The following is a 113759-nucleotide window of genomic DNA, read 5'->3' on the forward strand; positions in this document are numbered from 1 at the left end:
GCCCCATACGGCCACTTCCCTACGTGCAGCACCCCCACAAGGTCTTCGCGACCCAACATCGTGACCTTGTCCACTCCGGCCCCGATCAGCTTGATCTTGTCCTTGCTGTGGATGGTGAGGTCTTGGGCATAGGCGCCAGGCTTTAAGAATACCGTGTCGCCTTTCTTCGCGGCATCCACGGCCTCCTGGATCGACGTGAAGTCTCCAGTGCCATCGAGCGCGACGGTAATGGTTCGAGGAGCCGTTACTGAAGGCTCTTCCGCCCAAGCCGGACTGGCCAAACTCAACAAGCACCCGATTGCGAACATCAGATTACGCATAGGTTAGGTCTTACAGGCGCACACAGCAGCCTGTCAACCGTGTTTCTTGTGGGGTCGGCACCCCCGTGATAAGCTCCGCCGCCATGATCCTAGTGGGACTCACAGGCGGCATCGCCACCGGCAAGAGTACGGTCGCCGGCATGTTCAAGCGCTGCGGTGCCGTGATCATCGATGCCGATGCGCTGGCGCGGGAAGTCGTTCAACCAGGCAAACCAGCCTGGAGGGAGATCGTCAAAACATTCGGCAAAACGGTCCTGAACCCTGATCGCACATTGAATCGCCCGGCCCTGGGTGCGAAGGTCTTTGGGCATACTGCCCAGCTGCGCCAACTGGAGCGCATGGTCCACCCTCGCGTCGCGCGTGAGCAGCAGCGACTGACGCGCCTGGCCGCCCTAAACGATCCGAATGCCGTGGTGATCTACGATGTCCCCCTCCTCTTCGAAGCCGGCATCGACGCGCGCGTGGACACCACCATCGTCGTCACGGCCGATCGCAAAACCCAGATCGCTCGCCTCAAACTGCGCAACGGCCTCTCCCGCGCCGAAGCCCTTCGACGGATCAAGAGCCAGATGCCGCTGACAAACAAATGCCGCCGCGCCGACTATGTGCTAGATGGAACTCTTTCGCTTCCACAACTCAAAAATCAGGTTCGGTCGCTGTACCGATCAATACGTACGTCAACCTGACTTCCCCTCCCCATGCATTCTCTTTTCTCACTGTGTTAGATTCCATTCCCATGCACAACGTTGTCATCATTGGTTCAGGACCGGCCGGATTGACCGCCGCCATCTATACGGCGCGCGCCAATCTGTCCCCCCTGCTCATCGAGGGCTGGCAATCCGGCGGTCAACTCACGACGACGACCGAAGTTGAGAACTATCCCGGTTTCGCCAAAGGCATCATGGGCCCGGAGTTGATGAAAGAAACCCGGGCGCAAGCCGAGCGGTTCGGCACCGAGTTTCTCACCGGCGATGTCACAGCCGTGGACCTCGCACAACGGCCGTTCACCTTGACCATCGATGGGGAACGAACCGTCCAAACCCAGACGGTCATCATTGCGACCGGCGCCTCGGCCATTCCGATCGGCCTCAAAAACGAATCAAGACTGACCGGCCACGGCGTCTCCACTTGCGCGACTTGCGATGGCTTTTTCTTCAAGGGAAAGGAACTCATCGTCGTCGGCGGGGGCGACAGTGCACTGGAGGAAGCAAACTTCCTGACCAAATTCGCCACGAACGTTTCGATCGTCCATCGGCGGGACAAACTGCGCGCCTCAAAGATCATGCAAGACCGGGCTCTGCATAATGAGAAGATCAGTTTCATCTGGAACACGGTTGTCGAAGACATCCTGGGCTCGGAAATCGTCACCGGCGCGCGGCTCAAGAACGTGGTAACCGGAAAAATCACTGATGTTCCTTGTGCCGGCGTCTTTGTCGCCATTGGCCATCGACCCAACACCGCGCTCTTTGCAGGGCAGATCGACATGGACGAAAAGGGGTATATCCGGACGCACACCGGCACGGCTACGAATGTCCCGGGCGTCTTCGCCGCCGGCGACGTGCAGGACTCGACCTATCGCCAAGCCGTCACCGCCGCAGGCTCCGGCTGCATGGCCGCCATCGACGCGGAACGTTTTCTAGAAACACCTGGCCATAACCTCTGAACTTCCTGGGGATGCTGAAAACAGTCGTCCAACAAGGCCGCAGGCGAGACAAACACCGGAGGCGTACCCTCTGGGGTACGTTGAGGATGTTGGCAAGCCGAGAACGAAGTTGGCGGCTGTTTTCAGCATCCCACTAACACCATGCGCTGCGCCATCGTCCACTACCACGAACTTGCCCTCAAAGGTCGCAATCGCGACTACTTCGAGGATCTCCTGGTTCGCAACATCCAGTTGGCCCTCAGCGATCTTGGGGTCAGGCAGGTCGAAAATCTTCGCAGCCGCATCCGGGTGATCCTTCCGTCAGAAGCCAACCGTGACATCATTCGCCAGCGGCTGTCCCGCGTCTGCGGCATTGCGAACTTTTCACTGGCCGACTCCGTCCCGCTCGATCTGGCGCACCCCAACTTCGAGGCTCTCAGCGCGGCCATCATTGACGAGCTTCGAACGAAATCCTATTCAACCTTCCGCGTGACGGCGAAGCGCGCCGATAAGCGCCTGCCGTTGACGTCAATGGACGCGGAACGCATCGTCGGCGCTGCCATCCACGAACGGACGGGCAAAGCCGTCAGCCTCAGAGACCCCGACATCACCGTCTATCTTGAGATGCTTTCCCGGGATGTCTATTTCGCAATCGAAAAGACCCCGGGCCCCGGAGGCATGCCGGTGGGAGTGAGCGGCAAAGTCGCCTGCCTCATCTCCGGCGGGATTGACTCGCCGGTCGCGTCCTACCGCATGATCAAACGCGGCTGCCGCGCTCTCTTCGTTCACTTCTCGGGCCGGCCACTCGTCAGTCGCGACTCGGAAGATAAGGTCCGCGATCTCGTGCAGACGCTCACCGCCTACCTGCACAAGTCCCGGCTCTACGTGATTCCTTTCGGAGAAATTCAACGCGAGATCGTCCTGAACACCCCGGCGCCGTTTCGCGTGGTGCTCTATCGCCGCATGATGCTCCGGATTGCGGAGGAACTCGCGAGGCGGGAACAGTGTTGGGGCCTCGTCACCGGAGACAGCTTAGGCCAGGTGGCGTCTCAGACCCCTGAGAACATTTCGGTAGTCGAAGAGGCGGCAGGGTTGCCGATCCTCCGGCCGCTCATCGGCATGGACAAACTGGAAATTACGGACGATGCGAAACGGATTGGCACGTACGAGACATCCATCGAACCGGATCAGGACTGCTGCAAACTGTTCACCCCGCCGCACCCCAGCACCAAGACACGCCTTGAGGAACTCCTCACCATCGAACGCGCGCTGGATATCCCCCGTCTGGTGAAACAGGGAGTCGAGAAAGCCGAGCTGTCGGAATTCATCTTCCCTGCGTAGCCCGGACCAACGCCTTCTCTTTGACAATCCGAAAATGCGTTTCCAGCTCCTGGCGCATCGCGACGGCAATGACCCAATCGGGCACAAACGTCTCAATCTCGACCAGCAACTCGAATTCCGCCTTCGTGTGTGTCCCGCCTTCTGCCGGAGACAAGGTCCACACGCGGCGATATTGCTTGAAATCTCCGCCCTTCAGTTCGGTCAACAGCCCACCGGTCACCAGCGTCCGGGACTCGCTCAGCAGACGCCGCTCGCCGGGGAGCAGGGCATGTTCGATCCGGATATCGGTAAACACGCTGCCTGGCTGCTCACGAATCTCCGCCATCCGCATCCGCGTGTCAAAAAGGTTTGGCCAGTGGGCATAGTCAGTCAAGAGCTGCTGTATGATCCCCGGTTCGACCGGAAAAAGCACCGTGGCTGTCGCCTTTACCCCGCCGGTGGCCTGCACCTTCACCTCAAGCGAGACAGGATCACCGGGCCAGCACCAGATCGGGCTCAAGACACCTATCACGGCGAGATACGAAAGCAGTCGTTTGACCATGGCGCGATTATACCGGCCCCTCCCAGGGCCCGCGAGCAGGAATCTCAATTGACCGGGGCAAATCACTCTGTGCTAGGATGCATCATGCATCGTGCGTACTCAATTCTGCTGTGTTTGTTCGTGACGACCGGGCTTCAGTTTCCCCTGGCCGATACCGCCTCTGCCCAGCTGATGCAGGAATCGACCGCGACCACCGAACAGTCCTGCAGCTTCGGCATGGGAAAAGGTGAGCCCTCCCACAGTTGCACTGTGCCGTTTCCCCCGGGCTGCCGGGTGGCCCAGGCCCCAGGCTCCTCCAAACCCTGGACGACCATCTCAACCGGCGGCCGACTGTTATGCCGATTCGATGACAAACAGACCGACTGGAAGACCAAGATCACCGGAGCCTGCAATCGCTGCCAGTCCGGTCATTGTTCCGCCCAGTTCAGCGTCCGCTACGATTGTTCGCCCCAACAGTAATCCTATGCCCCTCACTCGGGCGATCAAACAAGAAGCCCTCGCGCTCGGATTCGACGCCGTCGGGATCGCCCGCGTCGACACCCCCTGCTCCCCGCAAACAACGCTCGCCACACGGCTGACCCAGTGGCTCCGGCGCGGCTACCACGCCACCATGGCCTGGATGGAGCGAGCGCCGGAGAAACGGGCTGACCCGCGCATCGTCTTACCTGGCTGTCGCTCCATCATTTGCGTTGGAATGAATTACCTGACCGACGAACGGGCCGACGAACAGCCGGGATATGGCCGCATCGCCCGCTATGCCTGGGGGCGGGACTATCACGACGTACTCGGCGCGAAACTCAAACAGCTGGAAGCACGAATCGCCACATTGGCCCCTCAAGCGATCACCCGGTCCTACGTCGATACCGGGCCGATCATGGAAAAGGCCTGGGCCGAACAAGCAGGGCTGGGCTGGATCGGCAAACATTCCAATCTCGTATCCCCGGACCATGGATCCTGGCTGCTTCTGGGAGAAATTCTCACGACCCTGGAATTGGAGGCCGACGAACCGGCAACGGACCTCTGCGGGAGTTGCACCCTCTGCATGCAGGCCTGTCCTACCCAGGCCATCACAGATCCGTATGTCGTCGATGCCAACCGCTGCCTCTCCTATCTAACGATCGAACATCGCGGAGAAGCCGCCACGATCCCGACCGACCTGCAGCGGCAATTCGCCAATCATATTTTCGGCTGTGACGATTGCCTTGATGTCTGTCCGTTCAATCTGCGGGCGGGCTTCACGCGGGAACCGGCTTTTCAGCCCTCACCGCTCACACAAGCGCCCTCTCTGGAAAAACTGGCCCATATGGATGAGGCGACCTTTCGTTCATCCTTTCAACACAGCCCCATCCGCCGGGCAAAACTGGTCGGACTCCAACGAAATGTAGCCATCGCCAGAGCAAACCAGCCGCCTTCTCCCTGAGTTCGGCCCCCCCCTCCCCCTCTTTCATTCGGCCACAATGAGGAGTAGGCTATTTCTAGTCGATCGGTGGTTCGCCAGGAGTCCTAACCAAGGAGCCCTCCGAATGAACCCTACGACAGTCCTTCTGATTTCACGTGATCCTCACATCCGGCGTGCCCTTGAGCAGGTCGTCCCCTCCCATACCACTCTGCTCAACGTATCCGATGTGGCAGCGGGCCTACGAGAACTCCACCGTCAGAACCTCGCACTCATTCTGTGCGAAGGCAGCCCAGAAACCGGCAAACCCCTACTGCACCAGACCATCCTGCATCCAGGTTCTCCACCCGTCATTCTGATCGGACCGCGTGATTCGGCACGAGACGCGGTCGATGCCATGCGCGCCGGCGCCGCTGACTATCTGACCGCGCCTATCACGGTAGCCGACCTTGATGCTGCCGTTCGCCGCGCACTGTCTCTATCGAGCCCGCCGCTCACCGCCAAGCGGCCGGCGGACCGCTTCGACCTCATCATCAGCCGGTCCCCGCAGATGCAGCTCGTCAAACAATTGGCCCGTGAAGTGGCGCTGACTGACGCCACCGTCCTGATCACCGGGGAGAGCGGCACGGGCAAGGAACTCTTCGCCCAGGCCATTCACTATGCCAGTCCACGAGCGCTCGGCCCGCTCATCGCGCTGAACTGTGCCGGCATTCCCGAACATCTGCTCGAATCGGAACTCTTCGGCTATCACCAGGGCGCCTTCACCGACGCCAAACACACGAAGCCCGGACGGTTCCAACTCGCCGAAGGCGGCACGTTGTTCCTCGACGAAATCGGGGAGATGAGCGCCGCGGCTCAGGCCAAACTACTGCGGGTCCTCGAAGATCACACGGTCGATCCGCTCGGCGATACGCACAGCCACAGGGTAAACATCCGAATCATCGCCGCGACCAACGAAGACCTCCCGGCTCATATCAAGACCGGGCGATTCCGTCTCGATCTCTACTATCGGCTCAATGTGTATCAGCTCCGCATTCCTCCGCTACGCGAACGGCTGGAGGACATCGAGCCGATCCTGCATTACTTTCTGGCCCAAGCGCGCCGCGACCACGGCTGTCGCATCACCGGCATCAGCCCGGAGGCGTCAACCGTCCTCCGGCGTCATCATTGGCCGGGCAACGTCAGGGAGCTTCACAACGTGGTCGAGTGGCTTACGATTACCTGCAAGGCCAATCATATCGAACCCCAGCACCTCCCGGCCTCCGTCAAAACCGGCAAAGCGCTCGAGCAGCCGAACGCCGAACTCAAGCCCTCTCTGCTCGCCTTCGGTCTGTCGTTTCAAGACATGGAGAAGAAGCTGCTGGAGGAAGCCCTCAGCAAATCAGGCGGAAATGTCTCAGAAGCGAGCCGCCTTCTCAAAATCACACGAAATACCCTACGCTACCGTATGGCTAAGCACCACATGTCCTGATTCCCGCCCACTACCACCGCCGCACGCGACACGCCGCAACCTTTGAGTACCTGTCTCAGAGAACGGCCATATCCTCCGAAATCCTGCCTGCTCACTGCGACTGAGTACTGACGGGTCAGACTCAATACTGTCCGGCTTTTCACAGGGCTCAAGCCTCAGGCAGGAGCACCGATAAATAAGACACGCCATCCGACCCACCGCAGACTCAGAAAAGGCGTCATATGTTCAAGAATCGACGTCAGCCCAAGATTAATCTCCTTGCGTGTCATGCAATGATCCCAATACTCCTCCTGATCATCTCGTTCATCGGCACGGTCTCCGCGACTTCCGCTACCGCCGCCCCACGCGAACAGATGATTCCAGTCTTAAGTCAAGTGGGGGAAGCAAGCGCACGAGGGACAGTAGGGTATGTGCACATCACATTCGACCGGCGGTCGGACGCGGCGGGATTAGCCATCCGATTTAATACCGAGCCGGGACGCTTTTCTCGTTCAGCCCAGGCCTCCATCGAAGAGGCCATTCGCCGCACCGCCCACTCGTTGAAACTCTCGACTGATTCCTGGACGGTGGTGCTGACCGTTCCCTATTCGGATATTGTGGTCTCCGGTGGGCACTTGTCTGGAATGGTAGGGCTAAGTGTTGCCGCAATGGCAACAGGACGCACGATCGACCCGGGACTCCTCGTGACAGGCAGGATTACTCAAGAAGGAAAGATTGGACCAGTGGGGTCTGCTCCCCTACAGGTGCCCGCGCCAGGACGTGCACGGTTGCGGCGGGTCGTCGTATCAAAAGAACAGTCGCTCGTCGAGCGCGACCAACCGGCGCGTGAGCTCGTACAGGTCACGCCCGTTAGTTCTGTCACCCAAGCGTTTCAAGAACTCACTGGCGAACCACCCAAGCCCTAAGCGTGATTCTTAATTTTACCCGTCTCTCTACCGAAGCGTCGCAATCGACACCCCGTCTCCCCCTTCAGCCCGATCACCGGGACGGAACCCTGCAACATAGGGCGACTCCGACAGATACTTACGTAATGCGGATTTCAAACGTCCTGTCCCATGTCCATGAATGATGCGCAGAAACGGCGCGCCCTCAAGCGTCGCCCGATCCAGCGCGGCAATGACGTGATCAAGCGCCTCATCAGCCGCCTGCCCGCGCACATCGACCACCGTCTGTTCGTCGAGACCCAGCCCGCCGCCGGTTGAAAACCGTCGCGGACTAGATGCCGACGAGGGGGCCGCGGAAGCTGGCGCAGCCGCTCCGGATGCGACGCCAATGAGATTCGCCACGGTGGCCAGGACTTCACCTTCGCCCACTTTCACCCGAACGCGTTTCTTCCCCTGCGGAGCTTCGAGTAGACTGCCGGTCAAGCCCAACCCGGCAATTTCCACCTGGTCGCCGATCCGGAGCTGTTCGACCGGAATCGGTGCGCCGACAGGAACCAGTTCGTGTTTGGTCTGGATTTCCAATTCACTGAGACGCTGGGAGGTCTCCTTGGCCTTGATCAGCTTCTGCTCGCGCTTGAGGGCATCGACGGTCGCCTGCACCTCCGCCCGCGCCCGCTGAAACTGCTCGCCCAGTTTCTTCTTCAACCCCTTCCGCGCTTCCAGTTCCGCCTCTTCCAAGCGTGCCTGCAACGCCTTCGCTTCAACGGCGGCGCGCTCGGCCTCGGCCCTCGCCTGCGCCGCCCGTTCCACATCGTCGGCCAACTGCCGCTGTTTCTGCTGGAGATCGACCATGAGGTCTTCCAACCGTCGGTCATCCTTGGGCAAGCGCTGACGCGCATCGTCCAAAATCTTTCCATCCATCCCAAGACGACCGGCGATCTCCAATGCCGACGAGCCTCCGGGCACACCGAGAAACAAGCGGTAGGTCGGCGCCAAGCGAGTCACATCAAACTCAACACTGGCATTGGCAAATCCCGGCATCGTTTGGGCCAGTTCTTTCAACGGTCCGTAGTGAGTCGTCACCACGACTTTCATATTCAGCGATGCGAGGTGGCACAACAGGGCTTCTGCCAGCGCCGCCCCTTCCTGCGGATCGGTCGACGTCACCGGTTCGTCGAGTAAGACCAGCGACTGTCCGGTATCCGCCCCGCTGCTCAGCGACCGTGCCGACTCTGCGAGCAATTGCACCATCTGCGACATGTGGGCGGAGAAACTCGAAAGGTCACGGCTCAAATCCTGTGCATCCCCGATGTCGGCATAGAGCGCTGGGAAGATGGCCATCTCCGACTCGGGCGCACAGGGGAGATGCAACCCCGCCCGCACCATCAGCGAAAACAAACCGACAATCTTCAGCGTGACCGTCTTGCCGCCGGTATTAGGACCGGAAATAACCAGGACGCGGATGGACTCATCGAGCAGAATATCGTTCGCCACAACGTCATCTTTTGCCAGGATCAACAGCGGATGACGGGCCTGTTTCAGCAGGACCCGCCCCTGCTCATTCAACAGGACGGGATTGGCCTTGAGCCGCCGGCTGAACGCCGCCTTCGCCTGCACCGCATCAAGCTCCGCCAGTCCTTCGACCCCGGCCTGCAACGCCTCCGCCTGCCCGGCCACCAGAAGCGTGAGCTCGCGCAGGATGCGCCGCACTTCCCGCTCGATCTCCAGATCGGCAACTTTGATCGAGTTGTTCAACTCCACCAGCTCGCGCGGCTCAAGAAATACCGTCGCGCCGCTGGCCGACACATCGTGCACAATCCCCGGCATACGCCCTCGCATGTCCGCCTTCACCGGCAGCACATAACGGCCTTCCCGCTGAGCGAAATACGTTTCCTGCAGAACGTCCTCGTATCGACTGGAGTGCAGTATCCGATCCAACTGCTCGCGCATACGCTGTTTCAGTTCCTGCGCGGCATGGGTAAGGCGCCGCAACTCCGGCGTGGCCGATTCTTTGATCGCCCCATCGGGCTGAATCGCGGCGTCGAGCGCCCGCGTTATCTGCTGAAGCTCGCGAGTCGACTGGAGGCCCTCTGCCAAAGCCACCACCATAGGGACCTCGTGTGCATGGCGAGCGCAAAAGCGCGCGACCTCGTCCATCCGCGTCAACACGAGTCCGCAGTCCCGCAACTCCAGCGCCTCAAGCACGCCCCCCTTGCTGGCCCGTTCGACGAGCTCGCGCGTATCCGGAAACGACAGCACCGGGGCCGGATCACTCCCATCGCTAAGCCGCAACCACTCCGTCGTCTCCTGCTGACGCCTGACAAGACCCTCTAGATCATTGCCCAGAGCCATCGCCCGACAACGTGCAGCCCCCAGCGCAGATTGAGCTCCTCGTGCCAGGCACTCAAGGACCTTCGGCCACTCCAATGCCTGCGCGGCTTTCTCCGACAGCGTATCCGCCATCCGTACCTCACCTCCCAAACATCACTCTTTCCAGCGGGAACTCTAGCGAAGAGGGATCCGGAGAAGCAACCCGCCTTGCGCCACACTGCCCCCCTTGTTTCTACTGAGGCCACCGTTGGGGAAAAGGCCTCAAATACTGGGGTTTCTTCACGTATTCCTACCTTCGTATAGCTTGACAAGGGTTCGGACCGCCGATACTATCGCGAACACGATTGCCGGTGATCTGCGACCGGTTTGCTATTCAGTAAAGGACATGACGACATGGCTATTCGCGTAGGAATCAATGGATTTGGGCGTATCGGACGAAACGTATTGCGGGCTTCCCTGGGAGACCCGGCTCTGGAATTTGTCGCCATCAACGACCTCACGGATGCGAAAACGCTCGCCTATCTTTTGAAATACGACTCTGTACATGGCACGCTCGGCGTCAGTGTGGAAGCCAAAGGGGATCAGATTATCGTCGATGGCAAGCCGATCAAGGTGCTGGCCATCAAGGACCCGAAGGAACTCCCCTGGAAAGAGCTCAACGTCGACGTGGTCATCGAATCGACGGGGCGTTTCACCGACCGCGAAGGCGCGGGCAAGCATTTGGCGGCCGGAGCCAAACAAGTCATCATCTCGGCGCCCGCAACGGATCCGGATGTGACGATCGTGCTCGGCGTGAACGACAGCACCTTCGACCCGAAGACGCATCACATTATTTCGAATGCCTCCTGCACCACGAACTGCCTCGCGCCGGTCGCCAAAGTGTTGTTGGAAAATTTCGGCATCAAGCACGGCGTCATGACGACCATCCACTCCTATACCAACGATCAGCAATTGCTCGATCTTCCGCACAAGGACCTGCGGCGCGCACGCGCGGCCGGCATGTCGATGATTCCGACCAGCACCGGCGCAGCCAAGGCGCTCCATCTGGTGATCCCCCAGTTGAAAGGCAAATTGGATGGGCTAGCCATTCGCGTCCCAACCCCGAACGTCTCCCTGGTCGATCTCACAGTGGAAACCGAGAAAGATTGCACCATCGCGGAAGTGAACGCGGCCTTCAAGAAAGCCGCCGACGGCCCGCTGAAGAACATCTTGCTCTATTCGGAAGATCCGATCGTCTCGATCGACAAAAAAGGCGACCCGCATTCAGCGACCCTCGACGCTCCGCTTACCAATGTGATCGATAAGCGCATGGTCAAAGTCACCGCCTGGTACGACAACGAGTGGGGCTACTCCTGCCGCGTGCGGGACCTGATCAAGCTCACCGCGGAGCGGGCCAAAGGAAAGTAGCCAACGGGCGATCGGCATTCACGCGGGATGCACGTCTGAACGCGACCTGCTGCGGAGGCCTGTAAAGGAGCTCTCATGAATTTGCGCAAGCAAACAATCGATGACGTCAAGCTTCGAGGGAAACGCGTGATCATCCGCGCGGACTTCAACGTTCCCCTCGACGAGTCGCTCCAAATCACCGACGACACCCGCATCCGTTCAACCCTGCCGACCATCAACCGTGTCGTCGACGAAGGCGCCAAAGTCATCCTTTGCTCTCACCTGGGACGCCCGAAGGGAGCGTTTGACCCGAAGTACAGCTTGGCCCCGGTAGCAAAGCGGCTGAGCCGGTTGCTCGGCAAAGAAGTGATCTTCGCGCCGGATTGTATTGGGCCCGCCGTCGAGAAGCTGGTCGCGAAAATGAATCCTGGCGATGTGATGCTGCTGGAGAATCTTCGTTTTCATCCGGGCGAGGAAAAGAACGATGACGCCTTCGCAAAGGCGCTCGCGTCACTCGGCGACGTCTTTGTGAATGATGCATTTGGCGCCGCGCACCGGGCGCACGCCTCAACCGTCGGGATCACCAAATTCATCAAGGCTTCGGCCGCGGGCGCGCTCCTGAAGAAAGAAATCGAATACCTGGAAGGCGCCGTGGAAAATCCGGTGCGCCCGTTCGTCGCCATTCTCGGCGGCGCCAAGGTGTCCGGAAAAATCGGGGTCATCGAAAACCTGGGGAAGCGTGTCGACAAGGTCATCATCGGCGGCGGTATGGCTTTCACCTTCCTGAAAGCCAAGGGCCTGGAAATCGGCAACTCCCTCGTTGAAAAAGACATGCTCGATTTTGCGCGAGGTATTGAGGAGCATGCCCTCTCACGGGGCGTGAAATTCTATCTCCCTGTCGATTGCGTCGTCGCCGCCAGCCGTGAGCCGGGGGCTGAAACGAAGATTGTTCCCGTGCAGGAAATTCCCAAAGGCTGGTATGGCTTGGATATCGGGCCGGCGTCCGTGAAGTTGTTCAGCGAGGCCCTGCAGGATGCCAAAACGATTTTGTGGAACGGTCCCATGGGAATGTTCGAAATCGATGCCTTCGCCCGCGGAACGCTGTCCATCGCCCATGCCGTGGGTAATGCCTATGCGTTGACGATCGTCGGAGGCGGTGAAACCGCCATGGCCATTCACCGGGCAGGGGAATCGGACAGCATCTCCTTCATTTCAACCGGCGGAGGCGCGGCACTCGAACTTCTGGAAGGCAAGCAACTGCCCGGATTGGTCGCCCTCCCGGACCGAGCCCTCTAGACATTTGAGCCCACGTTCATCGTAAGTCAGAACGAAGGACACTGTGCGCATACCCCTGATCGCCGGCAACTGGAAAATGAACAAGACCGCCTCCGAGGCGGCCGCGTTCGTTCGTGAGTTGGTTCAAAGGAAACTCCCCGCCTCCGCCGTCGAAATCGTCATCGCCCCGCCATTTACCGCGCTGGACTCCGTCCGTCAGACGCTGGGGTCCGGCTCATCCATCGGCCTGGCTGGCCAGAACCTCCACTGGGAGGACCACGGCACCTATACCGGCGAAGTCTCCGCGCCAATGCTGAAAGATCTTGGCTGCAGGTACGTCATTCTCGGACACTCTGAGCGACGCGCCCTATTCGGCGAAGGTGACGACGTGATACGGAAGAAACTCGCTGCAGCCTTTCGGCATGGGCTCAAGCCGATCCTCTGCATTGGTGAATCGTTGGACCAACGTGAAGCAGGACGCACGACAGAGATCATCACCGGACAGCTCAAGGGAAGCCTGGCTGGGTTCGAAGCCGCACAACTGGCGACCCTCACCATTGCCTACGAGCCGGTCTGGGCCATCGGAACGGGAAAAGCCGCATCGCCGGAACAGGCGATTCCGGTGCATCAGACCATCAGACAACTCTTGCAGCAGGAATGGTCTTCCGCCATTGCGGAGGGAACCAGAGTTTTGTATGGCGGCAGCGTCACGCCACAAAACGTGTCGGATTTTCTGGCGTCGGAAGAGATCGACGGCGCATTGGTCGGTGGGGCTTGCCTCAAGGTCGAGTCCTTTGCTAGTATCGCCACTCTCGCACAAAAACGAACGGGGCATTAAGCATGTTGTATACGCTGGTAGTCATTCTTCATGTGTTTGTCTGTTTCCTGATGATCGGCGCAATTTTGCTGCAGTCGGGAAAGGGAGCGGAAATTGGGGCGTCTTTCGGCGGGTCAAGTCAGACCGTCTTCGGAAGCCGTGGCCCCGCGAACTTCCTGAGCAAATTAACCGTCGGCGTCGCCGCGGTCTTTATGCTGACATCCTTTAGTTTGGCCATTCTCGCCAAGCAGCGGAACTTTGCGTCAACCGTGATCGATCTCAAGCCGAAAGAAACTTCGTCCGCCCCTGCGGCTCCTCCGGCCCCTGCGCCAGAATCGCATCCGGCGGGGGATGCTCCGGCAGCCGCGCATTGATTCAACCTCTTTACGCAATTACAGCGTTCCATCGATAGAGTGAGGCCCGCCTGCGAAGACTCGCAGGCGGGCCTCACTACGTTGCGATTATACCGAGACCCTGCCCCAGATCTAATGTTCAGAGAAGCCCAATGGATCGAGCTATCGACTGTGCAGAGCTCGACAAAATCGTCAGATGCGGGTAATCCAGGATTCGTGCGCAGGATCCTCCCCGCGTACGATGGCAAAGAAGGCCTTCTGCAACGCGAGGGTAATGGGACCGGGCTTGCCCGTTCCGATTCGTCGATTGTCTATTTCCCGCACCGGCGTCAGTTCCGCCGCCGTGCCGGTAACAAACACTTCATCGGCCAAATACATTTCGTCGCGGGTAAACCGCTCTTCCGTCACAGGGATCTTCCGTTCCCGAGCCATGTCGATAATCGAGTTTCGCGTAATGCCTTCGAGAATGGACGTCAAGGGTGTGGTCTTGATTTTCCCGCGGCGCACGATAAAGATATTCTCCCCCGTGCCTTCAGCCACGTACCCCTCGGGATCGAGCATGATGGCTTCATCGTACCCATCCGCTTTGGCCTCGCGCTTCGCCAGGATTGAATTCACGTAATACCCGGAAATTTTCCCCCGCGTCATCGACACGTTCACATGATGCCGGGTGAAGGACGACACCCGCGCACGCATCCCGTTGGCCAGCGCCTCGTCACCGAGATAGGCCCCCCACCGCCAGGCAGCCACCGCCACCCTGATCGGATTGTTGCCGGGATGCACGCCCATCGCCCCATAGCCGATGTAGACCAAGGGCCGAATGTAGCAGGCATCCAAGCGGTTCGCCCGTACGGTCTCCACAATCGCCTCGGCAATCTGTTTGCGATCGTAGGGCATCTCCATCATCCCGATATGCGCAGAATCAAACAGCCGGTCGACATGCTCCTGAAGCCGGAAGATCGCAGACCCCGATTTACCTTTGTAGCAACGGATTCCCTCGAATGCGGCCAATCCATAGTGCAGGGAATGCGTCAGAATATGGACATTGGCCTCAGCCCAGGGAACCAACTTGCCGTCCATCCAGATCTTGTCAACAGGCTCTAACATCGACGAACTCTCCTCTGTAAACGAATCACCACTGGCGGCGAAAACGAGCGCAAACTATAGCCTGGGCCTTGATAGGGGTCAAGCAAGCCCCAGCCTCCTCGTTGGCATTGTTCGGGGAAGTACCTTCTCGCGGAAAGAAAGACTAGGACGAAGCGCAGTAAGACCGCAGTCTGGCGCTCAAGAAGCTTCCCACCCGTTCCTCACCATCCGGAGCCAGCGTCACAATCTTGGCTCCGAAGAGCAGACCGCGAACCCATCGGACCACCACGCGCTGAATCTCCACAGGCTCGTCTTTATCAGGAAGCGAGAGACGCAGGACGAGCTCCATGCCGGGCACCACCTGATGATCACCCAGGACACGCATCCCATTCCTCGACATATTCACCACCGTCCCCTTCCCGAGAAACTCTCCCCCCATGTAATAGAGGAGACACCGGACCGGAATACGATGGTACGTTCGAATCACAAATCGCGTCGCTTGGGGCATGTCGCTCACCTCGCCGGGTAAAAATCTGGTATACATAGCCGGTCGCACGGCTGTTTGGGAGAGTCTCAGAGTACTGCCAATGACTCACGCCCTCCTAGCCCCCAAAAGAGGGTAGGAAGGAACCTGCACCAGTCACAACAATGGACGGGTTCTGAGGGACGTCCCGGTCATTCGCTTGACACTCGGATCACCCCTCTGTTATATGAGCCGTTCTGCTTTGGAGGAGATATAGGACATGTACGCGATTATTGAAACAGGCGGGAAACAGTATCGAGTCGAGTCTGGGTCACTGTTGCAAGTGGCCACACTTGAAGGCGATGTGGGATCAACGATTGAGCTCGACCAAGTCCGGCTTGTGCACGGAGACGGCGGGGTGGTCATCGGACAACCTCTGGTGAAGGGCGCGAAAGTCACAGCGGAAATCGTCCGGCACGGACGCACCCGCTCGATCACCGTGTTCAAGAAGAAGCGACGCAAAAACTACCGGCGTACTCGCGGGCATCGTCAGGGCTTTACGAGCTTGCGCATCACCGGCATTGCAACGGCATAAGCACTTTATTGAGAAGGACCTGCCATGGCAACAAACAAAGGCGGCGGATCGTCACGGAACGGACGGGACAGTAACCCCCAGTATTTGGGCGTCAAGGCCTATGGCGGCGAAACCGTCAAGGCCGGCAGCATCATCGTCCGTCAACGTGGAACCAAGTTTTTCCCCGGGTTTAATGTCGATCTCGGACGGGATCACACATTGTTCGCGCGAGTGACCGGCGTTGTGAAGTTCGAAGGTGGAGAAGACCGACGGAAAGTCAGCGTCTACCCTGCCCCTGTCAAAGCCTAACTCTCTTTTCTTTCGCGCTCACTACTCGGCTCAAAACCACCCTGACCCTCCCCTATCGGGGGCAGGGTCAGGTATACTCTCGACTCTGAACGGGGACATGCCATGTTTGTCGATGAAGTAAAGGTCTTTGTAAAAGCCGGGCGAGGCGGAGACGGCTCGGGCAGTTTCCGTCGCGAAATGTTTGTCCCGCGCGGCGGGCCTGACGGCGGCGACGGCGGAAACGGAGGCGACGTCATCTTCACGGCCTCGCATCGACTCACGACCCTGCTCGACCTCCGCTATCAGAAACATTACGAAGCCGAAGACGGACGGCACGGCGGCGCCTCCCATTGCAGCGGACGCCGCGGCAAGCCCGTCACCGTCGCACTCCCCGTCGGCACCGTAATTTACGATCAGGAGACCGGCGAAGTCCTAGCCGACCTGGTCGCCAACGGAGAGAGCGTCGTCATTGCCCATGGCGGACGTGGCGGACGCGGCAATAGCCACTTCGCCACTCCCACGAATCGTGTACCGACCCACTTCGAGCACGGCACCGAGGGCGAAGAAAAGCACCTCCGCCTCGAGCTGAAGCTCTTAGCAGACGTCGGACTCGTCGGCTTTCCGAACGCCGGCAAATCGACCCTCATCGCGGCCATTTCATCTGCGCGTCCAAAGATCGCCGACTATCCCTTTACAACACTGATTCCGAACCTCGGCGTCGTCCGCTGGGGGACAGACCGCAGCTTTGTCGTCGCCGATATTCCCGGGCTGATCGAAGGCGCCTCCGAAGGCAAGGGCCTCGGCTTTCAGTTTCTCCGGCACATCGAACGTACCGCGATGATCCTCCACCTCGTGGACGTGTCCGAATGGGCGCCGGACGAACCGGTCCAGAGTCTGGAGATCATGCGGCAGGAATTGGATGCCTACGACGAATCGCTAAACCACCGCCCCTGCGCGATCGTGGCCACCAAAATTGATATCAGCGGAACGTCTGACCGCCTGAGCCAGCTCCAGGCCTACTGCAAGAAGCGCAAGTACAAGTGTTTCCCCGTGTCGGCCGCCACCCGGGAAGGGCTCACCGAACTCATCGCGTATGTCGGGAAACAAGTCGAGTCCCTGAGGACGACGCCGTGCGAGACGAACTCCTAAAACAAGCCACACGCATCGTCGTGAAAGTCGGGAGCAGCCTGATCGCCTCTCGAGAGACCGGGTTGCGCCCCGAGCAGATCGAGCGATTGGCCGGAGAAATTGCCGCATTACGTACAGACGGACGAGAGGTCCTTGTCGTCTCGTCCGGCGCCATCATCTCCGGCATCAAAAAGCTGCAGCTCAAAGAATATCCGAAGAGTCTCCCCATCAAACAAGCCGCCGCCGCCGTCGGACAGAGCCGGCTGATGTGGGCCTATGAAAAAGCGTTTGAGCCGCTCGGCATTCAAGTCGCCCAGATTTTGCTGACTCACGAGGACCTCGCCGACCGCCGCCGATTTCTCAACGCCCGCTACACCCTCACGGCCCTGATTGGCTTCGGCGTGCTGCCGATCATCAACGAAAACGATACCGTCGCCGTCGAAGAAATCCGCGTCGGTGACAACGATACGCTCGCCGCGCAAGTCGCGCAGCTGGTCGATGCCGACCTGCTCGTCATCTTGTCGGACGTCGACGGCATGTTCACGGATGATCCGCGCAAGAATCCCGACGCGACGCTGATCCCGCTCATTCCGGATATCACCGAAGAAGTCGAACGAAAAGCCGGCGCCTCCAGCACCTTCGAGGGCACCGGAGGCATGGCCACGAAAGTACGCGCGGCCAAGAAGGTCGGTGAATACGGCGTCGCCACATTGATCGTCAACGGCCAACAGCCCGGCTTGCTCCCCAGGGTCTTGAAAGGGGAGCCCGGTGGGAGCCTCTTCCTCGCAAAGGAACGCCGCCTAAACAGCCGCAAGCATTGGATCGCCTTTACCCTTCGTCCGCGCGGACACATCCGGGTCGATCAGGGAGCCGTCGAAGCCCTGACCCTGCGTGGAAAGAGCCTGCTCGCGTCAGGAATCATTGAGGTCACCGGGCAATTCGACTCAGGCGATCCGATCAGCTGCATCGATCAGGACGGAAAAGAGTTTGCCAGAGGTCTCGTGAATTTCTCCTCCGACCTGCTGGGCCGCATGAAAGGGCTGAAGACTCAGGACATCCAGCAACAGATCGGCCCGCAGGAATATGACGAAGTAATCCATCGCGACAACCTCGTCATCTTATAGGCGCGAGTGCTGAGCCATGATTGCCCCCGATTCTGCCCCCTCAGTACCCGACGCTCAAAATTCACACCCACGATGCCTCGGCCTCTTCGGCGGCAGCTTCAACCCCATTCACAATGGCCATCTGGCCATCGCCCGGAAAGCGCATGAGATTCTGGCCCTCGACCGGACGCTGTTCATTCCGACGGGCGATCCTCCGCACAAGCAAGACAGCGCCCTCGCCCCGGCCCATCACCGATATGAAATGGTGCGCCTCGCCATCGCGAACACGCCAGGATTCGAGCTCTCCGATATCGAAATCTCACGCCAGGGGAAATCCTACTCGATCGATACCGTCCGTGAACTTCAGCGCCGGTACGGATCGGGAACCAGGCTGTATTTCCTGATCGGCCTGGATGCGTTCCTCGACCTAGCCAGTTGGCGAGAGCCCGATGCGCTGCTGGCGGCCTGCTCGTTCGTGGTCATCTCCCGGCCTGGTCAGTCGTTCCAGAGCTTGACCGCTCTGCCCTTCCTTCGACACGTCAGCCCCAACCAGCTGGCGCCGTTGGATACCGGGGCACTCGATCGGCTTGACCTGCCGCTCCCGTCCGGACAGACGATCATTTGCTTGCCGCTTCCGCCCTCTCCCATTTCTGCCTCCGACATCAGACACCGCATTCAGGGCGGGGCAATGCTGGCAAATTTGTTGCCGCCCCCTGTGGAATCTTATATACTTCGCCAACAGTTATATCGGGAGGATCAGCATCGCACGCACATCTAAGGTTACAGCTATTGAAATCGGTCGAGCGATGCTCGACAAGAAGGCCCTGGATGTCCAGATCCTGCACGTCGGTCCGTTAACCTCGGTAGCAGACTACCTCGTCATCGGGTCAGCGGAATCAGATCGGCAGACACGCGCCATTGCAGACCATGTCAGCGACGTCCTGACCGGCCAGGGAGACCGGCCCCTCAGCGTCGAAGGCACCACATCAGGCCAGTGGGTCTTGATGGATTTCGGCGACGTCGTCGCGCATATCTTTCGGCAGGACGCCCGCGAGCACTACGCGCTGGAGCGTCTCTGGAGCGATGCGAAGCCACTGAGCATTCCGGAAGAGAAGCCGGAAGAGAAGCCCGAAAAGCCTGTCGCACCCAAACGGCGCATTATCGTCAGGACACCCAAAGCACGAAAATCGGTCTAGACCATGTTCAGACTGCTGCTCACCATCTTCCTCATCAGCGCCGGCGTCTTCATCTATAGCTATTTCCGTGAGCTGAACCCCGGCATGGTGATGGTCCGCACGAGCTCTGCCGTGGAATTTGAACTGAGCCCGGTGACGCTGGTGCTCATTTCCATGGCGATCGGCGCCGTGGTCGTGACCTTCGTGGTGGGCTTACAGCAAACCGCGCACGCCATCATCACCTGGCAAAGCAGCCGCCTGGCGCGACGGAAAGAAAAAGTGGACGCTCTGCATCGCGAAGGCACCCACGCCTTCATGTCCAAGCGCACGGTCGAGGCCATGAGCCTCTTCGAGAAAGCGCTGGCGATGGATCCCAATCGCGTGGACTCCCTGCTGTGGCTGGGCAATATCTACCGATCCGAACTCAACTACGCCGAAGCCATCCGGCTGCACCAGCATGCCCATCGCGTCGACGATCGAAACATCGAAGTCCTGCTGGAGCTGGGGAAAGATCTGGAAGGCGCCAAGCGCTATGAAGACGCGCTGCAGGCCTTGCAGAAGATCCTCAAGATCGAACCGGATAACCTGACCGCCTTGATCCGCAAACGCGACCTTCTTATCCGTCTGGAGAAGTGGAGCGATGCGCTGGAAATTCAACACCGCCTCTTAAAAGCGAATCTGCCTGAGTCGGAAAAGCAGGCCGAAGCGGACCTCCTCGTCGGCTGCATGTACGAAGTCGGCCGCCAGCTGCTGGAGCGAGGGCACCCCGACAAGGCTCGCCGGTATTTCCGCGGCGCCATCAAGAAAGAACGGAGCTTCCTGCCGGCCTACATCGGCATCGGGGAAATCCTGATCCATGAAGGCAAGACGAAGGACGCGGTAGAAATCTTGAAGAAGGTCTACAGCCGGACCAGGAGCGTCATCATCCTCCATCGTTTGGAAGAACTCTTCCTGGAGCAGGGCGAGCCCGGCGAGATCATCCGCGTGTACCAGGAAGCCCTGCAGCAAGACCCCCAGAATCCCGTGCTGCAGTTCTATCTGGGGAAACTCTACTATCGGCTTGAAATGGTCGACGAAGCGTTCGACGTGCTCTCCACAATCGAAGGGCCGCAAGATCATCTGCTGGACTATCACAAGATCATGGCCAATCTGTATCTGCGCAAGCAGCACTTCGAGCAGGCCATCGTCGAACTCAAGAAAGCGCTCAGCTTCAAGAAGCGCGTGATCGTCCCCTATATCTGCACCCAGTGCCAGCAGGAATCATTGGAATGGTCGGGCCGCTGCCGCCGCTGCGCCCGCTGGAACACCCTCACCGCCCTCCCCTGGCTCGAAGCCGGCCAACCGGCCGCGGGCGCAGAGAATGCTCCATCTTCTGCCCGCACCGTCCCCTACCAGGGCATTGCTTCTCCGTTTGAAACCGTGTAGGTTTTCTCCCGTCCCGATCTCGTACAACCCGTATCGATCAAACCCGTTTCCCGCACGCACGACTGAAAGGTGTCTGTCATGACCGATTACATGCAACTGGCGAACAAAGCGCTCAACGACGAGCCCCTCACGAGAGCGGAATCGCTGTCCGTCTTGAACAGCCCGGACGACGACCTCCTCGCCTTGCTGCATGCCGCCTTTCAAGTCCGCTCGAAATACTTCGGCCGCACCGTCCGCCTGCAGATGTTGCAGAACGCCAAGAGCGGCGCCTGCATGGAAGACTGCCACTATTGCTCGCAATCTGCCGTCTCGAACGCGCCGATCGAACGCTACAATCTGCTCCCGCAGAAACAGATGATCCAAGGCGCGCGCGAAGCCGCCGCCTCGAAGGCCCAGCGCTATTGTATCGTCATCAGCGGACGCAGCCCGTTGGATCGGGAAATCGACGAAATCGCCGGAGCCGTCCGGTCCATCAAACAGGAAATCCCGATTCAGATCTGCTGCTCACTCGGTTTGATGAGCGATGAACAGGCCAAGCGGTTGAAAGCCGCGGGTGTGGATCGCGTGAACCATAATCTGAACACCAGTGAGGCCTTTCACGAATCGATTTGCACGACTCACACATTCCAGGACCGCCTTTCGACTATCAAGAACGCACGCGCGGCCGGATTGGAAATCTGCTCGGGCGGGATCGTCGGCATGGGGGAAAGTAACGAAGACCTCATCGATCTGGCCGACGCCCTGCGCGACGTGAAACCCGACTCGATTCCCTTGAACATGCTCAATCCGGTAGAAGGCACGCCGCTGGAGAACATCGACGCCCTCACACCGCAGCGCTGCCTCAAAGTCCTCTGCTTATTCCGCTTCCTGCATCCGCGCACGGAAATCCGTATCGCCGGCGGCCGCGAGCACAACCTCCGCAGCCTCCAACCCCTCTCCCTCTACCCGGCTGACTCGGTCTTCGTGAATAACTATCTGACGACACCAGGCTCCCCGGCCCCCGAAGTCTGGGGCATGATCGAAGATTTGGGCTTCAAGATCGAAGTGGATTACCAACAGCCGGTGGCGAGCTGATCGATCTTGTAGTCTTTCAACGCTTCGGCTAGCATAACGCCATGCGATCATCCAACGCGGTACGAAAAACCATTCCGGCCACTGAAATCAGACGTCGAGGACTCTCTGTCATCGACAATGCGCTGAAGCGTGGGCCGGTCCATGTCCTCAAGGACAACGAACCCACCTACGTCATTATGGCCGAAGCGCAGTACCAGGAATTGACCGAGCGATATCGCAAGTCATACGTGACCCGAATCAAACGATCCTTGACCGACCTCAAGGAAGGGCGCATCCGTCGCATCTCTGCCAAAACACTCATCGACGAGCTTCACCTCGAATCCTGATGTACGCGCTGGCTACCACCAGCTATTTTGATCGACGTGTGGCCAAATTCACACGAGCCCACCCCGAACTGAAAAAGCCGTTGGCTAAAGTCCTTAGAGACCTAGAAGCCAATCCGTTTCAGCCGCAGTTACGTCTGCATGCACTCAAAGGCGAGCTGGAAGGCCTGCATGCCGTCAGCCTGACTCATTCGCACCGCATCACGCTTACCTTGAGAGTGACCAAGAAAGAGATTGTCCTTCTCGACATCGGAACACATGACGAGGTATATCGGTAGCAAATCGTCTCCATTCTAGCCGTGGGAAAATGGGAAGCATGTGGCGAAGAAGCCATGAAAATTGTGAGCGGCGACCTGACGACCCCCGGCTCACCGGCCCCCGAAGTCTGGGGCATGATCGAAGATCGGGGCTTCAAAATCGAAGTGGATTACCAAACGGCTGCTGAAAAAGGCCCTCAGCTTCGTTCTCAGTCGCTCGAACCCCTCAACGTGCAGCACTAGCACGCCTCGGGGTCCTCGTCTCCCTGCGGCCTTGCTGAAAGCCTTTTTGAGCAACCTCCGCAAGCAAGAACTGACTACTCAGGAGGAAGGATCAATGAAATCATTGCTTCTGGCAATCACCTTATTCAGCTTAGCTCTCACAGCAGGCTGTGCGAATCCTATCAATGCCAAGACAGCAACAAACTATGCTCAAGCCGCTGCCCAAGCACAGAACGCAGGTGATTGGACCAACGCCAAGATGTATTGGAGCAGGGCTATTATAAACGCCCAGCACGGTGGCGCTACTCCAAATCAGCTGGCAGTTTTGAACTACGAATACGGTCGATCATCGGGTGTTGTCTGTGATTTCGCCGAAGCTGAACGCGCGCTGATTGTTGCACATGACCTAGATAGCAAATCAGGTGGCCCAACATTTCTTTCGCTATTCGAGCTTGCGCATCTTAATTATGACCAGAAGAAGTTCCCTGAATCGATTTCATACTTTGAGCGTGCATTCCCAGTCGCAGAAGAGAAAGGCGCAAGTAAAGCTGCTCCTATTGCAACTGCGGATCTACTGGATGAGTACTCCCGAGCACTGCAAAATGTAGGCAGGACTTCTGATGCTCAAGCAGCAGCTACACGAGCCATTTTACTCCGCAGAGGCAGTCCCATTGGACACTCAATCACTGACCGTACCCCTTATGGGAAGCAATGCCAAAGCAATCCATGACCCGACTCAGTCATTTCGAGTAAAAACTTTTACTCCTCTCTCAACCCCTCCACCACAGGCTGCTGAGCCGCCCAGCGGGCGGGGAAGTAGCCGGCAACTAGCGTCGCGGCAGCCGCTAAGCCGACGGCTTGTGCGAGGGCGCCGAAGGGAAGGATCATCTGAATCGTCCAGCCGAATGATTGTTTGTTGATCACTTTGATCAGCAGCAATGACAGCAGCCCGCCGCCAACAAGTCCCAACGCGATACCCACCAGCCCCAGATAAGCCGCTTCCCACAAGACCAACTGTCTGATTTGGCCCTCGCTGCCGCCGATGGCGCGTAGCGTAGCAAACTCTCTGCGGCGTTCGAGTACCGATGTGACCAGCGTGTTCACGATGCCGAGCATGGCGATGATCACCGCAATCGCTTCGAGCACATAGGTGAGCAAGAACGTCCGGTCAAAGATGTCGAGGATCTCCTTGCGCAACTCACCATTGCTGATGATGAGCGGTGGTAGGGTCCGGTCCGGTGCTTGCTGCAAGGCGTCGGCGATCGCCTGCCTGACCTGCTCCCTATCCGCCCCCTCGTTCAGATAGAGCGGAAAGACCGTCACAAGTTCATCCTGCCAAAGCGATTGATAGAGCCCGCGATCCATGACCAACTTTCCGCCGTCGGTGGCGTAGTCGTAGAACACGGCCACGACCGGAAACGACCGCGCTCCTTGCGGGGTCATGATCGCCAGCGAGTGGCCTTCACGAACGCCGAGCCGATTGGCCAGCACTTCAGACAGAATGATCCCGCCGGTCTCGACCGCCTGGTTCAGCAGGTCGGTGGAATTTCCCTGACGGACGAGATACTGGCTGCGCCTGGCATGGAGCCGCAAATCGCGTGAGACAATCGCTACACGCTGCCCCTTCACCTCCACCCGCACATCCCGATAGGTATCCACCTCCGCCACACCGGGAATTGCGACCAGCACTGCTTGCCAGCCGGGGGGCAGACTCTTCGTGCCGTTCCCGCTGTTTGCCTCCCGTAGCCAAGTCGAAGGAGCCACGACGATATCGGCGATCACGGTCTCGTTGATCCAGACTTCGACGGTGTGCCGGAAACTGCGCACCATGATGAGCACCCCGATCATGATCGCCAGCCCCACCATCAACGCCGAGACCGTCACGCCATTCCGGCCCGGGTTTCTCGCTGCATGCTCCACGGCAATCTCTCGCATTGCGCCCTGCGCTCCGGCAAGACGTTCGCTATGGAGGATTCGTTTTCTCCAGCCTGTCACACAGAGCGGAGCAAGGCACGACAGTCCGGCCAATAAACAGAATGTCGCGAGATAGCCCAGAATCGGCGCTCCGCCCAACGGCCCGGCAAAAGCAAGCAACCCGGCTAAGACGAGCAACCCGATCCCGCCAACCGCCAATCCCCCTACCCGCACCTGTCGGCTGCTCTCGTAGTCGCCAGGTGCCAATGCCCGCACCGTGGCGGTGCGGCTGGCGTCGAGGCTCGGCCCGATCGCTCCGATCATGGAGACAAGACAACCGATCAGGATCCCTTCAGCGGAAGCCTGCCAGAGTTCAGCTACGTCGAACCAGGATGCGGTCCCCTGACTCACCGGGGTATAGAGATCCGAGATCGTCCGGCTGACCAGTATGACAAGTTTCTGCGCCAGCAGAATTCCGCCCACACTCCCGGCAATTCCACCCAGCAGCCCGAACAGAGCCGCCTCAGCCAGAAAGAGCCCGGCCACGCGTGCCTGGGTCATCCCAATCGCGCGGTAGATCCCGATCTCGCGCCGGCGCTGCGCCACGGCGAAGGCCATCGTGTTGTAAATGAGAAACATACCGACCAGCAGACCGACCCAGCTCAGGACCGTGAGATTCAATCGGAACGCCCGCACCATCTGCTCGACCTGCTGCGTCCGGCTCGCCGGCCGCTCGACCGTGACATGCGGCGGCACAACGGCGCGCACGGCCTCCGCCGCCGCGCCAATCTCAACCTCCAGATTCGTCACCAGATCGATCCGGTCCAGCTTTCCGACCATGTCGAAGAGAACTTGAGCGGCGGCGATGTCCATCACGGCTAGATGATCCCAGGACGAGACCCGGTCGGCCTGGTCCTGAATCACACCGGCAATCCGCGCCTCTACCTGCCGGGGGCCGACTTGGAGCTGGACCGTACTCCCCTTTTCGAGATGCCACTCCGCCGCTAATTTTCTCCCGATATAGAGGCTGTCGGCTTTCAGCAAGTCCGCGAGCGGATTGTCACCCTGCTCCGGCATCACTCGAAAGCCGCGGGTATCGAACTCGGCGAGGAGATCCAGTCCAATGACTTGTGCCGCTCCAGCCGGACGCCCGGCATCGAGCCGCACCGCCGTCTGCACGATCACCGGCGACGCAGACGTCAGGCCCGGTACGTCCCGCACCTTCGCGATCAGCTGTTCATCCAGCCCGAAGTCTCCTCCGGAGACCTCCAAGGTGGTTGGTCCGGCAACGGTCAGCACGGCTTGCTCGAACGAGTGCAGCACCTCCACATTGGCCGTCCGCACCGCCACCGACGCCGCCACGCCCAGCGCCACGCCCACAATCGTAAGCACCGTCCGGAACGGCCGTTGGGTCATGTGGGACCACAGCAGAAGCGCGACGACTTTCAACCAGGCCATTGTGCGGCTCCTAGAGATCCGATTGCTGTTCGCACTTACGTAGAACCACGGTGATGGGAAACACCTGCACGCACGAAGGATTTACCGGCTGCACAGAATGGCCGTTTCGTTTACAGGTCGCCGACCCTTTGCTAGATTGACGAGGAACATTTGATCGGGAGTCACACATGGCACGTAGTCGAGGGAACAACGCACTTCAGATAGACCGGAGCCCGAAGGCCGAGTTCTCCATTACCCCCCGGCAACGGGAAATCCTGAAGATGGTCGCCCTCGGCCATACGAATCGGGAAATTGCGGAAACACTGGCGATCAGCATCCGCACCGTCGAGGTGCATCGCTTCAATCTGATGCGGCGGCTGAATGTCCGGAACGTGGCGCAGTTGCTTCGCCAAGGCCTTCAGCAAGGACTACTGCCACGCAACTTCGGCCTGAAATAGCGTCACAGCTCTTTCACCTTCCCCCGGCATTCCGTCACTGACCCGTAGCCCTTCTTCTTCAGCTGCGCTGCGAGTTCCGTCTCCAGCCGTCCGAAGGCGCCAAGCCCCTCTTCAACCAGAACCGTGCCGACCTGCACCGCCGACGCTCCGCAGAGAAAGTGCTCGAAAGCATCGACTCCGTTCATGACGCCGCCGGTGCCGATGATCGGAATCTTTCCCTGAAAGATTTTGTAAAAGGCCCGCACATTCGCGAGCGCCACGGCCTTGATGATGGTGCCGCCCAACCCGCCGAATCCGCCCTTTGGCTTGATGACGACTTCTTCCCGCTCCGGATCGACCACGAGGCCGTTGCCGACCGAGTTAATCATGTTGAGAAAGTCGACCTCGCACCGGCCGATCACCTTCCCCATCACCTCATGGTGCGCCGGATCGAAATAAGGCGGCAGCTTCACACCCATCGGGACGGTGATAACCTTGCGCACCCGCTTGAGCAGACGCTCGGACGCCTCCGGGTCATAGCCGATCTGCGGCTTGCCGGGAATATTCGGGCAGGAGAGATTCACTTCGATCAAGTCGGGCTTCGCTGCATTGATGGCGGCCGCGATCGTCGGGAAATCGTCTTCGCACAGCCCCGCCACGCTCGCAATGACCGGCTTGCCGAACTGTTTCAACTCGGGAATGAGTTCGGCATAGGCCCGATAGCCGAGATTGGGCAAGCCCATCGAATTGATCGAGCCGCCCGGAAAGCCATAGTACCGGGGCTCCGGATTCCCCTGGCGCGCTTCGACGGTCATAGACTTGGTGACAATCGCCCCTGCGCGCGATGTGCCCAGCGCCACCAGTTCGTCCCGCGTGACACAGAGCGCGCCGGCTGCGTTCATGAAACAGCTGGGAAACTTCACCCCTGCAATCGTCGTCGAGAGATCGGTCATGCTACCCCCGTTAAAGCCGTCGATGGTGTGCGCGAGACGAGCCGCCCGTCCTGCATCGTCCAGATATAGTCGGCACATTGCGCGGCAGTCTGGCTATGCGTCACCAACAAGACCGTGACGTCGCCTGCTTTCGTCAGCGATCGAATCAACGTCATGATCTCTGCCCCCTGATGGGAGTCGAGATTGCCGGTCGGTTCGTCAGCCAGAAGCAATTTCGGCCGATGCGCGAGCGCCCGGGCGATCGCGATCCGTTGTTGCTCGCCGCCCGACAATTCTCCGGGACGATGATGCTTCCGATGCCCCATATGGACCAGCTCCAGCACTTCCTCGACCCGCTGTGCGACTGACCGGCCGCCGTCTCCGCGCAACATCAATGGCAGCGCGACATTCTCCAAAGCCGTCAGCCCTGGAACCAAGTGAAACGCTTGGAACACGATGCCGATCAGTTCCCGCCGCGCCACCGTCCAATCGTGACTGGTAAATGTGGTCGTCGCCCGCCCGTCGAGATAGAGCTCTCCGGACGAAGGCCGATCGAGGCCGCCTGCCAGATTCAGCAACGTACTCTTCCCGCAACCGCTGGGCCCGACGAACGCGCAGAACTCGCCGCGTCCGACATCGAGACTCACCTCATGCAGCGCCGCCACCGCAGCCTCGCCACGCTCATAGGTCTTGGACAACCGGACCAGCTTCACCATGCCCGCGAGACACCTCAGATTCTGCAATGCCATATAGAACGATCGTCCTCGTATAACACAACCATTTAGAACCCCACAACCTTGACAGGCGCCCGTTCCTGTCCTACAACCAGCCGCATCTCTCCCTGTCTGAGAGTGGCGCAAGATGGAATCGTGGCCTCAGAAACTGCCTGGCCTGATACGGCACGCCGTCAGATTTATTCTGCCGGCTGACTGTGCCGCCTGCGGAGTGCCGCTCACGACCGATCCCGTTCCGCTGTTTTGTACGACCTGCTGGGATACCGTCGCTCCGCTCAGGCTGGCTCGCTGCTCGCAATGCGATCGTCCGCTTCCCTCGCCCGTCGCACTCACCTACAGCCCCACCCATCGCTGCCACCACTGCACGGTTCGCCCACCCGCCTATGTGAAAGCCTGGACACTGTATCCCTATCTGCCGCCTTTGCAAGACGCTATCTGCCTCTTCAAATACAGGGGGAAAGTCTCGCTGGCCAAGCCGCTGGGACGCTTAATGATCGCAGCCATCCCTGCTTCGGTGGATGCCGACCTCGTCATCCCGGTCCCGTTGCATCCCACCCGTTTGAGAGAGCGTGAATTCAATCAATCGCTGCTGCTTGCCGATCAGGTGGCCACACATCTGCATCTCCCTCTTTCGTTCACCAATCTCGTTCGAACCGTTCCATCAGAACCCCAAAGCACGTTGTCGCGAAAAGAACGGATGAAGAATCTTCGCCGGGCCTTTGCAGTCCGCCGACCGGAGTCGATCGCTCAGAAACGTATCCTGCTGATCGATGACGTCTTTACGACTGGCACGACGACAAACGAATGTGCCAAGGTACTTCGAATAGCTGGAGCAGAAGCCGTCTTCGTCCTCACCCTGGCACGAACGATCGAGTCGAGTGTCGTGCCTGACCGAATCCTGGCCCAACGTGCCACCGGCCTCCTAGGAGTCTTGAGGGGATAGCCATGCCGATCTACGAATACCTTTGCCGCGATTGTCGGAAGCGAAGCACCTTGCTGGTGCTGAGCCTGGCCAGCTCGACCCCGCCGGCCTGCAAACAGTGCGGGAGCCAGTCTGTGGACCGCCTCCTCTCCCGATTCTCTTCCCCAAAGTCCGAAGAGGCCCGGCTTGCTTCCCTTTCAGACCCGGACAACTTCGATGGACTGGATGAGAACGACCCGGAGTCAATGTCCCGCTTCATGAAGCACATGGGAGACGAGATGGGTGAGGACGTCGAACAGGATGTCGAAGCCATGATGGATTCAGCCGATAGTGGAGCCTCCGATGACGGTAGCACTGACAGTCTATGACAGGCATTGTCATGTATTTTTACTTGACAATCCGGCCTCACTCTCTAAAATGGCCCTTACCTTTTGGAGTCTTATGAGAAACAGGCCCTCTCAGAACAGGTGGGACGATGGGGACAGCCCCGAAGAGCGAATTGATGACAGTGTCGGAGACGTGTCTGTACCTGAAGATTACGACCCGCACCCTCTATCGCTATATACAGAACAGACAGATTCCAGCCTTCAAGCTTGGGAAAGAATGGCGATTCGTTCGTTCGGATCTGGAGCAGTGGATTCGCGACCGGACCAGAACAGCCCTCCCGTCATAAACTAGGATCGATCTATGTTCGCTGGCGAATATCTCTGCAAAGTCGACGAGAAGGGGCGTTTCATCGTCCCCTCCCCGATCCGCGAGCAGATTGAAGCCGACGGCCAGGCCGTCACCTTCCTCAAGGGCCCGGAACAATCCCTCCTCATCTATTCGTTGAAGGAGTGGGAAAAGGTCCTCGACCGGACCAAGACGACGTTGGACGAAGACCAGAGCCGCCTCTTCATGCATTTTGTCGTATCCGAAGCCGGCACCTCCGAAATCGACAAGACCGGCCGCATCCTCATTCCAGGTCGTTTACGGAAACAGATTCCCTTGGATGAAGATCTCGAAATTATTCTGGTCGGGATGTATCACCGGATGGAAGTCTGGAATCCCAGCGAGTGGCGCCGCTACATTGCCCGCACCGAAGACCGCTACGAACAGAACATGTCGAAGATTCAGAACCTGCTGTAAGTTCGCTCCATGCCTGCCGGACGACGTCACACAGGCTCCCCTCGTTCAAAAGTCCCCGTTCGCGTCGTCTCCTATCGACCGGCCGCCAAGTCTGAACCAACCTCGAAGCAACCATCTGCCCCCAGTCTACGACCAACCGTTAGGTCGTCACGTACCCAAGCGCCACTTCATATCCCTGCGCCCGCTGCAATCGTGACAACCGAGTCCATCGCGATCACGCTGCCGGTTCCCCCCAGCATCAACCATCAGTACGCCACGGTTCAGGGCCGCCGGGTCCTGTCTTCGGCAGGTCGAACGTATAAGCAGCATGTCGGGCAGCAGCTCTGGCTGGCCTTGTCTCAATCTCCCCACAAGCGAGTGCTAATGCATCGGCTTCAATCGGAACCTCTCGCCCTCTCCATTCGGTTTTATTTCACCTCGCCCCTCAGACGCGACGTCGACGGCGGACTCAAAATCGCTCAGGATGCCCTCTGCGAGGGGATCGGCCTCAATGACAATCGCATAGTGGAAACCCATCTCTATAAGGATGTCGATCGAACCAATCCCCGCATCCAGATTGCCCTCTCCCTGGCCGCCCGATAGCGACCCCAAGATACCCCGGCAACCCTCTTCAGATTCCCCCAGACTCAACCGATAAGAGTGTGAACTCTTTTAACTATTTGCCGTATCCATCGCCATGACCACAAAGACTATTTCCATCAATCAACTCCGCGTCGGGATGTACGTTGCGAAGATCGACCTGTCCTGGTTTCGATCGCCGTTTCTCCGGCGCTCGTTGCCCATCGAACACACGATTCAAATTGAGAAGCTGCGCCGCGCCGGAGCACAGCGCATCGTGATTGATCTGTCCCGCGGGGATGACGTTGAAACGGTGAGTACGCTCGACCCGCTGATCTCCTCGCAAGAGATGACGCTGACGCCGCAGGCACCTCCATCGAAATCGGTTCCCAAGCCGTTAACCCAGCTGAACGAAGAGTATGCCCAAGCTCTGGTTGCCAGAAAGCAATTGGAGCAAGCCGTTCACTCGGTCTTCTCGTCTATTGCAGAACAGGGATCCGTTGACCCTCAGTTGGCAGCCGAAGCCGTGCAGGAAGTCGCAATCGTCACACGAACCCTCCCGAATTCAGCCATCTTCATGGCGCTCAGCCAGCAACGGGCAGGAGATTCGTCCCTGAGCCAACATGCGCTTTCAACCTGCACCTTGTCGCTCGTCGTCGGACAATCGTTCGGCTATAACCCGCTCGAACTCCAGGAACTGGCCATGGCCGCGTTGCTTCACGACATCGGCCTGCTCCAGATTCCCGCGCCGATCATTCAGCGAAGCGCCAACACCTCCCATCCGCCCTCACGGCAAGACCGGCTACTGCTCCAGTCGCATCCCCGATTGGGTATTCTCGCGCTTGAACGGCAAGGGGGATTCGAAACCAGAGTCTTGCAAATGATCGGAGAGCACCATATCCGCCTCGATGACTCGGGCTATCCCCAAGGCACCAAGGGCGAGTTTACGTCGGAACGCTCGCGCATTCTGATGATTGCCGATTACTACGATGAGTTGATCACCGGATTCGGCGGAGCGTCGCCGCTGGCACCCCATCAAGCGCTGCAACGGATTTTCCGAGAATCCCAGGACGGGGCGTTCGATCAGGTCATCCTGTCGCGCTTTATCAAGCTGATCGGCATCTACCCGGTTCACAGCCGCGTGCAGTTGAACACGAGCGAAAAGGCTGTTGTGACGGAGTTGAATCCGTCAGCGCTGCATCGACCTGTCGTCACAATCACTCATACTCCCAACGGGAATGAGACACCAACCCCTTTCGTTGTCGACCTGTCAGACCAAGTCAATGTCACGCCCGAACGGGCTATCGATAAGGTGCTGGAGTCCTCGGACCCATCCCGCCCTCTTACAGCCTCACAGGCCGCCTAACTCTCGACCGGGCGCGCCGTCGGCACGCCTGCACAGCATTGACGGGAGCGAACTGAAGAAAGAATTACTCGTAGCGCAGCGCGTCAATCGGATTGAGACGCGCCGCTTTATTGGCAGGATACAGACCGAAGAACAGACCGACCGCGAGGGAAAAGAAAAACGCTGCGATCACAGTATCGCCGGAAATAATCGTGGGCCATCCCGCAATGACGGTCGTCAGCCGGGCGCCCACCACCCCGACGACAATTCCAAGCGTCCCGCCGACGACACTCAAGGTCATGGCCTCGATCAAGAACTGCATGAGGATATGCCGCCGCTTGGCCCCCACCGCCATCCGAACGCCGATCTCCCGCGTCCGCTCCGTCACGGAGACCAGTAGAATATTCATAATGCCGATGCCGCCGACCAGCAGCGAAACTGCCGCAATGGAGAGCAGCATCACCGTCAACGTCTGACTCGTACCTTCTTGAACTTTTCCAATATCGACCTGCGTGCGGATCGTAAAGTCGTCGCCCTGTTCGGCCTGGAGCCGATGCCGGGCCCGCAAGAACTCACGAATCTGGTCGACGGCGGCAAACAAATCCTCCTGCCGCTCCGTCGTGGCAAACAAGGCCCCGACCGATCCGATGAACTGCGTCCCAAAGACTTTCCGCTCCGCGGTACTGAAGGGGATAAACACGATGTCGTCCTGATCCGATCCTTGGGCCGATTGGCCTTTCGGCGCAAGCACCCCGATCACACGGAACGGCACATTCTTGATCCGAATGACGGACCCGACCGGCTCCTCACCCGCCTCAAACAGATTTTCCACCACGGTTTGCCCGACCAGCGCCACACGGACCGCGGCATCCAGATCGGCCTGCGTAAATGGGCCACCACTCGTAAACGACCAGTCGCGGATCGTCAGATAGCTGGGGGAGACTCCATTTACGGATCCATTCCAATTCTTGTTCCCATTGACGATCTGCATGACATCACGCTTCGCCCACCCTGTATCTTGCAGCAACGGGATGCGCTTCTTCATCTCCAGCGCATCGGACACATTCAGCGTGACTGCGCCGCCCTGTCCGCCCCGCACGCCGCTGACAGTCGTCGACCCCGGCAGCACGATGATGACATTGGTTCCCATACTGGCGACTTGCGCTTGCACCGCCGCCTTGGCTCCCTCTCCGATACTGACCATGGCAATCACGGCACCAACCCCGATGACGATCCCCAACATTGTCAGCCCGGCCCTGAGCCGGTTGCGGCTGAGGATACGGATCGCCGTCATGAGCGTGAGGAGAAGAAATGCCGGCATCAGCGCCCCACCAGAGGGGACGGATGCCCGGGCTTGGTATGCCGATCGGTGAGAACCTGGCCGTCTTTGATCACAATTTCACGGGCGGCATAGGCCGCGATGTCCGGTTCATGAGTCACTAAGATAACCGTGATGCCTTCTTCCTTGTTCAACCGATCGAGGATCGTCATGATTTCCCGGCTCGATTCTGTATCCAGATTTCCGGTCGGTTCGTCGGCCAACAAGAGGGATGGCGTCGTGACCAATGCGCGGGCAATGGCCACCCGTTGTTGCTGCCCGCCGGACAATTGCGTCGGATAGTGCTGTTCGCGGCCCTTCAATCCCACCCGTTCCAACGCCGCCGCCGCCAGCGCTCGCTGTTCGCGAAGAGAGAGGCCGCGATAGAAGAGCGGAAGCTGCGCATTTTCCAATGCGCTGGTACGGGGGATCAGATTGAAGCTTTGAAAAACGAATCCGATCTGCCGATTCCGGATCTCAGCCAGCTCATCGGCGCGAAGCGCCGCAACATCGACGCCGTTCAGCCAATAATGGCCCTTGGTGGGCTGATCCAGACAACCCAACATGTTCATCAGCGTCGACTTCCCTGACCCCGATGAACCCATGATCGCAACAAACTCGCCTTGCTCGATCGTGAGATTCAGCCCGCGAAGAGCTTGCACCTCCACATCGCCTAGGCGATACACTTTCCACAAGTCTTCGCACTGAATCAACGAAACCGGCCGGCCATGTCCACTATCCATGAGCGCCCTGCCTTGTCAGCGGCATTCGATCACACCGTGCACGAAGTGAGTCATGACCACTACATACCCCGGTCACGCGTGCGGCGCTGTCCGCCGCCGCCACCGAAGCCGGGCGGCAGCTCGCTCCCTTGGCGATTCGCTCGAGGCACATCCAGCCCCACGATGACCGTATCCTGCTCCCCGAGGGATCCGCCGACAATCTCCGTCGCCACGCCATCGGAAATCCCCGTCTGAACCGACACGGAGACCAGCTCGCCGGACTCATCTTGTTTCCAGACTTTACGTGCGGCGGCTCCGGTCTCCATAGCGCCGGATGACGCTCGGCTCGCAGCCGGTCGCCCCTCAGCCTTGGCCGGCTTTCCTTCAGCCGATCCGCCTTCTGCCCGCTCGCTCTTGGGAGGCGTAAAGCGTAACGCAGCGTTCGGCACCTTGAGCACCTGCTCTCGTTGCGCCACGACAATGGAAACATTCGCCGTCATCCCCGGCTTCAGACGCAGGTCTTGATTGTCGACGGCCACCACAACATTGTACGTCACCACATTCTGCACATTGATCGGAGCCAACCGCACCTGGCGGATCGATCCGGAAAACCGCACGCCGGGATAGGCATCCACGGAAAACGTCGCATCCTTTCCCTCGGCGATCCCGCCGATATCCGACTCGCTCACATTGGTGTCCACCTGCATCTTCGTCAAATCGAGCGCGATCAGAAACAGGTTCGGCGTGGCAAAGCTGGCGGCAACGGTCTGGCCGACTTCGATGTTTCTGGCCACCACAATGCCATCGACCGGCGAACGGATCGTGGTGTATTTCAATTCCAGCTCCGCTGAGTTCAACGCCGCTTCCGCCTGCCTGACTTGCGCCTCGGCCACGTGCACCTGCGCTTCCGCGCCCTGCGCGTTGGTCACAGCCACATCCACATCATTCTGCGACACAAAATTCTGATCGATCAGAGAGCGGACCCGGTCGAGTTCGCGTTTACGCTGCGCCCCATCCGTCTTGGCGCGGGCCACATTCGCTTTCGCCATTTCCAGATTACTCGCAGCTTGATCCCGACGGGCCTTAAACGGTTCCGGATCGATCACCGCCACGATGTCGCCGGCCTTCACCCGCGAATTGAAGTCCGCGTGGAGACCCTTGATCATGCCGGAAACTTGCGAGCCGACTTGCACGGACACGACCGGATTAATGGTGCCCGTTGCGCTCACGATAGAAACGATGGAACCCCGCTCGACGGCGGCGGTCCGATAGCGCACCGGCACCTTGCGCTCTCCGGTGAAGAACACATACCCGCCGATGGCAAGCCCCACCGCCAAAATGCCGAGCACAATCCCGAGTCGTCGCATAGGGAGGTCCTTATCCAACCGGAAGAAGGATTATCATATCAGGAAGCTACGGGGCGAATCATCCCGTGACAGGCCCCAAAAGCACGAGGGCCGTTCCCCCTTGCGGGGAAACGGCCCTCATCGAACACGTCATTGCCTCTGCAAACAGTTACGGGCTGACGGAAATACGATCCTTGATCATGTCGAAGGTCTCCTTGGGCACCACGTTCTTGGCGACCAATTCGCCCTTCACACGATAGGGACGATTCGTGACGATCCGATCGGCTTCATCCTTCTTCAACCCCAGAAACAACACCATATCGCTCGCGGACGCCTTGTTCACATTCATCGCCGCCGAGCCGGCCGCGGGAGCGCTCGGCGCCGGAGCCGTCGAGGCTGCTCCCGGAAGCGGAGGAAGTGGCGCGGACGGCGTCAGGGAACCGGTCACCGAGCGGGATCGGTCTTTGAGCTCCTTCTGATAGCGGGCGACCAACGACTTCAGCGTCTCATTGTGTCGCTTCACATCCTCATACTCCGCCCGCACGTTCCGATTCTGGGAAGACACCGCTTTCAGCTTATCTTCCAACTCCTTCGTCCGCGTGTCGAGCGTGCCGCGCTCTTTATCTCGCCCATGCTCGATGCGCTGCAGTTCGTCACGAGCCGCTTGCGCCTCGCCGCCGAACTTGACGTTCAACTCCTTCAACGTCTTCACCTGCTGTTCCATTGCGTTCTTCTGCTGGCGCGTCTTTTCCAATTCCATCTTCGCGCTATCCGCCTCTGCCAGCGCATCCTGATATTTCTTATTCGAGACTACGCAACCGCTGGTCATCATGGCCACGACCACCAGCACTGACAAGATCCACTCACGTCTCATACGAACCTCCCCCTCTTACAAGTAATCGAGTATTAGTGAGATCGACCGGTGCGCTACTAACCGAACACAACTATATCTTCCATCCATACTATACATATTCAATTTGTGTGTATGCCAACAGTCCCTCTTTGTCAACTTATTTGCAGCTGTCCCCGTGGATCCACATCACTCAAGAGCACCCGGCAAGAAACATCGGCGAACTTGACGGCAGCGGATAGCTCTGTGATGATCACGACAATACGTACTCTCCACAAGCACACTTTTCAATACAGGAACGTCATGACTGAATGGGGACCTGCATTAGCGGTTATCCTTGGCATTGTGGAAGGGCTGACGGAATTTCTGCCGGTCTCCTCAACTGGGCATCTGATCCTCGTGGGCCATGCACTCGGGTTTACGGGTGATGCTGCGGCCAATGCCGAAATCTCGATTCAGCTCGGGGCTATTCTCGCCGTCATCGTATTTGAACGGGAGAAAATCGCCCGCCTGCTTTCCGGCGCATGGCACGAGCAGGCGGCGTTGCAGACCTTGCAACGGAGCGGCCAACATCCGACCCGGAGAGCATTGATCCGGGTGTCCATGCAGTCCCATCCCCACCTATGGTTTGTGATCGGCCTCGGACTGGCCTTCCTTCCTGCCGCGAGCGTCGGCTTCCTCGCTCACGGGTGGATCAAATCCGTGCTGTTCACGCCACAGACCGTCGCCGCCACCTCGATTGTCGGCGGACTGATCATTCTCGCGGTCGAAGCCCGGCAGCCGAAAGTCCACACCACCCAGCTGGACCGAGTTTCTATCAAGTCCGCCTTCTGGGTCGGCATCGCCCAATGTGCCTCGCTCATTCCCGGCATGTCACGATCCGGTTCAACAATCATCGGCGGCTTGCTCGCCGGCCTCGACCGGAAAGTCGCGACCGAATACTCCTTCTTCCTCGCCTTGCCGACCATCATCGCCGCCACCGCCTACCAAATGCTGAAGGCCAAGGCCACATTCAATCAGGCAGACTATGTGGCGTTGGGCATCGGCATGCTCGTGTCCTTCCTCGTCGCCTGGGCTGTCATCGCAGCCTTCCTGACCTACGTCCAGCGCCACACCTTGCGCGTGTTCGCCTACTACCGTATTGCCCTCGGCATCCTCGTGTTTCTAGTCGTGCGCTAAGCGACGTCCTCTGCATCGTTTCGCGTGAATCGCGAACGAGACACTAGGCTGTCTTGCGGTGACGGGAAGACTGCAGGAAACTGACAAGAACGACTCGTTACGTGCCCGGGGTCTGAACTGAGGGAGTCTCCGGCACCACCGGCGGGACATCCGGCTTTTCAAACATGAAGTGGATGATCAGAAAGATTACCCCGACCGTGATCGCGGAATCCGCCACATTGAATGCCGGCCAGTGGTAGTTGTCGACATACACGTCCAGAAAGTCGATCACTTCGCCGAACCGCAGCCGGTCGATGAGGTTACCGATCGCGCCGCCGAGAATCGCCGACACGCTCAAACGCCCCATCCACTCCCGTTCCGGCATGCGATAGAGAATCGTGCCGAGCAACACCAGCGCAAAAATCGATGTGAGCCCGAAGAACACCATCCGGAAGGCGTTGCTGCTCCCAGCCAATAATCCGAACGCGGCGCCCGGGTTGCGGATATAGGTCAAACTGAAGAGATTGGGGATAATCGGAATGGATTCATGCAGTCGCATGGTCTGCATGATATGCAACTTCGACAGCTGATCGGTGACGATGACACTGCCCGTCAGCGAAGCCAGAACCAGATTGCGCAAAGTGGAGGCGCTCAACGGATCGCCTCCACACACCGGTCACAGAGTGTCGGATGTTCCGTATCCGCGCCGACCGCCTCGCGGTAATTCCAGCAGCGTTCGCATTTGCCGGCGGATGACTTGGCCACCGACACGTGGATTCCTGCCTGACCTGCGGCCCCCTGCGACAGCGTCACCTTCGACACGATGAAGATCGTCCCGAGATCTTTCTCGTACGGTTTCAGGAACTGATAGGCCTTGGCATCCGCCTCAAGCTGAACGTGCGCTTCAAGCGACGATCCGATCACCTTGTCGCGGCGGCTCGCCTCAAGCACCCCCTGTACCTGGCTACGATAACCCAGCAACGTCTCCCAGCGTGCGGCCAGTTCCGCATCCCGCCACTTCGGGTCAACCTCCGGGAGCGAGCCCAGATGCACACTCTGCGTACCGAGACCTCCGGGCACCTGCGCAGACACCACCCGCCAGATTTCTTCCGCCGTAAAGCTCAGGATCGGCGCCATAAGTTTCGTCATGGCCATCACGATCTCAAACAACACCGTCTGCGACCCGCGGCGCAACGGAGAGTCGGTCCTGAACGTATAGAGCCGGTCTTTCAGAATGTCGAGATAGACGGAACTCAGATCCACTGAGCAAAAGTTGTTGAGCGCATGGAAGATCGTATGAAACTCAAAGTCGTCATAGGACTTCCGCACCCGTGGGATCAGCTCGCTCAGCCGATGCAGGGCCCACCGATCCAACTCAGGCAACTGCTCGCAGGGAATGCGGTCTTTCGCCGGATCGAAGTCATACAGATTGCTCAGCAGGAAGCGGCAGGTATTTCTGATCTTCCGGTAGGCCTCAATGAGATGGGTCAGGATTTCAGGCGAGATTCTGAGATCGTCTCGATAGTCCTGCGCCGACACCCACAGACGCAGAATCTCTGCGCCCGATTGCTTGATCACATCCTGCGGCGCGACGACGTTCCCCGCCGACTTGGACATCTTCTTGCCCTGCCCATCGAGGACGAATCCGTGGGTCAGCACGGCCTTGTAGGGCGCGCGGCGATCGGTGGTCACTCCGGCCAATAACGCACTATGGAACCACCCCCGATGCTGGTCGGACCCTTCGAGATACAGATCAGCCGGCCACCACTTCCTCGGCTTCAACACCGCGGCAAAGCTCACCCCGGACTCGAACCAGACATCGAGAATATCCCGCTCTTTTTCAAACGTCGATCCGCCGCACTTCGCGCAAGCCGTCCCGGCCGGGAGCAACTCGGCGGCCGGTCGCTCGAACCAGACATCCGCGCCCTTCGACTCCATGAGCCCGGCGACGTGCTCGATAATGGTTGGATCGGCGACGACGGTCCGGCAACCCGCGCAGGTAAATCCGGGAATCGGCACACCCCACACCCGCTGGCGCGAGAGGCACCAGTCCGGCCGGTTTTGAATCATGCCGTTGATGCGATCACGGCCATAGGCCGGAATCCATTGGACCCGCTCGATCTCCGCCAACGCTTCCTTGCGCAGATCGTTCTGGTCCATCGAGACGAACCATTGTTCGGTGGCCCGGAAGATGACCGGGCTCTTGCAACGCCAGCAATGCGGATAGGAGTGATTCAGCGAGCCATGGCCCAGCAGCCGCCCGTTGCCCTGAAGGAATTCCACGACTTTCGGATTGGCCTTGAACACATGCTGACCGGCGAACTCCTTCACAACGTCCGTAAACTTCCCGCCGTTATCGACCGGCGCCAGAATCTCCAGCTTCTCCCCGACCGACGCCGTCGCGTTGTGGTTCAGGACCAGGATGTAGTCCTCCATCCCGTGGCCCGGCGCGATATGCACGCAGCCCGTTCCCTGCTCCAACGTCACAAAGTCGCCGAGCAGAATCGGCGACAGGCCGGTCGTCAGCGGCCGTTGCGTTTCCAATCCCTCGAAACCTTCTCCGCCCTTCTTCACCCCGACGACGCGATAGCCTTCGAGCTTGCACTCCTTCGCCACACTGTCCAGGAGCTTTTCGGCCACGACCAGCAGCTCGTCGCCGGCCTGAACGAAGGCATAGTCGAAGTCGCGATGAAGACAGACCGCCTGATTGGCCGGAAGCGTCCAGGGCGTGGTGGTCCAGATGACGACCGAGACCGACTTGATGCCCTCAGGGAAGGCGATGCCGGGGAAGGTCGCGCTGAGCACCGACGGCGACGTCACGATCGGAAATTTCACATAGACCCAGGGGGAGGTATGGTTGTCGTACTCGACCTCCGCTTCCGCCAGCGCCGTCTGATCCTGCGTGCACCACAACACCGGCTTGAGCCCTTTATAGACTCCGCCTCGTTCCACAAACTTTCCGAACTCGCGAATGATCGACGCTTCGTAAGCCGGCGTCATCGTGAGATAGGGCTGCTGCCATTCGCCCAGCACGCCAAGCCGCTGAAACTCCTCGCGCTGAATCGCGACGTACTTCTCGGCATATTCTCGACAGAGCTTGCGGATCGCCGGCGTGTCCAAGTCTTTCTTCTTGTCGCCCAACTCCTTCATCACCTGATGCTCGATCGGCAGGCCGTGACAATCCCAGCCCGGCACATAGGGCGCCTGGAAGCCCGCCATCGTCTTGGACTTCACGATGATGTCTTTGAGAATCTTGTTCAGCGCATGGCCGATGTGAATGCGCCCGTTCGCATAAGGAGGGCCGTCATGCAACACGTAGCGGGGCCGCCCCTGGCCGGCCGCCTGGATCTGCTCATACAGCTTCTCCTGCGCCCACCAGGCCAGCATCTCCGGCTCCCGCTGCGGCAGGTTGGCTTTCATCGGGAAATCGGTCTTCGGCAGATTGAGTGTGGCTTTGTAATCCATAGCAATAGAGCAGCAGCCAGGTCGGTCCAAGTGAATTGACGGGTGAATATACCGGAATGGCGGGCGAGGTACTAGTCCTTAGCCTGCGTGCGGGATCGTCAAAAACGTCTTCCGGCAAGGCCGCAGCGAGCGAGGATGCGAGGCGTACCCTTGCGGTACGTTGAGCTTACGAGCGGCGCGAGAACGCAGCTGGAAGCGCTTTTCACGATCCCGTTAACTGACGGACATCATTCGATCGAGAGCTATCTTTGCCCATCGCTTATCTTCATCGGGCACCACAATGTGGTTCACCACATGGCCGTCGGCGAGGTTTTCCATGGCCCAGCAGAGATGCGCGCCGTCGATGCGAAACATCGTGGCACATTGGCAGACGGTGGAAGAGAGAAAGAACACCTTCTTGTCGGTCAGGTCGCGCTTCAAGCGATTCACCAGATTCAGTTCCGTGCCCACCGCCCAGGCGGTACCGGCCGGCGCCGCCGTGACGGTCTTGATGATGAACTCGGTCGATCCTGAGAGATCCGCCTTGTTCACCACATCCTCATGGCATTCCGGATGGACGATCACCTTGCCGTCCGGAAACTGCTTCCGGAAATTATCGATATGGACCGGCTGAAACATCTGGTGCACGCTGCAGTGCCCTTTCCAGAGAATCAGTTTCGCCTTCTGTATCGCTTCGCGGGTATTGCCGCCGTTGGGTTGAAACGGATCCCAGACAATCATCTGCTCGCGGGGCAGCCCCATCCTGTTGGCCGTATTGCGGCCCAAATGTTCATCGGGAAAGAAAAGAATCTTCTCGCGTCTGGCCCAGCACCATTCAATGACCGCTCTGGCATTGGATGACGTGCAGGTAATCCCGCCATGCTCGCCGCAAAACGCCTTGAGGACCGCGGCGCTATTCACATAGACCGCCGGCATCACCGTCTCTTCCACCGGCAGGATGCGCCCCAACGTCTCCCAACATTGATCGACCTGCTCGATCGCCGCCATATCCGCCATCGAACAACCGGCGGCCATGTCAGGAAGAATCACCGTTTGTTGCGACCGGCTCAGGATATCCGCGGTTTCCGCCATAAAATGAACGCCGCAGAACACAATATAGGGTCGCTCGGAACGCTCCGCAGCCAGCTTCGACAGCAACAACGAATCGCCGCGAAAGTCAGCATGCTCAATGACTTCGTCCCGCTGGTAGTTATGGCCCAGAATCATGACCCGATCGCCCAAGGCACGCTTCGCCTCGGCCGTTCGGCGAAAGAGCTCCTCAGAGGTAAGGCCCTGATAGTCGGTAATCGGTTTAGGTATCGTCGCCGTTGTTTTCACACACACCTCAGCAATAATCCGGAAGAGTGGATTCTACGTTAGCCCCTCTCCACAATCAACGAACCGGCTTCGTGAAGAAGGCCTAGCAGCCCGGTAGGGCTATTAGCCCGTTGACAACGACCGGAGCCGAGCATACGATCTTCCCATAGCTAGGGGGGCCATCAGGCTGAGAGTCCGAATGATCGGACGACCCTCACAACCTGACCTGGGTAATACCAGCGTAGGGAAGCGGACACGTCGCCGGGTCACCGGAACGACTTTCAGCCGCACCCCTCCTGTCAGGTGCGGTTTTTTTTTGCATCACCGGCTCCGCCCATAGACGAGAGGCACGAGGAAAGGGATCCCCATGGGTACTATGAATGGATCAAACGGCCAAGACAAAAAGGACAGCGCAGCCACATTGACGACCGCGCCCTTCCCGGCGTCGCGCAAGATTCACGTGAGCGGCGCCCATCCCGGCGTGCGCGTGCCGATGCGGGAAATCAGCCTCAGCCCGACCAAATCGATGAACGGCGGCGCGCCGACGCCGAACGAACCGATCACCATCTACGACACCTCCGGCCCCTACACCGACCCCTCCGTCACCATCGACGCGCGCGCCGGGCTTGCCCCGCTCCGCCGCCAGTGGGTGCTGGACCGGGCGGATGTCGAAGAACTGTCGGACGTCTCCTCGCAATATGGCCGGATGCGCAAAGCCGATTCGAAGCTTGACGAGCTGCGCTTCCAACATATCCGCAAACCGCTCCGCGCCAAAGCCGGACAGAACGTGACCCAGATTCACTATGCCCGCAAGGGCATCGTCACGCCGGAGATGGAATTCATCGCGATCAGAGAAAACCAGTCCCGCGAAGTGGCGCGCGAACTCGCGTCCCGCAACGGGCATGGCGGCGGCATCGCCCAACATCCCGGACAGGCCTGGGGCGCCAACATTCCGAAAGTCATCACACCGGAATTTGTGCGAGAGGAAGTCGCGCGAGGCCGCGCGATCATCCCCAACAATATCAACCACCCTGAAACCGAGCCGATGATCATCGGCCGCAACTTCCTGGTGAAGATCAACTCGAACATTGGCAACTCCGCCGTCGCCTCGTCCATCGAAGAAGAAGTCGAGAAGATGATCTGGTCGATCCGCTGGGGCGCCGACACCGTGATGGATCTTTCGACCGGCAAGAACATCCACGAGACCCGCGAATGGATCATCCGCAATTCGCCGGTCCCCATCGGCACGGTTCCAATCTATCAAGCCCTCGAAAAAGTGAACGGCAAGGCCGAAGACCTGACCTGGGAGATCTTCCGCGATACGCTCATCGAACAGGCCGAACAGGGCGTGGACTATTTCACCATCCACGCCGGTGTCCGCCTCGCCTATGTGCCGATGACTGCGAAACGCATGACCGGCATCGTCTCCCGCGGCGGCTCGATCCACGCCAAGTGGTGCCTGGCCCATCATCAAGAAAACTTCACCTACACCCACTTCGAAGAAATCTGCGAGATCATGAAAGCCTACGACGTCTCGTTCAGCCTGGGCGACGGGCTGCGGCCCGGCTCCATCGCCGACGCCAACGACGAAGGCCAATTCGCCGAATTGGAAACGCTGGGAGAACTGACCAAGATCGCCTGGAAGCACGACGTGCAGGTGATGATCGAAGGTCCCGGCCACGTGCCGATGCACATGATTCAGGTCAACATGGAGAAGCAACTGAAGGAATGCCACGAGGCCCCCTTCTACACGCTCGGCCCGCTCACCACCGACATTGCGCCGGGTTATGACCACATTACCTCCGGGATCGGCGCGGCGATGATCGGCTGGTACGGCTGCGCGATGCTCTGCTACGTGACGCCGAAAGAGCACCTGGGTCTGCCGGATCGCGAAGACGTGAAGACCGGCGTCATTACCTACAAGATCGCGGCCCATGCGGCGGACCTGGCCAAGGGACATCCCGGCGCCCAAATCAGGGACAACGCCCTGTCGAAAGCCCGCTTCGAGTTCCGGTGGGAAGATCAATTCCACCTTTCGCTCGATCCCGACACGGCCAAGGATTTCCACGACGAAACACTCCCGGATAACGCCGCGAAGGTGTCACACTTCTGCAGCATGTGCGGGCCGCACTTCTGCTCGATGAAGATCACGCAGGACGTCCGGGACTATGCCGCGCAATTGCAGGTGGATGAACAAAAAGCGATCCAGATCGGCATGAAGGAAAAATCGGAAGAGTTTAAGAAGTCCGGCTCCGAGATTTATAGATAAGGCTGCTCAAAATGGTCCTCCGGCAAGGCCGCAGGAGAGACCAAACCGGAAGCGTACCCTCCGGGGTACGTTGAGGATTTGGGCGAGCCGAGAACGAAGCCAGAGGCCATTTTCAGCAGCCGTCGAGGGAGAGTTCAGCATGGGAAAGCCAACACCAGCCCCGTTAAGAGAACGCGACATCACCCGACAGATCGCGCGGGAATACTACAAAGAATTCGACTCCCTCATTGAGAGCGATGTCATCATCGTCGGCGCCGGCCCCTCCGGGCTGATCTGCGCCCACGACCTGGCGAAGATGGGATTTCGCACGCTCGTCGTCGAGCAGAGCCTCGCGCTCGGCGGCGGCTTCTGGCACGGCGGCTATCTGATGAACAAAGCCACCATTTGCGAGCCGGCCAATGAAATCCTCGAAGAGATCGGCGTTCCCTGCAAGAAAATCAATGAGTGCGAGGGGATGTATATGGTCGACCCCCCGCATGCGACGGGCGCACTCGTCGCCGCTGCCTATCGCGGCGGAGCGAAGGTCCTGAACCTCACCCGGGTGGTCGATTTGATCTTGAGAAAAGACGGCATCCTCGAAGGCATCGTCGTGAACAACACCACCGCCGAGATGGCCGGTCACGACATCATCCACGTCGATCCCATCGCGCTGGAGAGCAAGATCGTGGTGGATGCCACCGGGCACGATGCCATCGTCGTGGAACTCCTGCACAAGCGCAACCTGCACAAGGCCATTCCCGGCAACGGAGCCATGTGGGTCGCGCAGTCCGAGCAGGAAATCATGGACCGGACCGGCGAAGTCTATCCCAACTGTTTCGTCATCGGATTGGCCGTGGCAGCCGTCTACGGGACGCCCCGCATGGGCCCGGCCTTCGGCTCCATGCTCCTCTCGGGCCGCTACGGAGCAGAACTGATTAAGAAGAAACTCAAGAACGAATAACCACACCAGTCTCCTGCGGCTTCTCAAAAACGTCTCCAGCAAGGCCGCAGGGAGTACAATCGACGAGGCGTACGTTTCCGGTACGTCGAGTCGATTGAACGACCGAGAACGCCGCTGGAGGCGTTTTTCAGAAGCCGATTATGGATGTACAAGACTTTTTAGAGCAGGGCCAAGGTCGTGAAGAGGACAAGCGCGAAGCCTGGCACCTCTTTCAGCAGGCCTACGAACGCCAGATGAAAGGCGACCTGGAAGAGGCCGTCAATCTCTACAAGAAATCGCTGGCCGTGCATCCCACAGCCGAAGCCTATACCTTTCTCGGCTGGACCTATAGTTTCATGGGACGGCTCGATGACGCCATCGAGGAATGTCACAACGCCATCGCGCAGGACCCCGACTTCGGCAACCCCTACAACGACATCGGCGCCTATCTGATCGAAAAAGGGGATTTCGACGAAGCGATCGTCTGGTTTCAGAAAGCCATGCAGGCCAGACGGTATGAAAGCCCGGCCTTCCCGCACCTAAACATCGGCCGGGTCTACGAGAAAAAGGGCCGCTGGACCGAGGCCATCGATGCCTACAAAAAGGCCCTCACGCTCAACCCGAACTATGCCCTCGCAAAGAAATCGCTGGGACGACTGATCAGCTCCTTAAATTAGGATGACATGGACAACACCGAACGCACGATCCTCGTCGCCGTGACCGATATCTTTTTCTACACCAAAGTCCGCGACGCCTTGCGCACCGGCGGCTATCGCATCGAGAAGGCCCGAGCCCAGCAGGACATCGCCGAGAAAGCTGCGGCCACGGCCCCGGCAGCCGTGATTCTGGATATGAACGATCTGACCCTCGACGCCTTTCAGGCCATCGAAACGCTGAAAGCCGATCCCCGGTCGAAATCCATTCCCATTCTTGCCTACGCGAACCATGAGGAAGTGGATACCTGGAACAGGGCCAAGGCACTGGGAGTCACGAAAATCGTCTCGCGAAATGAATTCTCGGCCCGGACCAAAGATCTGGTCGACGAAGTACAGAAGGGCGTCCGATGAAACAATCCCGTCTGCACGCACAGCATGTCCAACTCGGCGCCACGTTTGAAGAGGTCACCGGCTGGGAGATGCCCGCCCATTACGGAGACTGGCGCGCGGAATACCGAGCGGTCCGGCAGGCCGTCGGCGTCGCCGACCTGTCCCATCGCGGCAAGATCAGAGTCACCGGCGACGATCGAGTGAAGTGGCTGCAGAGCGTCATCAGCAACGACATCCTTCCCCTGCAGCCCGGCCAGGGCCGCTACTCCAGCTTTCTGACGCACAAGGGGAAGATGCTCACCTACTTCCGCTGCTACCTGCAGACCGATGCCGTTATGCTCGAAGACGTCGGAGAAATCGGCGAGGCGACCCACGCCGCGCTCAAAAAGTTTCTCCTCTATGGCACAAAGGCCAAGATGGAAAACTGTGCGGAGAGCTGGGGATTGCTGCTGGTCAGCGGGCCCAAAGCGGCGCAGACCGTGAAATCAGCCTTCGGCGTCGACTGCGGCGATTTGCAGCCAATCAACTTTGTGACCGCCCAGATCGGCGGACAGCAGGCCCTTGTTATTCGAACCGAAGAAACCGGCGAGATCGATCTGGAAATTCTGCTTCCTGCCGATGCGGTCGCGACAGCCTGGAACAGCCTCATGGAAACCGGCGCGGCCAGCGGCATCACGGCCGTGGGAAGCCAGGCCCGTGAAGCTCTTCGCATGGAAGCGGGTATCCCGAAAGCCGGTTCTGAACTCAACGAGGAAATTGTCCCGCCGGAAGCCAACCTGGAAGGCAAAGCCTTCAGCCTCACCAAAGGCTGCTACCCCGGCCAGGAAGTCGTGGCGCGAATGGACACCTACGGCAATGTGCGACGAAAGCTCGTCGGTCTCGTGTTACGTGATGCGGCGATTCCGCCCAAAGGCGCCAAGCTGTTTAGCGGAGATCGTGAAGTGGGCTGGATGAGCAGCGCGACGACGTCACCGCATCAGAACGGCATCATCGCGCTCGGATTTCCATTAAGAGACTTCAGTACGGCGGGCACGGCGTTATCGATCGAGGTCGAAGGCAAGAAGCACGACGCGACGGTAGCGGATCTCCCCTTCTACCGCCGCGCCTAACAGAATCGTTACTTCTCGGGATTTCTCGCAGCCGATACCGCCTTGGCGAAAGCCAGCAAGCTGGCCCGCTCTGCGTCGTCCAGCGCCAGCAAGAGATGCGCTTCTTCGCCGTGCATCAAACGCAGGCTCAGGAACGGTTCTTCCTTGCGCTTTTCCTTGTTGTCCCACATCGCATCGATCACCTGCACTTTATCCAACTGTCCGACCGACACCACGTCGTACCGGAAGTAGGAATCGCCGATGACGATGTCGAACACGACGTTGCCGGCGGTGAGCAACACCAGATTAAACCGGCCCTGATCTTCGTACCCTTCCGGCAAAAACTTATTGATATGGAACAAGGCCACTTTGCGATCGCCCAGGGCCGCGTGGAATTTTTCCTTCAGCGCTTGATAATCGATCTGCAACGCCTTTTCATCCGGGCTCGTCGCCGCTGCCGCCGCATCTTCCGCTCTCTGATACACTTCGTCTGCTGACATCAACCCTGCCATGACGTGATCTCCCCTCTGTGTCGTGCTATCCGACGTGATTTATAAGACTGCGTCCGCTGTTTTCCGTGCCTTGATCGCCCGCACGACCCCGATACACCCGAGCCCGGCCCAGGCAAACTCCAACAAGATGAACCCTGCCCGCTGATCCTCGATCGCCACGATGCCCAGCAGCAGCGACCCGATGATGTTCAAGGCCAGATAGCCCGCATCCAGTTCGCGCCAGATCCCGCTTTGGATCAAGGCGTAGGCGGTCAGCACCATGAGAGCGCCGACAACCGACAACACCTGGAACAACATAGTGGGAACACTCCTGCCGACCGGCCCGGACCGAATTGGTACGGTAACTGGCCCGCGGTCGGGATTGCAAGAGGGATATTCGGGCCGGTCGGCTATTGCGCCGCGAGGTGATGAGAAAAACGAACCGTTCCCTTGTCGTCGAGCACGGTCACATCCAACGCCGAGCCGGACACCCGCACCAGGCCGAAATTATAGTACCCGCCCTCTTGAATGAGATTCGTCGCGTTGAGCGCCAGCGTCGGAGGCGACATGCGTCCGGGAGCTGCGGAAAGCGGCCCTGCCACAAACTCATAAAAGTCCGGCACCCCGTCCCCGTTCGGATCGTACGAACTGGCTTGCACGTAGTGCACGTCCCCCGCCAGGAACACCACATTCTTGAGGTGTTGCGTGAGAATCGTATCGACGATCACCTGCCGTTCATACTCAAACCCGGTCCCATCAGGCCCGCCCGCCCATCCATCGTTGCCGGGAACCGTCGCCCCTCCCCCCTTGGGGACCGAAAGCGGGACCGACGTCGCGATCACCTTCCATGTGGCCAACGAATTGCGCAACCCCTGAAACAACCACCGCAACTGCTCCTTGCCGAGCATCGTCTTCTCCGGACCGTCCGGATCTGAATTTTTGTTGCGATACTGGCGATCGTCCAGAATGAACAGTTCCAGATCCGCGCCATAGCGAACCGTTCGATACAGCCGCTGCGGATCGTCGGGCGGCGACACAATCGGCCAATACTCGCGCAAGGCCTGACGGCCCGCCGGCATGTGCTCCTCATAAGGCCCGGCGAAGTTATTCTTCACTTCATGATCGTCCCAGGTCACGTACACCGGCACCGATGCCAGAAACCGTCGCAGCGGCAATGATCCGCGTTGATACCGATGCCGCGCCCGATACTGGTCCAGCGTAGTGGCTTTGAAATCGGCACCCGGCTCATTCGGAGGGGACGGACAGGTATCGTCGCTATAAATCGTGTCCCCCAGGAACAAGAAGAAGTCGAGGTGCTGTCGCCGCAGGAGATCAAAGATCGGATACCCGTCCGGTCCGACCCGGCACCGCTGCTGGCCGCCCAGATCGCCGCTCCACGCAAACGTGACCGGCACCGACGTCCCCTCATCCGGCAAGGTCACGAATTCCCCGCGCGCCGCCAGCACCGCCTCAATATGCTCATGGGGAACTGCCACATGCCCCACCAAGACGTGATACCGATAGCGCGTGCGCGGAACCAGGTCGGACAATGGAATCGTCGCGGTAAAGTCGCTCTCCGCCGTCGTGCTCACCCGATTCGTCCGCAAGAGAGGCCACACCGCCGTCCCCATCTTTTCCGCCGCATCCCAGGCCGACGCAGGAGCCCATTCGATATGCACCATCGCCGGACCATCCGTTCGCGCCCACAGCGCGGCGCTATGGCCGGAGACATCGCCGACCGCGATCCCTTGAGGAAGCGCCTTTGGCTTCACAAACCCTGCAGCCAGGAACGGACTGCCCGGAGGCAAGCCTTCTCGCGAGGCAGACGTGCAACCGACCGAAATAAGGGAGAGCAGAATCGTGGCAATCAACGGGGTGATGAATCGCATGGAGAGTCCTTATCCTATGAAGCCGAAGGGATCAAGTCAGGCACTGAGGCCTTGAAAATGAGAGGCGCCCACCGGCATACTGAGTCCCATTACACGAGGCACACTATGCATGACGTCAACTGCTGCGCACCAAACTGTCAATCCAATCCCTACGCCCCGGCGGGCACCAAGTCCCTGTGCAAGGACCATTTCCTGAATTTCCTCACGTGGCGCCGCCGCCGCGGCCCGCAGATGTTCCTGAAATATGCCGCCATGACGATGGAAGAGCGCGACACGGTCTCCGCCGAATGGCAGAAAACCATCCAAATCGATGAAGTCCCCTCCAACTCCCCGAAGACCTGAACCAATCGATTCAATACATCTTTTTCCCCGCGCAAGGACCATTTCATGAATTTCCTGATGTGGCACCTCCGCAAGGGGCCGCAGATGTTTAACAAGTATACGGGCATGATCATGGAAGAGCGCGATCCCATCCCCGCCGAATGGGCCAAAGGCGTCACCGTCATTGAATCTCCCAACGCACCTGCCCATACCCCTGATCTATTCCTAATTTCTCCACCATCAATAGCTAGATAATCCTTCCAGTTCTGGGTAGTTTTGCCCTCGAAAGAGATAGGTCAACTGATAGGCACACTGTTCAGCTACGTTCCATTGGCTTGTAGCTATTCTCGACTGCTCCCACTTTCCCCACTGCGAGTACGCCTTCCCTCGAACTTTTCCCGTCCATTCCAAGAAAACCGGGCTACCGCTACTCCCAAGAAAGAACCACGATGAAGTAGATACCCAACACCGTGCCGTCCACAGCACTTCGGACTTGCTCAAGTCAACAAGACGTGCCTCCGCAGCATATTCTAATGTTCTCCACGCAGGTTCATGCTTCCGCAACGGTCTGCCACGAGTGGCCTCTGTAGAATGAAAAATTTGCGTCTCAAGTGTAAACACAACTCCGCTATGAAAACGTTCTTGGAGTCGCTCAATCATTAGTCCTGGGTGCCTCTCATATCCACGACCAAATACATCCTCCGGTCTCTCTTGCTCAACATAAGGACAAGTGGCATTCATGTCACTCGAGACACCAATTGCACTCAGAAAATATTGTGCAAGGCTTATTACCGGGTCATTCTGAAACCCGACCTCTTGCACATAGGATTCGCTCCCCCTTCTTTTAGAGTTACTTTCTGCTAGAACTGGCATATAGTCCCTTGCCGAACAGAGCAGGTGCGGTGTCTGCGTTCTAGCCAATACCTCCGCTAAGCGTTCAGCATCCATACTCTTCGCTGAACAGGCTGCAAGCATGCCTTGAAGAACGCACATAAGAAAAACCGTCCCCGTCTTGCTGAAATGCCTTGCTGTTGGCCACTCATGGCGCAAGTACACTTTCTTTCCCCCGCTGTCGGCCCATTGACTGATGTGGGCCAACAACCTCGATAAAGTAAGCGCCAAAACACTGACCACCGAATTCATTTTCCACATCCCCCACCCCTAAGCGATGGCTCAAAGGCACCTCAACTGTACGCATGCGACAAGCATCTCTCCACTTCCACCCTCACCAGGGGTGAGGCCTGAGGGCGTTCTCCTGCGCGCATTGAGCGAACACTGCCCACATTTTAGGCTCTCAATAAATTCTTGCGTGCACGCTCAGCGAGCACAGAACGCGCCTCCACCGTCTAGCTAGCCTACACCTCTCACTTTCCAATAACCGGGGCGCCGGTATTGATGCGCGACCGCCTCAATACGCAACACATCATCAGTGACACTGTAATACAGGGTAAACGGGAAGCGGGTCAGAATGAACTTCCGAAGATTTTGATCGGCAGGAATCCCAATCGCAGGCTGGTCAAGCAAGAGGTCGGCTGCGCGGCGAATCTCCGTCTCAAATCGCCCGCCTAAACCCGGCACTTGTCGTTCATAGAAAACAGCGGCCGCAATAAGTTCCAACTCCGCTTCGGGGTGGAACTCCAGCTTCATTTCTTCAGGCGGGCACGAAGACGATCGAACACCTGCCGGGCAGGAACTGGCTGGACCTTCCCCTCGGCGATCTCTCGATGGCGACGCTGCGCTTCCACCAACCAGGCCTGTTCAACTTCGGTGTCAGCCGGGCCGTCGAGCTCACCGATCAGAGCCCTCAACAACTCGGTCTTGTCCTCGAAACTCAGCAACCGAATCTTTGCTTCGATCTGGGCAACCTCGGTTGACATAACAACCTCCCTGCGCCTGATACTTGTAGTGATTTGACTCTAGCCAGAGGGTCACAAGTTGTCAATGACTTCCCTGCCAGGGGTGTTTCGGTCACTCTCTTCCCCCTCTCTCAAGGGGTCGTTGTGTGGTTTTCTCCTGCGTGCATTACCGATCATCGCCTCTTCTTCCTTCTCTTATCAGCGGGCGGTGGGGGGGGTCTCCTGCGCGCATTCACCGAGCATCGCCCACAATGTAGAAATACGATTCACTCCCGCATGCGCGCTCAGCGAGCACAGAAAACGCCACAACGACCCGCACCACCCCCGCTACCCCATCACCGCCGACCCATGATGATGAATCATGAGCCACTCGTCGCCGATGCGTTCGAAGAGGTTTGTCGCGAGCACTTTGGCCTCTTGCGGCTCGTCGGATTGCTGGCTGGTGATGCTTTCGACGCAGATCACCCAGGCCATGTCGCCCGCGACCTGGATCATGACTTCGGACAATTCAAATTGCATGGAGAACGTATTGTTGAAAATCAGCACCCAGGAATCACGCACTTCGGGCCAGTCCGACCGGAGTGTCCAGCCGGGATGAATGCAGGTGACATATTCCTGGTGCGCCCAGATGCGATCCATCTTGGCGATATCGAGGCTCCCGAAGGCCTCGTAAAAGGCCTGATTGGCTTTGGTCACTTCGTCGATGCGTTGTTCGAGCATGCGGCCTCCTCCGTGAGAGGGGCATCATACTGCAATCACCGTCAGGAGGGCGAGGAGAGAATCATGGTCAGAGGCAGTGAGCCGGCGTCTCAACTGGAGGGTCTGGCGCGAACGATCTCCTGAATCAGCAGAGGAAACTCTTCCCGCAGATGGTGCTTATCAATGGCCTGGTCGACCAACGGCATCCTCCGCGCAATGGCGAGATGGACTTCGTCGAAGGACATGATGACCACGCGCACGGACGAATTCCATTGCTTGATCGGTTCGACGGCTTCGATGCCGCCCATGTCGGGCATATTCGCATCGAGCAACACCAGCTCAGGCCGCCGCTCAGGGAGGACGCTGAGGGCCTCTCTGGCCGATCCGCAGATCCCGACCAACTTCACCAGCGGCACCCCGCTCAGCCAGTCTTCCAAGGCGCGGAGAAGAACCTGATGATCGTCGACCACCAGCACCCGGATCGGGCCTCCCGCTGAACGGTGGTTATTTTCAGGAAGCATCTGGAGTGAGCCCCTGAGGTGGCCAGGGAACTCCGACACCGAATTGCCTCGCCATCTTATAGATCCCGATCATCGACTCGGCGCGCAAGCGGGCCTGCTCATCCGTCGACAAATTGGTCAAGACCCAGCCTTGCGGCTCGCGCCGAAAGATCCCAAACGGCCTGGGAGCATCGCCGGCCTCGGACTCGCCGGTCACCCAATACTCTTCCCCTTGAGGCCCCTTCACCAAGAGTCCAATGACAACCATCACGCACGCCCTCATATGAAACATTCAGGGGCGATCGCCCGTCAGGGAGATAGTCTTACCAGATGCCTCCCTCCCTACCCAGTGAGGAAATTCCTGATGGGACATCTTTCCCAGTACCAGCATCGTGAACAGGAACCGCTGGACTTTATGAGGAGGGATGGACCAACCCGACCTGGATCGCAAACCGGACGAGCCCGGCGACATCATGGATATCCAGCCGCTCCATCAGCTGGGAACGATGCGTTTCAACCGTTTTAGCGCTGAGACTCAATCGAAAGGCAATTTCTTTGGTGGAATGACCTTCGGCGATAAGCTGCAAAATCTCCCGCTGACGCGGGCTGAGCCGATCGAGCGGATTGAGCGGACGCCCCCCTTCATGCTGATAGGCCTCAATCGCATACCGCGCCACCGAGGGAGTCAGATAAGGCTCGCCCTTGCCGACCGTTCTGATCGCCAGCTCCAGTTCCTGAATGTCGGCGCCCTTCAACAAGTACCCTGTCACTCCGGCCTTCAAGGCCTGGCGAAGGTACTCTTCATTGGCATGCATCGATAAGATGACCACCTTGACCTTCGGCCAGCTCTTCGTAATCCGGCCGGCGGCTTCCAACCCATTCAGCCCGGGCATCGCAATGTCCATGAGCACCAGATCGGGCTGATGCGTCTCCACCGCCTTCACCGCGGCCTGCCCATCGCTGACCTCGGCCACCACCGTGACGCCGCCCATCTTATCCAGGAGCGCATGAATCCCGGCTCTGACCAGCTGGTGATCTTCGGCCAACAGCACGCGGACCTTCGTCATAACGACAACGCCTCCTGCTGCGGCTCGGTCAGCGGGACGGAGAAGACCAAGGACGTTCCTTGCCCGATCGTCGATTGAACCCGCATGATGCCTCCCACAAGGCTGACCCGTTCCTCCATCCCCAACATCCCCAGGCTCAACCCCTGGTGGGCTCGGACTCGCATGGCCGCCACGTCGAACCCGCACCCGTCGTCCTGCACCACCACGCGCACCTGTTCGGAAGCCACCGCCAGGGAGAGCGAGACCGATGTGGCCTTGGCATGGCGAGCAATATTGGTCATCGCCTCCTGCACGACGCGAAAACAGGCAATGCTCCGCGAGCCCGTCAAAATCAGCGGGGCCTCGTCCAGATGCAGCTGCAGCTTCCAGCCGGCCCGTTCCGCCTGCTTGGTCACGTACCAGCGCAGGGCCGGCACCAGCCCGAGGTCGTCCAATAGCGAGGGCCGCAGATCCAGCGCCAGGCTCCGAACTCGGACCAACAGCTGGTCGCTGATCTCGATACTTTCGTTCAACCCCGTCGAAGACGCTGTCCCTGGCCCGTCACGCTGCACCTGTTGCAAGTTCAGTTTGAGCGCCGTCAGGACCTGGCCGATTTCGTCGTGAAGATCCTGCGCGACGGCGCGACGCTCCGCTTCCTGCACGTCGAAGAGGCGCTGGGCCAGCGTCCGGGCCCGCACGGTGGCGTCGCCGAGTTCAGCGGTCCGCTCGGCCACGCGCAACTCCAGCATGGCATGCGCCTCGCGGAGCAGGTCTTCGGCCTTTCTCCATTCCGTCACATCGTCGACGACAAATGAACACCGCGCCGCCCCATCGGCTCCCCGGCCGATCATCGACACCGTCGCCAGCAACGATCGCCGTTCACCCTGGCCGCCTCGCGCATCATCGTGCTCGTACTCGAACCGTACCGGTGACTGTTCCGTGATACAAAGACGATAGTGACTCAGCCACATCCGAGCCACATTCCTCGGCACACCCAGCTGAGAACAGAGCCGCCCGTTCATCCTGTCCGGAGTGGTGCCAAAGAGCCTGGCGGTGGCACGATTGCTGGACAGATGCCGGACGTCGTCGTCGAGCACCTCCACTACGCCCATCATGAGCGCCGCACTTTCGAAGAACGCCCGCAACATCCCTTCGCTTTCCTTGAGCGAGGCCTCCGCTGCTTTCCTGGCGGTGATGTCGTGCGCGATGGTGGACAGACCCACGACGGAACCGAACTGGTCCCGAATCGGGGAGCGGCTCAGCGCCAACGCGATCACAGATCCATCACGATGCGGCCACGCCGTCTCATACTGAGATATTTCGACGCCAGACAGCAGTTGCCGGCTCTTCTCAGCTTCTTCGGCCGCCTGCTCCGATGCCATGATTGCGCTCAGAGGGTGACCGATCCGTTCAGAGGCGTCATAGCCGAACAGACGCTCCGCTGCCCCATTCCAGCTGGTCACCATGCCATTGAGATCCTGGCTGATAATCGCATCCCCCGAGGAATCGACAATGGCGGCCAACTGCCTGGTCCCACGATCCACTAAGATGGTACGGCTCCGAATCACAAGAACCGCAATCACCCAGAAGAGGACGGCGCTGAGCGACCGGTTCAGGAAGGCCACCTCCACGGGAATGCCGAGTGGAGAGAGAATCAATCCGAGATAGGTTGTCAGCATCGCCAGGCCCGCGACCAGATAGGCAGACCGTTCCTGCTCCAACCAGAGCGTGAGCACAATCGGCACCGTATAGAGGAGGAATACCTGATACCCCAGGGGCGTGAGGTAATCGAGCAGGAACGTCCCTGCCAGCATCAAGCCGATCGCGATATGGATGGTCCGAGTCGTCATAGAGAGCGGGTCATACGATGATGGAACAGTCTGGCTCAGAGTAAGGTCCTGTCACCTGCCGTGACAAATCAACATCGAAGATCACTCTGGGCAAACTTCCTGGAAATGGGCACACTTCTATGGGACGTGGCCTGGTCGGCCATGAGATGGCGGGAACTATCAGACACGGAACCTGTGCGGCACAGATGAGCGCGCATGGATGGGGCGCATCCTACAGGAAAGGCCCTACTAGAAGCAGTACTAGGGCAGTTATCCCAGATCAGGAATTTCCTGATAGGTAAACACCCTACTCATGAGTACGCTCCGAACTGGCCGGCAGCTTCGTGGATCGATCGACGGCCCAGACACCGGCGAGGATGAGCGCAATCCCGATGAACTCCACCGGACCGACCGGCTCATGCAGAATCAGCGCTGAAAGCGCGACCGCGGCCACCGGCGTGAGATTGCCGAGGATCGACGCCCGGGAGGGCCCGATCCCTTGAACCCCGAACAACCAGGCTTGCTGCGCCACAGCCGTCGCGAAGACGACGAGATACCCGAGCGCCAGCCAATCCGGCACCGTTACCGAAGCCGCGCCGGCATCGAGCATCTTGCGATCCGTCCACAAGAGAGGAATCTGCAGCACGGTCGCCACCAACAACGTCGTCCAATTCACCGTAAGCGGCGAGATCCGGTCCATCACGGCGCGGCTGCCGATACTATAGAGCGCCCAACTGACGACGCCCAGGAATACCAACAGACTGCCTAACACCGGATGTTCGCCGGCTGCCTGAAAGCCTGCAATCGACACCAGCGCCACACCGGCGCAAGACAGCAGCCCCCCGACCCACACCGATCGGAGCGGCACATCCTGAATCATCACGGCCGACAGCAGCGCCGTGACCACGGGGGCCGACCCGATAATCACGCCCGCCACCGCCCCGCTGACATACGTCAGCCCCATCAGAATCAGGAGGTGATTGCCCAACACCCCGAGCCCGAGGAGAAAGAGTGTGCGGATGTCGCCCCCGGACAACTTGGCCAGCGTCCCCTCCTGCCACCACCAGGTCGTGAGCAGAATCGCCAGCCCGCCGATGTCACGCAGCACGGATGCTTCGACGGCGGAGAAGGATCCCAGCGCCAGCTTTTGCGCCACAATCGATCCGCCCCACAGTACGGCGGCAAGCGCAAGGGCCCCATAGGCCGCGCCAATGGACGACGACTTCACGACACCGCCGCCTTCTTCCGAATCACCAGCACCCCGTCGCGGATCGTCACCAACACCGCTGTCACGCGCGGATCGCCGGCCACCGTCCGATTCAGTTCCTGGATCGCCGCCGTTTTCTCATCGGGCGGCGGCTGCTTCAGCACCTCGCCGTCCCACAGCACATTGTCGATCAGCATGACGCCGGCGGGCGACAACAGATCGAGCGCCCGGCGATAGTAGTTCAGGTAGTTGACCTTGTCGGCATCGATAAAGATGACATCGAACGGTCCGCACAGCTCCCGCATGGTCTCCAGGGCTGGTCCGAGGCGGATCTCGATCTTCTTGCCGTGCGGGCTGTTGGCGAAATGCTTCCGTCCCAATGTCGCCGAAGATGCGTCGATCTCGCAGGTGATCACGCGCCCGTCATCGGGGAGCGCCTCGGCAAAACAGAGCGCGCTGTAGCCTGTGAACATGCCGATCTCCAGCACCCGCGTCGCCCCGACCAGCTGCGCCATCATTTTGAGAAACGCCCCTTCCAGCGGCCCGACGAGCATCTGCGCATACTCCATGGTTCGCTGGGTCTCCTCGCGGAGCGCACGGGCCACGTCGGACTCCGGCATGGAATGCGCCTGCGCATAGGCTTCGATTTCAGGGGCGACCAACGTCTTCATTCGCGATCCTTCCGCATCCTGTCGGCATCATTTGAAAAACCCTGCCCGCCTTGCGTAGACTGGCTGAAGAATCGAGATTTTAGCATAAGCGAGGAGGCCGGACGTGAAGACTGTTGCGACGCTTGCACCACTGACAACCAAGCTGCTGGAAATCACCAGAATCAACAGCGCCGCATCCGTCTTGTCATGGGATCAGGAAACGCACATGCCGGCCGGCGGCGGGGAAGCGCGCGCGGAACAGATCGCCGTGCTCCAAGGCCTCGCCCACGACAAACTCGTCTCCCCGGATATCGAACGGCTTCTCGCCGCCACCGTCGACCCGACGACGGGACAGGCCATCGATCAACCGGGCGATCTGTGGGACGAACCCTCGCGCTCGCTGCTGCGGGAAATCTGGCGGGACTTCAGCCGGGCAAAAAAGCTCCCCTCCGATTTTGTGGTCCGGCTCAGCCGGGAAACCTCCCTGGCGCAGCAGGTCTGGGCCGAGGCCAAAGAGCAGAACAACTTTCGCCAGTTTCTCCCCAACCTCCGCACGGTGCTCGCGCTCAAACGGGAAGAGGCTGAATACCTCGGGTACAAGACCTCCCCCTACGACGCGCTTCTGGACGTCTACGAACCAGGGTCCACCATCGCCACGCTCCGGCCGTTGTTTGCGCAGATGAAAGCGCGACTCGTGCCGCTGCTCAAGCGCGTGACCCAGAGCCCGAATCAGATCGACGACAGCATCCTCCGGCATTCGTACGATCAGGCCCGGCAGCTGGAATTCGGCCGGCTTGTGCTGATCGCCATGGGCTACGATTTTGAGCGCGGACGGCTGGACCTCTCCGCCCATCCGTTCACGACATCGTTCCATCCGACCGACGTACGCGTGACCACGCGCGTCCATGAGCACGAACTGCAATCCTGCCTCTTCAGTTGCATTCACGAGGGCGGCCATGGCCTCTACGATCAGGGACTCGACCAGCGCTACTTCGGCACGCCGCTCGGAGAATCCGTGTCGCTCGGCATCCATGAGAGCCAGTCGCGCATGTGGGAAAACTGCGTGGGGCGCTCGCGGGCCTTCTGGCAGTTCTTTTACCCGATCCTGCAACAGACGTTTCACCACCAATTGCGCGGCATCGATCTGGAGCACTTCTATGCCGCCATCAATTGCGTGAAGCCCTCCTTCATCCGCGTCGAGGCCGACGAGCTGACCTACAATCTGCACATCATGCTGCGCTTCGAAATCGAGCAGGATCTCATCGAAGGCCGGACACAACCGGACGATCTGCCCGGCATCTGGAATCAGAAGATGCAGGACTATCTCGGCATCACGCCCCCGACTGATGCCGAAGGCGTATTGCAAGACGTGCATTGGTCGTTCGGCGCCTTCGGCTACTTCCCGACCTATACGCTGGGCAACCTCTATTCGGTCCAGTTCTTCGAACAGGCCAAGCTGGAGATTCCCCACCTGGACGATGAAATCGCGGCCGGCCAATTGCTGGTACTGCGCCGCTGGCTGGAGCAAAAGATCCATCGCTGGGGCCGCATGTTCGCCCCGGACCACCTCGCCCAGCGCGTGACAGGGAAAAGCATCAACCCGGAGCCCTTCCTGACCTACCTCGAAAAGAAATACGGCGAGCTCTACAAGCTGTAACATCCATCCGCCACCGACAGCGCTGACGACAATTGGCTCTACCCCAAAAGGCCCTATCGCCCAGGTTCATAAATGGCTACCCTCCGCCTACGTGAGTCTCGTGATGTCCGTCATGGCCGGATGGCATTTTGGAAGGCAGTGGTACCCACGTGCTTCCTCAGCCAAGTTCCAGGTTGGCAATCAGCGTTCTCCTCTGTACGATCGTCGTTTTCATTGGCGACATCCTCACCCCGCTTGGCTATGCTGAAGCCATCCTCTATCTCGTCCCGCTCCTCCTGAGTTCGTTTCTATACGAACCGCGGCTCCCGTTTCGCATCGCCGGGACGTGCACCCTGCTGATCGCGGCCGGCTTTGCGCTGTCTCCACCAGGGGCCCCCGTAGCCTATGCCGTCCTCAATCGGACATTGGCTGTGATCACCCTCTGGACGGTCGCCTTCGGGCTCCGCCGATTGATCCGGGACCGCATCGCCCATTTCCAGGCCGAACGGCGCTGGCAGTTGCTGGCCCGTCAGACCAACGACATCCTCTGGGACTGGGACCTTCGCACCAACGCCCATTGGTGGAGCGAGAACGCGGTCGCGGTATTCGGATACGACCCGGTCCGCGAGCCTTCCATCAAAGCCTGGCAATCGCGGCTTCATCCAAAGGATCGCAGCCGCGTCCTCCAAGACATCCAATCGGCCATCGAGAACGGGCAATCCGGCTGGACTGGCGAGTATCAATTTCAAGTTCTGGATGGCACCTTTCGCACGTTTCTCGATCGTGGCACCATCATCCGAAACGGGTCGGGCTCAGCGATCCGCATGATCGGCGCGATGATCGATATCACCGCGCGCACACGCGCCGAAGCAGCGTTGCGACTGTCCGACGCACGGTTCGCCAATCTCGTCAATCATCTCGACAGTGTCGTCTGGGAAGCCACTCCGGGGACATTGGCCTTTACCTTTGTCAGCCCGCACGCGGAAACCCTCCTGGGCTATCCCGTAAGCCGGTGGCTCGAAGACCCGGCCTTCTGGCCCGATCACATCCACCCGGAGGACCGTGACGCCACCGTACAGGCTTGTCTCGCGGCAACGGCACAAGGGCTCAATCATCGTGCGGAGTACCGCATGATCGCCGCAGATGGACGCATCGTCTGGGTCCACGATGTCGTCACCGTGACCTGTGAGGAGGGTCGTCCGAAGACGGCGCAGGGCATTCTCATCGACATTACCAGCCAAAAGCATCTGCAAGCCGCCTTGCGCCAAAGCGAAGAGCGGCTGGCGCTCGCCGCAGAAGGCTCGACCGACGCCTGGTGGGACGGACACCGCCTGCCGGGGCGCGCCATGCTCGATCCGGAGAATCCGATCTGGTGGTCGCCCAAAATCCGCGACATCCTGGCGCTGAACGAGTCAGACCCGTTTCATACGCTCGCCCACTGGGCTCAGCGATTGCACCCTGACGACAGCGGCCAGGTGTTTGCCGCCCTGCAGGAACACCTCCAGCAGCAGACTCCGTTCGATGTGGAATACCGCATACGAACAAACCGGGGCGACTTCCGCTGGCTGCGGGGACGCGGCCGGGCCATCCGAGACCTTCACGGCGAACCCCGGCGCATGGCCGGATCCTGCCAGGACATCACGGACCGAAAGATCGCCGAGGAAGCCCTCCGCCGGAGCGAAACACAATTGAAAGAAGCCCAGCGGATTGCCGGACTGGGGAGCTGGGAATGGACAGCAGAATCCGTCGTCACCTGGTCGGATGAGACCTACCGCATCTTCGGCTATATTCCCCGGAGCGTCCTCCCATCCTACGATCTGTTCGTCGAATCCGTACATCCGGACGACCGCCGGCAGGTCATCGCCGCCCTCCGCGAGACGCTGATCCAGGACACGCCCTATGACCTGGTCTGTCGCATTCTCCGTCCATCAGGAGAAGCGCGCCACATCCGCTGCCGCGGGGAGGTGACCCGCGATGGAACCGGCGCCCCCCTGCGTGTGACTGGCACGGTCGAAGATATCACTGACCGACACTTGGCCGAGGCCAAGCTACGCACCGCCTATACACGGCTCCAGGAAGTCACCCGGCAGACCGCGACGGTGGAAGAAAACGAACGCCGCCGCATTGCCCGGGAAATTCACGATGAACTGGGACAGCTGCTGACCGCCATGCGCTTTCAGCTGGCATCGCTGAAGAAGAGCCGGCACTCGCACGCCTCCCGGGAGGCCACGCAAGACGACGATGCCCGGCTGAACGATCTGTTACACCTGAGCGATTCGATGCTCAAGCAGGTGCGACACGTGAGCACCTCTCTCCGTCCCGCCATTCTGGATGAACTCGGGTTGATTCCCGCTGTGCAGGCTCACGCGCAACAATTTGAAGTCAGAACCGGAATCGCCTGCGACGTCGTGGTCGAGCCCGCGCTAGTCGAAGTCCCGTTTGACGATGCCACGGCCTCGGCCGTCTTCCGGATCGTGCAGGAACTTCTGACCAATGTACTGCGTCATGCGCGCGCAATGGCCGTGAGCATCTCCTTGATCCGCACCCGGAATCTGCTGACCGTGGTGGTCCATGACAATGGGACCGGCATCACGCCGAACCATCAGACGCGGCACGACTCGTTCGGGCTGAAAGGGATCACCGAGCGCGCCATGCTCCTTGGCGGCACGTTTACGATTGCACCCCATCCGTCGGAAGGTACCGTCGCCACACTGCATATTCCACTGGCCGTCCTCCTTCCTCCGCCTTCGGCCTCCACCGCTCGCTCACCCCTGAACCAGGAGGGACATGAAAATCCTGTTGGTTGATGACCATGCCCTGGTCCGCCGCGGTGTCGCCCATGTGCTCCAGGAAGACCTCCCCGACCTGACGATCGTCGAGAAAGGCACCGCACTGGATGCCCTTGAGGCCGTTCACGCCACTCCCTGGGATCTCGTCATTCTCGACATCAATCTGCCTGACAAAAGCGGTCTCGATGCGCTCAAAGACATCAAGCGGATCTCTCCAGACTTGCCGGTGCTGATACTCAGCCTCTACCCGGAAGCTCAGTATGCCAGACGCGCGCTGAAAGCCGGTGCCTCCGGTTATCTCACCAAAGACACCGCGCCGGAAGAAGTCACGACTGCCGTGAAACGGATCTTGCAGGGGGGCCGGTATGTGAGCGCCGCGCTGGCAGAGCAACTCGCCGCCGATCTCGGCACCACCTCCGGCGAGGCTCGGGAACCGCACGAAAGGCTCTCGGATCGGGAACTCGAAGTGCTCCGACTCATCGGATCAGGCCGGACTCCCACGGAAATTGCCGAGCAGCTTGCCCTCAGTATCAAAACCGTCAGCACCTATCGAGCACGCATCCTGGAGAAGTTGAACCTTCGAACGACGGCTGAGTTGATCCGCTTTGCCGTTGACCATCAGCTGGCGAAGTGACCCCGCCGCCGCGCACCCTCCCGTCAGACTTTCCCTGACAAGCTAACGGTATTGAGTCCTACGCAATAATGAGACTGCCGCCGATTGCCGAAATCCTGCCGACCGCGCATCTGTACAGAATAGTTCACTGTACCCTGATGGTGTTTCACAATATGCCCATACGCCCCGCACCCCGCGCCGCTCGTACCATCCTCATCGCTGACTCCGAACTGCCCACGCGCATGGGGCTTCACACAATTCTGGCAGCCTTGCCTGGCCTGAATGTGCTGTTTCCCGTTTCCTCGGCCACCGAACTGCTGACAGACGCAGGCCGGTGGCGGCCGGACTTGGTGCTGATGGGCACCAGATTTTCAGATGGCGACGGGATCGAAACCTGTCGAGCCCTCCTCAGTCGATGCCCGGACCTGCGTATCGTGTTCGTCGCCAATGCCGCCACCGCACAACTGCTCCTCCACACGATGCAGGCCGGCGCGATGGGCTTCATTCTCAAAACCTTTCACCCTTCCAGGCTGTCCGGAGTCGTCACGCAGGTGCTGGCCGGAAAACCGGCGTTCGATTACGATCTCATGAGCACCGCCCTGAAGTGGATGGGGCAGCAGGCAGAATCCCCGCAAGGGCTGGCCCCACACCTCTCTCCCAGACATCAGCAGATCCTCCCGCTCCTGAGCGAGGGTCTTACCAACAAGGAAATCGGCGCCCAGCTCAACTTGAGCGAGAAGACCGTCAAAAACTACCTCGCCGACCTCTTCGACCGGCTGCACATGTCGCGCCGCTCCCAAGTCGCCGCCTGGTTCATCAATCGCACAGTCCAGCATATCCCGCCTCCCTATACATCCATGGCGGCCGAGACAATCCGGGGACGCACTCGCTCCCGCTCACTGATTCAAGAGGAGCTATTGCATGCCCACAATTCTGCTTATTAGCGACGATGACACCTTCCGAAACTCACTCCGCCAATCCATGGGGCATGACGGAGCTGCCGTGCTCGGCGTCCCGAACACCCGAGCGATCCTCAGCCAACCGGGAGCGCGACAAGTGTCGGGGTACGACCTCATTGTCGCAGAGGTCCTCTCAAGCGATCATGACGGACTCTCCCGGCTGGTCCTGTTCCGCAATCTGCACCCCAACACACCCTTCATCGCCGTGACGCGCGAAGACCACAGCGGGGGGCTGGCCTATGGCGGAGCTGCCGCACGAGCCTTGCGCGCCTGGCACGTTCCCGTCGCGGCCGACTCCTTGGCTGGACTGACCGACACCACCACCCGTGCCCTCAGGGGCGAATCGCCTCCCCGGTAGCGGACTCACGCCCGCTGAGGTGTGACGCCGTCCGGCACAGCCCCCTACCAGCCTCGTCTGATCGTCCGCCGGCCGTGAAACGACTAATACCCCATCGCGATGTTGAGCTTGGACAGGATGGCGGGCGAGAGCGTGAATTCCGCCTGCACCTCGATGCGATGCGGAACCAGCAGTGTAGTGTGGAAGACAATGTCGCGTATGGGAATCTTGAACTCGGGATCTTGAGGGGTACTCAGTTCGACGGCCTCGACGGAATTCGTGATGGCGCCGCTGTCCTGCGGGCCATAGGTCGTCATAACCGCGTCGATAATCTCCTTCACCTTCTCATTCGCTTCCACACCCTCCATGCTTTTGAGCAAGAGCGGAATGACTTCCTCTTTTGCCTGATCGGACAGGGTGAAGTTTTCGACCCGCTCTTTCCGGCGCAGTGACATCAGGTCGTTGTCGAGATCCTTACTGAAGGCGCCGTACGCGAACCGAAAAAACTCGAAATGAAACCCCTTGAAGCCTTTCCCAAACGTCTGGAGCTCGCACAGAAAGCCTAGCTGCTGCAACTTGACGTCGCTCAGCAGTCCGTGCGGTTCGGCAAGATACAGCACATACAGCAGCAGCGCTCGATCCACCGTAATCTGATTCGGCTTTCTCATCGATGGTCTCCGTTTATCCTCGAATGATCGAACTATAGACAGCCTGCTGGAGCATCGTCAAACCCATCCGCTCGCCATTTCCCCCTTGACCCACCGCCGGCTTTGGTCTTTAATGTCTCTCCTTACAGGAGGGTCGGCCGGACTCTATGCCCAAACATGTGAAAGAGATGGAAGCGCTGAAAGCGCACCTCGGCAAACACCAGCTGAAGTACACGCGCCAGCGCGAACTCATTCTTGACGCGTTCCTCCAGCAGGAACACATCACCGCCGAAGAGATGTACCACCAACTGGCGAAGAAAGACCCGCACCTGGGGCTTGCCACCATCTACCGTACCCTCAACCTGTTTTGCGAAGCCGGTCTGGCACAGGCCCGGCATTTCGGCACGCAGACGCAATATGACAACATTTCCCACAAGGGTCATCACGACCATCTGATTTGCACCGACTGCGGCAAGATCGTGGAGTTTGAAAACTGCGAGATTGAAAAGCTTCAGCAGGAAGTCGCCACCCGGAACGGCTTCACCATTTCCACTCACCGCCTTGAACTCTACGGCCTCTGCGGACGCTGTCGTCATTGACCCCTGCCGTTTTTTTTGCTATCTTATTGAGACGATTTATCAATTTCAATTGCGAGGCAAACCGCGCATTATGGCTACTTTTCTAACACGATTTTACTCGTCCATGATCTCGCGTCACCATCGCCACATGCCGGCCCTGCTTCTGATCCTCATCACATTCTGCGCACTGTCCTTTCCGCTCACCGATTCGATTGCGGCCGACAAATTGGTCGTCTATTCAGGTCGGGCAGAACGTTTAATCAAGCCGGTGTTCGATGCGTTCACCGCGAAAACCGGCATCCAGGTGGATCTCCTGTCATCCGGTACTACAGAACTCGTCAACCGGCTGAAGGCGGAAGGCGATCGAACCCCCGCTGACCTCCTGTTGACCAATGATGCCGGAAGCCTTGAACTTGCGCGCGGGGCCGGACTCTTGCGGCCGCTCAACATGCGCGAGGTCGAACGAGCCATTCCGTCCCAGTTCCGCGCCGCAGACAATAGCTGGGTGGGCCTCTCCGGCCGGTTTTGGATTATTGTGTACAACACGACGATGGTGAAGCCCGATCAGCTCATCTCCCTGCTCGACCTGGCGAATCCCCAATGGAAAGACAAGCTTGCGATCCCCAACTCCGGCAGTGAATATCTTCAGGCGGGCGTGTCGGTGATCCGCGCCGCTCACGGCGACGAGCGCACCAAGAAATTCCTGGAGGGCCTGCGGGATAACGCCGGCTCGCAGGTCTACCAGAAAAGCTCCCAGATCGTGGATGCCGTGGCCAAAGGGCAGGTCGCCGTGGGCATCGTGAATCACTATTACGTGTACCGCCACCTCGCCACGCAGCCCGCCGCGCCGTTGGCCGTCATCATGCCGGATCAAAAAGACGGCGGTATGGGCGCGATTATGAATGTGACAGGGATCGGGATCACCAAATCGAGCACCCATGTCGACAATGCGAAGCTGCTGATCGAGTTTCTCGTCGCACAAGCCGGACAGAAGATGTTTGCCGATTTGGACAAGGAATATCCATTACATCCGGAAGTAAAGGCAGACCCGGCCCTGGTCGATCGAAAGAGCTTCCGCGCGGCCCTCGTGCCGCTGACACGATTGGCTGAGCTCCGGGAACCGACTCTGACGCTCATCGAGCAAGTGGGCCTCCGCTAAATCACGAGGCCCGTTGTGACGACGTTTCGCCAGCAGCTCGCCTCTCCGCTGCAACTTGCCGCCATCGCCACCGCCGGGCTGATCCTGCTTCCGCTCGGCTATGTCACCGTCCTTGCGCTCTCAGCTGACCCGGCGGTCTGGTCCCGCCTCTGGGCGACGAGAATTCCTGAACTGCTGTTCAACACCGTCACCCTCGCAGGGGCGGTGGCCGTCCTCACATTGATCCTGGGCGTCTCCACGGCATGGCTGGTCGTTCGGTTCGATTTCCCGGGACGCCGCCTCTGGGAAGTCGCATTGATTCTTCCGCTCGCCATGCCGACCTACGTCCTGGCCTACGTCTACACCTATCTTCTGGGATTCGGCGGACCGGTGGAACGCCTCTGGCAACTCTGGGCCGGGCCGCAAGCCCACATTGTGTCACCGCAAAGTTTTTGGGGCACGACCCTCGTGATGGCGCTCGACACCTTCCCCTTCGTCTACCTGCTCACCCGAAGCGCGCTCTTAAGCCTGAATGTGTCGTTCGAGGAGGTATCGCGAGTCTGCGGAGTGTCCCGGCTCATGACGCTCTGGCGCGTGACCCTCCCCCTAATGCGCCCGTCGATCGCCGCAGGAGTCGCGCTGGTCATTCTCTATGTGGTCTCGGATTTCGGCGCGGTGTCGCTGCTGCGCTACCAGACGCTGACTTACGCCGTCTTTCAACAGATGACCGGACGGTCCGACAATACCGCCGCCAGCATTCTGAGTGTCTTGCTCGTCGTCCTGGCGCTGCTCTTTCTCGTCACCGAACGCTGGTTTCGCCAGCGCAGCCGCTTCTACCAGACCACCGGCCGCTATCGCCCGCCGCAGCGCGTGCGCTGCACCTGGGTCGGCACGGCCTCGATCACTGCGGTCATGAGCCTGATCGTCGCCATGTCTTTCGGCGTTCCCGCCTACTTGCTGATCACCTGGAGTCTCTCGCCGGAAGCACAAGCGATCGTCGATAGCCGATTCTTTGGCTTTATCTGGAACAGCGCCCTGTTGGCGGCCGCCGCCGCCACCGTCGGCGTGATCATCGGCCTGCCATTGGCGTATCTGGCAAGCCGACGCCCGACGGCTCTCAATATCGGCTGTCTCCAAGCCGCCTATGCCGGCTATGTACTACCAGGGCCGGTCGCCGCGCTCGCAGTGCTCGTGCTTTGCCTGAAGATCGCCCCGGTGATGTACGGGACAATCCTCTTGTTGGTGATCGCCTATGTGATCCACTTTCTCCCCGCCGGGCTCCAATCGCTGGAACCGGCCCTGCAACAGATCACGCCGAATCTCGAAGAAGTCGCCCGCACGCTGGGGCTGGGCGTCCGCGACACCTGGCGCCGCGTGACGCTGCCGCTGGTTCGCAACGGGTTTGTCGTCGCCTGGGTGCTCATGTTTCTTCAGACCATGAAAGAACTGCCGGCGACGCTGCTCTTGCGCCCGGTCGGCTTCGATACCTTGGCCATTCGCGTCTGGCTGGAAGCGAGTGAGGAGTATTTCCAATTAGCGGCGCCGGCGGCGCTGCTCATCGTGCTCTTGAGTCTGCCGGCCTTGTTCCTCTTGGTCTCAAAAGACTGGAGGGCCGCGTAAATGACAGCACCTCAACCGCAGCGGTGGATTGTATGCACACTGAAACACATCACGTCGTGAACCAACCGGACCTCTACCAGCCCGCGTCCAATGTGCTGGAGCTGCGCGCCGTGGCCTGCGCCTATGAAACCGGAAGGCCGGCGATCCGCAATATCTCCTTTGCCGCACGCGAGGGAGAAATTCTCTGCCTGTTAGGCCCCTCCGGTTGCGGGAAGACCACGATCCTCCGGGCAATTGCCGGATTCGAACCGGTCCGGTCCGGCGAACTGTTTCTTTCCGGGCGCCTGGTGTCGAATGCGAATCTCACCGTCCCGACCGAAGAGCGGCGTGTCGGCATGGTCTTCCAGGAATATGCGCTGTTCCCCCATCTGCGCGTGGCGGACAACATCGCCTTCGGGCTCCAACACCTGTCCCGGGGGGACCGGAGGTGCCAGGTCCAAGAGATGCTCACACTCACCGGCCTGGAAGGATTTGATCGCCGCTATCCGCATGAACTGTCGGGCGGGCAACAGCAGCGCGTCGCGCTCGCCCGCGCACTCGTGCAGAATCCCGTCGTCCTCCTGCTGGATGAGCCCTTCAGCAATCTGGATCCCGACATGGCCGGCCGGATGCGCCAGGACCTGCATGCGCTGCTGCGGCGCACCAAGACCACGACCATCCTTGTCACGCACGATCACGAAGAAGCCTTTGCGATGGCCGACCGGATCGCGGTCTTGAACCAGGGCGTATTGGAACAGATGGATACGCCGGAATTGATCTACCACATGCCGGCCAGTCCCTTCGTAGCAGACTTTGTGGGGCAGGCCGACTTTATCCAGGGCGAAATCCGTGACGGGATGATTCACACGGAGCTGGGCGAGTTTCCCAATACGCTTCCCGGCGAGGAAGGCACCGCCGTCGTCGTCATGATCAGACCGGACGATATCCACCTCTCGCCGGCCAAGGGGGCAGGCGCCCGCATTCAAGCGCGCCAGTTCCGGGGATCTGAAAACCTGTATACCGTCAGCCTTCCCTCGGGACAGATCGTTCACAGCAGCGAGGGCTCGACCAGTGTGTATCAGGAAGGGACCGCCGTAGAGCTGCAGGTTCTGGCCACGCACACCGTTGTGTTCCCTGCTCCCACTGCGACAAGCTAGGCACCACAGTGCTCCAGTTGACAGGTCTTTTCACCATCTGGCATTGATGAGGAGCGATCGGGCCTCTGTCCCGGCCGGTCCTGACTCAGAACCAGTACTACCGAAGGAGTACGTGCATGGACTCACTGAAACATGTCGTGGACTATGGCATCATCGGACTCTTGCTCGGCCTGAGTCTGTGGTCGGTCGCCGTCGCCGTTGAGCGCTGGCTCTTCTACCGCAACATCAACGCCGCGCACTACCCCAACGCCCAGGTGTATGAAATTGCCCTGACGAGGCGATTGGTGATCATCGGGACGGTGGCGGCCAACGCTCCCTACATCGGACTGCTGGGCACCGTCCTGGGAATCATGCTGACCTTCCACACCATGGGCACGTCCGGCACCATGGCGGTCAACACGATCATGATCGGATTGAGCCTCGCCTTGAAAGCGACCGCCGTGGGATTGCTCGTCGCCATTCCCTGTGTAGTCATGAATAACATTCTCCGACGCCGGGTCGCCGAACTGCTGACCCAGTACAAGGTGGATCATGGATCGTCAGCAAGTTGATCAAATCAACGTCATCCCGCTCGTGGATGTCATGCTCGTGCTGCTGGTCATCGTCCTGACCACCGCCACCTTCATCAGCACGGGGCAGATCCCGGTCAATCTGGCCAAAGCGAAGTCGGTCAGCGACCGCAAAGATGTGCCCCTCGTCATTACGCTCACTTCAGAAGGGCATCTGTTCCTGAACGACAAGGCCATACCGGATGACGGCTTGCCAGCTGCGCTCGGCAACGAATCGCGCGACTCTGCCGTCGTCGTACGGGCGGACAAGGTAACCATACTCGAACGCTTCGTCGCCCTCGTCGATGAAGTGCGCGGGTTGGGCTTTCAGCAAGTCAGCCTTGAGGTGATCCGGTTGTGACGCATGCCCGGAGTCATGATCGCCTCAGCGCAGGCGGGGCGCACAAGGCCGGATGGCTGGTTTCTGTCTGTCTCCATGGCAGTCTCGTGCTCGGAGCAATGGTATTACTTCAACAGATGCAACTGGCACTGCTGGAGGAACCATTCGAGTGGAATGTCGCAATGGTTCAACCGACCGCGGCGCCTCAATCACCGACGACCGCTAGCGAGTCGCCGCCGGCTCCCCCGACACCAACGCCGTCACAAGTTCTCGCCCAAAGACACCCGGAACCCGCACCCGCTCAGGCCTTGCCTCCTCCCGTCGCCCCCACCCCAGCGCCGCCTATTGAGACTCACATCCCACCGCCTCGCGCTGTACCGGCTCCGCCCCCCCCGATACAAGCCACCGCACCCTCGAAACCCGAGCCCACACCTGAGCCAATCCGTGAAGAGCCTCGCCTACAGCCACCCGCTGCCATGAAGTCACCTGAGGCTCCACCGGTAACAGCCCCGGCCTCCATACCAACGCCCGCACGTTCAGTGGCATCCCCCGAACCATTGTCAGCCTCCCCGCCAACCAGCACAGCATCCAGCGCTCCAGATCCAGCACCAGTCCCGCCCGAGCCTGTTCGCACGCAGGGAGAAATCCCACCGCAGCCAATACCGACACCCAGCAGAGCCGCAGATACCTCCACGGCAATCAATCAACCTACGACGCCGGCCGCCACGGACGTGGCCGCGCTCACTTCGCCAGATCAGCCCAGCACCGCAAAATCAGATGACGGCTGGCTCGCAACGCTGATGGGGAAATGGATTGCCGACCTGGAAAAACACTATCCGGCAACATTACGGTTGGAAGGCGTGCAGGGGAAAGTCGTGCTCGTGGCAATGCTGCATGAGAACGGCACGCTGACGGATGTGAAGATCGCAAAAAGTTCAGGAAATGCCCTGCTCGATCAAGCAGCCATTGCCGATGTGGAGCAAGGCCCACCGATCAAGCTTTCACGCCCGCTCGGCCGCCCGCAGCGCCCCATCAAGTTCTCGATCAGTTACGATCTGAAAACGGCTCGGTGATCTTGGCCGGCTTCGTCGCGCAATCCTGGTCCCGCCAGTCCCGCAACATCCCCGGCTCATCGAACGTGAGCAGATAGGCCCGGCAATACTCCGCTCTGGCGTACCCGCTATAACCGCTGGTCCCGCTTCCCCGCACATAATAAGTCCAGAGCGAACGCCCGTCAGGTTGCCGCTCTTGCTTATGGGGAGCGCCGTAGCGCTTCGCTACTTCCTCCTGCGTGACCTGATTCACCTTGCTCTGGAAATAGCCCGTTTCAAACTCGCCGCAGGCGCCGCAGAAGACGAGCGCCAGAACCGCACCAAACCGAGTCCATCGCATGACCATATTCGCCCATCGTTGAGCCATTGCCCCCCTCCCGAATGAAACCTTTTTATGGATACCCTAGCCGGGATCGAAGTCCCGAGGATACCGTCATGCTTCCTCGATCATCGATGATGACGGCTTCGACATCCGGCAGACGCTCGACCAACGCCATTCCACGTTCTGGCCCAAGCACAAAAATTCCTGTATCAAGCCCGTCTGCCACGATCCCTTCGACGGCAATCACGGTGACGCTCTGGCATTTCCTAGCTGGCTCAAGCGTGTGCGGATCGAGAATGTGATGATACCGGATGCCATCCTGCTCAAAGTACCGTTCGTAGTCGCCTGCCGTGGAAATAGCCTCGTTCTTGAGATCGATCGTCGCGATGAGCGCGCCTTCCTGCCGCGGATGGCGAATCCCCACGGGGAATCCCTTCATGCCTGGCAGGTCACCAAAGACCTTAATATCGCCCGACAGTGCCACCACTCCGCCCTGCGCCCCCGCTCTCCTCATCACGTCAACGGCGCGATCGGCCGCATAACCTTTCCCGATTCCGCCAACGTCAATGCGCATGCCTGGTTTTGGCAGAAGGATCGTGCGGGCCTTTCGATCAACTTGGATTGTGGACCAATCAACCAGCGGCTCGAGCGCTTGTAACTCGCCCTGGCTTGGAATCTGCTGGCGTTCCGTGACACTCCACGCCTCCACCGCCGGTCCGACCGCAATATTAAATCCCCCTTCGGTGAGAGCAGCAATTTCAAGCGAGCGTACAACCAACTCCAGCGTTTCCGGACCGATCGCCACGGGATGGTGCCCCGCGGCCGCATTCACCAGGGACAATTCACTGGTCGCAATCCATGTACTCAGCATCTGTTCCAGCCGCTTAATCTCATGAAATCCGGCCTCAATTGCAGCTTGGGCGATCTCCCGAGTCGGCGCGACGGCTGTGATGGAGACCAGCGTCCCCATCTGCATCTGAGTGCGCTTGACCACGACCGGCAGTTCACTGGAGCGAACCGAACCGCACCCTGCAAGCAGAATGACCGCCAGCACTCCGAACATTCCCGAAAACCACGCGCGCATCATACCCCTACCCTTTCAGGTCCTGCCCCCTAGACAGGCGAACAGATCATCCGTCCTGCGCCACTATGCGACACAGAAGCCCCTCTTGACAATGGAACCTCTGTCAGGATATTAATAATCGTTCTCAATTTCATTTACAAGGATCCAGGCGCGCTATGGTTACCACGCGAATGTCGAAACCAGACACCTGCCACGGCAATGAAACCCGCTGCGAGTGCGGGCAATTGATTGCCAAAGTACGCGGACAGGGGATCGAGCTGAAATGCAAACGTTGCAAACGCATCGTCGTCATCCCCTTCTCATCCATCGAAGGATGGAGCGCCGTCGCATCATGAGTCGATTTATGAAAGGAGTCTTTCTCAAAACGACAACACTATTCATTCGAGGTTCCATTTTGTTCGCAGCCACCAGACCAGAGACCACCGAGTCCCGAGTCAGACCACAACCCAACTCACCGTGGAGGATACCGATGAAGATGCGGTCAATCCTCGGGGCTCTCGTCATCGCCAGTTTGTCGGCTATGCCGGCCTTGGCCGTCGATATGACCCCGGAGGACATCAAGAAGTTAGTCGATGATGCTGTGAACAAGAAGATGCAAGAGCACGAACGGCACGAAAGTTCGGCCGAACGGAGCATGGAGAAGAAGGACGGCCAGCCCGGCGCAGTTCAATACCCTGTTGCAACCGGCCCAATGATCGACATTCGAGTCGGACGCAAGGGCGAAGAAAACGTTCCTCTCGGGTTCGGATCGACCGGGTCAGGAAAACTGATCTATGCGAAGCCGTTCTTGAGCGCACCCAAGGCCACGGTCGGCGGCTATGTCGATGTGATGTACAACAACCTCTCGCGTCAGAGCCTGGATAATCCCAGCCGTAACAGCTTCGGTCAGCAGCGGATGGTGCCGTTTATTTATGCAGACATCACCGACCACATCAAGTTCGCGACAGAAATCGAGATCGAGCGCGGCGGCATTAATGCCCCGCAAACTGGTGCTGGAAACACGTTTGGAGACGGCTCGATGCAGATCGAGTTCGCACAACTCGATTACTTGATCCATGAGGCCATCAACCTCCGTGCTGGTATCCTGTTGATGCCAGTCGGTAAGTTCAACCTCCTACACGACTCCCCCCTGAACGACCTGGTGGATCGCCCGATGGTCTCCCGGATTATCATTCCTAGCACCTGGTTTGAAGCCGGTGCCGGTATTTACGGGACTCTATACCCCTCCTCACTGTCGAAGATCGACTACGAACTCTATGCGGTCAACGGCATGAGCCAGACTGCCGGCGGCATTACCGACCTAGGCGTGCGAAACGCACGAGGCAGCGTCTCCCGGGATCGGGATGACAACAAAGCCATCGTCGGCCGTGTGGCCTTCAGCCCGATGCTCGGCATCGAAGTCGCCGGATCCGGCTACCATGGCTCCTACAAGCCGTCAGCCGGAACGGTCGACTCGGGCACGATCGACATTGTTGCCTTGGACTGGACCCTGCAACGAGGCCCGTTCGAAGTGATCGGAGAATCGGCCTGGACAAGAATCAGCAACAATAATGCGACCGGAGTGGCCAGCAGAGGCATCGGACCGGCCGGCATGCAAGGCTACTACATTCAAGGCAACTATCACTTCATGCCGGACTTCCTGAAGACCTGGGCACCCAGCCACTTCACGGATGCGTCGACATTTACCGCCGTCGTCCGGTGGGAGCGTGTCAACACCGACACGGACGGCCGCACCAAGCAGAATGCGCTGGGTGGCCAGCGGGAGCTTGAGCGATTGACCCTCGGCCTCAACTTCCGGCCGATCGAAGATACCGTCATCAAGTTCGACTGGCAATTCAACACCCAGAAAGATGCGAAGGGTCTCGTCCCCGCAGGCGATCTAGGGACATCGGGCAGCCCGATGAACGGCAACGGCTTCCTGATCCAGGCAGCCACGTACTTCTAAAAGGATCTCGAGGGGCCGCCCCAACATGGGACGGTCCCTCATCGAGAAACCAGACCGGACATGATGATGCAACGACTGTTCACACTACTCCTCCTGCCGACGTTATTAACGGCGTGCGCCTCCATGAGCGGCATGCAACAGCGCTTTGCGGTGTGCAGCTATGACCATGCCTGGGAGGCCGCGCTTGAGGCCGTGAAGGATCGGGCGATCGTCACGAACGATAAAGCGGCCGGCATGATCGTCACCGGCTGGCTCGAAATTCCCATGCCCGGACGGACCTTTGGTGCCCTCCAACGTGAAGTGGGGGATAGCAAAGATCGGTCCCGCATCACCCTCATCGTCAAGCGACTTGACGATGTCACGAAGATCAGCTTTGCCGAAGAACGGCAGCGATGGGCCTTCCGCGGCGGCTCGCGCCTCTTCGGCTGGGCCTCCACCGATCCCTCGGCGGAGGTCATGACGGATGTACAAAGCCGCCTGGACACGAAACTAAAGGAGCATGGATGTTCTCTCAACTGAGTGCGTTCCGCACCGTCACCGTCACTGTGTTGCTCATGGCCTCGGCACTCCCCGTTCTGGCCACCGAAAAAGTCTGGGATGCCGAACTTCGCCGGTATCTGAAGGACGACGACTTCAAGTATGAGGAATTTATGACGGAAGAGGAGGCCGTGAAAACGATCCTTCCCAAGTCGCAACGCGTACACAAGGAACTGATCCGCCTGACACCGGACAAGAAAGAGCTCATCGAGCAACGGATCGGCTGGAAATTTCCGGAAGAGTCGTTCGAGTTGTACATCGGTGAAACCGGGGACAAGATCGACGGCTATGCCATGATCCACAACACCATCGGCAAATATAAACACATGACCTATATGGTCGGGGTCGATCCCAAGGGCACCTGCACCGACGTGGAGTTGCTGGTGTTTCGCGACGCCAAAGGGAGCGAAGTCGGAAAGAAGCGGTTCAACTCGCAATACGACGGGAGAACGGTGTCCGACCCGATCCGGATCAACAAGGACATCATCAATATCAGCGGCGCCACCATGTCCGTTCGCTCCATGAGCGCCGGCGTCAAGCGCGTGCTCGTCCTCGTAGACGAGTTTTACTTAAAGCCGGCCGGCTTAGGGAGCGACACGGTCGCATCCCGCAGGTCTGACAAGGGCATCTTTACATCCATTTTCGGCAACTAAACGAAGCGGACCGAGCGTCCCCTATGAAAAACTTTAATCAACGATTCAAGCTCCGGGACTCCGATCGCCATATCAGACTGCTGTATACACAGTTTCTGCTCTTGATGTTGATCGGGTTTTTATTTTCGTTTTTTTGGGCTCACAGCATGACCAGCTTGTCGCCACAAGGCATTGCAGAACACTATCGGGGATCGGATGCCACCTTCGGCGAGCCGATGTCGTTCCGCGAACTGGCGGAGGTCACGCATTTTCACCTCTTCACCATGCCGGTCGTCTTCATGATTCTCGTCCATGTGCTGTATTTGACGAGCGCCAGCCAGGCCATGAAGATTTGGATGACATGGCTCTCCTTTGCCGGCGTGGGGCTGGATTTACTGTCGCCCTGGCTGATCAGCTACGTGTCGCCCGTCTTCGTGTTGACTATGTTGACCGGCGATACGCTGATGATGGTGACGTTTTTGATCATGATGTGGATTCCCATGCACGAAATGTGGATTCTCAAGCAGCCCCTCATGGGAGGGAAACGTCCCGAGGAGACCTAGCGGTAAGCAGCGCGGTCCTGACAATCTAGAACGGCCAGAGGTTTTTCACCCAGAGCCCAAGATCACGAGCGTGGTCTTGGGCTTTGTGTTTAGTGAGAAAGGAGACACTATGCGTATCGAGAGTCCCGACCGAATTCACCCCGGCATCCTCGCCATTCAGCGAGAGCTGGACAAAATTGACCGCCTCCGCCTGCCCATCGCATCCTGCCGGGATGTTGAACGCATCCTGATACGCCAGGTGACGAAGGAGCTTGATCGTGCACTCCCCTGGCAGGCAGGCCACGGACGGCGTACCGCAAGGATCGCCAGAGCAATCGGACGGGAGATCGATCTGCCATCGGCCGACCTGCATCACCTCACCCTGGCGGCCTATCTGCACGACATCGGGCTTCTGATGCTGCCGCCCAGCCTCATGGACAGCGCCGCCCCCCTCGAACCGGACACCTATGTGGCCGTCCAAAATCACTGCCGAATCGGCGCGGCGCTCTTAGAACCCTATGCGTTCCTGCAGGAAGCGGCGATTCTTGTCGCGCATCACCATGAACGCTGGGACGGCACCGGCTACCCTTACGGTATCAGAGGGCCCTTTATCCCGCTTGGCGCAAGAATTCTCTCGGTTGCCGACGCGTACGACGCCATCCGAGTTCCCGAAGCCAGCGACAAGGCCCTGCGCGACCTCATCGCCTCACGCATTCTACGCGTAGCCGCCGGCACACAATTCGATCCGACCATCGTCGCGGCGCTGACACGTTGCCTCGAGCATCGGAAGTTCGACAATGACGGCAGCGGAGTGGGAGCCATGACATCCCACTTCACAGGCGGGGGCCCTCAGTCCTCCTGGGGCCCCCCGCCCTATTTGTCTCCGAAACGATAAGGGAGCAGCCTCAAAGAAATTTCACCTTGGGCCAAAGAAGCCTTGACAAAATAACATCAGCTTCTGTATTGATAATGATTATCGGTTTTATAAATGAGCTCGGCGCACCAGCGCTATCGCTTATAGGCCAAAGCACTTGATGCTAGAGCCCACCGTCGCTGTCCAGCGGCCGTGGGCTTTTTGTTTTCTACGCAACACCGTAAGCGAGTCCGCTCATTACATCGGGGCCAGAGGAACGTGATTCCGGAGCCCATGCGTAACGCAAGTTGCGTATGGGCTTTGTTGTAACAGGAGACCCATGAAAATCCGTGAACCTCGCATGCGTGGCAGTGAGCATTCTGTCGATATTGCCACCGACATCCGTTGCGCCTGCAGCAACATGATCGGTCGGCTGACACAGCGAGGCATCGAAGTGAAATGTCGTCGTTGCAAACGAATCCATGTGATTCCACTGTCAGTCCTCGACAAGTTCCACCACGAGTCAAAGTGACTGACGGCCAAGTGCAACCAGCCGTAGCAACGAACATAGCGGGAACATTGCGTGCGGAAACAATCGCTGACGAAGAGCAACCACACTAGGTTTAGAAGCACGACTAGAACCTGCGGCTGTAATGCTGTGAAATCGTAACCATGCGATCAAGCAAGTCGTTGACGCCGTTCGAAGCCTGGCATTCGGCCAAGTCAGTCTAGAGGTAGCGAAATCATGACCGCGCAAATCCTGGATCCGCCAGATCACATTCGCCTTCAATGGCACGGCTGGTCCTATTCGCTCATCATGCACGCAGTTATAGCTGTAGGGGCGATGGCTTTCCTTTCCTCCATTGATGCGACGCTCCCTTCCGAGCAGTTTTCCTGGAACGTGGCGATGGTTGAACCACCGAAACCCCAACCGCAATTTGAAACACTCACTGACGCCAGGTCTGCGCCCGCACCGACGCCGCCGAAACAGCAAGTCGTTAAATCCCCCCCCCCTCAGCCGACGGTTGAGCGGATCCAACCGATTCAGCAAATGGTCTCACAAAAGATCATGCAGCGGCAGATCCCCCAAACCGTCCAAACCACGAGTCCCGTCAGGACCGTGAACCAAACAGCCTCCACTATCGTATCCCAACCAGTCCAGCACAACGCCACCAGCAAAACCATTACCTCGACCACGGAACGGGAAACGGTCTTCCACGAAGAACCGGCCGTGACCACAATCGCAGCGCTCCAACAAATAGGGACCCCGGTCCACGCAGATGGCCTCGTCACCCACCAAACTGAAGAACCTGTCATACAGGATGGGGCCATTGAAGCCGGCAGTGAAGCGGTCGCACGGTCACAGCCAATTGTAAGCCAATCGGCAGTGGAGGCTATTGCCGAATCCCCGACAATCCGCCAGACCAGCGAGTCTGCTGCCTCGACACCGCAGGCCTCTATCGAACAACAGGTTGCGCACGTCCCTCAAGCCAGAGCACTGCCGACGACGAGAACTGATTATGGGTGGTTGATGAAGGCTTTGCTGGGGCGCATCAATGACCTCAAGAAATATCCTGTGGTCGCCCGCGTCAATCATTGGGAAGGGCTGGTGGTTCTGAAAGCTGTGATCGCAGAGGACGGCAATGTCGTGTCGATTGATATCCACGAAAGCTCAGGCCGCGTCATTCTCGACAACGATGCCATCGAAACCTTGCGCAAGGCCGCTCCAATCAAATTGGAACATCCACTGGGAAAACCGCAAGTGGCGATTCTGATGCCGATCAGTTATTCGCTCCGCTAGACAAGATTGGCGAAGAATGGAGAGCACTGTGAACACTTCTAACTTATACCATCCTAGAAGCCGCCAGCCTGCCGCATTTCTCGGGCTATTAACTGCCTTTGATTGGCTACCTCGTGCAGCTCAGCCCCATGAGAACATGGCGCGGAAAATTGAATTCTCGTCGCTTACCGAACAGGCAAAGGTGCAATGGGCCCGAGCCGCAACAGTTTCGCTGGCAGGAGCGATCCAAAGCGCGCTGCTCAGTCGCCAGTCAGGCGATTCAGGCAACATTTGAGTCACTCAAGGTACATCTTCTCTATGAAATCGCAATCGTGACAGAAGAAGGGAACGTTGTGGAAGCATTCAATAATTCCCAGTCCGGAACAGTCATCGAAGCAGGAGGAAACAAGTGACACACTCATTACCGACTCGAGCTCTTTGTTTATCCGTCATCACCGCAGCCTTTCTGTTCGTTCCACTGTTAACCCAGGCGTTAGCGCAACAGAAAGCTGACAAGGTCTTCTCGGCAGTCGTCACGGATGCCCAAGGGATTGACACCGACGTAAGGAACATCCTCTTCTATTGGGAAGAGAAAGTCAGCGAGACAGCCTTCGTCCCGCATGAGCTACGGCATGTCCCTGTGAAACGAGGTACTGCGACCGTCAACGTGAAATTCGATACCATCAAGCAAATCGAGATCAAGCCAGGGGCAAATAACAGCCTGGCCAGCCTGACGATCAGCCTGGCCAATGGAAAAAGCGCCGAATTCGGACTCGCTATCGATGGGAAATTTAAGGGAGAGTCTGATTTCGGCGAAGTTGAATTACCCGCAACCGGGCTCAAGAAAATCGTATTCAAGTAATGGCGTACGCGAATAAAGATAGTTACCGGCCGTTTCCACTCAGAGGCCCACAGGCTCAGCTCTTCTGCTGCCTTCGCGCCCGATCTTTTAACTCTTCACTCACATAATTTACCCAACGGAGGCCGCAATGAGCCCTTGTTTCTTCGCATTGAAACTGAGAACGGTATTCAAAATCGACAGACTACTACTACTACTGCTCGCGCTGCTTCTCACTGGCTGGCAGCCGGCGAATGCAGAGGAAATCGTCGACGTCCCCTCGCCAGTCACTACGACGACGGCAAAAGAACTTGAAGATAAACCGATCAAGGCTCCCTTGACCGAAGTGATCGGGACAGCAGCAGACGCCCTGGACCATATTCCCGGTTCCGGCCGCGTCGTGACGCAGGAATCGATTCAGCGCAACCAGCGGCTTACGGTCAACGAGGCACTGCGCGAAGTTCCCGGCGTCAACGTCCGCGACGAAGACGGATTTGGCCTTCGACCGAATATCGGCATTCGCGGACTTAACCCAACGAGAAGCACAAAAGTCCATATCATGGAAGACGGCGTGCCTATTATGCTGCTGCCGTACGGAGACCCGTCATCCTATTACTTTCCCCCGTTGCAGCGCTTCGACCGGATAGAAGTGTTGAAGGGCAGCGGCCAGCTGCTCTATGGTCCGCAAAGCATCGGCGGCGTCATCAACATGATCACGCGAATGCCGCCGGCAACTCCCGAAGGGCATTTTCAGCTGATGGGAGGCAATCTCTCCTATCTCAGCTCGCATTTCGACTACGGAGGGATGTGGGGAAAGAGCGGGTATATGCTGGATGTCAATCACTATCAGGGCACCACGCCGCGTTTTTTCAATCAGAGGGCCAAAGTAGACGACATCACGTTTAAGACCGTTCAGGAGTTGAGCGACCGCACAACCATTCTGGCCAAATTCAATTACTACCGCGAAGATTCCACGATCGGTTACCAAGGATTGACCGAGAGTCAGTACGCCACCGATGCGCATCGGAACGACTTCAACAACGACGTTATGGATTTTCGCCGGATCGGCTTCCATGTCGCGGTTAACCATATGTTCAACGCAAGCCTCACCTCGACCACCAATTTCTTCGGCCACTATATCGATCGGGTATGGGGCCGCCAAATGATCGACTCCGACGGAGTCGCTGGCTCAGCTTGTACAGTTAGCGCCACCGGTGGCGTCGGTGGGGGCTGCCAAACAGGCAACGGCCTCGCAGCCGGAGTGACGCAAGCGATTCCAGCCAATGGCCGTTTTATCAATGATCGCAAGTACTGGGTGTACGGAGTGGAACCCCGGTTTCATCTGACCCATGGCCTGTTCGGCATTCGGTCCGAAGCCGACTTCGGCACGAGATACATGAATGAACGGTCACAGCGAACCCAGTTCCTGAATGCGCTATCCGGGGTTGGCACAACCTGCGCGAATGCCGGAGGCGGACAAACAGGATGTCTTGGAGAGAATACGACCCGTCAAACCAACGCTTTCGCCTTATTTTTTCAAAATCGTTTCTTCATAACCGATAACTTCACCATTACACCGGGCTTCCGCGTCGAGCACGTAAACTACGACCAAGTCGACAATCGGGCCAATAGCGGATCAGGAGCCTTCTCGAAGACCCATATTACCGAAGTGCTCCCTGGGATCGGCGCCACTTATACGCCAATCAAGAACTACACGTTCTTCGCGGGAGTTCATCGGGGGTTTGCGCCGCCGCAGATTTCCGACGCCATTCAGTCCAACGTCGTCGTCGACCTGGATGCCGAGTTGAGCTGGAACTACGAAATCGGCATCCGCGGCAATCCGATTCCATGGGCTTGGTTTGAAATGACCGGCTTCCGCATGGACTTTGAAAATCAGATCGTCAATCAGTCCGTCGCCGGCGGAACCGGTGCGACCAACACGAACGCCGGGCGGACGGCCCACATGGGCGTCGAGTTCGGCACGAAGCTCGATCTGCTCGATGCTATCAAAGGGCAAGATCCCAATGAAGATATCACGATTGATATCAACTACACCTGGCTGGGCCAAGCGGAGTTCCGCGGCACCCGCAACAGCTCCATCACAGGAGCGGCGCTGCTGGCGGGCGAGGCCGCTGCCTTCAACACTAACGGGAATCGCCTTCCCTATGCTCCGAGAAATACAGTAACCGCCGGGATCGGCTATGCCAATCGCAATTGGGGATTCGATGGGCGAGTAGAGACCCAATGCATCAGCGATATGTTCGGAGATGACCGCAATACCTATATTCCAACCCCCAATGGCCAACGCGGTATCGTCAAGGGATGGTGCGTGGTCAATGCGGCGGTCAATCAGTATGTCAAGCCGATCAAAACGACGTTCTTCCTGGTCGGTAAGAACTTGTTCGATCAGACGTTTATCGTCGATCGGACGCGCGGTATTTATCCCGGCCTCCCCTTGCTCGTGCAGGGCGGTGCGCGCTGGACATTCTAATCATCGGCGATACGGGACGGGCCGCCTTGCGGCCCGTCCGACCCGATAGAGGGACCCATGTGAATCGACAACATAATCAAGAACTCGAGGAAACTATGAGCAACGGCGCCGCCGATCCATGCCACCAAGACAGCGAGTGTCGTTGCCTCTGCGGAGCGCTCATGGCGCGCCTCACACTCGAAGGAATCGAGTTGAAGTGCAAACGTTGCCGGCGACTCCTGACCATTCCTTTCTCCCGTATCAACGGGTGGGCATTGCAGCAGCATCGCAACTGATTTCTGTCGACAGTAAAGGCGGCCAGAGGTTTTTCACCCAGAGCCCAAGATCACGAGCGTGGTCTTGGGCTCTGTGGTTTTTGAGAAAGGAGTAGCTATGCGCGTCGAGAGTCTCAATCAGATTCACCCCGGCGTCCTCGCCATTCAACGGGAACTGGACAAAATCGACCGCCTCCGCCTGCCCATAACATCACGCCGGGATGTCGAACGCATCCTGGTGCGCCAGGTGACGAAGGGGCTTGATCGCGCACTCCCCTGGCAGGCGGGTCACGGACGGCGTACCGCGACGATCGCCCTGGCCGTCGCACGGGAGATCGGCCTGTCCTCTGACGACCTGCATCACCTCACGCTTGCGGCCTATCTGCATGACGTCGGACTCCTGATGCTGCCGCCCGGCCTGATGGACAGCACGGCATTCCTCGAACCGGACACCTACGTGGCCGTCCAAAATCACTGCCGGATCGGCGCGGCGCTCTTAGAACCCTATGCGTTTCTGCAAGAGGCGGCAATTCTCGTCGCGTATCACCATGAACGTTGGGACGGCACCGGCTATCCCTATGGCATCAGAGGGCCCTTTATCCCGCTAGGCGCAAGAATTCTCTCGGTCGCCGACGCGTTCGACGCCATCCAAGTTCCCGAGGCCACCGACAGTCCCCTGCGCGATCTCATTGCCTCGCGCATTCTGCGCGTAGCGGCCGGTACCCAATTCGATCCGACCATCGTAGAGGCGTTAACGAGGAGCCTCGACCATCGGAAGACCGACGGCGACTGCAGCGGAGTATGATCAAGGACCAGCCGGCGCCCTCCACGCGCCGGTATCGGAGTGGGAGCCATGACCTCCCACTTCACGGGCGGGGGCCCTCAGTCCTCCTGGGGCCCCCCGCCCATTCTATTGGCTACGACTTGATCTGCTCGGCAAGATAGGCAGGAAGCCCGACTTGGGCGATTGTGGCGAGTTGTCGCTCAAAGTAATCCACATGCTCTTCTGAATCTACCACCATCTCTTCCAGCTTTTGCCGGGTGGTAAAGTCACTGACCTTGGCGGCATGGACGATCGCCTTCCGCAGCATCTCCACATCTTCCTGTTCGAACGCCAGATTGGTCTCAAATAAATCTTTGACCGATCGCCCGCCCTTCACCGTTTCCAACGATCCGACATCCGGCTGGCCGCCCAGATACAATATGTGACGGACCAGCTGCCCGGAATGGGTCACTTCTTCCGTATACAAATGCTGGAACTTGTCAGCCAGTCGCTCATAGCCCCAATGGCGACACAGTTCCGCATGGAGCAGATATTGATGCACGGCAGTCAGTTCGGCGGTGAGGATCTTCCCGAGTTGTTCCAGAATCCCGTCTTTCGCTTTCATCAGCACGCATCCTTTCCTGACCTGTACGACTCGTCTCCGGGTTAGCTGTCTTTCTTGATCTGCTCCGCGAGATAGTTTTCCAGCCCGACTTGCTTGATGGTTTCCATCTGGGTTTCAATCCAGTCAATATGGGCATCGACGTCCTTCGCCATCTCTTCCAACATATGGCGAGTCGTAAAATCGGTCACCTTCACGCAATGCACGACGCCCTCATTCAATAACGCCAACATTTCCTGCTCGGCCTTCAGATCCAGCTTGAGCTGTTCCGAGACCGTCTCGCCGACATGCACGGTATTCATGCGCTGCACATTCGGCACGCCTTCGAGATAGAGGATGTGCCCGATGAGCTCATCGGCATCCTTCATTTCATCGATGCTGCGCTCGCGCACCTTATGCTGCAACCGTTCGAAGCCCCAGTTTTCGCACATCTTGGCATGCACAAAATACTGATTGATGGCTGTCAGATCAGCCGTCAGCACCTTATTGAGAATATTGATGACGCCCTCTTTTGCTTTCATAGTTTGTTCCCCCTTTCACAGTTTGGGTAGGCCCGCAGATCAGGGGCTCAGAGTTATCGGATGACGCCACACGAAGGTTCATTATCGTCCGCAGCCAAGCGGTCGTCAACCGGAGAGATTCTGACTGGGAGGGGAAGAGCGCCGAACGTGATGAGTCTGCTTCTCAGTTTCGATGCAGAGGAGAAGGATTACCTGACGACACGCCCGTACAGCAGCGCGACTTATCCGGCCTCGCGATAGCCGCATTCTTCATTGCGGCACTGCACACTCCGTCCGGCCTGCTTGCTGACTTTTTCAATCAGGAACGGCGCCTGGCACGTCGGACAGGTCTTATTGATCGGGCGATCCCACAACGCATACTCACACTTCGGATAGTTGCTGCATGCGAAGAAGGAACGGCCCTTCTTTGTGCGCTTCTGAACGAGGTCTCCGCCACAGTCCGGCTGCGGACATTTCACGCCAAGCGCGAGAGGCTTGGTGGTTTTACACTCGGGATAGGCTGAACAGGCTATGAACTTGCCGAACCGCCCGGTCTTCACCACCATGGCACTCCCGCACTTGTCACACTTCTGATCGGTCGTCAGTTCGATCTTCGGCACGATCTTGATCGTGCCATCTTCGAGCTTCTGAAAATTCTGCGTGTTCTTGCAGGGCGGATCCGCCTTATAGGCCGGGCATGCCAGGAACTTTCCATTCCGGCCCCACTTAATCTCCATCATCTTTCCGCATTTTTCACAGGGCACATCCGTGGGCGGCTCTACGATATCCTTCGGACCGGGAATCGTCTTCGCCCGTTCGAGCTCCTTGGTGAATGGCGTATAGAAATCGCGCACCGCCGTGACCCAGGGCTTCGTTCCCCCTTCCACCTCGTCAAGCTGCTCCTCAAGATGCGACGTAAAGTCCACATTGATCAGCTCGGGGAACCCCTTCATCAAGTAATCGTGAACGGTCTTACCGGTTTCCGTCGGCACCAGCCGACCCTCGGTCTTCTCGACATATTTGCGGTCTTGAATCGTGGAAATGATGGCCGCATAGGTCGAGGGACGGCCGATGCCTTTTTCTTCCAGCTCCTTGATCAACAGGGCTTCATTGTACCGGGGAGGCGGCTGAGTGAAGTGCTGCTTTGACGTCAGTCCGATCGCCGATTCTCCATCCTGCTGAACCAACCGCAGCTGTTCCCCTTCGGACAGAGCCGGCAGCTGGCGATCATTGTCATCGTCCGTTTCCTGATCGGCTTTCGGCTTTTCAGTCGGGAGCTCCTTATCGACGCCCTCCATATAGACAATCGTGTGGCCGGGGAACTTCACGACCGTGCCGGTGGAACGGAATCCATACTTCACCGGCGTCCCCACCGGGGTCGAATCGATCCGCGTCACGTCGAGGACAGCCGGCACCATTTGTGACGCGATGAATCGATTCCAGATCAACTTATAGAGGTTGTACTGATCCTGGTCGAGATACTGGCGAATCGAATCCGGATCGCGAGCCGCCGAGGTAGGCCTGACAGCTTCGTGCGCTTCCTGAGCAGCCTTCTGGGTTTTATAGATGTTCGGCGTCGCCGGAAGATACTCTGATCCAAATCTTGCCTGGATGACTTCCCGCGCCTCGGTCATCGCCTCATTGGAAATGCGCGGCGAGTCGGTTCTCATATAGGTGATCAGACCGGTGGCCCCTTCAGCCCCAATCTCCATACCCTCGTAGAGCTGCTGCGCAAGGGTCATGGTTTTCTTGGGCGAGAAATGCAGCTTCCGGGAGGCTTCCTGCTGGAGACGGCTGGTGATGAACGGCGCAACCGGGTTCCGCTTTTTCTCCCGGCGCTCGATGGACTCAACAACAAACGTCTTCCCTTGAATGTGTTCGACCACGCGCGCGGCTTGTTCACCATTCTCGATCGAAGCGGCTTCACCATTGATGCTATGGAGCTTGGCTTCGAATGAGGGCGGATTGGCGCCGGACAACAACGCAATGATCGACCAGTACTCTTCAGTCCTGAAGGCCTCCCGCTCCGCTTCGCGTTCGCAAATCAACCGCATGGCGACCGACTGCACGCGCCCCATACTAAGCCCGCGCCGGACCTTGGTCCACAAGAGCTGACTGCCTTGATACCCGACGATGCGATCCAGGATACGGCGGGCCTGCTGAGCGTTGACCAGATTCATGTCGATTTCACCGGGCGATTCAAGCGCGCGCTTGACGGCCGTCTTGGTGATCTCGTTGAACAAGACGCGAAAGATCTTTCCGCCTTGTTTCTTTTTGGACTTGCCGAGCAACTCCTGCTCCAGATGCCAGGCAATCGCCTCCCCTTCACGATCAGGGTCGGGCGCCAGGAAAATTTTGTCGGCTTCTTCGGCTTTCTTTTTGATATCGGCAAGAACTTTTGCCTTGCCCTTGATGGTCACATACTGCGGTTCGAAATCGTGTTCGAGGTCAACGCCCAACTTACTCGTCGGGAGATCTTTGATATGGCCGACCGAGGCCATCACGGTATACCCGCGGCCTAGATATTTCGTAATCGTCCTCGCCTTGGTCGGCGACTCGACGATGATTAACGTTTTTGCCATGAGAGCTCCATCTTCAGATCACACTACTTCCCATCACGTACCAAACTTTTCACCATCCTGCAACAGGAATACACTCGCCCACAGGTTAGCGGCGCAGGTATTGCGGACCGGGTAGCTGTCGCACATAACCGCGAAGCTCCAGCGCCAGCATCGTCGCGGTGACCTGCGCGGCACTGAGTCCGGTCCGTTCAATCACGGCATCAACCGATTGCGCCTCGTGAGAAAGCACCTCATAGATACGCCTTTCGTCCGGTCCTAATTCTCCAAGCGCCGACGAGGCCGTCTCCCCAATCATCATACGGACACGAAGTGCAGGCTCAACTTGCGGCAGCAACTCTCCTATCATATCCGCCGCGCACTCGACCAATCTGGCGCCCTCCTTGATCAGTCCATTCGACCCGCGGCACCGTGCTTCCTTGACAGACCCCGGAAGGGCAAACACATCGCGCCCCTGCTCCAGCGCCAACTTGGCGGTAATGAGCGATCCGCTGTTCATCGCTGCCTCTGCCACGAGCACCCCGACCGATAGACCGCTGATAATCCGATTCCGTCTCGGAAAATGATGACTCTGCGGCGGCGAGCCTACCGGGAGTTCCGCCAATACCGCCCCCTGCGTCTCAATCTGCCTGCGCAATTGATCATGTTCCGGTGGATACGTTTGATCCACCCCGCAGCCAAGGACGGCAATCGTGCGGCCCTTCCCCGCCAACGCGCCGCGATGGGCCGCAGCATCGATTCCCCGCGCCATCCCGCTGACAATGGTCCAGCCGCCTCTAGCTAACTCCTGGGCAATCTCTTCCGTTATGGCCTTCCCCGCGGTGGTCGCAGACCGCCCTCCGACAATTGCCAGAGCCATCCCATCTTGTTCATGGAGCGCGCCCGTGTAATACAGCAATGGTGGAGGATCAGAAATCGCCTTCAGCCGCTTCGGGTATAAGGAATCGGTCAGCGTAATGACCTGGATACGGAGCCGTTCGACCATCTTCACCTGACGATCGATGAGCTGACGGACCTTGAGATCCGGTCCTCGCCTGATCGCCTCAGCGAGCTCGGCACTGCACCCGACACGTTTCAGATCCTCTACAGGGGAGGCCAGCACACCTGCCGGAGTCCCGAACGCGTACACTAATTTGAGAACGGTTCGATCACCGACTCCGTCGATCGACTGGAGAAGCAGCCAGGATGTGAGCTGAATGGAATCCATGCGACAGGCCTGCGCGGGAGAGCTTGCGTGAGGCTGAATGCACGTGCGTGGCACGGACGCGCACGCCCCTGCCCCCACGACCGGACTAGGACTACATATTGCTCAGGCCGCTGCCCTGCCTACAAAGCGACGAGGTCATACTGTTCAAGATGCAGCTGACTGTCCGGGGTGATGATGATCTTCGCCGAACATTCCCGCTCCAGCATCTCGAGGCCTTGACGCTCTTCATCTTGGAGCAACCCCACAACAGTGGGATGAGCCCCGATGACGATCCGCTGACTTTCCCCCGATTCGCCGATCTTCCGAATCTCCCGAAAAATCTCGTAGGCGACCGTCGTCGGAGACTTGGTATAGCCGCGACCTTCGCAGTAGTGACAGGGCTCGGACAAAGACCGAAGAAGATCTTCGCGGACACGTTCACGGGAAATCTCAATCAGCCCAAGATCCGAAATTCTGGAGATCCTGGTTCGCGCTTTGTCCGACGCCATAGCATCCACCAGCGCGTGATAGACCTTGTCCCGGTTCTTTTCCCGTTCCATGTCGATAAAGTCGACGATGATAATGCCGCCGATCCCGCGCAGCTTCATCTGATAGGCCACTTCTTTGGCGGCCTCCAGATTATTGCGAAGAATCGTCTCTTCCTGATCGCGCTTGCCGACAAACCGCCCCGTATTAACGTCGATGACCGTCATGGCCTCGGTATGATCGATCACCAAGTGCCCCCCGGATTTCAGCCACACCCTCCGGCTCGTCGCGCGGGTGATCTCTTGCTCGATGCCCAGATGATCGAAGAGGCTTTCATCCTTGTCATAGAAATGAATGCGGGAGGTTTGCTCCGGAGAAAACCGCTGCACGAAGTCTCGAACGGCATCATACTCCTGACGTGAATCGATCCACAGGCGATCCACTTTCCGCCCGAACAAATCGCGCACCACGCGAAAACTGAGGCTCAAATCCGTATGCAACAACGCCGGCGCACCCAGCTTTTCTCGATTGGTCAGGATGTCTTGCCACAGCACGTGCAAAAAGTCGACGTCGGACTTCAGTTCTTCCTCTTTGACGCCTTCACTTACCGTGCGCACGATGTAGCCGCACCCTGGGCGGCGGACCCGGCGCATGATGTCTTTCAATCGGGCACGTTCCTCGTCCTTCGCGATCCGACGAGAGACCCCGATGTGCTCAACATTCGGCATGAAGACCAGATACCGGCCGGGGAGCGAGACATAGGTGGTCACTCGCGGCCCCTTCGTCCCGATCGGGCCTTTCGAGATCTGGACCATCAACTCCTGCCCCTCGCTCAGCAACTGCTCGATGGGCTTGGCGCTCTGGCGCTTCGGCCTGAGCATATCCGCGTCTTTATCATCATCGTCGTCGGTGGCATCCACCAGGGTGTCACCCGGCTCGGCCTCTTCCGAGAGATCGGATACGTGCATGAACGCGGCTTTTTCCAAGCCGATATCTACGAATGCCGCTTGCATGCCCGGCAGCACCTTCGCGACCTTCCCCTTGTACACGTTCCCGACGAAATCCTTATGTTTGGCCCGATCCCCGAATAAATCAGTGACCACGCCACCATCCAACACCGCCACGCGGGTTTCTTCCCGCGCGACCGAAATCGCAATCTCAATTCCCATAACTACTCCTTTAGTCTGCGAGCCCTAGAGTAGCGAGATGGGCGACAGACGCAGGCATGATGCCCAGGTCCGCCACATCCACCATCCACGCCACATTCCAGCGACTCAATCCCACGCCTCAGAACACTCCACTCATTCACATTGCTTAACACCCGTATCCCTGCTCAATAGAACAAACTCAGCCGTCTCCGTTTGACGTTCAGCAACAATCCCAACGACGCCATGGTCATCACCGTCGCGCTGCCTCCGTAGCTCATCAAGGGCAGCGGAATTCCGACGATCGGGAACATCCCGGCTGTCATCCCGATATTCACCACGACGCAAAAACACAACATGGCGACAATACCGGCGGCGAGCAACGCGCCCAATTGATCTTTCGCTTTCGAGGCGATCTCCAGAGAGAGCCAGATCAGTGCAACAAACAGCACCAACAACAGCAACACTCCCAGAAATCCCCATTCTTCCGCATAGACGGCAAACACAAAGTCTGTATGGCCTTCCGGGAGGAACTTCAGCTGGCTTTGCGTCCCTCCGTAGAGTCCTTTTCCCATCAGCTCCCCGGATCCGATCGCAATTCTGGACTGCAGGGCATGATAGCCCTTCCCTCCCGGATCGTACTCCGGGTCAACGAAGGCCATAATGCGCTGTCGCTGATAATCATGCAAGGACCCCCAGACCCCTTCCCAGGCAAAGGGGAACAACATGACCACAAGAAGAAGGATCACTCCCAGCGCCTTCGACCGCACGCCGACCATCAAAAGCATGGCCGCATAGACGGCCACGAAACTCAGTCCGCTCCCCAAATCAGGCTGTTTGAGGATCAACACCAGACCGGGAAACATCAGCATCCCCGGCATGATCACTCGTTGCAACCACCCGACCCGAGGGGTCTTCGAATAGTAGTGCGCCAGGACAAGGATCAACACCAGCTTGGCAAATTCCGACGGCTGAAAACTGAACGGGCCGAGCGCAATCCAGCGTTGCGCCCCCTTGCTCGTTCGCCCCTCAAGCAGCACAAAGGCCAGCATGAGCAGCACGACTCCGTAGAGCGGATAGGCCATCCGTGCAATGCGGTGATAGTCCGACACCAGCATGAACACGAAGGCCGCGCTACCCATGAGAATCCAGGCGATCTGCTTGATGTAATAGGGTGCGAGGCCGGTCTGCTGGCTATGGGTGACGCTGTGAATCGACAGGACGCCGATCCCAAGGATGGCCAGCACCAAGGCCAGAAAGCGATAGTCGAAACTATCGAGGCCGCGGTTGTCGGTTAGACGATCAATCATAACAATTCACACGTCACACGCAGCATGCGTACCTTCGCCTGCACTACGATTGCGGGGCAACCGCCGGCTCTTGAGCGCGCAGCTTCATATAGGTCTCAATCACTTCTTTGGCCAGCGGCGCCGCCGCCGACCCGCCATGCCCCATATGTTCCGCCAGCACCGCCACGGCAATCTTCGGAGCATCGACCGGCGCAAATGCCACGAACCAGGCATGATCTCGAAACTTCTTGGGAATGTCTTTCTCCGCCTTCTTCTCTTTCCCCAAGGCCGCGACTTGTGCCGTCCCGGTTTTGCCTCCAATCGTCACGATCGAAGACTTTGCACGCGTCGCCGTCCCTTCCGTCACAACGGCCGCCAATGCCTCTTTAATGATCCGGAAGGTTTCCGGTTTCGCATGCGCTTTCCCTCGGGCCACCGCCGGCATTTCCTGGAAATTTCCGGTGGTGCGATCCATGATGGCCTGCACCAGACGCGGGCGATAACTCACGCCGTCGTTGGCCACGGTGCCGATCATGCTGGCCATCTGCAAGGGCGTCACCGTGACATACCCCTGTCCGATCGCGGCTGAAATCGTTTCACCCGGCAACCAGGCTTCTTTCTTCACTTTCAGTTTCCAGGCCGTGGACGGGATCGACCCCACTCGCTCCGACGGCAATTCAATGCCGGTTTCATGGCCAAGGCCGAAGTCCTTGGCATACTCCGCCATGGTGTCGATCCCCATCCGTTGCCCGATCGTGTAAAAATACACGTCGCAGGACTGGATAAGCGCCTTGTGAAGATCGACATACCCGTGGCCAGTCGCTTTCCAATCGTGGTAGATGCGTTTGCCGAATTGGTACCCGCCCGTGCAGAGCACGGAACTCGACGGCGACATGGTATTGGATTCCAGGGCCGCAACGGCCATCGGGACCTTGAACGTGGATCCGGGAGGATACTGCCCTTGCGACGCCCGGTTGTTGAGCGGGCGTCTCTCATCCTGGACGATCTCAACCCACTGTTTTGGCGTAAGCTCGCGCGACATAATATTCGGATCGAAGCCCGGTCGACTGGCCATGGCCAACACGTCCCCGGTGGTGGGATCCAAGGCGACAATCGCACCGGATTCTTCTCCCAGCAGGTCCTCCGCCACTTTCTGTAACTTAATATCAATCGTGAGATAGAGATCGTTGCCGGCGAGGGGCTTATCCACCTGCACCGTCCGCTTCTCATGTCCCAACGCATCCACTTCGACGCTTTTTTGTCCTGCCTGGCCGCGCACATGCCGATCAAACGATTTTTCGACGCCATACTGCCCGACAACGCTACCCTGATGGAGATCCGCAAATTCCGGCTTCTCGAGTTGTTCAGGGGAAATTTCCCCGACATACCCGAGGAGATGGGCTGCGGCCATGCCGCCGGGATAGTTTCGTTGCGACTCCACCTGAATCATCACACCTGGGAGATCGAGGCGATGGGATTCGATTACGGTGGCGTCACGCAAGGTCAACCGGTCTTTGATTTTCTTCGGCAGCATCTTGCTGCCTCGCACGGCCAACTTTTTTCGGATCATGACCGGGTCAAGTCCCAGCAAGTCCGCCAGCTTCTGGACCAACCCCTCCCGATCCTTCACATCCTCGAGCGTGACATAGAGACTGAAGCTCGGAACGTTATTCGCCAACAGCACCCCATGTCGATCATAGATCAACCCTCTGGCCGGTTCCAGCAGCACCGATCGGGTGCGATTATTCTCCGAGAGATCGCGGTAGTACGGTCCTTCACGAATCTGCAGATGCCATAACCGCACCGCCAGGAGCCCGACGACCAGGAGCAGCCCGACACGCAGCAACATAAGCCGCCGCTGCAATTCTCCAAGCTCAGACTCATGAGTACTACTGGTTGCCACGGTAACTCCTAGAACTCTCGCCCCTCTGCCAGCCGGTCAAGATTCAATCGGCTCCAGATCAGCCAATAACACAGTCCTCCGACCACCGCATCGAAGCAGGCTTGCGGCATGAGGATCGTCCGAATCATCCACCAGATATCTTGCTGATCGTTCGGTTTAAGCGACCAGATGGTCATCAGACTCGAAAGGGTTGACGCGACAACAAGGCCGCTGACCAACACCAACGGGGTAACCTGGGCTACCTGGCGGCCGGCCAGTCCGGCAAGAAATCCCACGCTGCCCTTCGCCACCATGCTTGCCGCAAGGTCAGTAGCGGAAAACAAACTCATGGCCCATCCTACGAACAGCCCGACAATCAACCCCTCCAATTCACCTGACAGGAGGCCGATAAGACAAACCACCACCAGCCCAAGATCAGGTTTGACTCCCCACACACTGACATACGGAAGCACTGTGGTATGCACCGCCACCAGGGCAGCCACGGCACAGGCATACGCGACAATCTTCACGGTTTGGCTTTCGGAAGAGGCCCGTCGCTCTTTCCGTCCTCGCCAGGAATATAGGGAGACTGAATGACCAGGACTTCTTCGACTCGATTCACATCGACTTCAGGACGCAATTCAGCGGATTGAAACAAGGCGCCTTCCTCTTTACTGATGGTAGTAATGGTGCCGATGGCGAGTCCACGCGGAAATCCCCCGACCAACCCAGATGTCACCACGCGATCGCCGGCACGAACATTCGAGAGCAAGGGAATATATTTGAGCCGAGCCAGGCCCGGGGTCGTTCCCTCGACAATCCCTTCATCTCGTGTTCGCTGAATCAATCCGGCAATGGCGTTATTGGGATCGGATACCAAGAGCACCACCGCGGTCGCCATCGTCGTTTTGACCACTCGTCCGACGACGCCAGCAGACGTCACCACACCCATATCCGCTTGTATCCCGTCAGCGCTTCCCTTATTCAGAAGAATGGTCCGATACCAATTCCCCGTATCACGGCCGATGACCTGCGCCGCGATCATTGTCGGAAGAGCCTGCGCCTTGAATTCAAGCAAGGCCGTCAACCGGTCCGTCGCCGACGCGGCCTCCCGCAGCTGACTATTTTGCCCCTGCAACAGCTCAAGCTCTTTCCGCAATTGCCGATTCTCGTCTTCCACGTCCTGCAAGGCCACGTAATGGCTCCAGGTCTCCCCGATGCCGCCTTGCACCGAGGCGACGAGACGGATCGGCCAACTGAGCACCCATCCGACCGGTCCGCCGATTTCCTGAAACAGAGTCTGAAGCTGATGAGGCAGCAGGAAGAAGCCGAGGAGCACGGAGAGAAACACCCCGAGGGCAAGACGCCGGGCGCCGTATGATGAGCGAAAGTTGGCCATCCGCATGGGGAGGAGGGAACCTTACCGGAGGCTACTGCATTGAGACATGACCGACACCTTACGGAGAAGATCCAGTTCGTCCAGAATCTTCCCGACCCCCAGTACCACAGACGTGAGCGGGTCATCGACCGTAATGATCGGCAAATTTGTCTCTTCACGGAATCGTGTATCCATCCCCTTCAGCAGGGAGCCTCCACCTGTCAGCACGATTCCGCGGTCAATAATATCTCCCGCCAATTCCGGCGGAGTGTTTTCCAACGCAACCTTGATGGCATTGACGATCGTTCCGATCGGTTCCTGCAACGCTTCTCGAATTTCGGCATCATCGACCACCAGCGTGCGGGGAATGCCGGAAATCAGGTCCCGCCCCTTGATCATCATCGTCTTGCGCTCTTCGAAGGGATAGGCCGATCCGATTTCGAACTTGACCCGCTCCGCCATATGCTCGCCGATGAGCAAGTTGTACTTCTTCTTGATGTAATTCATGATCGCTTCGTCCATCCGATCGCCGGCCACCTTCACCGACTCGCTATAGACGATACCGCCGAGTGAAATCACCGCGATGTCCGTTGTCCCACCGCCCACATCCACCACCATGTTGCCGGACGGTTCGGTAATCGGAAGTCCTGCCCCGATGGCGGCCGCCACCGGCTCTTCGATCAGATAGACCTCTCGCGCACCGGCCAATTCGGCTGAGTCACGAACCGCGCGTTGCTCCACCTGGGTGATGCGCGAAGGCACGCCGATGATGATCCGCGGCCGCACAAAGGCGCTCCGATTATGCGCCTTGCGGATGAAATGCTTGAGCATCTGCTCGGCCATCTCGAAGTCGGCAATCACGCCTTCTTTCATCGGCCGGACTGCGACAATATTCCCGGGGGTTCGGCCGAGCATCTTTTTCGCATCGGCACCGACCGCCAGGACCTTCTCGGTTTTCTTTTCCACCGCCACCACCGAGGGCTCGTTCAGGACAATGCCTTTTCCATGCACATATACCAGCGTCGTCGCTGTTCCCAAATCGATCGCAAGATCGTTGGAAAACCATCCGAACACATCTCCCGTGAACCCCACGGCGCTCTCCCTTCGTCATGAACTCGCTATCCGCTATGCGAGTCCCTCGCTATTCATAAATTTAGTCAGGCACCGCCAACTGTCCTGCATCCAGTACCTGGGTACGCGCCACCTCGTCCCCGAGGCGCCGCCCATGCTCATTTCCTACAATCAAGACACTCTCAAAGGCCAAGACTGCCACAGACCCGATCCATCCGACATACGGCACCGCAAACAACAGCTGGGCGACGCCGCATGGCAAATTCCGAATAATCGATTCTCGAAATCCGGCCGTCTCCCGCACATCGAGACGCATGGTCTGCAATCCGACCAGCCGCTTCCCGATACTTCTTCCACCCGCAAATCCGTCCGCAATCAGAATGTAGGCCAATCCGGAAAGAAACCCGACTGGCGGCGCAACTTCATCAGCGGCCACGACAATGAACAAATCGATGAGCTTCGCAATAAACCGATTGAGTACGTACGCCTTGGGATAGACCGCTCCTTCGATGAGCTTCGCAACTGGCCCTACCCCTATCAAGGAATCTCCTTCAAATTAATGGCAAAGTATAACAAAATCAAACAACTTGCACAAACAAACAGCATTCTTTCCTCATACTTGTGCGAATTTTTCTTCGAACCGACCCTGGCAGGCGCCAATAGGGATAATACGTGGCCGGATACGGAGACTGCTTCGTCCATTGATCTACTCCGTGTCCTCGCGAACCTATCGTCCTTCGCCAGACCGTTCACGGTCGATGGCCGCCCATGATCTTGCCTTCAGCCCCAGCGCCAAGTACAATCCGGAACCATTTTGCGACTGAGAGGATTTGCATGATCAAGGTAATGCGGGACGCATCGCACAATCATCCCTGGCTGTTGAAATCAATCATGGGCATCCTGGCCATCGCCTTTGTGATTACCATGGGCTGGTGGGGATTCGGGGACCAGCCGGGAAACACCGTCGCCACCGTCGGCGATTTGGCCGTCACGCGCGATGAGTTTCGGCGCGCCTACGAGAACATGTACCGCTTCTACAAAGAAAAAGTGCCGGGAGAGTTCAAGGACGAAACGATCAAGCAATTTGTGATCGAACAACTCGTCGACAACCGCCTCTGGCTGATGGCCGCGAAAGACATGGGTATCACCGTCTCCGACGGAGACCTGCGCGAAATGATCGTGCAAGTCCCGGAATTTCAAAAAAACGGGGCATTCGATCCGGAGCTCTACCAGCGACTCCTGGCCGCGAACCATCTCACCCCCAAAGTCTTTGAAGAGGCGCAGGCCAAAGAAATCCTCGGCAATAAGGCGAGGATGTTTGTCCGGGATGCCGTCGCCTTAACGCCGTCGGAGATCTCCGAAGGACAGGCCCTGATGACCAGGCAGCCGGACGCTGACCCCACGAAAGCCACCGCCGCAAAGGATCGCGTGCTGGAAGATATGCTCTTCCAAAAGCAGCAGCGCGCGCTGGTAGCGTTTCAGGAGTCGCTCAAAGGCAAAATCCCCGTTAAGGTTCATCGGGAACTGCTGTAACACTGATCGCGCAGAGAGCGCTGGCCGCTGGCTTCGCCCCCTCTGCTTAGAGGATCAGCATCGCATCGCCATAGCTATAAAAGCGATAGCGCTGTTCCACCGCTTCAGCATAGGCTTTCCGCATCATCTCCACGCCGGCTAGCGCAGAGACCAGCATCAGAAGCGTCGTGCGAGGGAGGTGAAAATTCGTCATGAGAGCATCAACCGCATTGAAGTGAAATCCCGGCGAGATAAACAGCCGGCTCTCCCCGGCTGTCGGCTGAAGCCCTCCGGCCTGCTGCGCAGCCGATTCGAGCGCACGGACCACGGTGGTCCCGACCGCAACGACTCGTCCTCCGGCTCGTTTCGTCCTGAGGATTGCCGCTACCGTCCGCTCACTCACTTCAAACCATTCCTCTCCCATTTGATGTTCCTCAATTCGCTCGACGACTACCGGCTTAAAGGTCCCAGGTCCTACATGCAACGTCACCGCTGATGTCTCAACACCCCGTTCCCGCAAGCGAACCATAAGCTCCGGCGTGAAGTGCAGACCGGCCGTCGGAGCCGCGATCGCCCCCTCTCGATCCGCAAAACAGGTTTGATACCAGACCTGATCCTCCGGCTGCGCCGAACGCTTGATATAGGGGGGAAGCGGCATACACCCGTGAGCCCGCAGGAAGTCGACAACCGGAACCGGGCTCACAACCTTGATTTTCGTGCCATGCTCATCCCGCTGTACGACCGTCGCACGAGCATCCCCCTCAAACAGGATCGTCTGGCCCACGCGAAAATGACCTTTGAGCATCACCTCCCAGACCGCATCGCCGAGGTCTTTGACGAACAGCACATCCACAACCGTGCCTGTCGGCTGTTTACGTCCGGACAGACGAGCGGCCAAGACCTTCGTGTCGTTCACCACAAGCAGATCCCCGGGCGCCAACAACTCCGGAAGATCGGCCACATGCCGATTCGACAAGGCTCCTGTCCGTGGGTCGAGACACAGCAAGCGCGCTGCATGGCGAGGCAGTACCGGCTCGGAGGCGATCAGTGCGGGATCGAACGGAAAATCGAATTCAGAGAGATTCATCTAGGAACTCGGAACCGGGGGCATTTTCGTCAATGCCACATTCTGCAACTCAGTGCCGGGATAGTAGTACCGTAGGATCGAGGAGAAGGAATACCCGAGCTCCGCTAGCTCCTTCGCACCCCACTGACAGAGCCCTACGGCATGCCCGGCGCCGTATCCTGCCAACACAATGTCCTGCCCCATAGACTCGATCGTGAACTGCGTACTCGGCACAACGGTATATCCAACCGCCTTCCGAAGATCCTCACCACGCAAGATAAGTTCGCCCTTGGAATGCAGGATGCGCAGCTTAGAAACCCGCCCGGCACGACTGAAGCCCACCGGCGTCATCGTGGCGATCGTCCCCACCGAAAATCCCTGATGCCTCAGATTACGCTCCAGCGTGGTCACTCTGAAGGACGCCTTCCACTGGTAGTACGGAGACGCCACATCGAAAGGACATTCCACGCCTTTCAGATACGGCAGATCCTTCGACCAGACCACCATCGCATCCTCGGTGATTCCTGCCGCAGTCGAAGAAAACGCGGCATAGATCGGCGCGCCATCATGGGTCACCACCAGGCCACGGGTCGATTCCACCGCTTCCTGTACACGCGCGTCCACTCCCTGCCGTCCTCGATAGACCTGATCCTGAATACTCGCCGCCACATCATAGTCACGCGACGCGCTCAGCATATGCTGATACAGCGCGTAAGTTCGCGCCGCCACGGCCTGCACTTTGAGCATTTCGCGGTGCCAGGTCGAATTGACTTCAGCAGGCACCACCCCTTTCACATACTCCTCAAGATCCACCTGATTGATCACGAGCAGGCCTTTCCCGCGCCGGACGACATGCACCAGTCCGCTCACATGGAGAGCGCCCCGCTCATCGGCAGGATGCAGCACAGCGCCATGGCTCCCACCGGGCACACGTGGCAACCAGAGCTTTAGGTCATGCTCGCCCGCACGCAGCGTAAACTGCTCCCCCGCCACCCGCGTCCCGTTGACGAGGAGCGCCGCCCCGCGCAACTCGATATGCAGAGCCGTATTGTACGAATGCGACCGACTCTGTCCGTCGGTGAGCCACACCGCACTTTCGGCGCGCACCTCGAGTCGGTGGACATCGGACGCCAGTAAGACCCGAATGGACTCAGCCGCTTGAACCGGCGCGCTGAGGGTGAAGACCGCCCCGCACACCGCCCAGAGACCTGCCAACCGACCAAGATGTCCTATCGTCTGAATAGCCATGATAAAAGATAGAATAGCAGACTTAGTCCGATACTAATCACCAGACTAGTCCCAAGGGGAACATAAAAGGAGAAATGATCGCGCTGAATTGAAATGTCGCCCGGCAGTTTCCCGACCCACCCAAACCATCCACTCAACCCCGGAATCCGGTCGCTCAGGACGAACAGCAGTCCCACCACGACCAATCCGCACCCGGCTGCAATCAGGAGCTTCCCGAAGGCGCCCCATTCGCCCATCAGTCCCGCACCAGACACTCGGCGATTTGAACGGCGTTCAACGCGGCGCCCTTTCGAAGATTGTCGGATACGACCCACAGATTGAGTCCGTTCGTCACCGAGGCATCTTCGCGGATGCGGCCGACGTAGACGTCGTCTTTCCCCGTCGCGTCCAATGGCATGGGATAGAGTTTCTTCAACGGGTCGTCGTAGACCAGCACCCCCGGCATCGCCGCCAGCGCCGCGCGAGCCTCATTGGGAGTCAACGGCTTCTCCAACTCCACATTGATGGACTCGGAATGGCAGCGCAACACCGGTACCCGCACCGTGGTGGACGTCACCCGCATCTTGGGTGCATCCAGAATCTTTCTCGTCTCTCTGACAATCTTGATTTCTTCGGAGCACTCACCGCCCTCGGAAAATGACCCGATATGCGGCAATAGATTGAAGGCAATCTGATAGGGATAAACTTCGGCCTTCACCTCGCGAAAGGCCATCAGCGCCCTCGTCTGGTCCAGCAACTCGTCCATCGCCGCGGCGCCGGTCCCTGACACCGACTGGAAGGTCGTTACCACCACTCGCTTCACCCCAACCGCATCATGCAGCGGCTTGAGCGCCATGACCAACGGAGTCGTTGTGCAATTGGGAATGGACACGATCCCCCGGGGAAGCGATCGCAACGCCGAGGCATTCACTTCCGGCACCACCAGCGGCACTTGCGGATCCATCCGAAAGACCCCACTGTCGTCGATAACCACGACCCCAGCCGCACCCAGGCGAGGGCCATACTCCTTACTGATGGCATCCGTCGCGGAGATGAAGGCGAAATCAACGCCGGCAAAAGACGAGGACTCGGTCAATTCTTCAACCGTCCACTCCTTGCCCTGACAGGTCATCACTTCGCCGGCGGAGCGCTTCGACGCAAACAGCCGGAGTGCAGCCAGCGGGAAGTTTCGCTCTTCGAGAATTTCCAGACTCTCCTTGCCGACCGCGCCGGTCGCGCCAAGAATGGCCACAGTGTAGGCGGACTTTTTCTTAAGCATGTGACGAATCCTATTCCAGCGAGAGGGCACGAATACGGTGATTAAAGGTGTCGGCGATCAAGAGTGTCCGCTCGCCATCCGCGACAATACCGAAGGGATAGCACAACCCTGCGTCCAATGCCGATCCGCCGTCACCGACAGACGAGGCAGACCCGGTACCGGCCATGCGCGTCAAGTGACCCGTGGTGCGGTCCCATCGACGGATCAGGTGGCTGTCAGAATCAGTCAGAAATAGATTGCCTTCTCGATCCAGCGCAATCCCTGAGGGCCGGGAGACACTTGGAGACGGTGGATCATCGGGCGACTGATAGCGATAACTTCCTCCATCACCGACCGCCGTCGCAATCATACCGGTGACAAGATCGACGGATCGGATGCGACTATTGAACGTATCGGCAATATAGAGCGTCCCCGCCGCGACCGCTAACCCGCTGGGCCCGGCAAGGCTCGATTCCACCGCCGGTTTACCGTCTCCATCGTATGCCGCCGATCCCATTCCTGCGACCGTACGGATCATCCCGGTCTTCAGGTCGACGGCCCGCACTCGGTTATTACTCTGATCGGCAATATATAACTGCCCCTGCGCGTCGACCGCCAAGGCGGCCGGTTCGTTCAGGGCCGCACGATCAGCCGGCCCGCCGTCGCCGGAAAACCGTGCCTGCCCGGTGCCGGCCATCGTCGTGATGATCCCGGTCTGGGCATCCACGCGGCGAACTCGATGGTTCATCATATCGGCGATGTACAGATGGCCCTGCGCATCAATGGCGACCGCTGTGGGGAAATTAAGCAGCGCTTCCGTGGCGGGTCCGCCGTCTCCGCCGTACCGTTTCGGGGCCGCGGCTCCGACGAGATAGCGCACTGTCCCACTCAGATCCGTCTGTTGAGTAAACTGCTCCGTCGTCTTGTGGCTCGTCTCGGCTAAGGGGTCAATGTCTTCCTCAGGGACCAGATCGCCACCACCCAAGGGAGGAGTCGACGCGACTGCTTCAGGTGCGCAGCCGACCACAGTGGAAATCAGGCCAGTGACGCAATCCACTCGCCTCACGACGTGGTTTTCAGAATCTGCAACAAAGAGATTTCCCTGGCGATCGATCGCCAGGCCCTTCGGCTCATTCAGGCACGCCTGCGAGGCCGGCCCGCCGTCACCGCTGAACCCGGGCTCGCCAGTGCCAGCCCGCGTCGCAAGAGTCCAGGATGTGAACAAGGTTGCCATGCGAGAGTCCCGCCTCAGTTTAAATTGCGAAGAATGGCGTCGCCCATCTCGGTCGTGCCGACGACTCTGGTTCCCGGGCTCTGAATGTCCTTGGTGCGGTACCCCATATCGAGAGTCTTGACGATGGCCTGCTCGATTGCTTCGGCTTCTTTCTCGAGCTTGAACGCGTAGGACAACATCATGCCCACAGAGGCAATCGTCGCAATGGGATTCGCGATGTTCTTTCCCGCGATATCGGGCGCGCTACCATGGATCGGCTCGAACAATCCGACCTTGGCGCCGATACTGGCCGACGGCAGCATGCCGATCGATCCGGTCAGCATGGCCGCTTCGTCACTCAGAATATCTCCGAAGATATTGTTGCACACCATGACATCGAACTGGCGCGGATTACGGACCAATTGCATCGCGGCATTGTCGACATAGATGTGATGCAATTCGACGTCCGGATAACTCTTCTGCACCTCGATCATCACCCGGCGCCACAACTCGGACGATTCCAGCACATTCGCCTTGTCGACCGACGTGACCTTCTTCCGCCGCTTGCGCGCCGCTTCGAAGGCCACCTTGCCGATCCGGCGAATCTCTTCGGTCGTGTAGACTTCCGTGTTCACTCCGCGCTCTTCCCCGTTCGGCAGCTTTTCAATCCCCTTCGGTTTCCCGAAATAGATGCCGCCGGTCAGCTCTCGCACGACGAGAATATCGATCCCCTCGATCACCTCGCGCTTCAACGTCGAGGCGTCAAGCAGATTGGGGTACACCTTGGCGGGACGTAAATTGGCATACAACCCTAAGGCCTCGCGGATAGCGAGCAGCGCCCGCTCAGGACGAAGGCTGTACTCCAACCCTTCCCATTTGGGCCCCCCAACGGCTCCCAGCAATACCGCGTCGCTTTGCTTGGCCAAGGCCAAGGTTTCGTGCGGCAGCGGCACACCCACTTTGTCGATCGCTTGTCCGCCGATGTCGGCCGAGGTGAATTCAAACGAGTGTTGATACTTCTCTCCGATAGCCTGTAACACCTTGACCGCTTCGGGAACAATCTCACGCCCGACTCCATCACCCGCTAAGACTGCAATCTTCGCTTTCACGTCACGCCACTCCTTCCTGCGAACAGACTGGACTCTCTACTCCTCGACCTGCTCATCCTCACTCCGCCAGGCCGGATCAACCAGACACAAAAATTCTATTTCCGTCGTACCAATGTTTTCCAGCGACTGATTCCCCCCGGGCGGCACGTACACGATGGATCCGCGTTCGACGAGCTCGGTCTCACTCCCGATACTGAAGCGGCCCTGCCCGGCGATAAAGTAGTACACCTCTGACGAAGCCAGCTTGTGCCGCTTAGACCGGCAGCCGGGAGCCAATCGGCCATGCGCAAGACTGTAACCCAGCTGCACCGGCTGCTTGGCCGGATGCAACAGTTCGCGAAGAACCGTGTGGTCTCCGGCAAGAAATTCAGGGCATTCCAAGAGAGTGCGCTTGAGCATGGGAGACCGCCCCAACCTGTCCGCAACGAGGCCAACCGCCACTTGCAGACACCAGGGGCCGTCACTCTAGCGTGGCGGGAACGATCAAATCAAGCGGACTTTCTGCTCCCCCTCCGCCTGCTTCGAGGCCATATACGCGAGTCGATTCAACGCATTGAGGTAGGCCCGGGCCGCGGCCATGATGATATCTGTATCCGCCCCATGACCCGAGACCGTGCGGCCGTCTTCCTCCACGCGCACGGAGACTTCTCCCTGCGCATCTGTCCCGCCGGTAATGGCGTTGACGCCGAACATCAACAGTTTACTCTTCGTCTTTGTGATGGCCGCAATCGTCCGATAGACCGCATCGACCGGCCCGTCGCCGGTGCCTGATTCCTTGATCACTTGTCCGTCAATGTTCAATTCCACCGTCGCTGTCGGTACGAGATTCGTGCCGCTTTCGACATGGAACGACTTCAACACAATCCGCTCGGTCATCTTGGCCAACTCTTCCGACACGATCACTTCTAAATCTTCTTCGAAAATTTCCTTCTTTTGATCGGCCAGCTTCTTGAAACGTTCAAAAGCATGGTTGAGCTCTTCCTCGCTGAGCTTGTACCCCAAATCATCCAATCGCTGCCGGAATGCATGACGCCCGGACAACTTGCCCATGACCATCTTGCTCTCGATCAACCCGATCGATTCCGGCCGCATGATTTCGTAGGTCGTCTTATCCTTCAACAGCCCGTCCTGGTGAATCCCGGACGTGTGAGCGAACGCATTCGCACCGACGATGGCCTTGTTCGGCTGCACGACCATGCCGGTAATCTTACTCACCAACCGGCTCGTCTTGGCAATCTCCTCCGTCCGGATGCCGGTATCGGCCTGATAAAAGTCCTTCCGGGTCCGGAGCCCCATGACGATTTCTTCAAGCGACGTGTTGCCGGCCCGTTCGCCGATCCCGTTGATCGTGCACTCCACTTGGCCCGCGCCATTGACGATCGCCGCTAAACTATTCGCCACAGCGACACCCAAGTCGTTGTGGCAGTGGACTGAAATCACGGCCTGCTTGGCATTCGGCACTTTGTCGAAAATCCCTTTGATCAACGCGCCGAACTCTTGCGGCACGGCATAGCCCACCGTATCGGGAATATTGATCGTTCCCGCCCCGGCGGCAATCACCGCTTCAATGACCTCATAGACGTAGGATTGGTCCGAGCGGCTCGCATCCATGAGGGAGAACTCCACGTCCGGCATATAGCTCCGCGCGCGCTGCACCATCTCGACCGCGCGCTTCCTGGCCTCTTCCCGCGTCATCCTGAACTGATGCTTCAAATGGATGTCGGACGTCGAGAGGAACGTATGAATCCTGGCCTTCGGCGCTCCTTTGAGCGCCTCCCAGGCTCGATCGATGTCCTCCGGACGAGCCCGCGCCAGACTGCAGACCGTCGGTCCCTCAACCTCCAACGCAATCCGGCGAACCGCCTCAAAATCTCCAGGCGAACTGTAGGCAAAACCGGCTTCGATGATATCGACCCCGAGCCGCGCCAGCTGCTTCGCCACCATGACTTTCTCTTCCACATTCATGCTGGCGCCGGGCGACTGTTCGCCGTCGCGCAACGTCGTATCGAAAATGCGAATCATCCGTTCCATGGTTTCTCCTCCCTCACGCTTCCATCAGGATGCTCAAACAGCCCCCCCGTTCTCACCCATTCAGCCCCGGCACGACGAGACACACCGCTCTGCGGGCAAGGCCGCAGAGAGGGCGATCCTCAAGGCGTACGGCAGCAGTACGTCGAAGGGGTCGAACGACCAAGAACACTGCAGGGGAGCTTTTTCAGCAGCCTCAAATAGAAAAAGCCTTCGCCCCCCCATTACGGTCAGGGACGAAGGCTTCGCGCGCTTCGTGGTACCACCCTGGTTCGGCAACGAATGACATATGGTCATCCATCACCCTTCATTAGCCCCTTACGGGGGCGAAGCGGAATCCATTACTCGAGGTTCACGGATTCGGCTCAGAGGCGAGTTCGGCGACACACAGACCGGCTTGCACCACCCGCCGGCTCTCTCAAATCTGTGCGGCTCGCGTACTACTCCTCGTCGTCGCCTTACGATTTGGGTTCTATCACAGGCTGGTCAGACTTGGAAAGAGGTTTCTTCCCAACGGCTTTCGCCATCAACCAGAACAATCGTTCGGTCGGTCCCATCAACGCATAGCCCGAAAATACCACAAACAGCATCACCTCAGGCCAGGCCGCAATCATCATGAGCGCAAGAATGCCCCACACTAGATAGGTAATCTGCTGGCGGCCTTTGAACTTCATATCCTTGAAGCTGCGATACTTCACGGTACTAACCATGAGGAAGGAAAGAGCGAGCGTGATGACCAACACCAACACCGGCTTCACTTCCGTCCCCATCCGGACAATATGATGGTCGAGAATCACCAGCGACGCGACCACTCCGGCAGCCGCGGGAATCGCCAACCCGGTGAAGTACTTGCTGTCAGCCAGCGCGACCGTTGAATTGAAACGCGCAAGCCGGACCGCCCCCATCGCGACATAGGCGAACATCACGGCGACACCAAACATACCTTGTCCGCTCAGCGCCCAGGAGTAGATCAGGAGACCCGGGGCGACACCGAACGACACCACATCGGACAGGGAGTCATACTCCAATCCGAAATGGCTCGTGCTGTTCGTCAGTCGGGCCGACTTTCCATCCAACACATCGAAAATCATTGCGACCAAAATGGCAATCGCTGCGGCCATATAGTTGGCATTGAAGACAGACAGGATGGCATAGACACCGCAAAACAGGTTCCCCGTCGTGAAGAGATTGGGAATCAGATGCATCGCCTGACGTTTCCGCGCTTCCTTCCCCAACGATTGTCGCAAGCCGTTTCCCTTCATCGTAGGTCTCCCAAGATGGTTGCTCCGCCTTTCACACGATCTCCAACGGCCACTCTGAGTTTCGTACCGATGGGAAGAAATGTGTCCATCCGCGAACCAAATCGGATCAAACCAAACCGCTCTCCGAGCTTTGCCCGATCTTTAGGGGAGACCCAGCAGACAATGCGCCGGGCAATGAGCCCCGCCACTTGCACGCACAAGACCTTTGCACCGCTGGCCGCTTGAATCATCAGCGCATTTTGCTCATTCTTGATCGTCGCCTCCGGCTTACTGGCGACCAAAAAGAGCCCCGGCTGGTACTGCACATCTTCAATGACCCCTTCGCAGGGAATCCGGTTGATGTGAACGTCGAACACATTCAGAAAGATCGTGACCCGGAGGCTGCGGTCCTTGAGATAGCGAGGCTCGAACTCTTCTTCGATGGCAATGATTTTCCCGTCGCCGGGCGCCACGATCAGTCCAGGGCCTTCCGGAATCACCCGCGCGGGGTTGCGGAAAAACCACGCCACGAACAGTGTCAGACCAGCCGCCACCGCGGCAACCGGCGTCCAACCCATCCATCCAGCACAGAGTGTAACGCCCGCTGCCGCACCGATGAAGGGAAACCCCTCTTTGGCAAACGGGACACCGACGGCACGATCAGCCACAGGGCTCGCCCCTTCTAGTTCTTGGTCTTATCGACCAGCTGATCTTTCTTCAGCCAGGGCATCATCGCCCGGAGCTTGGCCCCTACGGCCTCGATGGGATGCGCTTCGCCTTTGGCAAGCAACGCATTGTAGACAGGACGATTGGCTTGATTCTCAAGCACCCACTCTTTGGCAAACTGACCGGTCTGAATTTCACCGAGGATCTTCTTCATTTCCTGCTTCGTCTGCTCGGTCACCACTCGAGGCCCACGGGTAATATCCCCATACTTGGCCGTGGTGCTGATCGAATAGCGCATGTTGGCAATTCCGCCCTGATAAATCAGATCGACGATCAATTTCACTTCATGCAGACATTCGAAATAGGCCATCTCCGGCGAATAGCCCGCTTCCGTCAACGTCTCATAGCCCGCCTGAATGAGCGATGTCAGGCCGCCGCACAGCACGGCCTGCTCGCCGAACAGATCGGTCTCGGTCTCTTCACGGAAATTGGTTTCGATAATACCGGCGCGACCGCCGCCGACCGCACTCGCATAGGCCAGGCCCACCTGCCGTGTGGTCCCGCTCGGATCCTGGTGAACGGCGAGCAAACACGGCACGCCGCTGCCCTTGGTGTACTCAGACCGAACCAAGTGTCCGGGCCCCTTAGGAGCGACCATAAACACGTTGATGTTCGCCGGAGGCACGATCTGGCCGAAATGGATGTTGAACCCGTGCCCGAACGCGAGATAGGAACCGGGCTTCAGGTTCGGTGCAATGTCCTGACGATAAATAGCCGCCTGCATTTCATCGGGCGCCAGGATCATCACCACATCGGAAGCCTTGACGGCATCGGCGACCGGCATGACCTTGAGTCCGCTCTGCTCAGCTTTTTTCCATGATGCGCCTTCGCGCACACCGATCACCACATTGACGCCGCTCTCCTTCATATTGAGGGCATGCGCATGGCCCTGGCTGCCGTAGCCGATCACGGCGACCTTCTTATTGCGAATCTGCTGAATGTCGGCATCTTTGTCGTAATAAATCTTCATCATGAACTCCTCAGGAACGCCCTGTTTCAGAAATAGATAGCCCCGTAAACTCCAGACTACTCGCGCGCCACCTTCTTGGGCTGCACCGCGCTCGCTCGAATCGGCTCCCGCGCCACGGCCACTCGCCCGGTTCGAGTCAATTCCTTGATCCCAAGCGGCTGCAGGAGATTGATGATGGCTTCAATCTTTTTCGGATCGCCCGTGACCTCGATGGTATAGGTCGCCGGCGTCGAATCGATGACGTTGGCGCGAAAAATGTCCGCGATTCTTAGCGCCTCAGCACGATCTTCGGCCTTGGTATGCACCTTGATCAAGGCCGTCTCGCGCGACACGAACTCGCTCTCGTTCAGATCGACGACCTTGATCACGTCGATGAGCTTGTTAAGATGCTTCACGATCTGTTCGATGATGCGATCGTCGCCCGAGGTCACGATCGTCATCTGCGACATCGAAGGATCCAGCGTCGGCGCCACCGACAGACTCTCGATATTGAAACCCCGGCCACTGAACAGCCCGGCCACACGGGACAACACGCCAAACTTATTTTCGACCGTGACGGAAATGATGTGTTCCATATTCGAATGCCTTAGGCGGTCAGGACGGTATCGGTACCATCCGGCGTCACTTTGGATGTGCTCGCCTGTTTATTTTTCAACTCCGGCGGATCTTCCAAGATCATCTCGTGGTTACACCCTCCGGCCGGAATCATCGGATACACGTTTTCAAAACGATAGGTCGGCACATCCACAATCACCGGCCCGTCCACCGCGATGGCTTCCCTAAGCACCGCGTCGAGATCGCCCACCTTGTTCGCGCGCAACCCGACGGCCCCATAGGCTTCCGCCAACTTCACAAAGTCCGGAGTATTCTCGAGGTCGCTGGAGGCATAGCGGCCCTGGTAGAACAAATCCTGCCACTGCCGGACCATGCCATGGAACCGGTTATTCAGGACGATGATCTTCACAGGAAGCTTGCTTACCACCGCCGTGGCCATCTCCTGCATATTCATCTGAATGCTGCCGTCCCCCGCAATGCACAGCACCAACCGACCGGGAAACGCCGCCTGCGCGCCCATCGCCGCGGGAAACCCAAAGCCCATGGTCCCCAGCCCACCGGACGTCAACCAGCGATTCGGCTTGGCCAGCTTGAAATATTGGGCGGCCCACATCTGATGTTGGCCCACATCGGTTGAAACGATCGGGTCCCGGTCCTTCGTCAGTTCATACAACCGCTTCACCACATGCTGGGGCTTGATCGGTCCGTCCGCATCCTGCTGATACGACAACGGATGAGCGGATTCCCACTCACGAATTTGCTTCCACCAGGGCTTTCGTAATTCCTTCTGTTCCCCGTTGACCGACGCGCGGAGAATCTGATTCAGCTCCCGCAGAACGGTCTTGCAATCCCCGACGATCGGAATATCGACGTTGATGTTCTTTCTGATCGATGTCGGATCGATATCGACATGAATGACCTTGGCATGAGGACAGAACTCCGAGACCTTTCCCGTCACGCGGTCATCAAAGCGCGCCCCGATTGCAATCACAAGATCAGAATAGTGCATGGCCATGTTGGCCTGATAGGTGCCGTGCATACCCAGCATCCCCAAGGAGAGCTGGTGTTCTCCCGGAAATGCCCCGAGCCCCATGAGGGTCATATCGACCGGGATTTGCGTCAGTTCCGCCAGCTCGATCAATTCGGCCGAGGCGCCTGAAAACACGACGCCGCCACCGACATAGAGAATCGGCTTCTTGGCCTTCATGATGGCTTCGGCCGCTTGCTTGATCTGCCACTTGTTGCCGTCGTACGTCGGGTTATACCCCCGAATTGAGACGGAGGTGGGGTAGACAAATTCGGCTGTGGCCATCGACACGTCTTTGGGAATATCGACAAGGACGGGACCCGGGCGGCCTGTCGTCGCGATATAAAACGCCTCTTTAATGGTCATCGCGAGATCGTTGACGTCCTTCACGAGGAAGTTGTACTTCGTGCAAGGGCGGCTCAATCCAATATTGTCGGCCTCTTGAAACGCATCGTTGCCGATCAGGCTCGTGGGCACCTGGCCGCTGAAACAGACCAACGGAACGGAGTCCATGTAGGCATCAGCCAAGGCGGTAATGACGTTGGTCATGCCGGGACCGGACGTCACCAAGCACACGCCTGCTTTCCCCGTCGCTTTGGCATAGCCTTCGGCCATGTGGCCGGCACCCTGTTCATGCCGCGTCAAGATGACGTCTATGTCTTTCTGCTGATGGAGCATATCGAATATCTTGAGGACCACGCCACCGGGAAGCGCGAAGATCGTTTTGACCCCCTCCCGCTTGAGACTCTCGATCAATATCTCAGACCCGTTGAGCTTCATATCGTTTCCCTCCCCCGGATGCCCGGAGTACTGTTTTCAAGAACGTGCAGCCCTTCACGAAATGGCCATCCTAGAACCTCTGGCCAATCCACACGGAAATTTGTGCAATATCAATAGGAAAGAATGCGAGATCCTAACACCACGCTAGATGAGGGTCAAGAGCCGCCGGGGCCATCTTCCTCATCAGCACAGCCGAGGGGGAACAATTGACGCACCGCCTAACACGAAAAAAGCGCGAGCGAGGAAACCTATAAGCCGGATTCTGTCCCGCATGAACCGGAGTTCATGCCTGGGTGATCATTTCTCTGGGATTCGAGTTACCCCGAACCTCGAGCGACCTACCCGAAGACCTCGACCGGGCCAGTCGTTGCGCCGCGCCCTTGCGAGCACCGCACGTGTCTTCCTATTTGGCCTTGCACCGGGCGACGCTTACCGTGCCAGCGATGTCACCATCCCTGCGGTGGGCTCTTACCCCGCCGTTTCACCCTTACCTGATCCGTAGCGACGAGATGGGATCCCGTCGCCTTGGCCATCGGCGGTTTGTTTTCTGTGGTGCAGGTGTCGGATTACTCCGCCTGGGAATTACCCAGCGCCCCGCCCATGGAGTCCGGACTTTCCTCCCGGCACACAAGGTGCCGAGCGATCACCCAGTCCCCTCTCTCGCGCACTTACACTATAGGGCTGGAATCCCAGGCTTTCAAGGGCAGCGTCTCAACAAACTGCCCGCTATGGGGCCACGGGTAAGAGCATTGGAGGAACCGGCTGTCTCGTCTGGTAGATGGCCATAGCTTCCGGCATCCATTGCTTCAACTGTTCGATGCGTGTCTCGTGACCGGGATGGGTTGACATGAACTCGGCGGGGCCACCGCCTCCTGATAACTGCGCCATCCGCTCCCACAAACCTACCGACTCGCGCGGATCATACCCTGCATCCGCCGCCAGGAGAATGCCGATATAGTCGGCCTCAGACTCGTGCTTCCGGCTAAACGGAAGCAATACTCCAACCTGGGCGCCGACACCAAGCGCTGCCATCGCCGCTTGCGACATCAACCCACCGCCGCCGCTGGCGCCGGCTGCTGCTCCCGCTACCTGCAGGGCGGCGTTCGTCAATTGCCCCTGACTCATTCGCTCCGCCCCATGGCGCGCCAGAGCATGAACGACTTCATGGCCCATCACCGCGGCGAGACCGGCCTCCGTCTTGGCAACGGAAAAGATCCCCGTATAGACCGCCATCTTTCCACCCGGCAACGCAAATGCATTCAGCGTTTTGTCGTCCTTAATCACGGTCACTTCCCACTGAAACTGCTGTGCCATCTCTCCGTACTTCGACCGTTTGGCTGCTTCAATAATCCGCGCGGCAACGCGCTTCACCGGCTCGATCTCACGCGGGTCCTGGGACTGCCGCATCTTCGGATCACTCTTCACCTGGCTATAGGCCTGCGCGCCCATTTGATTTTCCTGCTCAACTGACGTCATGAGCAACTGCGAGCGACCCGTATAGGGATTGGTTTCGCATCCGCCCGTCCCCATCAACACGCTCAGCAGTATTCCAGCTGCCAGGAGTCGGCTAACCCGCATTCTGTGGCTCATCGGCTTGTCTCCATACATCACATCGCGTATCGATTCTCTCTGACGACTGAATTGACCATCTCTGTTTCAATTCGTTAGATTACCTCGCCCTAGATATTTTTTCTACCTGGAGCAAAGAGTGACCGCTACCCATCCATCGGTCGAGCGCATCGGCATCGACGAATCAGGGAAAGGCGACTACTTCGGCCCGCTCGTCATCGCCGCCGTCTTTGTGGACGCCGTCACCCAAGGCGAGCTTGCCCTCATGCAGGTTCGGGACAGCAAGAAGATCTCGGACGGTCGGATTCTCGACATGGCGCCGGATATCAAAACCATCTGTCCCTACAGCATCGTCGCCATTGGCCCGCAGAAATACAATGAACTGTACGCGAAGATTAAGAACTTGAATCGCTTGCTGGCCTGGGGCCACGCCCGTGTCCTGGAAAATCTGCTCAACAAGGTGTCGTGCGGTCGAGCGATTGCGGATCAGTTCGGAGATGAGCGGCTGATTCTGAGCGCGCTCCAAGCCAAGGGCCGCACGATCGTGCTGGAACAGCGGCCAAAAGCCGAGTCCGACATAGCCGTCGCCGCCGCGTCGATCCTCGCGCGCGCAGAGTTTTTGATTCGACTCAAACGATTATCCGAAGAGGTAGGGACGACACTTCCGAAGGGAGCATCAGCCACCGTGGAACTGGCCGCCAGAATGGTGATGAAGAAACATGGACAGGAGCGGCTTGGAGCCGTCGCGAAGCTGCACTTCAAAACTACCCAGGCCGTACTGGCAGGACTTGCTTAGACCGACTCCCCGACTTCCAGGTCGTTCTTCCTGGCGACACTCAGGGCTGAAGCGGATTCGGTCGGGATCTCGCCTTCCCAATAGAGCATCCGGCGGCAGTAGGGGCATACGTGGAGATCGTCGGATCGTCTGACTTGCGCGATCAACTGCGGCGGGATCTGGAGCCGGCATCCGGCGCACATCCCTTCACGCACGGCAGCAATCGCCCCGTCTTTCCGGGACAGCTTGATGTGCGTATAGCGCGCAAGTAGATTGGGGTCGATCTGTTTCGCCGCCGCGCGCTGTTCAGCCTCCAGCTGCGCCAACTCCGTGGCGAGCTCCTTGTCCGTCGCATCGAGGGCTTGTTTTTCCTTGGCGAACACGGCCTGTGCCGCATTCACTTTCCCCTGCAGCTCTTTGATCGTCCCTTGCAGCTGGTCGATCTTGTCCATTGAGACCAAGATCTTTTCTTCGAACTCTCCACGTTTTTTGTTCGCCAATTCAATTTCGAACAGGTGCGCTTGATACTCTTTGTTCGTTTTCAAACTCGCGGCGTGCGACTTCATTTTCTCGGTCTGCGCTTCGTGCATTTCAAGGTCTTTTTCGTGCGTACGCCGCTCTTTCACCAGCGCGTCAACCCCCGTCTTCGCGTCGGTCAGCAACTGCGTATCCTCGCGAAGCGGCGCTTCGGCGATATTCAGCCGCTCAGGGATTTTCCGACGCTGTTCAGTAATCTCCAGAATGCGGAGATCCAGTTTTTGCAGGGCGAGCAGGGGGGACAGTTTCTGGCTCAACGGACTCCTTAACACGACATTCGTAGTGAGACGACTCGGGGCGCAACGGGCCACGCCAGATGTGGTGGGCCCACTAGGACTTGAACCTAG

At 58.7% G+C, this 113759-nt stretch carries 119 protein-coding genes, 1 tRNA gene, 1 other RNA gene, 1 riboswitch and 1 other annotated feature (2 of these 123 running past the window's edge); of the genes, 63 read left to right on the forward strand and 58 right to left on the reverse strand.

From position 1 onward, the window contains the following. Positions 1-320, reverse strand: partial view of a pectinesterase family protein gene (locus Q7U39_10390; protein MDO9118358.1) — the beginning only. It extends 703 nt beyond the left edge of the window; 320 of the gene's 1023 nt are visible here — the first part of the coding sequence; it begins with the start codon at positions 318-320; its stop codon lies beyond the left edge, outside the window. 83 nt (positions 321-403) lie between these two features. Between Q7U39_10390 and coaE the strand changes: the two genes are divergently transcribed. The 3 genes from coaE to thiI all read left to right on the forward strand — a co-directional run bounded on the left by coaE (position 404) and on the right by thiI (position 3303). Continuing rightward, positions 404-1006, forward strand: a complete 603-nt coding sequence (coaE, locus tag Q7U39_10395) for a dephospho-CoA kinase (protein ID MDO9118359.1) — start codon at positions 404-406, stop codon at positions 1004-1006. A 50-nt stretch (positions 1007-1056) separates the two neighbouring features. Then, positions 1057-1983 carry a thioredoxin-disulfide reductase gene (gene trxB / locus Q7U39_10400; protein MDO9118360.1) on the forward strand — a complete coding sequence of 309 codons (927 nt, stop codon included), beginning with the start codon at positions 1057-1059 and terminating at the stop codon, positions 1981-1983. 141 nt (positions 1984-2124) lie between these two features. Next, positions 2125-3303: a tRNA uracil 4-sulfurtransferase ThiI gene (thiI, locus tag Q7U39_10405; GenBank protein ID MDO9118361.1), complete on the forward strand. Its 1179-nt coding sequence runs from the start codon at positions 2125-2127 to the stop codon at positions 3301-3303. Here the strand turns inward: thiI and Q7U39_10410 are convergent. After that, entirely contained in the window at positions 3287-3844 is a 558-nt protein-coding gene (locus Q7U39_10410) for a hypothetical protein (protein MDO9118362.1), read from the reverse strand. The genes thiI and Q7U39_10410 overlap by 17 nt on opposite strands. An 84-nt stretch (positions 3845-3928) precedes the next feature. Here Q7U39_10410 and Q7U39_10415 point away from each other — a divergent pair, with 84 nt between their 5' ends. The 4 genes from Q7U39_10415 to Q7U39_10430 all read left to right on the forward strand — a co-directional run bounded on the left by Q7U39_10415 (position 3929) and on the right by Q7U39_10430 (position 7616). Beyond that, entirely contained in the window at positions 3929-4303 is a 375-nt protein-coding gene (locus Q7U39_10415) for a hypothetical protein (protein MDO9118363.1), read from the forward strand. Between the two features lie 4 nt (positions 4304-4307). Further along, the gene (queG, locus tag Q7U39_10420) at positions 4308-5264 is read left to right on the forward strand and encodes a tRNA epoxyqueuosine(34) reductase QueG (GenBank protein ID MDO9118364.1); all 957 of its coding nucleotides are present in this window, start codon (positions 4308-4310) and stop codon (positions 5262-5264) included. A 103-nt stretch (positions 5265-5367) separates the two neighbouring features. After that, positions 5368-6711, forward strand: coding sequence for a sigma-54 dependent transcriptional regulator (locus Q7U39_10425; GenBank protein ID MDO9118365.1), 1344 nt, complete (start codon positions 5368-5370; stop codon positions 6709-6711). Positions 6712-6932: 221 nt separating this feature from the next. Next, complete coding sequence (locus tag Q7U39_10430; GenBank protein MDO9118366.1) at positions 6933-7616, forward strand: hypothetical protein; 684 nt, start codon at positions 6933-6935, stop codon at positions 7614-7616. A gap of 27 nt (positions 7617-7643) precedes the next feature. Here the strand turns inward: Q7U39_10430 and Q7U39_10435 are convergent, their stop codons facing one another. Beyond that, positions 7644-10058 carry an endonuclease MutS2 gene (locus Q7U39_10435; GenBank protein MDO9118367.1) on the reverse strand — a complete coding sequence of 805 codons (2415 nt, stop codon included), beginning with the start codon at positions 10056-10058 and terminating at the stop codon, positions 7644-7646. A gap of 261 nt (positions 10059-10319) precedes the next feature. Here Q7U39_10435 and gap point away from each other — a divergent pair, with 261 nt between their 5' ends. The 4 genes from gap to secG all read left to right on the forward strand — a co-directional run bounded on the left by gap (position 10320) and on the right by secG (position 13778). Further along, positions 10320-11333, forward strand: a complete 1014-nt coding sequence (gene gap, locus Q7U39_10440) for a type I glyceraldehyde-3-phosphate dehydrogenase (GenBank protein MDO9118368.1) — start codon at positions 10320-10322, stop codon at positions 11331-11333. 75 nt (positions 11334-11408) lie between these two features. Next, positions 11409-12608 (forward strand): phosphoglycerate kinase, encoded by a 1200-nt coding sequence (locus Q7U39_10445; GenBank protein MDO9118369.1) that lies wholly within the window; start codon positions 11409-11411, stop codon positions 12606-12608. Positions 12609-12651: 43 nt separating this feature from the next. Further along, positions 12652-13425: a triose-phosphate isomerase gene (tpiA, locus tag Q7U39_10450; GenBank protein ID MDO9118370.1), complete on the forward strand. Its 774-nt coding sequence runs from the start codon at positions 12652-12654 to the stop codon at positions 13423-13425. Between the two features lie 2 nt (positions 13426-13427). Beyond that, complete coding sequence (secG, locus tag Q7U39_10455; protein MDO9118371.1) at positions 13428-13778, forward strand: preprotein translocase subunit SecG; 351 nt, start codon at positions 13428-13430, stop codon at positions 13776-13778. 171 nt (positions 13779-13949) lie between these two features. Here secG and Q7U39_10460 read toward each other — a convergent pair whose 3' ends face one another. Further along, positions 13950-14864 carry a branched-chain amino acid transaminase gene (locus Q7U39_10460; protein MDO9118372.1) on the reverse strand — a complete coding sequence of 305 codons (915 nt, stop codon included), beginning with the start codon at positions 14862-14864 and terminating at the stop codon, positions 13950-13952. Positions 14865-15006: 142 nt separating this feature from the next. Beyond that, positions 15007-15351: a PilZ domain-containing protein gene (locus tag Q7U39_10465; protein ID MDO9118373.1), complete on the reverse strand. Its 345-nt coding sequence runs from the start codon at positions 15349-15351 to the stop codon at positions 15007-15009. 235 nt (positions 15352-15586) lie between these two features. Here Q7U39_10465 and rplU point away from each other — a divergent pair, with 235 nt between their 5' ends. The 12 genes from rplU (at position 15587) to Q7U39_10525 (ending at position 23605) form a co-directional block, all read left to right on the forward strand. Then, entirely contained in the window at positions 15587-15901 is a 315-nt protein-coding gene (gene rplU, locus Q7U39_10470; GenBank protein MDO9118374.1) for a 50S ribosomal protein L21, read from the forward strand. A 24-nt stretch (positions 15902-15925) separates the two neighbouring features. After that, positions 15926-16189: a 50S ribosomal protein L27 gene (gene rpmA, locus Q7U39_10475; protein MDO9118375.1), complete on the forward strand. Its 264-nt coding sequence runs from the start codon at positions 15926-15928 to the stop codon at positions 16187-16189. 102 nt (positions 16190-16291) lie between these two features. Beyond that, on the forward strand, positions 16292-17317 hold the full coding sequence (gene obgE, locus Q7U39_10480) for a GTPase ObgE (protein ID MDO9118376.1): 1026 nt from the start codon (positions 16292-16294) through the stop codon (positions 17315-17317). Further along, positions 17299-18420, forward strand: a complete 1122-nt coding sequence (proB, locus tag Q7U39_10485) for a glutamate 5-kinase (GenBank protein ID MDO9118377.1) — start codon at positions 17299-17301, stop codon at positions 18418-18420. Before obgE ends, proB begins: the two co-directional genes overlap by 19 nt. Positions 18421-18436: 16 nt before the next feature. Further along, the gene (nadD, locus tag Q7U39_10490; GenBank protein ID MDO9118378.1) at positions 18437-19177 is read left to right on the forward strand and encodes a nicotinate-nucleotide adenylyltransferase; all 741 of its coding nucleotides are present in this window, start codon (positions 18437-18439) and stop codon (positions 19175-19177) included. 28 nt (positions 19178-19205) lie between these two features. Continuing rightward, positions 19206-19595, forward strand: a complete 390-nt coding sequence (gene rsfS, locus Q7U39_10495) for a ribosome silencing factor (GenBank protein MDO9118379.1) — start codon at positions 19206-19208, stop codon at positions 19593-19595. A 3-nt stretch (positions 19596-19598) separates the two neighbouring features. Continuing rightward, positions 19599-20999 carry a tetratricopeptide repeat protein gene (locus Q7U39_10500; protein ID MDO9118380.1) on the forward strand — a complete coding sequence of 467 codons (1401 nt, stop codon included), beginning with the start codon at positions 19599-19601 and terminating at the stop codon, positions 20997-20999. Between the two features lie 78 nt (positions 21000-21077). Further along, positions 21078-22073, forward strand: a complete 996-nt coding sequence (gene bioB / locus Q7U39_10505) for a biotin synthase BioB (protein ID MDO9118381.1) — start codon at positions 21078-21080, stop codon at positions 22071-22073. Positions 22074-22114: 41 nt separating this feature from the next. Continuing rightward, positions 22115-22399: a hypothetical protein gene (locus Q7U39_10510; GenBank protein MDO9118382.1), complete on the forward strand. Its 285-nt coding sequence runs from the start codon at positions 22115-22117 to the stop codon at positions 22397-22399. A gap of 38 nt (positions 22400-22437) precedes the next feature. Next, positions 22438-22674: a hypothetical protein gene (locus tag Q7U39_10515; GenBank protein MDO9118383.1), complete on the forward strand. Its 237-nt coding sequence runs from the start codon at positions 22438-22440 to the stop codon at positions 22672-22674. Positions 22675-22728: 54 nt separating this feature from the next. Then, positions 22729-22896, forward strand: a complete 168-nt coding sequence (locus Q7U39_10520; GenBank protein MDO9118384.1) for a hypothetical protein — start codon at positions 22729-22731, stop codon at positions 22894-22896. A 94-nt stretch (positions 22897-22990) separates the two neighbouring features. Next, positions 22991-23605 (forward strand): tetratricopeptide repeat protein, encoded by a 615-nt coding sequence (locus tag Q7U39_10525; protein ID MDO9118385.1) that lies wholly within the window; start codon positions 22991-22993, stop codon positions 23603-23605. 29 nt (positions 23606-23634) lie between these two features. Here Q7U39_10525 and Q7U39_10530 read toward each other — a convergent pair whose 3' ends face one another. Next, on the reverse strand, positions 23635-26247 hold the full coding sequence (locus Q7U39_10530; GenBank protein ID MDO9118386.1) for an ABC transporter permease: 2613 nt from the start codon (positions 26245-26247) through the stop codon (positions 23635-23637). Between the two features lie 167 nt (positions 26248-26414). On the opposite strand from Q7U39_10530, the gene Q7U39_10535 reads away from it, so the two are divergent. Continuing rightward, entirely contained in the window at positions 26415-26684 is a 270-nt protein-coding gene (locus Q7U39_10535) for a LuxR C-terminal-related transcriptional regulator (GenBank protein ID MDO9118387.1), read from the forward strand. Between the two features lie 2 nt (positions 26685-26686). Here Q7U39_10535 and Q7U39_10540 read toward each other — a convergent pair whose 3' ends face one another. Together Q7U39_10540 and Q7U39_10545 are read right to left on the reverse strand one after the other, a co-directional pair. Beyond that, the gene (locus Q7U39_10540; protein ID MDO9118388.1) at positions 26687-27616 is read right to left on the reverse strand and encodes a dihydroorotate oxidase; all 930 of its coding nucleotides are present in this window, start codon (positions 27614-27616) and stop codon (positions 26687-26689) included. Further along, on the reverse strand, positions 27613-28344 hold the full coding sequence (locus Q7U39_10545) for an ABC transporter ATP-binding protein (GenBank protein ID MDO9118389.1): 732 nt from the start codon (positions 28342-28344) through the stop codon (positions 27613-27615). The genes Q7U39_10540 and Q7U39_10545 overlap by 4 nt, the downstream gene beginning before the upstream one ends. A gap of 112 nt (positions 28345-28456) precedes the next feature. On the opposite strand from Q7U39_10545, the gene Q7U39_10550 reads away from it, so the two are divergent. The 6 genes from Q7U39_10550 (at position 28457) to Q7U39_10575 (ending at position 32303) form a co-directional block, all read left to right on the forward strand. After that, positions 28457-29272 carry a ComF family protein gene (locus tag Q7U39_10550; protein MDO9118390.1) on the forward strand — a complete coding sequence of 272 codons (816 nt, stop codon included), beginning with the start codon at positions 28457-28459 and terminating at the stop codon, positions 29270-29272. A 2-nt stretch (positions 29273-29274) separates the two neighbouring features. After that, positions 29275-29619: a zinc ribbon domain-containing protein gene (locus tag Q7U39_10555; GenBank protein ID MDO9118391.1), complete on the forward strand. Its 345-nt coding sequence runs from the start codon at positions 29275-29277 to the stop codon at positions 29617-29619. A 107-nt stretch (positions 29620-29726) separates the two neighbouring features. Continuing rightward, positions 29727-29924: a helix-turn-helix domain-containing protein gene (locus tag Q7U39_10560; protein ID MDO9118392.1), complete on the forward strand. Its 198-nt coding sequence runs from the start codon at positions 29727-29729 to the stop codon at positions 29922-29924. Between the two features lie 14 nt (positions 29925-29938). Then, complete coding sequence (locus tag Q7U39_10565; protein ID MDO9118393.1) at positions 29939-30379, forward strand: hypothetical protein; 441 nt, start codon at positions 29939-29941, stop codon at positions 30377-30379. Between the two features lie 192 nt (positions 30380-30571). Continuing rightward, entirely contained in the window at positions 30572-30961 is a 390-nt protein-coding gene (locus Q7U39_10570) for a RusA family crossover junction endodeoxyribonuclease (protein MDO9118394.1), read from the forward strand. A gap of 94 nt (positions 30962-31055) precedes the next feature. Then, on the forward strand, positions 31056-32303 hold the full coding sequence (locus tag Q7U39_10575) for a DUF3391 domain-containing protein (GenBank protein MDO9118395.1): 1248 nt from the start codon (positions 31056-31058) through the stop codon (positions 32301-32303). Between the two features lie 64 nt (positions 32304-32367). Here the strand turns inward: Q7U39_10575 and Q7U39_10580 are convergent, their stop codons facing one another. From Q7U39_10580 to Q7U39_10595, 4 genes are all read right to left on the reverse strand, one after another. After that, positions 32368-33603, reverse strand: coding sequence for an ABC transporter permease (locus Q7U39_10580; GenBank protein MDO9118396.1), 1236 nt, complete (start codon positions 33601-33603; stop codon positions 32368-32370). After that, positions 33603-34343 (reverse strand): ABC transporter ATP-binding protein, encoded by a 741-nt coding sequence (locus tag Q7U39_10585; GenBank protein MDO9118397.1) that lies wholly within the window; start codon positions 34341-34343, stop codon positions 33603-33605. Before Q7U39_10585 ends, Q7U39_10580 begins: the two co-directional genes overlap by 1 nt. Positions 34344-34402: 59 nt before the next feature. Further along, positions 34403-35689 (reverse strand): efflux RND transporter periplasmic adaptor subunit, encoded by a 1287-nt coding sequence (locus Q7U39_10590; protein MDO9118398.1) that lies wholly within the window; start codon positions 35687-35689, stop codon positions 34403-34405. A gap of 148 nt (positions 35690-35837) precedes the next feature. Further along, positions 35838-36542 carry a hypothetical protein gene (locus Q7U39_10595; protein MDO9118399.1) on the reverse strand — a complete coding sequence of 235 codons (705 nt, stop codon included), beginning with the start codon at positions 36540-36542 and terminating at the stop codon, positions 35838-35840. 279 nt (positions 36543-36821) lie between these two features. On the opposite strand from Q7U39_10595, the gene Q7U39_10600 reads away from it, so the two are divergent. Then, complete coding sequence (locus tag Q7U39_10600) at positions 36822-37697, forward strand: undecaprenyl-diphosphate phosphatase (GenBank protein MDO9118400.1); 876 nt, start codon at positions 36822-36824, stop codon at positions 37695-37697. A 97-nt stretch (positions 37698-37794) separates the two neighbouring features. Here Q7U39_10600 and lspA read toward each other — a convergent pair whose 3' ends face one another. From lspA to nadA, 3 genes are all read right to left on the reverse strand, one after another. Further along, entirely contained in the window at positions 37795-38331 is a 537-nt protein-coding gene (gene lspA, locus Q7U39_10605) for a signal peptidase II (GenBank protein MDO9118401.1), read from the reverse strand. Beyond that, complete coding sequence (gene ileS / locus Q7U39_10610; GenBank protein MDO9118402.1) at positions 38328-41141, reverse strand: isoleucine--tRNA ligase; 2814 nt, start codon at positions 41139-41141, stop codon at positions 38328-38330. The genes lspA and ileS overlap by 4 nt, the downstream gene beginning before the upstream one ends. A 213-nt stretch (positions 41142-41354) precedes the next feature. Further along, the gene (nadA, locus tag Q7U39_10615) at positions 41355-42458 is read right to left on the reverse strand and encodes a quinolinate synthase NadA (GenBank protein ID MDO9118403.1); all 1104 of its coding nucleotides are present in this window, start codon (positions 42456-42458) and stop codon (positions 41355-41357) included. 141 nt (positions 42459-42599) lie between these two features. Then, positions 42600-42702, forward strand: a riboswitch (TPP riboswitch). 111 nt (positions 42703-42813) lie between these two features. Here nadA and thiC point away from each other — a divergent pair. From thiC to Q7U39_10640, 5 genes are all read left to right on the forward strand, one after another. Next, the gene (gene thiC, locus Q7U39_10620; GenBank protein MDO9118404.1) at positions 42814-44706 is read left to right on the forward strand and encodes a phosphomethylpyrimidine synthase ThiC; all 1893 of its coding nucleotides are present in this window, start codon (positions 42814-42816) and stop codon (positions 44704-44706) included. A gap of 139 nt (positions 44707-44845) precedes the next feature. After that, positions 44846-45646, forward strand: coding sequence for a sulfide-dependent adenosine diphosphate thiazole synthase (locus tag Q7U39_10625; GenBank protein ID MDO9118405.1), 801 nt, complete (start codon positions 44846-44848; stop codon positions 45644-45646). Positions 45647-45786: 140 nt separating this feature from the next. Continuing rightward, entirely contained in the window at positions 45787-46302 is a 516-nt protein-coding gene (locus tag Q7U39_10630; GenBank protein ID MDO9118406.1) for a tetratricopeptide repeat protein, read from the forward strand. A 6-nt stretch (positions 46303-46308) separates the two neighbouring features. Continuing rightward, a complete protein-coding gene (locus tag Q7U39_10635; GenBank protein MDO9118407.1) occupies positions 46309-46692 on the forward strand; it encodes a histidine kinase in 384 nt (127 codons plus the stop codon). Beyond that, a complete protein-coding gene (locus tag Q7U39_10640; GenBank protein MDO9118408.1) occupies positions 46689-47780 on the forward strand; it encodes an aminomethyltransferase family protein in 1092 nt (363 codons plus the stop codon). The genes Q7U39_10635 and Q7U39_10640 overlap by 4 nt, the downstream gene beginning before the upstream one ends. Positions 47781-47788: 8 nt before the next feature. On the opposite strand, the gene Q7U39_10645 is transcribed toward Q7U39_10640, so the two are convergent. The 3 genes from Q7U39_10645 to Q7U39_10655 all read right to left on the reverse strand — a co-directional run bounded on the left by Q7U39_10645 (position 47789) and on the right by Q7U39_10655 (position 50139). Next, positions 47789-48271, reverse strand: coding sequence for a hypothetical protein (locus tag Q7U39_10645; protein ID MDO9118409.1), 483 nt, complete (start codon positions 48269-48271; stop codon positions 47789-47791). A 39-nt stretch (positions 48272-48310) separates the two neighbouring features. Continuing rightward, on the reverse strand, positions 48311-48568 hold the full coding sequence (locus Q7U39_10650) for a hypothetical protein (GenBank protein ID MDO9118410.1): 258 nt from the start codon (positions 48566-48568) through the stop codon (positions 48311-48313). Positions 48569-48660: 92 nt separating this feature from the next. After that, complete coding sequence (locus Q7U39_10655; protein ID MDO9118411.1) at positions 48661-50139, reverse strand: alkaline phosphatase D family protein; 1479 nt, start codon at positions 50137-50139, stop codon at positions 48661-48663. A gap of 105 nt (positions 50140-50244) precedes the next feature. Between Q7U39_10655 and Q7U39_10660 the strand changes: the two genes are divergently transcribed. Then, positions 50245-50481, forward strand: a complete 237-nt coding sequence (locus Q7U39_10660) for a hypothetical protein (protein ID MDO9118412.1) — start codon at positions 50245-50247, stop codon at positions 50479-50481. A gap of 45 nt (positions 50482-50526) precedes the next feature. Further along, positions 50527-50715, forward strand: coding sequence for a hypothetical protein (locus Q7U39_10665; protein ID MDO9118413.1), 189 nt, complete (start codon positions 50527-50529; stop codon positions 50713-50715). Between the two features lie 1095 nt (positions 50716-51810). On the opposite strand, the gene Q7U39_10670 is transcribed toward Q7U39_10665, so the two are convergent. The 9 genes from Q7U39_10670 to Q7U39_10710 form a co-directional block, all read right to left on the reverse strand. Then, a complete protein-coding gene (locus tag Q7U39_10670; protein ID MDO9118414.1) occupies positions 51811-52107 on the reverse strand; it encodes a type II toxin-antitoxin system RelE/ParE family toxin in 297 nt (98 codons plus the stop codon). Then, entirely contained in the window at positions 52104-52337 is a 234-nt protein-coding gene (locus Q7U39_10675) for an addiction module protein (protein ID MDO9118415.1), read from the reverse strand. The genes Q7U39_10670 and Q7U39_10675 overlap by 4 nt, the downstream gene beginning before the upstream one ends. 306 nt (positions 52338-52643) lie before the next feature. Continuing rightward, positions 52644-53036, reverse strand: coding sequence for a nuclear transport factor 2 family protein (locus tag Q7U39_10680; GenBank protein MDO9118416.1), 393 nt, complete (start codon positions 53034-53036; stop codon positions 52644-52646). Between the two features lie 89 nt (positions 53037-53125). Then, a complete protein-coding gene (locus Q7U39_10685; GenBank protein ID MDO9118417.1) occupies positions 53126-53536 on the reverse strand; it encodes a response regulator transcription factor in 411 nt (136 codons plus the stop codon). Next, the gene (locus tag Q7U39_10690) at positions 53526-53786 is read right to left on the reverse strand and encodes a hypothetical protein (protein MDO9118418.1); all 261 of its coding nucleotides are present in this window, start codon (positions 53784-53786) and stop codon (positions 53526-53528) included. The genes Q7U39_10685 and Q7U39_10690 overlap by 11 nt, the downstream gene beginning before the upstream one ends. Before the next feature lie 142 nt (positions 53787-53928). Then, positions 53929-54582, reverse strand: coding sequence for a response regulator transcription factor (locus tag Q7U39_10695; protein MDO9118419.1), 654 nt, complete (start codon positions 54580-54582; stop codon positions 53929-53931). After that, positions 54579-56411 carry a PAS domain S-box protein gene (locus Q7U39_10700; protein ID MDO9118420.1) on the reverse strand — a complete coding sequence of 611 codons (1833 nt, stop codon included), beginning with the start codon at positions 56409-56411 and terminating at the stop codon, positions 54579-54581. Before Q7U39_10700 ends, Q7U39_10695 begins: the two co-directional genes overlap by 4 nt. 286 nt (positions 56412-56697) lie before the next feature. Then, positions 56698-57618 carry a DMT family transporter gene (locus Q7U39_10705; GenBank protein MDO9118421.1) on the reverse strand — a complete coding sequence of 307 codons (921 nt, stop codon included), beginning with the start codon at positions 57616-57618 and terminating at the stop codon, positions 56698-56700. Continuing rightward, positions 57615-58268 carry a class I SAM-dependent methyltransferase gene (locus tag Q7U39_10710; GenBank protein MDO9118422.1) on the reverse strand — a complete coding sequence of 218 codons (654 nt, stop codon included), beginning with the start codon at positions 58266-58268 and terminating at the stop codon, positions 57615-57617. Before Q7U39_10710 ends, Q7U39_10705 begins: the two co-directional genes overlap by 4 nt. A gap of 103 nt (positions 58269-58371) precedes the next feature. Between Q7U39_10710 and Q7U39_10715 the strand changes: the two genes are divergently transcribed. The 5 genes from Q7U39_10715 (at position 58372) to Q7U39_10735 (ending at position 64602) form a co-directional block, all read left to right on the forward strand. After that, a complete protein-coding gene (locus Q7U39_10715; GenBank protein MDO9118423.1) occupies positions 58372-59904 on the forward strand; it encodes a carboxypeptidase M32 in 1533 nt (510 codons plus the stop codon). Positions 59905-60077: 173 nt separating this feature from the next. Beyond that, positions 60078-62690 (forward strand): PAS domain-containing protein, encoded by a 2613-nt coding sequence (locus tag Q7U39_10720; GenBank protein ID MDO9118424.1) that lies wholly within the window; start codon positions 60078-60080, stop codon positions 62688-62690. After that, positions 62671-63306, forward strand: coding sequence for a response regulator transcription factor (locus Q7U39_10725; GenBank protein MDO9118425.1), 636 nt, complete (start codon positions 62671-62673; stop codon positions 63304-63306). The genes Q7U39_10720 and Q7U39_10725 overlap by 20 nt, the downstream gene beginning before the upstream one ends. Positions 63307-63458: 152 nt before the next feature. Further along, positions 63459-64229: a response regulator transcription factor gene (locus tag Q7U39_10730; GenBank protein ID MDO9118426.1), complete on the forward strand. Its 771-nt coding sequence runs from the start codon at positions 63459-63461 to the stop codon at positions 64227-64229. Continuing rightward, positions 64207-64602: a hypothetical protein gene (locus Q7U39_10735; protein MDO9118427.1), complete on the forward strand. Its 396-nt coding sequence runs from the start codon at positions 64207-64209 to the stop codon at positions 64600-64602. The genes Q7U39_10730 and Q7U39_10735 overlap by 23 nt, the downstream gene beginning before the upstream one ends. 83 nt (positions 64603-64685) lie before the next feature. Here Q7U39_10735 and Q7U39_10740 read toward each other — a convergent pair whose 3' ends face one another. Beyond that, a complete protein-coding gene (locus Q7U39_10740) occupies positions 64686-65249 on the reverse strand; it encodes a hypothetical protein (protein MDO9118428.1) in 564 nt (187 codons plus the stop codon). Positions 65250-65395: 146 nt separating this feature from the next. Between Q7U39_10740 and Q7U39_10745 the strand changes: the two genes are divergently transcribed. The 7 genes from Q7U39_10745 (at position 65396) to Q7U39_10775 (ending at position 71661) form a co-directional block, all read left to right on the forward strand. Beyond that, entirely contained in the window at positions 65396-65827 is a 432-nt protein-coding gene (locus Q7U39_10745; GenBank protein MDO9118429.1) for a Fur family transcriptional regulator, read from the forward strand. A gap of 103 nt (positions 65828-65930) precedes the next feature. Next, positions 65931-66965, forward strand: coding sequence for an extracellular solute-binding protein (locus tag Q7U39_10750; GenBank protein ID MDO9118430.1), 1035 nt, complete (start codon positions 65931-65933; stop codon positions 66963-66965). Between the two features lie 15 nt (positions 66966-66980). Then, entirely contained in the window at positions 66981-68564 is a 1584-nt protein-coding gene (locus Q7U39_10755; GenBank protein ID MDO9118431.1) for an iron ABC transporter permease, read from the forward strand. Between the two features lie 32 nt (positions 68565-68596). Next, positions 68597-69700, forward strand: a complete 1104-nt coding sequence (locus Q7U39_10760) for an ABC transporter ATP-binding protein (protein MDO9118432.1) — start codon at positions 68597-68599, stop codon at positions 69698-69700. Positions 69701-69816: 116 nt separating this feature from the next. Then, entirely contained in the window at positions 69817-70251 is a 435-nt protein-coding gene (exbB, locus tag Q7U39_10765) for a TonB-system energizer ExbB (GenBank protein ID MDO9118433.1), read from the forward strand. Then, on the forward strand, positions 70232-70609 hold the full coding sequence (locus tag Q7U39_10770; GenBank protein ID MDO9118434.1) for a biopolymer transporter ExbD: 378 nt from the start codon (positions 70232-70234) through the stop codon (positions 70607-70609). The genes exbB and Q7U39_10770 overlap by 20 nt, the downstream gene beginning before the upstream one ends. 779 nt (positions 70610-71388) lie before the next feature. Further along, entirely contained in the window at positions 71389-71661 is a 273-nt protein-coding gene (locus tag Q7U39_10775) for an energy transducer TonB (protein MDO9118435.1), read from the forward strand. On the opposite strand, the gene Q7U39_10780 is transcribed toward Q7U39_10775, so the two are convergent. Together Q7U39_10780 and Q7U39_10785 are read right to left on the reverse strand one after the other, a co-directional pair. Continuing rightward, positions 71633-72007, reverse strand: coding sequence for a hypothetical protein (locus tag Q7U39_10780; protein MDO9118436.1), 375 nt, complete (start codon positions 72005-72007; stop codon positions 71633-71635). The two genes, Q7U39_10775 and Q7U39_10780, sit on opposite strands and share 29 nt — an antisense overlap. Before the next feature lie 25 nt (positions 72008-72032). Further along, the gene (locus Q7U39_10785; protein MDO9118437.1) at positions 72033-73049 is read right to left on the reverse strand and encodes an FAD:protein FMN transferase; all 1017 of its coding nucleotides are present in this window, start codon (positions 73047-73049) and stop codon (positions 72033-72035) included. A 152-nt stretch (positions 73050-73201) separates the two neighbouring features. Here Q7U39_10785 and Q7U39_10790 point away from each other — a divergent pair, with 152 nt between their 5' ends. From Q7U39_10790 to Q7U39_10840, 11 genes are all read left to right on the forward strand, one after another. Continuing rightward, on the forward strand, positions 73202-73381 hold the full coding sequence (locus Q7U39_10790) for a hypothetical protein (GenBank protein ID MDO9118438.1): 180 nt from the start codon (positions 73202-73204) through the stop codon (positions 73379-73381). Between the two features lie 134 nt (positions 73382-73515). Further along, positions 73516-74991 carry a hypothetical protein gene (locus Q7U39_10795; GenBank protein ID MDO9118439.1) on the forward strand — a complete coding sequence of 492 codons (1476 nt, stop codon included), beginning with the start codon at positions 73516-73518 and terminating at the stop codon, positions 74989-74991. A gap of 60 nt (positions 74992-75051) precedes the next feature. Beyond that, the gene (locus Q7U39_10800) at positions 75052-75510 is read left to right on the forward strand and encodes a hypothetical protein (GenBank protein MDO9118440.1); all 459 of its coding nucleotides are present in this window, start codon (positions 75052-75054) and stop codon (positions 75508-75510) included. Beyond that, on the forward strand, positions 75495-76181 hold the full coding sequence (locus Q7U39_10805; GenBank protein MDO9118441.1) for an FMN-binding protein: 687 nt from the start codon (positions 75495-75497) through the stop codon (positions 76179-76181). Before Q7U39_10800 ends, Q7U39_10805 begins: the two co-directional genes overlap by 16 nt. Positions 76182-76204: 23 nt before the next feature. Then, positions 76205-76723: a hypothetical protein gene (locus Q7U39_10810; protein ID MDO9118442.1), complete on the forward strand. Its 519-nt coding sequence runs from the start codon at positions 76205-76207 to the stop codon at positions 76721-76723. A gap of 109 nt (positions 76724-76832) precedes the next feature. Further along, positions 76833-77597, forward strand: coding sequence for an HD domain-containing phosphohydrolase (locus tag Q7U39_10815; protein ID MDO9118443.1), 765 nt, complete (start codon positions 76833-76835; stop codon positions 77595-77597). A gap of 298 nt (positions 77598-77895) precedes the next feature. Beyond that, a complete protein-coding gene (locus Q7U39_10820) occupies positions 77896-78087 on the forward strand; it encodes a hypothetical protein (GenBank protein MDO9118444.1) in 192 nt (63 codons plus the stop codon). Between the two features lie 213 nt (positions 78088-78300). Continuing rightward, complete coding sequence (locus tag Q7U39_10825; protein ID MDO9118445.1) at positions 78301-79356, forward strand: TonB family protein; 1056 nt, start codon at positions 78301-78303, stop codon at positions 79354-79356. Between the two features lie 388 nt (positions 79357-79744). Next, a complete protein-coding gene (locus Q7U39_10830; protein MDO9118446.1) occupies positions 79745-80197 on the forward strand; it encodes a hypothetical protein in 453 nt (150 codons plus the stop codon). Between the two features lie 127 nt (positions 80198-80324). After that, positions 80325-82664, forward strand: coding sequence for a TonB-dependent receptor (locus tag Q7U39_10835; GenBank protein ID MDO9118447.1), 2340 nt, complete (start codon positions 80325-80327; stop codon positions 82662-82664). Positions 82665-83036: 372 nt separating this feature from the next. Continuing rightward, positions 83037-83723, forward strand: coding sequence for an HD domain-containing phosphohydrolase (locus Q7U39_10840; protein ID MDO9118448.1), 687 nt, complete (start codon positions 83037-83039; stop codon positions 83721-83723). Positions 83724-83835: 112 nt separating this feature from the next. Here Q7U39_10840 and bfr (Q7U39_10845) read toward each other — a convergent pair whose 3' ends face one another. The 11 genes from bfr (Q7U39_10845) to Q7U39_10895 form a co-directional block, all read right to left on the reverse strand. Then, positions 83836-84306 carry a bacterioferritin gene (gene bfr, locus Q7U39_10845; GenBank protein ID MDO9118449.1) on the reverse strand — a complete coding sequence of 157 codons (471 nt, stop codon included), beginning with the start codon at positions 84304-84306 and terminating at the stop codon, positions 83836-83838. Between the two features lie 41 nt (positions 84307-84347). Then, a complete protein-coding gene (bfr, locus tag Q7U39_10850) occupies positions 84348-84824 on the reverse strand; it encodes a bacterioferritin (protein ID MDO9118450.1) in 477 nt (158 codons plus the stop codon). A gap of 221 nt (positions 84825-85045) precedes the next feature. Further along, positions 85046-87385 carry a type I DNA topoisomerase gene (gene topA / locus Q7U39_10855; protein ID MDO9118451.1) on the reverse strand — a complete coding sequence of 780 codons (2340 nt, stop codon included), beginning with the start codon at positions 87383-87385 and terminating at the stop codon, positions 85046-85048. 85 nt (positions 87386-87470) lie between these two features. Continuing rightward, positions 87471-88589 carry a DNA-processing protein DprA gene (gene dprA, locus Q7U39_10860; protein ID MDO9118452.1) on the reverse strand — a complete coding sequence of 373 codons (1119 nt, stop codon included), beginning with the start codon at positions 88587-88589 and terminating at the stop codon, positions 87471-87473. Between the two features lie 119 nt (positions 88590-88708). Beyond that, on the reverse strand, positions 88709-90223 hold the full coding sequence (locus Q7U39_10865; protein MDO9118453.1) for an Rne/Rng family ribonuclease: 1515 nt from the start codon (positions 90221-90223) through the stop codon (positions 88709-88711). A 164-nt stretch (positions 90224-90387) separates the two neighbouring features. Then, entirely contained in the window at positions 90388-91509 is a 1122-nt protein-coding gene (rodA, locus tag Q7U39_10870; protein MDO9118454.1) for a rod shape-determining protein RodA, read from the reverse strand. A gap of 43 nt (positions 91510-91552) precedes the next feature. Next, positions 91553-93391, reverse strand: coding sequence for a penicillin-binding protein 2 (gene mrdA / locus Q7U39_10875; protein MDO9118455.1), 1839 nt, complete (start codon positions 93389-93391; stop codon positions 91553-91555). An 8-nt stretch (positions 93392-93399) separates the two neighbouring features. Further along, entirely contained in the window at positions 93400-93900 is a 501-nt protein-coding gene (locus Q7U39_10880) for a hypothetical protein (GenBank protein MDO9118456.1), read from the reverse strand. Further along, a complete protein-coding gene (mreC, locus tag Q7U39_10885; protein ID MDO9118457.1) occupies positions 93897-94775 on the reverse strand; it encodes a rod shape-determining protein MreC in 879 nt (292 codons plus the stop codon). The genes Q7U39_10880 and mreC overlap by 4 nt, the downstream gene beginning before the upstream one ends. A 15-nt stretch (positions 94776-94790) precedes the next feature. Next, on the reverse strand, positions 94791-95840 hold the full coding sequence (locus tag Q7U39_10890) for a rod shape-determining protein (GenBank protein MDO9118458.1): 1050 nt from the start codon (positions 95838-95840) through the stop codon (positions 94791-94793). Between the two features lie 61 nt (positions 95841-95901). Next, positions 95902-96360, reverse strand: coding sequence for a hypothetical protein (locus tag Q7U39_10895; GenBank protein MDO9118459.1), 459 nt, complete (start codon positions 96358-96360; stop codon positions 95902-95904). Between the two features lie 293 nt (positions 96361-96653). On the opposite strand from Q7U39_10895, the gene Q7U39_10900 reads away from it, so the two are divergent. Further along, a complete protein-coding gene (locus Q7U39_10900; protein MDO9118460.1) occupies positions 96654-97352 on the forward strand; it encodes a SurA N-terminal domain-containing protein in 699 nt (232 codons plus the stop codon). A 46-nt stretch (positions 97353-97398) separates the two neighbouring features. On the opposite strand, the gene queA is transcribed toward Q7U39_10900, so the two are convergent. The 15 genes from queA to Q7U39_10975 form a co-directional block, all read right to left on the reverse strand. Further along, positions 97399-98418: a tRNA preQ1(34) S-adenosylmethionine ribosyltransferase-isomerase QueA gene (gene queA / locus Q7U39_10905; protein MDO9118461.1), complete on the reverse strand. Its 1020-nt coding sequence runs from the start codon at positions 98416-98418 to the stop codon at positions 97399-97401. Then, positions 98419-99645, reverse strand: coding sequence for a SpoIID/LytB domain-containing protein (locus Q7U39_10910; GenBank protein ID MDO9118462.1), 1227 nt, complete (start codon positions 99643-99645; stop codon positions 98419-98421). Further along, positions 99627-99881: a DUF2905 domain-containing protein gene (locus Q7U39_10915; GenBank protein MDO9118463.1), complete on the reverse strand. Its 255-nt coding sequence runs from the start codon at positions 99879-99881 to the stop codon at positions 99627-99629. The genes Q7U39_10910 and Q7U39_10915 overlap by 19 nt, the downstream gene beginning before the upstream one ends. Beyond that, complete coding sequence (locus Q7U39_10920; GenBank protein ID MDO9118464.1) at positions 99881-100903, reverse strand: aspartate-semialdehyde dehydrogenase; 1023 nt, start codon at positions 100901-100903, stop codon at positions 99881-99883. Before Q7U39_10920 ends, Q7U39_10915 begins: the two co-directional genes overlap by 1 nt. Before the next feature lie 10 nt (positions 100904-100913). After that, positions 100914-102116 (reverse strand): hypothetical protein, encoded by a 1203-nt coding sequence (locus Q7U39_10925; GenBank protein MDO9118465.1) that lies wholly within the window; start codon positions 102114-102116, stop codon positions 100914-100916. A gap of 14 nt (positions 102117-102130) precedes the next feature. After that, on the reverse strand, positions 102131-103204 hold the full coding sequence (gene leuB, locus Q7U39_10930; GenBank protein MDO9118466.1) for a 3-isopropylmalate dehydrogenase: 1074 nt from the start codon (positions 103202-103204) through the stop codon (positions 102131-102133). A gap of 36 nt (positions 103205-103240) precedes the next feature. Beyond that, entirely contained in the window at positions 103241-103603 is a 363-nt protein-coding gene (locus Q7U39_10935; protein ID MDO9118467.1) for a cupin domain-containing protein, read from the reverse strand. A gap of 84 nt (positions 103604-103687) precedes the next feature. Then, positions 103688-105235 (reverse strand): 2-isopropylmalate synthase, encoded by a 1548-nt coding sequence (locus Q7U39_10940; protein ID MDO9118468.1) that lies wholly within the window; start codon positions 105233-105235, stop codon positions 103688-103690. 226 nt (positions 105236-105461) lie between these two features. Then, positions 105462-105695: a binding site (T-box leader), on the reverse strand. After that, a complete protein-coding gene (gene pssA, locus Q7U39_10945; protein ID MDO9118469.1) occupies positions 105691-106494 on the reverse strand; it encodes a CDP-diacylglycerol--serine O-phosphatidyltransferase in 804 nt (267 codons plus the stop codon). It overlaps the preceding feature by 5 nt. Beyond that, positions 106491-107141, reverse strand: a complete 651-nt coding sequence (locus Q7U39_10950; GenBank protein ID MDO9118470.1) for a phosphatidylserine decarboxylase family protein — start codon at positions 107139-107141, stop codon at positions 106491-106493. The genes pssA and Q7U39_10950 overlap by 4 nt, the downstream gene beginning before the upstream one ends. A 14-nt stretch (positions 107142-107155) precedes the next feature. Beyond that, positions 107156-108172: a ketol-acid reductoisomerase gene (ilvC, locus tag Q7U39_10955; GenBank protein MDO9118471.1), complete on the reverse strand. Its 1017-nt coding sequence runs from the start codon at positions 108170-108172 to the stop codon at positions 107156-107158. Positions 108173-108225: 53 nt separating this feature from the next. Beyond that, entirely contained in the window at positions 108226-108744 is a 519-nt protein-coding gene (ilvN, locus tag Q7U39_10960) for an acetolactate synthase small subunit (GenBank protein MDO9118472.1), read from the reverse strand. Positions 108745-108755: 11 nt separating this feature from the next. Continuing rightward, positions 108756-110531, reverse strand: coding sequence for a biosynthetic-type acetolactate synthase large subunit (gene ilvB / locus Q7U39_10965; protein MDO9118473.1), 1776 nt, complete (start codon positions 110529-110531; stop codon positions 108756-108758). Positions 110532-110766: 235 nt separating this feature from the next. Then, positions 110767-111190: RNase P RNA component class A (rnpB, locus tag Q7U39_10970), an RNA gene on the reverse strand. A 67-nt stretch (positions 111191-111257) separates the two neighbouring features. After that, positions 111258-112121 carry a M48 family metallopeptidase gene (locus Q7U39_10975; protein ID MDO9118474.1) on the reverse strand — a complete coding sequence of 288 codons (864 nt, stop codon included), beginning with the start codon at positions 112119-112121 and terminating at the stop codon, positions 111258-111260. A 118-nt stretch (positions 112122-112239) separates the two neighbouring features. Between Q7U39_10975 and rnhC the strand changes: the two genes are divergently transcribed. Then, positions 112240-112896 carry a ribonuclease HIII gene (gene rnhC, locus Q7U39_10980; protein ID MDO9118475.1) on the forward strand — a complete coding sequence of 219 codons (657 nt, stop codon included), beginning with the start codon at positions 112240-112242 and terminating at the stop codon, positions 112894-112896. On the opposite strand, the gene Q7U39_10985 is transcribed toward rnhC, so the two are convergent. Beyond that, the gene (locus tag Q7U39_10985) at positions 112893-113669 is read right to left on the reverse strand and encodes a C4-type zinc ribbon domain-containing protein (protein ID MDO9118476.1); all 777 of its coding nucleotides are present in this window, start codon (positions 113667-113669) and stop codon (positions 112893-112895) included. The two genes, rnhC and Q7U39_10985, sit on opposite strands and share 4 nt — an antisense overlap. 62 nt (positions 113670-113731) lie before the next feature. Continuing rightward, a tRNA-Ile gene (locus Q7U39_10990) sits at positions 113732-113759 on the reverse strand; it runs 49 nt beyond the window's last position.

The organism is Nitrospira sp. (assembly GCA_030653545.1).
Taxonomy (GTDB): Bacteria; Nitrospirota; Nitrospiria; order Nitrospirales; family Nitrospiraceae; genus Nitrospira_D.

What these genes read in the sequence shown, in the direction of transcription:
- dprA (MDO9118452.1), bottom strand. Translation starts at nt 88,589, where the DNA reads ATGGATTCCATTCAGCTCACATCCTGGCTGCTTCTCCAGTCGATCGAC.
- obgE (MDO9118376.1), top strand. Translation starts at nt 16,292, where the DNA reads ATGTTTGTCGATGAAGTAAAGGTCTTTGTAAAAGCCGGGCGAGGCGGA.
- Q7U39_10685 (MDO9118417.1), bottom strand. Translation starts at nt 53,536, where the DNA reads ATGCTTCCTGAAAATAACCACCGTTCAGCGGGAGGCCCGATCCGGGTG.
- bioB (MDO9118381.1), top strand. Translation starts at nt 21,078, where the DNA reads ATGACCGATTACATGCAACTGGCGAACAAAGCGCTCAACGACGAGCCC.
- Q7U39_10775 (MDO9118435.1), top strand. Translation starts at nt 71,389, where the DNA reads ATGGGGAAATGGATTGCCGACCTGGAAAAACACTATCCGGCAACATTA.
- Q7U39_10600 (MDO9118400.1), top strand. Translation starts at nt 36,822, where the DNA reads ATGACTGAATGGGGACCTGCATTAGCGGTTATCCTTGGCATTGTGGAA.
- Q7U39_10575 (MDO9118395.1), top strand. Translation starts at nt 31,056, where the DNA reads ATGACCACAAAGACTATTTCCATCAATCAACTCCGCGTCGGGATGTAC.
- queA (MDO9118461.1), bottom strand. Translation starts at nt 98,418, where the DNA reads ATGAATCTCTCTGAATTCGATTTTCCGTTCGATCCCGCACTGATCGCC.
- rsfS (MDO9118379.1), top strand. Translation starts at nt 19,206, where the DNA reads ATGCTCGACAAGAAGGCCCTGGATGTCCAGATCCTGCACGTCGGTCCG.
- Q7U39_10630 (MDO9118406.1), top strand. Translation starts at nt 45,787, where the DNA reads ATGGATGTACAAGACTTTTTAGAGCAGGGCCAAGGTCGTGAAGAGGAC.
- Q7U39_10510 (MDO9118382.1), top strand. Translation starts at nt 22,115, where the DNA reads ATGCGATCATCCAACGCGGTACGAAAAACCATTCCGGCCACTGAAATC.
- Q7U39_10810 (MDO9118442.1), top strand. Translation starts at nt 76,205, where the DNA reads ATGAAAAACTTTAATCAACGATTCAAGCTCCGGGACTCCGATCGCCAT.
- Q7U39_10425 (MDO9118365.1), top strand. Translation starts at nt 5,368, where the DNA reads ATGAACCCTACGACAGTCCTTCTGATTTCACGTGATCCTCACATCCGG.
- Q7U39_10415 (MDO9118363.1), top strand. Translation starts at nt 3,929, where the DNA reads ATGCATCGTGCGTACTCAATTCTGCTGTGTTTGTTCGTGACGACCGGG.
- Q7U39_10900 (MDO9118460.1), top strand. Translation starts at nt 96,654, where the DNA reads ATGATCAAGGTAATGCGGGACGCATCGCACAATCATCCCTGGCTGTTG.
- Q7U39_10675 (MDO9118415.1), bottom strand. Translation starts at nt 52,337, where the DNA reads ATGTCAACCGAGGTTGCCCAGATCGAAGCAAAGATTCGGTTGCTGAGT.
- Q7U39_10595 (MDO9118399.1), bottom strand. Translation starts at nt 36,542, where the DNA reads ATGAGACGTGAGTGGATCTTGTCAGTGCTGGTGGTCGTGGCCATGATG.
- mreC (MDO9118457.1), bottom strand. Translation starts at nt 94,775, where the DNA reads ATGCGGATGGCCAACTTTCGCTCATCATACGGCGCCCGGCGTCTTGCC.
- ilvN (MDO9118472.1), bottom strand. Translation starts at nt 108,744, where the DNA reads ATGGAACACATCATTTCCGTCACGGTCGAAAATAAGTTTGGCGTGTTG.
- Q7U39_10535 (MDO9118387.1), top strand. Translation starts at nt 26,415, where the DNA reads ATGGCACGTAGTCGAGGGAACAACGCACTTCAGATAGACCGGAGCCCG.
- Q7U39_10580 (MDO9118396.1), bottom strand. Translation starts at nt 33,603, where the DNA reads ATGCCGGCATTTCTTCTCCTCACGCTCATGACGGCGATCCGTATCCTC.
- Q7U39_10910 (MDO9118462.1), bottom strand. Translation starts at nt 99,645, where the DNA reads ATGGCTATTCAGACGATAGGACATCTTGGTCGGTTGGCAGGTCTCTGG.
- coaE (MDO9118359.1), top strand. Translation starts at nt 404, where the DNA reads ATGATCCTAGTGGGACTCACAGGCGGCATCGCCACCGGCAAGAGTACG.
- Q7U39_10935 (MDO9118467.1), bottom strand. Translation starts at nt 103,603, where the DNA reads ATGCTCAAGCGCACTCTCTTGGAATGCCCTGAATTTCTTGCCGGAGAC.
- Q7U39_10585 (MDO9118397.1), bottom strand. Translation starts at nt 34,343, where the DNA reads ATGGATAGTGGACATGGCCGGCCGGTTTCGTTGATTCAGTGCGAAGAC.
- Q7U39_10730 (MDO9118426.1), top strand. Translation starts at nt 63,459, where the DNA reads ATGCCCATACGCCCCGCACCCCGCGCCGCTCGTACCATCCTCATCGCT.
- rpmA (MDO9118375.1), top strand. Translation starts at nt 15,926, where the DNA reads ATGGCAACAAACAAAGGCGGCGGATCGTCACGGAACGGACGGGACAGT.
- Q7U39_10465 (MDO9118373.1), bottom strand. Translation starts at nt 15,351, where the DNA reads ATGCCCCAAGCGACGCGATTTGTGATTCGAACGTACCATCGTATTCCG.
- Q7U39_10710 (MDO9118422.1), bottom strand. Translation starts at nt 58,268, where the DNA reads ATGAAGACGTTGGTCGCCCCTGAAATCGAAGCCTATGCGCAGGCGCAT.
- secG (MDO9118371.1), top strand. Translation starts at nt 13,428, where the DNA reads ATGTTGTATACGCTGGTAGTCATTCTTCATGTGTTTGTCTGTTTCCTG.
- Q7U39_10640 (MDO9118408.1), top strand. Translation starts at nt 46,689, where the DNA reads ATGAAACAATCCCGTCTGCACGCACAGCATGTCCAACTCGGCGCCACG.
- ileS (MDO9118402.1), bottom strand. Translation starts at nt 41,141, where the DNA reads ATGGATTACAAAGCCACACTCAATCTGCCGAAGACCGATTTCCCGATG.
- ilvC (MDO9118471.1), bottom strand. Translation starts at nt 108,172, where the DNA reads ATGATGAAGATTTATTACGACAAAGATGCCGACATTCAGCAGATTCGC.
- Q7U39_10660 (MDO9118412.1), top strand. Translation starts at nt 50,245, where the DNA reads ATGCATGACGTCAACTGCTGCGCACCAAACTGTCAATCCAATCCCTAC.
- rplU (MDO9118374.1), top strand. Translation starts at nt 15,587, where the DNA reads ATGTACGCGATTATTGAAACAGGCGGGAAACAGTATCGAGTCGAGTCT.
- Q7U39_10915 (MDO9118463.1), bottom strand. Translation starts at nt 99,881, where the DNA reads ATGGGCGAATGGGGCGCCTTCGGGAAGCTCCTGATTGCAGCCGGGTGC.
- Q7U39_10645 (MDO9118409.1), bottom strand. Translation starts at nt 48,271, where the DNA reads ATGGCAGGGTTGATGTCAGCAGACGAAGTGTATCAGAGAGCGGAAGAT.
- Q7U39_10700 (MDO9118420.1), bottom strand. Translation starts at nt 56,411, where the DNA reads ATGACGACTCGGACCATCCATATCGCGATCGGCTTGATGCTGGCAGGG.
- Q7U39_10665 (MDO9118413.1), top strand. Translation starts at nt 50,527, where the DNA reads ATGAATTTCCTGATGTGGCACCTCCGCAAGGGGCCGCAGATGTTTAAC.
- Q7U39_10750 (MDO9118430.1), top strand. Translation starts at nt 65,931, where the DNA reads ATGATCTCGCGTCACCATCGCCACATGCCGGCCCTGCTTCTGATCCTC.
- Q7U39_10785 (MDO9118437.1), bottom strand. Translation starts at nt 73,049, where the DNA reads ATGATGCGCGCGTGGTTTTCGGGAATGTTCGGAGTGCTGGCGGTCATT.
- Q7U39_10530 (MDO9118386.1), bottom strand. Translation starts at nt 26,247, where the DNA reads ATGGCCTGGTTGAAAGTCGTCGCGCTTCTGCTGTGGTCCCACATGACC.
- Q7U39_10590 (MDO9118398.1), bottom strand. Translation starts at nt 35,689, where the DNA reads ATGCGACGACTCGGGATTGTGCTCGGCATTTTGGCGGTGGGGCTTGCC.
- Q7U39_10550 (MDO9118390.1), top strand. Translation starts at nt 28,457, where the DNA reads ATGGAATCGTGGCCTCAGAAACTGCCTGGCCTGATACGGCACGCCGTC.
- Q7U39_10460 (MDO9118372.1), bottom strand. Translation starts at nt 14,864, where the DNA reads ATGTTAGAGCCTGTTGACAAGATCTGGATGGACGGCAAGTTGGTTCCC.
- Q7U39_10445 (MDO9118369.1), top strand. Translation starts at nt 11,409, where the DNA reads ATGAATTTGCGCAAGCAAACAATCGATGACGTCAAGCTTCGAGGGAAA.
- topA (MDO9118451.1), bottom strand. Translation starts at nt 87,385, where the DNA reads ATGGCAAAAACGTTAATCATCGTCGAGTCGCCGACCAAGGCGAGGACG.
- Q7U39_10735 (MDO9118427.1), top strand. Translation starts at nt 64,207, where the DNA reads ATGCCCACAATTCTGCTTATTAGCGACGATGACACCTTCCGAAACTCA.
- thiI (MDO9118361.1), top strand. Translation starts at nt 2,125, where the DNA reads ATGCGCTGCGCCATCGTCCACTACCACGAACTTGCCCTCAAAGGTCGC.
- Q7U39_10835 (MDO9118447.1), top strand. Translation starts at nt 80,325, where the DNA reads ATGAGCCCTTGTTTCTTCGCATTGAAACTGAGAACGGTATTCAAAATC.
- Q7U39_10795 (MDO9118439.1), top strand. Translation starts at nt 73,516, where the DNA reads ATGAAGATGCGGTCAATCCTCGGGGCTCTCGTCATCGCCAGTTTGTCG.
- pssA (MDO9118469.1), bottom strand. Translation starts at nt 106,494, where the DNA reads ATGAAGGGAAACGGCTTGCGACAATCGTTGGGGAAGGAAGCGCGGAAA.
- gap (MDO9118368.1), top strand. Translation starts at nt 10,320, where the DNA reads ATGGCTATTCGCGTAGGAATCAATGGATTTGGGCGTATCGGACGAAAC.
- Q7U39_10920 (MDO9118464.1), bottom strand. Translation starts at nt 100,903, where the DNA reads ATGCTTAAGAAAAAGTCCGCCTACACTGTGGCCATTCTTGGCGCGACC.
- thiC (MDO9118404.1), top strand. Translation starts at nt 42,814, where the DNA reads ATGAATGGATCAAACGGCCAAGACAAAAAGGACAGCGCAGCCACATTG.
- Q7U39_10655 (MDO9118411.1), bottom strand. Translation starts at nt 50,139, where the DNA reads ATGCGATTCATCACCCCGTTGATTGCCACGATTCTGCTCTCCCTTATT.
- Q7U39_10940 (MDO9118468.1), bottom strand. Translation starts at nt 105,235, where the DNA reads ATGGAACGGATGATTCGCATTTTCGATACGACGTTGCGCGACGGCGAA.
- Q7U39_10410 (MDO9118362.1), bottom strand. Translation starts at nt 3,844, where the DNA reads ATGGTCAAACGACTGCTTTCGTATCTCGCCGTGATAGGTGTCTTGAGC.
- Q7U39_10650 (MDO9118410.1), bottom strand. Translation starts at nt 48,568, where the DNA reads ATGTTGTTCCAGGTGTTGTCGGTTGTCGGCGCTCTCATGGTGCTGACC.
- Q7U39_10780 (MDO9118436.1), bottom strand. Translation starts at nt 72,007, where the DNA reads ATGGCTCAACGATGGGCGAATATGGTCATGCGATGGACTCGGTTTGGT.
- Q7U39_10770 (MDO9118434.1), top strand. Translation starts at nt 70,232, where the DNA reads ATGGATCGTCAGCAAGTTGATCAAATCAACGTCATCCCGCTCGTGGAT.
- Q7U39_10520 (MDO9118384.1), top strand. Translation starts at nt 22,729, where the DNA reads ATGAAAATTGTGAGCGGCGACCTGACGACCCCCGGCTCACCGGCCCCC.
- Q7U39_10560 (MDO9118392.1), top strand. Translation starts at nt 29,727, where the DNA reads ATGGGGACAGCCCCGAAGAGCGAATTGATGACAGTGTCGGAGACGTGT.
- Q7U39_10555 (MDO9118391.1), top strand. Translation starts at nt 29,275, where the DNA reads ATGCCGATCTACGAATACCTTTGCCGCGATTGTCGGAAGCGAAGCACC.
- Q7U39_10430 (MDO9118366.1), top strand. Translation starts at nt 6,933, where the DNA reads ATGTTCAAGAATCGACGTCAGCCCAAGATTAATCTCCTTGCGTGTCAT.
- Q7U39_10805 (MDO9118441.1), top strand. Translation starts at nt 75,495, where the DNA reads ATGTTCTCTCAACTGAGTGCGTTCCGCACCGTCACCGTCACTGTGTTG.
- Q7U39_10865 (MDO9118453.1), bottom strand. Translation starts at nt 90,223, where the DNA reads ATGGGAATTGAGATTGCGATTTCGGTCGCGCGGGAAGAAACCCGCGTG.
- rodA (MDO9118454.1), bottom strand. Translation starts at nt 91,509, where the DNA reads ATGATTGATCGTCTAACCGACAACCGCGGCCTCGATAGTTTCGACTAT.
- Q7U39_10790 (MDO9118438.1), top strand. Translation starts at nt 73,202, where the DNA reads ATGGTTACCACGCGAATGTCGAAACCAGACACCTGCCACGGCAATGAA.
- bfr (MDO9118449.1), bottom strand. Translation starts at nt 84,306, where the DNA reads ATGAAAGCGAAAGACGGGATTCTGGAACAACTCGGGAAGATCCTCACC.
- Q7U39_10815 (MDO9118443.1), top strand. Translation starts at nt 76,833, where the DNA reads ATGCGTATCGAGAGTCCCGACCGAATTCACCCCGGCATCCTCGCCATT.
- Q7U39_10545 (MDO9118389.1), bottom strand. Translation starts at nt 28,344, where the DNA reads ATGGCATTGCAGAATCTGAGGTGTCTCGCGGGCATGGTGAAGCTGGTC.
- Q7U39_10680 (MDO9118416.1), bottom strand. Translation starts at nt 53,036, where the DNA reads ATGCTCGAACAACGCATCGACGAAGTGACCAAAGCCAATCAGGCCTTT.
- Q7U39_10740 (MDO9118428.1), bottom strand. Translation starts at nt 65,249, where the DNA reads ATGAGAAAGCCGAATCAGATTACGGTGGATCGAGCGCTGCTGCTGTAT.
- Q7U39_10925 (MDO9118465.1), bottom strand. Translation starts at nt 102,116, where the DNA reads ATGGCAACCTTGTTCACATCCTGGACTCTTGCGACGCGGGCTGGCACT.
- Q7U39_10670 (MDO9118414.1), bottom strand. Translation starts at nt 52,107, where the DNA reads ATGAAGCTGGAGTTCCACCCCGAAGCGGAGTTGGAACTTATTGCGGCC.
- ilvB (MDO9118473.1), bottom strand. Translation starts at nt 110,531, where the DNA reads ATGAAGCTCAACGGGTCTGAGATATTGATCGAGAGTCTCAAGCGGGAG.
- Q7U39_10820 (MDO9118444.1), top strand. Translation starts at nt 77,896, where the DNA reads ATGAAAATCCGTGAACCTCGCATGCGTGGCAGTGAGCATTCTGTCGAT.
- exbB (MDO9118433.1), top strand. Translation starts at nt 69,817, where the DNA reads ATGGACTCACTGAAACATGTCGTGGACTATGGCATCATCGGACTCTTG.
- Q7U39_10435 (MDO9118367.1), bottom strand. Translation starts at nt 10,058, where the DNA reads ATGGCGGATACGCTGTCGGAGAAAGCCGCGCAGGCATTGGAGTGGCCG.
- bfr (MDO9118450.1), bottom strand. Translation starts at nt 84,824, where the DNA reads ATGAAAGCAAAAGAGGGCGTCATCAATATTCTCAATAAGGTGCTGACG.
- Q7U39_10565 (MDO9118393.1), top strand. Translation starts at nt 29,939, where the DNA reads ATGTTCGCTGGCGAATATCTCTGCAAAGTCGACGAGAAGGGGCGTTTC.
- Q7U39_10695 (MDO9118419.1), bottom strand. Translation starts at nt 54,582, where the DNA reads ATGACGAAGGTCCGCGTGCTGTTGGCCGAAGATCACCAGCTGGTCAGA.
- Q7U39_10500 (MDO9118380.1), top strand. Translation starts at nt 19,599, where the DNA reads ATGTTCAGACTGCTGCTCACCATCTTCCTCATCAGCGCCGGCGTCTTC.
- nadD (MDO9118378.1), top strand. Translation starts at nt 18,437, where the DNA reads ATGATTGCCCCCGATTCTGCCCCCTCAGTACCCGACGCTCAAAATTCA.
- Q7U39_10525 (MDO9118385.1), top strand. Translation starts at nt 22,991, where the DNA reads ATGAAATCATTGCTTCTGGCAATCACCTTATTCAGCTTAGCTCTCACA.
- Q7U39_10725 (MDO9118425.1), top strand. Translation starts at nt 62,671, where the DNA reads ATGAAAATCCTGTTGGTTGATGACCATGCCCTGGTCCGCCGCGGTGTC.
- Q7U39_10825 (MDO9118445.1), top strand. Translation starts at nt 78,301, where the DNA reads ATGACCGCGCAAATCCTGGATCCGCCAGATCACATTCGCCTTCAATGG.
- Q7U39_10840 (MDO9118448.1), top strand. Translation starts at nt 83,037, where the DNA reads ATGCGCGTCGAGAGTCTCAATCAGATTCACCCCGGCGTCCTCGCCATT.
- Q7U39_10540 (MDO9118388.1), bottom strand. Translation starts at nt 27,616, where the DNA reads ATGACCGATCTCTCGACGACGATTGCAGGGGTGAAGTTTCCCAGCTGT.
- Q7U39_10745 (MDO9118429.1), top strand. Translation starts at nt 65,396, where the DNA reads ATGCCCAAACATGTGAAAGAGATGGAAGCGCTGAAAGCGCACCTCGGC.
- Q7U39_10975 (MDO9118474.1), bottom strand. Translation starts at nt 112,121, where the DNA reads ATGAGCCACAGAATGCGGGTTAGCCGACTCCTGGCAGCTGGAATACTG.
- Q7U39_10800 (MDO9118440.1), top strand. Translation starts at nt 75,052, where the DNA reads ATGATGATGCAACGACTGTTCACACTACTCCTCCTGCCGACGTTATTA.
- queG (MDO9118364.1), top strand. Translation starts at nt 4,308, where the DNA reads ATGCCCCTCACTCGGGCGATCAAACAAGAAGCCCTCGCGCTCGGATTC.
- trxB (MDO9118360.1), top strand. Translation starts at nt 1,057, where the DNA reads ATGCACAACGTTGTCATCATTGGTTCAGGACCGGCCGGATTGACCGCC.
- Q7U39_10625 (MDO9118405.1), top strand. Translation starts at nt 44,846, where the DNA reads ATGGGAAAGCCAACACCAGCCCCGTTAAGAGAACGCGACATCACCCGA.
- Q7U39_10635 (MDO9118407.1), top strand. Translation starts at nt 46,309, where the DNA reads ATGGACAACACCGAACGCACGATCCTCGTCGCCGTGACCGATATCTTT.
- Q7U39_10760 (MDO9118432.1), top strand. Translation starts at nt 68,597, where the DNA reads ATGCACACTGAAACACATCACGTCGTGAACCAACCGGACCTCTACCAG.